This window comes from Pseudonocardia sp. ICBG1142, assembly GCF_020496255.1.
Classification (GTDB): Bacteria; Actinomycetota; Actinomycetes; order Mycobacteriales; family Pseudonocardiaceae; genus Pseudonocardia.
Map to the genome: position 1 here is coordinate 113,062 of NZ_JAHLJC010000006.1, position 105,216 is coordinate 218,277.

The 105,216-nt window shown below is 73.7% G+C and carries 87 protein-coding genes and 5 pseudogenes (1 of these 92 only partly in view); 30 read left to right on the plus strand and 62 right to left on the minus strand.

The annotated features are described in order from the left end of the window. The 4 genes and pseudogenes from KPL59_RS09770 to KPL59_RS09785 form a co-directional block, all read left to right on the plus strand. A protein-coding gene (locus KPL59_RS09770; RefSeq protein WP_226360620.1) for a serine/threonine-protein kinase crosses the window boundary here: on the plus strand, positions 1-1,018 show its 3' portion. Its footprint begins 659 nt before the window's first position; the window shows 1,018 of its 1,677 coding nt (coding positions 660-1,677); its start codon lies off the left edge, out of view; the stop codon is at positions 1,016-1,018. Positions 1,019-1,055: 37 nt separating this feature from the next. Then, entirely contained in the window at positions 1,056-1,859 is an 804-nt protein-coding gene (locus KPL59_RS09775) for a purine-nucleoside phosphorylase (RefSeq protein WP_226360621.1), read from the plus strand. Next, positions 1,859-3,479, plus strand: a pseudogene (locus tag KPL59_RS09780) (phospho-sugar mutase). Before KPL59_RS09775 ends, KPL59_RS09780 begins: the two are co-directional and overlap by 1 nt. Beyond that, entirely contained in the window at positions 3,476-3,937 is a 462-nt protein-coding gene (locus tag KPL59_RS09785) for a flavodoxin family protein (protein WP_226360622.1), read from the plus strand. Before KPL59_RS09780 ends, KPL59_RS09785 begins: the two are co-directional and overlap by 4 nt. A 6-nt stretch (positions 3,938-3,943) precedes the next feature. Here the strand turns inward: KPL59_RS09785 and KPL59_RS09790 are convergent, their stop codons facing one another. After that, a complete protein-coding gene (locus tag KPL59_RS09790) occupies positions 3,944-4,693 on the minus strand; it encodes a GDSL-type esterase/lipase family protein (RefSeq protein WP_226360623.1) in 750 nt (249 codons plus the stop codon). A 7-nt stretch (positions 4,694-4,700) separates the two neighbouring features. Beyond that, on the minus strand, positions 4,701-5,324 hold the full coding sequence (gene upp, locus KPL59_RS09795; RefSeq protein WP_020625437.1) for a uracil phosphoribosyltransferase: 624 nt from the start codon (positions 5,322-5,324) through the stop codon (positions 4,701-4,703). Between the two features lie 523 nt (positions 5,325-5,847). Between upp and KPL59_RS09800 the strand changes: the two genes are divergently transcribed. Together KPL59_RS09800 and KPL59_RS09805 are read left to right on the plus strand one after the other, a co-directional pair. Continuing rightward, positions 5,848-6,084: a hypothetical protein gene (locus KPL59_RS09800; protein WP_010230125.1), complete on the plus strand. Its 237-nt coding sequence runs from the start codon at positions 5,848-5,850 to the stop codon at positions 6,082-6,084. A gap of 85 nt (positions 6,085-6,169) precedes the next feature. Then, entirely contained in the window at positions 6,170-7,432 is a 1,263-nt protein-coding gene (locus KPL59_RS09805; protein WP_226360624.1) for a primosomal protein, read from the plus strand. On the opposite strand, the gene KPL59_RS09810 is transcribed toward KPL59_RS09805, so the two are convergent. Further along, on the minus strand, positions 7,429-8,532 hold the full coding sequence (locus KPL59_RS09810; protein ID WP_020625439.1) for an adenosine deaminase: 1,104 nt from the start codon (positions 8,530-8,532) through the stop codon (positions 7,429-7,431). The genes KPL59_RS09805 and KPL59_RS09810 overlap by 4 nt on opposite strands. Positions 8,533-8,718: 186 nt before the next feature. On the opposite strand from KPL59_RS09810, the gene KPL59_RS09815 reads away from it, so the two are divergent. Next, entirely contained in the window at positions 8,719-10,044 is a 1,326-nt protein-coding gene (locus KPL59_RS09815) for a hypothetical protein (RefSeq protein ID WP_075310268.1), read from the plus strand. 275 nt (positions 10,045-10,319) lie between these two features. Here the strand turns inward: KPL59_RS09815 and murJ are convergent, their stop codons facing one another. Then, on the minus strand, positions 10,320-12,305 hold the full coding sequence (murJ, locus tag KPL59_RS09820; RefSeq protein WP_226360625.1) for a murein biosynthesis integral membrane protein MurJ: 1,986 nt from the start codon (positions 12,303-12,305) through the stop codon (positions 10,320-10,322). 248 nt (positions 12,306-12,553) lie between these two features. On the opposite strand from murJ, the gene KPL59_RS09825 reads away from it, so the two are divergent. Continuing rightward, positions 12,554-13,381, plus strand: coding sequence for an enoyl-CoA hydratase/isomerase family protein (locus KPL59_RS09825; RefSeq protein ID WP_226353063.1), 828 nt, complete (start codon positions 12,554-12,556; stop codon positions 13,379-13,381). Between the two features lie 59 nt (positions 13,382-13,440). Here the strand turns inward: KPL59_RS09825 and KPL59_RS09830 are convergent, their stop codons facing one another. From KPL59_RS09830 to KPL59_RS09855, 6 genes and pseudogenes are all read right to left on the minus strand, one after another. Continuing rightward, positions 13,441-14,727, minus strand: a complete 1,287-nt coding sequence (locus KPL59_RS09830) for a thymidine phosphorylase (protein ID WP_226353064.1) — start codon at positions 14,725-14,727, stop codon at positions 13,441-13,443. Further along, positions 14,724-15,125: a cytidine deaminase gene (locus KPL59_RS09835; protein ID WP_060714343.1), complete on the minus strand. Its 402-nt coding sequence runs from the start codon at positions 15,123-15,125 to the stop codon at positions 14,724-14,726. Before KPL59_RS09835 ends, KPL59_RS09830 begins: the two co-directional genes overlap by 4 nt. Positions 15,126-15,164: 39 nt before the next feature. After that, positions 15,165-16,400: an ABC transporter permease gene (locus KPL59_RS09840; RefSeq protein ID WP_226360626.1), complete on the minus strand. Its 1,236-nt coding sequence runs from the start codon at positions 16,398-16,400 to the stop codon at positions 15,165-15,167. Then, positions 16,397-17,476, minus strand: a complete 1,080-nt coding sequence (locus tag KPL59_RS09845; protein WP_226360627.1) for an ABC transporter permease — start codon at positions 17,474-17,476, stop codon at positions 16,397-16,399. Before KPL59_RS09845 ends, KPL59_RS09840 begins: the two co-directional genes overlap by 4 nt. Further along, positions 17,473-19,069, minus strand: a pseudogene (locus KPL59_RS09850) (ABC transporter ATP-binding protein). Before KPL59_RS09850 ends, KPL59_RS09845 begins: the two are co-directional and overlap by 4 nt. Then, positions 18,981-20,129 carry a BMP family protein gene (locus KPL59_RS09855; protein WP_226360628.1) on the minus strand — a complete coding sequence of 383 codons (1,149 nt, stop codon included), beginning with the start codon at positions 20,127-20,129 and terminating at the stop codon, positions 18,981-18,983. Before KPL59_RS09855 ends, KPL59_RS09850 begins: the two are co-directional and overlap by 89 nt. A gap of 193 nt (positions 20,130-20,322) precedes the next feature. Here KPL59_RS09855 and KPL59_RS09860 point away from each other — a divergent pair, with 193 nt between their 5' ends. Beyond that, positions 20,323-20,772, plus strand: coding sequence for an SRPBCC family protein (locus KPL59_RS09860; protein ID WP_075333876.1), 450 nt, complete (start codon positions 20,323-20,325; stop codon positions 20,770-20,772). Between the two features lie 245 nt (positions 20,773-21,017). After that, entirely contained in the window at positions 21,018-22,337 is a 1,320-nt protein-coding gene (locus KPL59_RS09865; RefSeq protein WP_226360629.1) for a D-alanyl-D-alanine carboxypeptidase family protein, read from the plus strand. A 431-nt stretch (positions 22,338-22,768) separates the two neighbouring features. On the opposite strand, the gene yhjD is transcribed toward KPL59_RS09865, so the two are convergent. The 9 genes from yhjD to KPL59_RS09910 all read right to left on the minus strand — a co-directional run bounded on the left by yhjD (position 22,769) and on the right by KPL59_RS09910 (position 31,655). Beyond that, positions 22,769-23,833 (minus strand): inner membrane protein YhjD, encoded by a 1,065-nt coding sequence (yhjD, locus tag KPL59_RS09870; protein ID WP_082375722.1) that lies wholly within the window; start codon positions 23,831-23,833, stop codon positions 22,769-22,771. 43 nt (positions 23,834-23,876) lie between these two features. Then, positions 23,877-24,890 (minus strand): tryptophan--tRNA ligase, encoded by a 1,014-nt coding sequence (gene trpS / locus KPL59_RS09875; RefSeq protein ID WP_226360630.1) that lies wholly within the window; start codon positions 24,888-24,890, stop codon positions 23,877-23,879. 25 nt (positions 24,891-24,915) lie between these two features. Continuing rightward, on the minus strand, positions 24,916-25,827 hold the full coding sequence (locus KPL59_RS09880) for a helix-turn-helix domain-containing protein (protein WP_226353069.1): 912 nt from the start codon (positions 25,825-25,827) through the stop codon (positions 24,916-24,918). 198 nt (positions 25,828-26,025) lie between these two features. Further along, positions 26,026-26,241, minus strand: a complete 216-nt coding sequence (locus tag KPL59_RS09885) for a hypothetical protein (RefSeq protein ID WP_226360631.1) — start codon at positions 26,239-26,241, stop codon at positions 26,026-26,028. A gap of 93 nt (positions 26,242-26,334) precedes the next feature. After that, positions 26,335-28,974, minus strand: coding sequence for a bifunctional FO biosynthesis protein CofGH (locus KPL59_RS09890; RefSeq protein WP_226360632.1), 2,640 nt, complete (start codon positions 28,972-28,974; stop codon positions 26,335-26,337). 82 nt (positions 28,975-29,056) lie between these two features. Next, positions 29,057-29,569 carry a YbaK/EbsC family protein gene (locus KPL59_RS09895; RefSeq protein ID WP_226360633.1) on the minus strand — a complete coding sequence of 171 codons (513 nt, stop codon included), beginning with the start codon at positions 29,567-29,569 and terminating at the stop codon, positions 29,057-29,059. Between the two features lie 61 nt (positions 29,570-29,630). Then, complete coding sequence (locus tag KPL59_RS09900; RefSeq protein ID WP_226360634.1) at positions 29,631-30,443, minus strand: protein kinase; 813 nt, start codon at positions 30,441-30,443, stop codon at positions 29,631-29,633. Next, a complete protein-coding gene (locus KPL59_RS09905; RefSeq protein WP_226360635.1) occupies positions 30,440-31,282 on the minus strand; it encodes an exodeoxyribonuclease III in 843 nt (280 codons plus the stop codon). The genes KPL59_RS09900 and KPL59_RS09905 overlap by 4 nt, the downstream gene beginning before the upstream one ends. Before the next feature lie 43 nt (positions 31,283-31,325). Continuing rightward, positions 31,326-31,655 (minus strand): hypothetical protein, encoded by a 330-nt coding sequence (locus KPL59_RS09910; protein ID WP_139318925.1) that lies wholly within the window; start codon positions 31,653-31,655, stop codon positions 31,326-31,328. 258 nt (positions 31,656-31,913) lie between these two features. Here KPL59_RS09910 and KPL59_RS09915 point away from each other — a divergent pair, with 258 nt between their 5' ends. Beyond that, positions 31,914-34,142: an NADP-dependent isocitrate dehydrogenase gene (locus KPL59_RS09915; protein ID WP_226350883.1), complete on the plus strand. Its 2,229-nt coding sequence runs from the start codon at positions 31,914-31,916 to the stop codon at positions 34,140-34,142. Between the two features lie 450 nt (positions 34,143-34,592). On the opposite strand, the gene KPL59_RS09920 is transcribed toward KPL59_RS09915, so the two are convergent. Together KPL59_RS09920 and KPL59_RS09925 are read right to left on the minus strand one after the other, a co-directional pair. After that, on the minus strand, positions 34,593-34,901 hold the full coding sequence (locus KPL59_RS09920; protein WP_043276732.1) for a DUF3017 domain-containing protein: 309 nt from the start codon (positions 34,899-34,901) through the stop codon (positions 34,593-34,595). A gap of 115 nt (positions 34,902-35,016) precedes the next feature. Further along, positions 35,017-35,871 carry a bifunctional methylenetetrahydrofolate dehydrogenase/methenyltetrahydrofolate cyclohydrolase gene (locus KPL59_RS09925; RefSeq protein WP_226350882.1) on the minus strand — a complete coding sequence of 285 codons (855 nt, stop codon included), beginning with the start codon at positions 35,869-35,871 and terminating at the stop codon, positions 35,017-35,019. Between the two features lie 229 nt (positions 35,872-36,100). On the opposite strand from KPL59_RS09925, the gene KPL59_RS09930 reads away from it, so the two are divergent. After that, positions 36,101-36,766, plus strand: coding sequence for a GPR1/FUN34/YaaH family transporter (locus KPL59_RS09930; protein WP_226360636.1), 666 nt, complete (start codon positions 36,101-36,103; stop codon positions 36,764-36,766). Between the two features lie 89 nt (positions 36,767-36,855). Here KPL59_RS09930 and KPL59_RS09935 read toward each other — a convergent pair whose 3' ends face one another. Then, the gene (locus KPL59_RS09935) at positions 36,856-40,197 is read right to left on the minus strand and encodes an error-prone DNA polymerase (protein ID WP_226360666.1); all 3,342 of its coding nucleotides are present in this window, start codon (positions 40,195-40,197) and stop codon (positions 36,856-36,858) included. A gap of 486 nt (positions 40,198-40,683) precedes the next feature. Here KPL59_RS09935 and KPL59_RS09940 point away from each other — a divergent pair, with 486 nt between their 5' ends. Beyond that, a complete protein-coding gene (locus KPL59_RS09940; RefSeq protein ID WP_226360637.1) occupies positions 40,684-42,195 on the plus strand; it encodes a M28 family metallopeptidase in 1,512 nt (503 codons plus the stop codon). Between the two features lie 88 nt (positions 42,196-42,283). Here KPL59_RS09940 and KPL59_RS37505 read toward each other — a convergent pair whose 3' ends face one another. From KPL59_RS37505 to sucC, 9 genes and pseudogenes are all read right to left on the minus strand, one after another. Next, entirely contained in the window at positions 42,284-43,432 is a 1,149-nt protein-coding gene (locus tag KPL59_RS37505) for a hypothetical protein (RefSeq protein WP_374111616.1), read from the minus strand. Between the two features lie 358 nt (positions 43,433-43,790). Further along, positions 43,791-44,318, minus strand: a pseudogene (locus KPL59_RS37510) (hypothetical protein); the annotation flags it as partial. Next, complete coding sequence (locus KPL59_RS09950) at positions 44,315-45,406, minus strand: hypothetical protein (RefSeq protein ID WP_226360638.1); 1,092 nt, start codon at positions 45,404-45,406, stop codon at positions 44,315-44,317. The pseudogene KPL59_RS37510 and the gene KPL59_RS09950, both read right to left, overlap by 4 nt. Before the next feature lie 284 nt (positions 45,407-45,690). Continuing rightward, on the minus strand, positions 45,691-47,250 hold the full coding sequence (gene purH, locus KPL59_RS09955; protein ID WP_226360639.1) for a bifunctional phosphoribosylaminoimidazolecarboxamide formyltransferase/IMP cyclohydrolase: 1,560 nt from the start codon (positions 47,248-47,250) through the stop codon (positions 45,691-45,693). Next, positions 47,243-47,860 carry a phosphoribosylglycinamide formyltransferase gene (gene purN, locus KPL59_RS09960; protein WP_226360640.1) on the minus strand — a complete coding sequence of 206 codons (618 nt, stop codon included), beginning with the start codon at positions 47,858-47,860 and terminating at the stop codon, positions 47,243-47,245. Before purN ends, purH begins: the two co-directional genes overlap by 8 nt. Before the next feature lie 126 nt (positions 47,861-47,986). Next, positions 47,987-49,606 carry a DUF6350 family protein gene (locus tag KPL59_RS09965; protein WP_226360641.1) on the minus strand — a complete coding sequence of 540 codons (1,620 nt, stop codon included), beginning with the start codon at positions 49,604-49,606 and terminating at the stop codon, positions 47,987-47,989. 77 nt (positions 49,607-49,683) lie between these two features. Next, a complete protein-coding gene (locus tag KPL59_RS36520; RefSeq protein ID WP_305080541.1) occupies positions 49,684-50,928 on the minus strand; it encodes a DUF5336 domain-containing protein in 1,245 nt (414 codons plus the stop codon). Positions 50,929-51,090: 162 nt separating this feature from the next. Beyond that, positions 51,091-51,975 (minus strand): succinate--CoA ligase subunit alpha, encoded by an 885-nt coding sequence (gene sucD, locus KPL59_RS09975; protein WP_226360642.1) that lies wholly within the window; start codon positions 51,973-51,975, stop codon positions 51,091-51,093. A 3-nt stretch (positions 51,976-51,978) separates the two neighbouring features. Then, positions 51,979-53,169 (minus strand): ADP-forming succinate--CoA ligase subunit beta, encoded by a 1,191-nt coding sequence (gene sucC, locus KPL59_RS09980; RefSeq protein WP_308187859.1) that lies wholly within the window; start codon positions 53,167-53,169, stop codon positions 51,979-51,981. Between the two features lie 261 nt (positions 53,170-53,430). Between sucC and KPL59_RS09985 the strand changes: the two genes are divergently transcribed. From KPL59_RS09985 to KPL59_RS36525, 3 genes are all read left to right on the plus strand, one after another. Further along, the gene (locus tag KPL59_RS09985) at positions 53,431-54,405 is read left to right on the plus strand and encodes a triacylglycerol lipase (protein ID WP_020623376.1); all 975 of its coding nucleotides are present in this window, start codon (positions 53,431-53,433) and stop codon (positions 54,403-54,405) included. Between the two features lie 339 nt (positions 54,406-54,744). After that, on the plus strand, positions 54,745-55,599 hold the full coding sequence (locus tag KPL59_RS09990; RefSeq protein WP_020624864.1) for a M23 family metallopeptidase: 855 nt from the start codon (positions 54,745-54,747) through the stop codon (positions 55,597-55,599). A gap of 49 nt (positions 55,600-55,648) precedes the next feature. Further along, complete coding sequence (locus KPL59_RS36525; protein WP_308187860.1) at positions 55,649-56,272, plus strand: DUF1707 domain-containing protein; 624 nt, start codon at positions 55,649-55,651, stop codon at positions 56,270-56,272. Positions 56,273-56,289: 17 nt separating this feature from the next. Here the strand turns inward: KPL59_RS36525 and KPL59_RS10000 are convergent, their stop codons facing one another. Continuing rightward, complete coding sequence (locus KPL59_RS10000) at positions 56,290-58,740, minus strand: UvrD-helicase domain-containing protein (protein ID WP_226360643.1); 2,451 nt, start codon at positions 58,738-58,740, stop codon at positions 56,290-56,292. 309 nt (positions 58,741-59,049) lie between these two features. On the opposite strand from KPL59_RS10000, the gene KPL59_RS10005 reads away from it, so the two are divergent. Beyond that, positions 59,050-59,310: a chorismate mutase gene (locus KPL59_RS10005; protein WP_149663792.1), complete on the plus strand. Its 261-nt coding sequence runs from the start codon at positions 59,050-59,052 to the stop codon at positions 59,308-59,310. Between the two features lie 302 nt (positions 59,311-59,612). Beyond that, complete coding sequence (locus KPL59_RS10010; RefSeq protein WP_226360644.1) at positions 59,613-60,998, plus strand: hypothetical protein; 1,386 nt, start codon at positions 59,613-59,615, stop codon at positions 60,996-60,998. Positions 60,999-61,204: 206 nt separating this feature from the next. Here the strand turns inward: KPL59_RS10010 and KPL59_RS10015 are convergent, their stop codons facing one another. After that, on the minus strand, positions 61,205-61,912 hold the full coding sequence (locus KPL59_RS10015) for a response regulator transcription factor (protein ID WP_226360645.1): 708 nt from the start codon (positions 61,910-61,912) through the stop codon (positions 61,205-61,207). After that, on the minus strand, positions 61,909-63,219 hold the full coding sequence (locus tag KPL59_RS10020; protein WP_374111612.1) for a PspC domain-containing protein: 1,311 nt from the start codon (positions 63,217-63,219) through the stop codon (positions 61,909-61,911). The genes KPL59_RS10015 and KPL59_RS10020 overlap by 4 nt, the downstream gene beginning before the upstream one ends. Positions 63,220-63,445: 226 nt before the next feature. Here KPL59_RS10020 and KPL59_RS10025 point away from each other — a divergent pair, with 226 nt between their 5' ends. After that, positions 63,446-64,687 (plus strand): PspC domain-containing protein, encoded by a 1,242-nt coding sequence (locus KPL59_RS10025; RefSeq protein ID WP_226360646.1) that lies wholly within the window; start codon positions 63,446-63,448, stop codon positions 64,685-64,687. Further along, the gene (locus tag KPL59_RS10030; RefSeq protein WP_226350689.1) at positions 64,680-64,886 is read left to right on the plus strand and encodes a hypothetical protein; all 207 of its coding nucleotides are present in this window, start codon (positions 64,680-64,682) and stop codon (positions 64,884-64,886) included. Before KPL59_RS10025 ends, KPL59_RS10030 begins: the two co-directional genes overlap by 8 nt. 157 nt (positions 64,887-65,043) lie before the next feature. On the opposite strand, the gene guaA is transcribed toward KPL59_RS10030, so the two are convergent. Beyond that, positions 65,044-66,594: a glutamine-hydrolyzing GMP synthase gene (gene guaA, locus KPL59_RS10035; protein ID WP_226360647.1), complete on the minus strand. Its 1,551-nt coding sequence runs from the start codon at positions 66,592-66,594 to the stop codon at positions 65,044-65,046. A gap of 178 nt (positions 66,595-66,772) precedes the next feature. On the opposite strand from guaA, the gene KPL59_RS10040 reads away from it, so the two are divergent. Then, positions 66,773-67,651: a hypothetical protein gene (locus tag KPL59_RS10040; RefSeq protein WP_226360648.1), complete on the plus strand. Its 879-nt coding sequence runs from the start codon at positions 66,773-66,775 to the stop codon at positions 67,649-67,651. Positions 67,652-67,654: 3 nt separating this feature from the next. Here the strand turns inward: KPL59_RS10040 and KPL59_RS10045 are convergent, their stop codons facing one another. Further along, positions 67,655-68,089 (minus strand): hypothetical protein, encoded by a 435-nt coding sequence (locus tag KPL59_RS10045; protein WP_226350692.1) that lies wholly within the window; start codon positions 68,087-68,089, stop codon positions 67,655-67,657. A 99-nt stretch (positions 68,090-68,188) separates the two neighbouring features. On the opposite strand from KPL59_RS10045, the gene KPL59_RS10050 reads away from it, so the two are divergent. The 3 genes from KPL59_RS10050 to KPL59_RS10060 all read left to right on the plus strand — a co-directional run bounded on the left by KPL59_RS10050 (position 68,189) and on the right by KPL59_RS10060 (position 70,453). Beyond that, positions 68,189-68,677 (plus strand): FBP domain-containing protein, encoded by a 489-nt coding sequence (locus tag KPL59_RS10050; protein WP_226360649.1) that lies wholly within the window; start codon positions 68,189-68,191, stop codon positions 68,675-68,677. A 133-nt stretch (positions 68,678-68,810) separates the two neighbouring features. After that, positions 68,811-69,188 (plus strand): NUDIX hydrolase, encoded by a 378-nt coding sequence (locus KPL59_RS10055; RefSeq protein ID WP_226350693.1) that lies wholly within the window; start codon positions 68,811-68,813, stop codon positions 69,186-69,188. A 182-nt stretch (positions 69,189-69,370) separates the two neighbouring features. Then, the gene (locus tag KPL59_RS10060) at positions 69,371-70,453 is read left to right on the plus strand and encodes a Fic family protein (RefSeq protein WP_226350694.1); all 1,083 of its coding nucleotides are present in this window, start codon (positions 69,371-69,373) and stop codon (positions 70,451-70,453) included. Positions 70,454-70,544: 91 nt separating this feature from the next. Here KPL59_RS10060 and KPL59_RS10065 read toward each other — a convergent pair whose 3' ends face one another. Both KPL59_RS10065 and guaB read right to left on the minus strand, forming a co-directional pair. Next, a complete protein-coding gene (locus KPL59_RS10065) occupies positions 70,545-71,669 on the minus strand; it encodes a GuaB3 family IMP dehydrogenase-related protein (protein WP_226350695.1) in 1,125 nt (374 codons plus the stop codon). A gap of 50 nt (positions 71,670-71,719) precedes the next feature. Then, the gene (gene guaB / locus KPL59_RS10070) at positions 71,720-73,231 is read right to left on the minus strand and encodes an IMP dehydrogenase (protein WP_020622332.1); all 1,512 of its coding nucleotides are present in this window, start codon (positions 73,229-73,231) and stop codon (positions 71,720-71,722) included. A 149-nt stretch (positions 73,232-73,380) separates the two neighbouring features. Between guaB and KPL59_RS10075 the strand changes: the two genes are divergently transcribed. Then, on the plus strand, positions 73,381-73,788 hold the full coding sequence (locus KPL59_RS10075) for a DUF5319 domain-containing protein (protein ID WP_043276535.1): 408 nt from the start codon (positions 73,381-73,383) through the stop codon (positions 73,786-73,788). 93 nt (positions 73,789-73,881) lie between these two features. Here KPL59_RS10075 and KPL59_RS10080 read toward each other — a convergent pair whose 3' ends face one another. The 4 genes from KPL59_RS10080 to KPL59_RS10095 form a co-directional block, all read right to left on the minus strand. After that, positions 73,882-75,069, minus strand: coding sequence for an anti-sigma-D factor RsdA (locus KPL59_RS10080; protein ID WP_226360650.1), 1,188 nt, complete (start codon positions 75,067-75,069; stop codon positions 73,882-73,884). Beyond that, positions 75,062-75,637, minus strand: coding sequence for a sigma-70 family RNA polymerase sigma factor (locus KPL59_RS10085; protein WP_060714331.1), 576 nt, complete (start codon positions 75,635-75,637; stop codon positions 75,062-75,064). Before KPL59_RS10085 ends, KPL59_RS10080 begins: the two co-directional genes overlap by 8 nt. An 866-nt stretch (positions 75,638-76,503) precedes the next feature. After that, the gene (locus KPL59_RS10090; RefSeq protein WP_010225624.1) at positions 76,504-77,100 is read right to left on the minus strand and encodes a response regulator transcription factor; all 597 of its coding nucleotides are present in this window, start codon (positions 77,098-77,100) and stop codon (positions 76,504-76,506) included. A gap of 202 nt (positions 77,101-77,302) precedes the next feature. Continuing rightward, positions 77,303-78,265, minus strand: a complete 963-nt coding sequence (locus KPL59_RS10095) for a hypothetical protein (protein ID WP_226360651.1) — start codon at positions 78,263-78,265, stop codon at positions 77,303-77,305. Positions 78,266-78,436: 171 nt separating this feature from the next. On the opposite strand from KPL59_RS10095, the gene KPL59_RS10100 reads away from it, so the two are divergent. Further along, on the plus strand, positions 78,437-78,778 hold the full coding sequence (locus tag KPL59_RS10100; protein ID WP_226351355.1) for a WhiB family transcriptional regulator: 342 nt from the start codon (positions 78,437-78,439) through the stop codon (positions 78,776-78,778). Positions 78,779-78,908: 130 nt separating this feature from the next. Here the strand turns inward: KPL59_RS10100 and groL are convergent, their stop codons facing one another. Beyond that, positions 78,909-80,531: a chaperonin GroEL gene (groL, locus tag KPL59_RS10105; protein ID WP_020623961.1), complete on the minus strand. Its 1,623-nt coding sequence runs from the start codon at positions 80,529-80,531 to the stop codon at positions 78,909-78,911. 120 nt (positions 80,532-80,651) lie between these two features. Continuing rightward, positions 80,652-80,942, minus strand: coding sequence for a co-chaperone GroES (groES, locus tag KPL59_RS10110; RefSeq protein WP_020623960.1), 291 nt, complete (start codon positions 80,940-80,942; stop codon positions 80,652-80,654). Between the two features lie 279 nt (positions 80,943-81,221). On the opposite strand from groES, the gene KPL59_RS10115 reads away from it, so the two are divergent. Together KPL59_RS10115 and KPL59_RS10120 are read left to right on the plus strand one after the other, a co-directional pair. Next, a complete protein-coding gene (locus KPL59_RS10115) occupies positions 81,222-82,814 on the plus strand; it encodes an alkaline phosphatase (protein WP_226360652.1) in 1,593 nt (530 codons plus the stop codon). Positions 82,815-82,831: 17 nt separating this feature from the next. Next, entirely contained in the window at positions 82,832-83,743 is a 912-nt protein-coding gene (locus KPL59_RS10120; RefSeq protein ID WP_226360653.1) for an aldo/keto reductase, read from the plus strand. Here KPL59_RS10120 and rimI read toward each other — a convergent pair. From rimI to glmS, 8 genes are all read right to left on the minus strand, one after another. Then, positions 83,722-84,213 (minus strand): ribosomal protein S18-alanine N-acetyltransferase, encoded by a 492-nt coding sequence (gene rimI / locus KPL59_RS10125; protein WP_149663776.1) that lies wholly within the window; start codon positions 84,211-84,213, stop codon positions 83,722-83,724. The genes KPL59_RS10120 and rimI overlap by 22 nt on opposite strands. After that, positions 84,210-84,899: a tRNA (adenosine(37)-N6)-threonylcarbamoyltransferase complex dimerization subunit type 1 TsaB gene (tsaB, locus tag KPL59_RS10130; RefSeq protein WP_226351351.1), complete on the minus strand. Its 690-nt coding sequence runs from the start codon at positions 84,897-84,899 to the stop codon at positions 84,210-84,212. Before tsaB ends, rimI begins: the two co-directional genes overlap by 4 nt. A gap of 10 nt (positions 84,900-84,909) precedes the next feature. Next, positions 84,910-85,386, minus strand: coding sequence for a tRNA (adenosine(37)-N6)-threonylcarbamoyltransferase complex ATPase subunit type 1 TsaE (gene tsaE, locus KPL59_RS10135; RefSeq protein ID WP_075310190.1), 477 nt, complete (start codon positions 85,384-85,386; stop codon positions 84,910-84,912). After that, the gene (locus KPL59_RS10140; protein WP_226360654.1) at positions 85,383-86,636 is read right to left on the minus strand and encodes an alpha/beta fold hydrolase; all 1,254 of its coding nucleotides are present in this window, start codon (positions 86,634-86,636) and stop codon (positions 85,383-85,385) included. The genes tsaE and KPL59_RS10140 overlap by 4 nt, the downstream gene beginning before the upstream one ends. Beyond that, the gene (gene alr / locus KPL59_RS10145; RefSeq protein ID WP_226360668.1) at positions 86,633-87,757 is read right to left on the minus strand and encodes an alanine racemase; all 1,125 of its coding nucleotides are present in this window, start codon (positions 87,755-87,757) and stop codon (positions 86,633-86,635) included. The genes KPL59_RS10140 and alr overlap by 4 nt, the downstream gene beginning before the upstream one ends. A 146-nt stretch (positions 87,758-87,903) precedes the next feature. Next, on the minus strand, positions 87,904-89,328 hold the full coding sequence (gene argG / locus KPL59_RS10150) for an argininosuccinate synthase (protein WP_075310186.1): 1,425 nt from the start codon (positions 89,326-89,328) through the stop codon (positions 87,904-87,906). A gap of 51 nt (positions 89,329-89,379) precedes the next feature. Further along, positions 89,380-90,891 (minus strand): NAD(P)H-hydrate dehydratase, encoded by a 1,512-nt coding sequence (locus KPL59_RS10155; RefSeq protein ID WP_226360655.1) that lies wholly within the window; start codon positions 90,889-90,891, stop codon positions 89,380-89,382. Positions 90,892-90,948: 57 nt separating this feature from the next. Beyond that, on the minus strand, positions 90,949-92,808 hold the full coding sequence (gene glmS / locus KPL59_RS10160) for a glutamine--fructose-6-phosphate transaminase (isomerizing) (protein ID WP_226351350.1): 1,860 nt from the start codon (positions 92,806-92,808) through the stop codon (positions 90,949-90,951). Positions 92,809-92,925: 117 nt separating this feature from the next. On the opposite strand from glmS, the gene KPL59_RS10165 reads away from it, so the two are divergent. Further along, positions 92,926-93,816: a dienelactone hydrolase family protein gene (locus tag KPL59_RS10165; protein WP_226351349.1), complete on the plus strand. Its 891-nt coding sequence runs from the start codon at positions 92,926-92,928 to the stop codon at positions 93,814-93,816. A gap of 224 nt (positions 93,817-94,040) precedes the next feature. Here KPL59_RS10165 and KPL59_RS10170 read toward each other — a convergent pair whose 3' ends face one another. Next, complete coding sequence (locus KPL59_RS10170) at positions 94,041-95,123, minus strand: zinc-binding dehydrogenase (RefSeq protein WP_226360656.1); 1,083 nt, start codon at positions 95,121-95,123, stop codon at positions 94,041-94,043. A 28-nt stretch (positions 95,124-95,151) separates the two neighbouring features. Beyond that, entirely contained in the window at positions 95,152-96,387 is a 1,236-nt protein-coding gene (gene shiA / locus KPL59_RS10175; protein WP_226351391.1) for a shikimate transporter, read from the minus strand. Between shiA and KPL59_RS10180 the strand changes: the two genes are divergently transcribed. Continuing rightward, positions 96,305-97,852, plus strand: a complete 1,548-nt coding sequence (locus tag KPL59_RS10180) for a recombinase family protein (protein ID WP_226360657.1) — start codon at positions 96,305-96,307, stop codon at positions 97,850-97,852. The genes shiA and KPL59_RS10180 overlap by 83 nt on opposite strands. Positions 97,853-97,854: 2 nt before the next feature. On the opposite strand, the gene KPL59_RS10185 is transcribed toward KPL59_RS10180, so the two are convergent. The 8 genes and pseudogenes from KPL59_RS10185 to KPL59_RS37525 form a co-directional block, all read right to left on the minus strand. Beyond that, a complete protein-coding gene (locus tag KPL59_RS10185; protein WP_226351346.1) occupies positions 97,855-98,271 on the minus strand; it encodes a hypothetical protein in 417 nt (138 codons plus the stop codon). 27 nt (positions 98,272-98,298) lie between these two features. Then, positions 98,299-99,111: pseudogene (locus KPL59_RS10190) on the minus strand (N-acetylmuramoyl-L-alanine amidase); the annotation flags it as partial. A 113-nt stretch (positions 99,112-99,224) separates the two neighbouring features. Next, positions 99,225-99,428 carry a hypothetical protein gene (locus KPL59_RS10195; RefSeq protein ID WP_226360658.1) on the minus strand — a complete coding sequence of 68 codons (204 nt, stop codon included), beginning with the start codon at positions 99,426-99,428 and terminating at the stop codon, positions 99,225-99,227. A gap of 356 nt (positions 99,429-99,784) precedes the next feature. Further along, positions 99,785-99,979, minus strand: a complete 195-nt coding sequence (locus KPL59_RS37515; protein WP_226351344.1) for an HNH endonuclease — start codon at positions 99,977-99,979, stop codon at positions 99,785-99,787. 1,001 nt (positions 99,980-100,980) lie between these two features. Further along, a complete protein-coding gene (locus KPL59_RS10205) occupies positions 100,981-102,711 on the minus strand; it encodes a DNA polymerase (RefSeq protein ID WP_226360659.1) in 1,731 nt (576 codons plus the stop codon). Between the two features lie 191 nt (positions 102,712-102,902). Further along, entirely contained in the window at positions 102,903-103,121 is a 219-nt protein-coding gene (locus KPL59_RS10210) for a hypothetical protein (RefSeq protein WP_226360660.1), read from the minus strand. 441 nt (positions 103,122-103,562) lie between these two features. Next, positions 103,563-104,588, minus strand: coding sequence for a phage/plasmid primase, P4 family (locus tag KPL59_RS37520; protein WP_226360661.1), 1,026 nt, complete (start codon positions 104,586-104,588; stop codon positions 103,563-103,565). A 44-nt stretch (positions 104,589-104,632) separates the two neighbouring features. After that, positions 104,633-104,785 (minus strand): annotated as a pseudogene (locus tag KPL59_RS37525) (hypothetical protein); the annotation flags it as partial. Positions 104,786-105,216 lie beyond the last annotated feature (431 nt).

Sequence of the window (105,216 nt, forward strand, 5' to 3'; positions counted from 1 at the left end):
CTACGACGTCGACGGCGACCCGGTCCGCACCATCACCGAGGTCGTCGACGGCCCCGTCCCCGTGCCGACGGTCACCGGCCCGGTCGCCGAGGTCATCGCCGGGCTGATGGTCAAGGAGCCCGCCGCCCGGATGCCGCTCGACGAGGTGCGGGCCCGGCTGCGCCCGCTGCTCGCCGACCCCGACGACCCGATCTTCCCCGGCTCGCCGGACGTGCCGACCGTCATGGCGCGGGTGCCGGCACCGCCCGGTGGGACCGCGGCCCCGCCGCGGGTGCCCGCACCGGCACCTCCCGGCCCGCTCGGGCCCACCGGCACCGGCACCTACGGCCGCTCCCCGGTCGCCGACCCCGTGCCCGCACCGGCACCGCCGCCGGCGGAGCGCCCGCGTCCGGCCCGGCCGTCGTCGCGGGGGGCCGCGCCCGCCCGCGTCGCGGCGACCGGCCCGACCACCGTGCTCGGTGCCGTCCCGCTGGTGCTCGGCGGCGCGCTGCTGGTGCTGCTCGGCGCACTCGCCGGGTTCACCGGGGTCCGCGCGCTGGCCGGCCAGGAACCGCTGTCGACGGTCACCGTCGCCACCGACCGGTCGCCGCGCACCACCTACCCGGACCCGCTCGGCTTCACCGTGCCGGTCCCCGACGGCTGGACGCAGTTCCGCTCACCCGCCCCGGACGGGTCGGTCGTCGTCCGCTTCGTCAGCCCGGACGGCCGTCAGGAGCTGTCGGTCCGCGCGGCCACCTCCGTGCAGGCCGTCACCGACGCGCTCACCCCCGAGGCGCTGGGCGTCGACCCGGTCGAGGCCGGGCCGGTCGAGCAGCTGCCCGACGGCTCCAGCCAGGTCGCGCTCACCACCGGCAGCGGCAGCGCGCAGCGCAGCACGCTCATGCGCATCGTCCCCGGCCGCGACCGGCAGGGCGGGGTCTGGGTCCTGCAGCTGACCTCCCCCGCCGGGCGCGCCGAGGACGCCGTCGCGGGCCTGTTCGACGCCGTCGCCTCGGGCTTCCGCGCCACCCCGGGCTGAGCCGGCCACGGCGCCGGCGCCCCCTAGGCTGGCGCCCATGGCCGACACCGCCGACCCCACCGCTCGCGCCCACGACGCCGCCGCCGAGCTCGCCCGCCGCACCGGCACCGACACCCACGACGTGGCGGTGGTCCTGGGCTCCGGCTGGCGCCCGGCCGCCGACGTGCTCGGCACCCCCGACGCCGAGGTCCCGATGGCCGAGCTGCCCGGCTTCGTCGCGCCGTCCGCGGTCGGCCACGGCGGCACCGCCCGCTCGCTGCGCATCGGTGACACCCGGGTGCTGGTCCTGCTCGGGCGCACCCACCTCTACGAGGGCCACGGGATGGACCCGGTCGTGCACGGCGTCCGCACCGCCGCGGCGGCCGGTGTCCGCACGGTCGTGCTGACCAACGCGGCGGGCGGCATCACCGAGGGCCTGTCGGTCGGGCAGCCGGTGCTGATCGCCGACCACCTCAACCTCCTCGCCCGCTCGCCGCTGCAGGGCGCGCACTTCGTCGACCTCACCGACGCCTACTCCCCCCGGCTGCGCGCCGCCGCCCGCGAGCTGGACCCGTCGCTGGTCGAGGGCGTCTACGCCGGGCTGCCCGGCCCGCACTTCGAGACCCCGGCCGAGATCCGGATGCTGCGCACGCTGGGCGCGGACCTGGTCGGCATGTCCACCGTCGCCGAGACGATCGCCGCCCGCGCCGCTGGGCTGGAGGTCGCCGGGATCTCGCTGGTCACCAACCTGGCCGCGGGCCTGTCCGGGCAGCCGCTGAACCACCAGGAGGTCCTCGACGCCGGCGCCGCCGCGGCGACCCGGATGGGCTCGCTGCTGCGCGCCCTCGTCGGCCGCGTCTGATGGTGCTCCCGGGACCGCTGCGCGACGCGGCGCTGCGCTGGATCGCCGACGACCCCGACCCGGCCACCCGCACGGAGCTGCAGCGGATCCTGGCCACCGCGATGGCCGGGGGCGACGGCGCCGGGGAGGCAGCCGAGGACCTGGCCGACCGGCTGTCCGGGCCGCTGCGCTTCGGCACCGCCGGGCTGCGCGGGCCGGTGCGGGCCGGGCCGTCGGGGATGAACGTCGCCGTCGTGACCCGGGCGACCGCAGGGCTGGCCGCCCACCTGGCCCGGACCGCGGGCACCGGCCGGGTCGTCGTCGGCCGGGACGCCCGGCACGGGTCCGCCGCGTTCGCCGAGGCCACCGCCCGCGTGCTGACCGGCACCGGGTTCACCGTGACCCTGCTGGACGGCCCCGTCCCCACCCCGCTGGTGGCGTTCGCGGTGCGGCACCTCGGCGCGGTCGCCGGGATCGCCGTGACCGCCTCGCACAACCCGCCCGCGGACAACGGCTACAAGGTCTACCTCGCCGACGGCGCGCAGCTCGTGGGCCCCGACGACACCGCCATCGAGGAGGCGATCACCGCCGCACCGCCAGCGGTGTCGGTCCCGCTCGGTCCGCTGCCGGACCCGGCGGAGGTCACCGGCGCCTACCTCGACCGGATCGCGACGCTGCCGGCGAACACCGGGGCTCCCGCGCCGCGCATCGCGCTCACCCCGATGCACGGGGTCGGCGGCGCGACCGCGGTCGCCGCGCTCGCCAGGGCCGGGGTGCACGACGTCGCCGTCGTCGCGAGCCAGGCCGTGCCCGACCCCGACTTCCCGACGGTCGCCTTCCCGAACCCGGAGGAGCCCGGCGCCACCGACGCGCTGCTCGCGCTGGCCGCCGAGAACGGCGCGGACCTCGCCGTCGCGCTGGACCCGGATGCGGACCGGTGCGCGCTCGGCGTCGCGTTCCCCGACGGCTGGCGGATGCTGTCCGGCGACGAGACCGGTGTGCTGCTCGGCGACCACCTTGCTGCGGACCGGGACCGCGCCGGACCCGCTGGTCGCGACGACCGTGGTGTCGTCGTCGATGCTCGCCCGCATCGCCCGGGCCCGCGGGGCCCGGTTCGCCGAGACCCTCACCGGCTTCAAGTGGATCGTGCGGGCCGGTGACGGGCTGGTCTTCGGCTACGAGGAGGCGATCGGGCTCTGCGTCGACCCCGACGGCGTCCGGGACAAGGACGGCGTCTCCGCCGCCGTCGTCGCCGCGGACCTGGTGCGCGGGCTCGCCGCGGCCGGGTCGTCGGTGCCACGGCGGCTCGACGAGCTGGCCGCGGAGTTCGGCGTGCACGCCACCCGGGGCGTCTCGATCCGGATGGCCCCCGCCGAGCGCGACGCCGCCGTCGCCCGGCTGCGCGCCGCGCCCCCGGCCGGCTGGGAGGCCGACCGCCCGGCCCCCGACGTGCTGCGGCTGCGCCGTCCCGGGACCCGGGTGGTGATCCGCCCGTCGGGGACCGAGCCGAAGCTCAAGGCCTACCTGGAGGTCGCCCTGGACCCCACCGGCGACGTGGCCGCCGTGCCGGCGTCGCGGGCCGTCGCCGCAGAGCGCCTGGACACGGTGCGCGCCGAGGTCGACGGGATGCTCGCCGGATGAGCGCCCGCCTGCTCCTGGTCCACCACACCCCGTCCCCCGCGACCGCGGAGCTGCTCGCCGAGGTCCGCGCGGGGGCGGCCGACCCGGACATCACCGGGGTCGAGGTCGTCGCGCGCGCCGCCCTGGCCGCGACGGCGAGCGACCTGCTCGCCGCCGACGCCGTCGTCCTCGGGACGCCGGCGAACATCGGCTACATGTCCGGCGCGCTCAAGCACTTCCTCGACCAGGTCTTCTACGTCTGCGCCGACGACACCCGCGGCCTGCCCTACGGGCTGTGGGTGCACGGCGGCTCGGACACCTCCGGTGCGACCCGCTCGGTGACGACGATCGCCGAGGCGATGGGCTGGACCGCCGCGGCCGCGCCGGTCGAGGTCGCCGGCCCCGCGGACGCCGCCGCCCGGGCCGCGTGCCGCGAGCTGGGCGCCGTCGTGGCCGCGACCGTCATGCCGGAGGACTGACCCCGGTCACCGGCGCCCGGTGGCGGGCCGGACCCCGAGGTGCGCCTCGATCCGGTCGGCCCACATCGACGCGATCGTGCGGTAGGCGTCCGGTCCGGCGTGCAGGCCGTCCGCGGTCCGCCCGGCGGGGAACAGGGCGGCGGTGTCCACGAACTCCACCGAGTGGCCCGCCGCCCGGTGCGACGCGGCGACGCGGGGCAGGTACTCGGCCAGCCGCGCCCGCTCGGCCCGCTGCTTCGGCAGCGGTGCCCACACCCCGGCCATGATCACGTGGGTGTGCGGTGCAGCCGCGAACACGCGGTCCAGCAGCCGGTCCAGGCTCGCCGCCGTCGCCCGTGCGCCGGCCCCCTGCAGCAGGTCGTTGGTGCCGGCGTGCAGCAGCACGACGTCCGGCTGCGCGGCCAGCACCCAGCCACCCCTCATCGGCACCATCCGGGCCGCCGTCCAGCCGGAGCGGCCCTCGTGGTCGGTGTCGGGCAGCGCGTCCGGGCCGGAGCTGCGGGAGCCGACGTAGTCGACGCGGACGCCGTCGGCAGCGAGGCGCTGCCACAGCGGGAGGCGGTAGCCGGCCGTCGCCGGGCTCCCCACCCCGACCGTCGACGACGCGCCCAGCGGCATCACCCGCACCACCCCGGGATCGTCGACGGCGGCGGGCACCCCGACGTCCTCCGGCCGGTCGGCCGCGGGCAGCGCGGACAGCACGACCGCCACCACCGCCGCCACGACCCCGGTGAGGACGCGCCGGGAGGGCCTCACGGCCGGCTCAGACCGCGCCGAACTGGCGGTCCCCGGCGTCGCCGAGGCCGGGGACGATGAACGCGGAGTCGTTGAGCCGTTCGTCGATGCTGGCGGTCACCATCCGGACCGGCAGCCCGGACGCGCGCAGCCGTTCCACCCCCTCCGGCGCGGACAGCGCGCAGAGGATCGTCACGTCGTCGGCGCCGCGGCGGGTCAGGAGCTCGACGGTGTGCACCATCGAACCGCCGGTGGCCAGCATCGGGTCGAGCACGAACACCGGCCGGCCGACGAGGCTGTCGGGGAGCGACTCCATGTAGGGCACCGGCTGGTGGGTCGTCTCGTCGCGGGCCATGCCGACGAAGCCCATCTGCGAGTCCGGGATCAGGTTCAGCGCGGCCTCGGCCATCCCCAGCCCGGCCCGCAGCACCGGGACCAGCACCGGCGGGACGGCGAGCCGGTGGCCGACCGTCCGCGAGACCGGGGTGTGGATCCGGTCCTCGGTGAGCGGCGCCGCGCGGGTGGCCTCGTAGACCAGCATCAGGGTGAGCTCGCGCAACGCCGCCCGGAAGGTGGCGTTGTCGGTGCGGGCGTCCCGCATGGTGCTGAGCCGGGCCCGCACGAGCGGGTGGTCGACGACGATCGTGTCCACGGGCGCACAGCCTACGGCGGTCCGGCCCCCGGGAGATCCCCCGTGCGGAGGCGCCCGGCCCACCGATCCGGTGCCGTCACCCGCGGCGGGCGGACCCCGCCGGCCGGGACGCGCCGCGCATCCTGCGACGATGCCGGCCCGTGACCGGAAGGACACCGGGACGTCATCCACGAACGTTGACACTGGTTCGTGTCACGGTTCACGAAGCGTGAGAAGCAGCCGCTCGCCGACGAGTGACGCCGGAACCGGCCGGATGCACCCCCTCGTCCTGCTGGGTGAGGCCGGGGACACCCTCGCAGACCTTGCGTGACAGCCGATCTCCGCACCGACCCGTGATCACCAACGGTGTCCGGTCGAGCACGTCTCGTTCCCCGGATCGCGTGACCGACCGCGAGGAGTGCCACGATCAGCACACGCGGTCGCCGATCTCGCGATTCACCTGACCCGAACGGGTGGTATGGCCGAAACGGTGTCACATCGAGGGCACCGCCGACGCTGTACTAGACAACAAGGAGGTGATCCGATGCCGGAGAACACGACTTCCGAGGAGCAGACGTTGATCGCTGCTGCCGAGAAGCTCACGCAGTGCGACGGATACGTCGTTCTGGCGGTGGACCCGCAGACCGGGGAGGTGGACGCACACGGCCCGTTCGACGGGATGACGGCGACCATCAAGGCCGATCAGCTGCGCCGCGACTTCGACCGGGGTGGACTCGAGGACGTGTCCATCGGAGTGGTCCGACTGCACTCCCAGGCCTGACCCCGCAGGACCGTGATCCGCCGGGCCGGCGACACCCGAGGTGGTGGGACCGGCCGGCGGAAGGACGCGACGATAGGCTCGCCCCGTGGCAAGCGACATCGTCCCGATCCGGCTCGCTCTCACCCGGGGCGACGTGGTCACCCTGTGGGCTCCCCCCTGGCGCGAGGACGGCGAGGAGTGGGAAGCCTTCCTCGGCGACGACGAGCACGTGTTCGTCTTCGACGAGGTGGCCGGTCTCGCCGCGTTCGTCCGGACCGCGCCCGAGCACGACCTGGTCGACCACCCCGCGTGGTCCGCGGTCCCCGGTCTCGCGGTCGCCGAGCTGACCCCCGACGCCGTGCACCGGTACGGCCTGGTGGGTCTGCCGGAGCTGGCCGCCGCCGACCCCGACGCGGCGACCGTGCAGGAGCTGCACGAGACCGTCTCGATCGTCCGATCGCTGGCCGACGTCTGCGACCTCACCGACGTGATCGCCGCGCTCGACGGCGAGCCCACGTTCGCGCTCCTGCGCGAGGGCGAGCCGGCCTTCGCCGGCCGTGACGGGGCCCGGCGCTGGACCGCGCTGTCCGAGGCGATCGCGACGCACTGGGACGGGATCGTGGACGCCGTCGACGACCTCGTCGCCACTCCGGAGATCGACGCCGGCGCGCTGGACAAGGCGCGGGCCGAGGAGCAGGAGCTCCGCGACCGCCTCGCCGAGCAGCCCCTCGACGACGACGAGGCCCTCGAGGCCGCCGCGCTCGCCGCGGGCACCGACGACGCCGACGCCGCCGAGGACGAGCCGACCGGCTTCTGGGCCGAGGTCGGCATCGACCCGATCCGCATCGAGATCGGCGACCGCTCCGTGGTCAGCCTGCGCTGCTACCTCGACGACAAGCCGGTCTTCCTCGGCTCCGACGGCCGGATCGACGTGTTCGACTCCGAGCGCGCGCTGTTCCGGGCGCTGGCCGACCGGGAGCACCCCGCCGTCGCCGGGACCGACCTGACCGCGGCCGTCACCTTCGCCGAGGTGCTCGACGCGGCCGCCGTCGGCGAGCTCGACGGCGGCGTCGAGGACATGAACACCTACGTGCTGACCGGGATCGGCCAGGACCTCGCCGACGGCGTGCTCGACCTCGACCCGGTCCAGCTCGACCTGGCCTCGGAGCTGCTGACCGACGTCGGCGAGTGGGCCGGGGACCCCGAGCCCGCCGAGGCCCTCGCCGAGTCCAGCAGCCTCGGCTGGCTCGTGTCGTTCGTCGTGCGGCCGGACCCGACCCGGATGGCACCCAGCCCGCCGTTCACCCAGGAGGCGCAGGCCTGGGGCGAGCTCGTCGCCGGGCTCGAGGCCCGGCTGCGGGAGCACTAACGGGACAGGGCGTCGTACCCGGGCTTGATGACGTCCTCGATCAGCGCCAGCCGCTCGTCGAAGCCGATGAACGCCGACTTCATCGCGTTGACGGTGAACCAGCGCAGGGTGTCCCAGCCGTAGCCGAAGGTCTCGGCCAGGTCGTACATCTCGCTGGTCATCGTGCAGCCCGACATCAGCCGGTTGTCGGTGTTGACCGTGACCCGGAACCGCAGCGCGGTGAGCAGCCCGATCGGGTGCTCGGCCAGCGACGTCGCGGCCCCGGTGTGGACGTTCGACGTCGGGCACATCTCCAGCGGGATCCGGCTGTCGCGGACCCAGGCGGCCAGCCGGCCCAGGCGCGGCGGCTCGCCCTCGCGGACCTCGATGTCGTCGACGATCCGCACGCCGTGGCCGAGGCGGTCGGCGCCGCACCACTGGATCGCCTCCCAGATCGACGGCAGCCCGAACGCCTCCCCGGCGTGGATGGTCACGTGCGCGTTCTGCTGGCGGACGTACTCGAAGGCGTCGAGGTGGCGGGTGGGCGGGAAGCCCTTCTCGGCTCCGGCGATGTCGAAGCCGACGACGCCGGCGTCGCGGTGCCGCACCGCCAGCTCGGCGATCTCCCGCGACCGCGCGGCGTGCCGCATCGCGGTGAGCAGGGTGCCGATCCGGATGGTGTTGCCGGCCGCCGCGGCGCGGGCGGTGCCGATCCGGAACCCGTCGAGGACGGCGGCGATGACGGTGTCGAGGTCCAGGCCGCCCTCGACGTGCAGCTCGGGGGCGAAGCGGACCTCGGCGTAGACGACGCCGTCGGCGGCCAGGTCCTCGGCGGCCTCGGCCGCCACCCGGGTCAGTGCCTCGCGGGTCTGGAGCACCGCGACGGTGTGCCCGAAGGTCTCGAGGTAGCGGACCAGCGAGCCGGAGTGGGCGGCGCCGAGGAACCAGGCCGCGAGCTCACCGGGGTCGGTGGTGGGGAGCTTGTCGTAGCCGTACTCGCGGGCCAGGTCGATGACGGTCCCGACGCGCAGGCCGCCGTCGAGATGGTCGTGCAGGAGCACCTTGGGAGCGCGGCGGACGGTGTCGGGGGTGACCGGGGCGGGACCGGTGGGATCTGCCACTCGCGCACCGTACCGAGCGGCGTGGCGCGCGACGACCGGCGCCCGGACCTGCCATGATCGGCACTCGATCCGGGCGCGGAGACATGCCCCGGACGGCTCAACACAACACCGTCCGTCGACCCTCGTCCGGCGGTCGCTACCCTCTGGGCACTCCCCACTTGGCTCAGAGGAAGCGCAGCAGGTGCCATGAGCGACACTTCGAACCTCTCGTTCGACCGGATGCGCGGCATGCTCATGCGGGCGGCCGAGATCCGTGACAGCGAACAGCAGCAGATCTTCGACTCCCTCGACGAGATCCACGCCCGGCTGGCGGCCCTGGACGCCATCGGCACCGTGCGCAAGAAACTCACCGAGCTCCCCGACCGGACCGAGCTGAACGTCCTGGCCGAGCGCCTCGACGAGACGGTCTCCAAGCTCGACAACACCGAGATCGTGCTCGGCGCGATCACCCGGGCCATCGAGTCCCTGCCGGACAAGCTGGCCAAGCCGATCGCCCAGCTCGACGGGCGGCTGGACGGCATGGGTGGGCGCCTCGAGGGCGTCTCGGGCCGGATGGACGGCCTGGACGACCGCCTGGGCGGCCTGCACAAGCGCCTCGACGACCTCGACAACCGGCTCGACCGGCACGAGATGCGGCTCGACGCGATGCCCAACGCCGTCGCCTCCCCGATCAAGGAGCGCATCGACGGCGTCGAGCGTCAGGTGCGCGAGCAGCTCGACGCGGCCGTGCACTCCTTCGAGGAGACCGGCGAGGGCCTGCGCAACCTGCTGGGCGACACCTCGGTGGGCCTGCACCGCCGCCTGGAGGACCTGGCCCAGCGCCCGGCCGTCGACCCGACCCCCGCGTTCGACGCCCTCACCGAGCGGCTGGAGGCCCTCTCCGCCCGTCTGGAGGAGGTCGGCACGCGGCTCGACTCGGTCGAGTCCGGGCTGGACGGCAAGCTGACCGACCTGGACGGGTCGGTCAAGGAGCGGGTCGGCAAGCTCGGCGGGTCCCTCAAGGACCGCCTGGGTGAGCTCGACGGCTCGGTCACCGAGCGGCTGACGTCGCTGTCGGAGGCCGTGGACGGCCGGTTCGACGCGCTCGGCGAGAGCGTCGACGGGAAGCTCGACAAGCTCACCGGCGACGTCGACACCCGCCTCGACAAGCTGACCGGGGAGGTCGACACCCGCCTGGAGAAGCTGACGGGCGACGTCTCCACGCTCTCCGCCGGCGTCGACGACCGGCTGGCCGGCATCGACACGGTGCTGCGCGACCGGCCGGACACCGGCGCGGTCACCGACCTGGTCACCAAGGCCAACGCCGAGTCCGAGCGCCGCAACGCCAGCCAGCTCGACGAGGCCATGGCGACCTTCGCGGAGCTGATCATGGGCCGGGGTGGGCAGTACGCCCAGCAGGCCCCGCCGCCCCCGCCCCGCCCGGCCCAGCGCCGTGGGCGGGCGAAGGTCGCGGTGAAGAGCCAGAACGGTGCCTCCGCCGCCGACCTGGTCGGCGACGACCCGGACGACTGAGCCCGCGCGCCGTCCGCGCGCACGACGACCACGGCGACGCCGCGTCCCGCTCCGGGGCGCGGCGTCGCTGCGTCCGGCCCCGGCATCCCCGCCGGGCTCTTCTCTGTCCCCCGGCCTCGATCTCGGCCCCGCCCGGCACCCGGCCCCGCGCCACGGCCGTCGGCGCACCGGAGGGATGCGGCGGGGGACGTACTGGAAAGGACGCGCCGGGGACATGCCCGGGACACGCGCGCCGGGGACGACGGCGCGCCGGGGAACGGGGTGCCGCCCCCGGGTCAGCGGCGGGCGAAGCGCCGGAAGACCGCGTCCAGTTCCCGGACCCTCAGCACCCGCATCGCGACCACGGCCAGCGGCAGGGCGATCAGCGTGCCCCCGACCAGCAGCGTCCAGGCCCGGGCGACGTCCGGCCAGTCCGCGAGCGCCGGGTCCACGAGCCGGGTGATCCCCCAGGCGACGACGGCCGCGGCGGCCGAGGCGAGGGCCACCCTCGCCAGGCAGGCGAGCACCTCGCCGGAGCGGGCCCGGCCGAGGCGACGACGCAGCAGCCACTGCCCGAGCACGGCGCCGCCGACGAACGAGAGCCCGTTCGCCGCAGCGAGGCCGAGCACGACCTGCTCCGGCGGGAGCAGCAGCGGGCACGCCAGCAGCAGCGGGATCTTGACCCCGACCATGCCGACCTGGATCAGGGTCGGGGTGCGGGAGTCGGTCATCGCGTAGAACACGCGCATCTGCAGCATGGTGACGGCGTAGGGCAGGAGCCCGAACGCCGACCATGCGACGGCCTGGCCGAGGCGCTCGGCCCCGGCCCCGCGGCCCGCGCCGACGGAGAACAGCGCGGTACCCAGGGCCGGGCCGAACGCCGTCATGACGGCCGCGATCGGCACGAGCCCGACGGTGGACAGGCGGGCGCCGAGCGAGAGATCGGTGACGACCTGGCCGACGTCGCCCTTCGCCGCAGCCCGGCTCATCCGCGGCATGAGCGCGGTCAGCAGCGACACGCCGAGCACGCCGTAGGGGACCTGGAGCAGCAGCCAGGCCGTGGTGTACGTGGTGACCGAGCCCGCGTCGGCTGACGTCGCGACCCGGGTGGTCACGATGTAGCCGGCCTGCCCGACCAGCACGTAGGCGACGATCCACAGGGCCATCCCGCCGGCCAGCGACAACCGTGGGTCCCAGCCCCACACCGGGCGGTAGCGGAACCCGATGCTGCGCATGAAGGGGATCAGCACCAGCGCCTGCACGACGATGCCGAGCGTCGTCCCGATGCCCAGCACCAGCAGCTTCGGGTCGCCCATCCGGACCGGGTCGACCGAGATCTCCCCCGGCACGAGGACGTAGACCACGAGCACGCCCAGCATGACGACGTTGTTGAGCACCGGCGCCCAGGCGAACGGCCCGAACACCTGTTTCGAGTTGAGGACCGCGCCGAGCAGCGCACCGATGCCGTAGAAGAAGATCTGCGGCAGCAACAGCCAGGCGAACGCGGTCGCCAGTGCGGGGTTGGCCTTACCGCTGGTGTCGGATCCGACGTACAACGCGGTGAGCAGGGGCGCGGCGAGCATCGCGAGCAGCGTCGCGACCAGCAGCGCCGCCCCGACCACGGTGAGCAGCCGCCGGGTGAACCGTTCGCCGCCGTCGGCGTCCTCGGACTGGGCGCGGACCAGCACCGGGATCATCACGCTGGTCAGGACCCCACCGAGCAGCAGCTCGTAGACGATGTTCGGCAGCGTGTTCGAGACCGTGTAGGAGTCGGTGACGACCGCGAAGCCCAGCACCGCGACCAGCGCGAGGTTCCGGACGAAGCCGGTGATCCTGCTGACCAGGCTCGCGATCGCGATCATGCCGGAGGAGCGGACGAGCGACCCGGTGCGCTCCGCGCCGCCGGACGGCGTCGAGGCGGCGGAGCCGTTCGCGGGTGTCGACGGGACCGGTGTCCCGCCCCCGGGAGCGTCCCCGGCCGACGCGGTGCCGTTCGACGACGTTCCCGGGCCCACGGCGGCGCCGTTCGGGGGCACCGGGGGCCGGCCACCCGTCGGCCCGGCGGGGGAGCTCGGGTCGGCCACCGGTCCCAGTGGGGTCGTCGGCTCCCCCGGGTCGGGGACCCGGCCGGATCCGAGCGGACGGGTCACCTCGGCGGCGCCCTCCGGAGGCGTCCGCGGGGTCCGTCGGGGGTCCGCGCCCATCACCGGTCGGGGCAGCGGCTCGTGCCGTACCACCGCGGGGTGGGGCGCCCGCTCCGCCGCTCGTCGATCCTCACGCATCGTGGTCCATCGTGCCGGATCGGAATCGTCGTGCCGACGCCCGCCCGGTCCCGTGCCGTCCTGTGCCGTCCCGTGCCGTCCTGTGCCGTCCCGTCCTGGGCCGTCGTGTGCCGTGCTGGGCCGTCACCCACCGGTGGGCGCACCCGCCCGGCGGCACGGCGCAGCCGCGGGCGTGTCGCGGCCCACGCGAGGCCGGCCGGAGGCGGGCCGGGGCAGCACCGTGCGTCGCCGCGACGCAGGATGGCCCGGTGACCACTCCCGCACCCGCCGCCCCCGTCCGTGTCGAGCGCGACGGCGACGTCGCCGTCGTCGTCCTCGACCGTCCGCCGCTCAACCTGTTCGACGAGTCCGTCTTCGCCGGGTTCGAGCGGGCCGTGGCCGAGCTGGTCACGCTCACCGCGCCCGGCCGCGCCGACCGCGCCCGCGCCGTGCTCCTGGAGGCCCGCGGCCGCGTGGTGTCGGCCGGGGTGCAGGTGGAGGCGTTCCGCGACATCGCCGAGGGCCCCGACCCGGTCGGGGAGGGCACCGCGCTGTGGGCCCGGCTGATCCGGCTCGCCCAGACCCTGGAGGACCTGCCCGTACCGACGGTGTTCGCCGCGCACGGCCTGACCCTGACCGCCGCCTTCGAGCTGGCCCTGGCCTGCGACCTGATCGTCGCCGCCGAGCAGGCGTCGTTCGGGCTGGTCGAGATCGTCGTCGGGCTCACGCCCTCGATGGGCGGCCCGCAGCGGCTCGCCGAGCGCGCCGGCCCGACCCGGGCGAAGGAGCTGGTGTTCGGCGGTGAGCGGTATCCGGCCGCCCGACTGAAGCAGTGGGGCGTGGTCAACCGGGTGCTGCCCGACGAGGGGTTCGCCGAGGCCGCCCGGGAGTACGCGCGTCGTCTCGCCGCGGGCCCGACGGTCGCGCACGCCGCCACCAAGCAGCTCGTGTCGACCGCGGTGCGCGACGGCGTCCGCGCCGCCGACGCGGTGCTGCCCCAGGTCTCCGGGCCGCTGTTCGCGAGCGAGGACCTGCGCGGTGCGGTGGCCTCGTTCCTCGCCGACGGTCCCGGACGGGCGACCTACCGGGGTCGGTGACGTCCGCCCGGGGAGACCCGGCCGCCGTCCGGGGACCGCACGACGCCCGGTCGGGCGGGTCAGCCGCCCCGGCGGACGTCCAGCACCAGGTCCCGCTCCGGCGGCGGGTCCGCGGTGATCAGCAGCGCCGCGCCGGCGAGCAGCCGCCGGGCCGCCGGGAGCCGGTCGGCGTCGTCGGTGTGCAGCTCGGCCAGCGGTGTCCCGGCGCGGACCTCGTCGCCCGGGCCGACCAGCATCCGGACCCCGGCCCCGGCCTGCACCGGGTCCTCCTTGCGGGCGCGCCCGGCCCCGAGCTTCCAGGCCGCGGTGCCCACGGCGAGCGCGTCGGCACCGGCGAAGGTGCCGGACCGCTCGGCGACGACCGTCTCGACGTGCGCGGCCACCGGCAGCGGCGCGGACGGGTCCCCGCCCTGCGCGGCGATCATCCGCTCCCACACGTCGTGCGCGGCGCCCGAGGCGAGCACCGCGGCCGGGTCCGCGTCGGGCAGACCGGCGAGGGCGAGCATCTCGGTGGCCAGCGCGACGGTGAGCGACACGAGGTCGGCAGGCCCCCCGCCACGCAGCACCTCGACCGACTCGGCGACCTCCAGGGCGTTGCCCACGCAGCGGCCCAGCGGACGGGACATGTCGGTGAGCAGCGCGGTGGTCGGCAGGCCGTGGGCGGCGCCGATCGCGGTCATCGTGTCGGCGAGCTCCCCGGCGCGCGGCAGGGTCTTCATGAACGCCCCGGACCCGACCTTCACGTCGAGGACCAGCCCGCCGGTGCCCTCGGCGAGCTTCTTGCTCATGATCGAGCTGGCGATCAGCGGGACGGACTCGACGGTGCCGGTGACGTCGCGCAGCGCGTAGAGCCGCCGGTCGGCGGGGGCGAGCGTCGGCGTCGTCGCGCAGACGACCGCGCCGACCTCGCGCAGCTGCGCGGTGATCTCGTCGGTGGTCAGCGAGGCACGCCAGCCGGGGATGGCCTCCAGCTTGTCCAGGGTGCCGCCGGTGTGGCCGAGCCCGCGCCCGGACAGCTGCGGGACCGCGGCCCCGCAGGCCGCGACGAGCGACGCCAGCGGCAGCGTGATCTTGTCGCCGACGCCACCGGTGGAGTGCTTGTCGACCAGCGGGCGTCCGACGTCGCCGAAGTCGAGGACCTCACCGGAGTCGATCATCGCCTGGGTCCAGTGCGCGATCTCGCCGGGCTCCATGCCGTTGAGCAGGATCGCCATGGCCAGCGCGGCCATCTGCTCGTCGGCGACCTCACCGCGGGTGTAGGCGTCGACCACCCAGTCGATCTGGGCCTTCGACAGCGTGCGGCAGTCGCGCTTGGCGGCGATGACCTCGACCGCGGAGAAGCTCACGGCAGGTCCTCCGGGCCGAACGCGTCGGGCAGCACCTCGGTGAACGGCAGCACCCCGCGCGGGGTGTCGCAGAGCAGGGTGGCGCCGCCGAACTCGTGGAGCACCTGTCGGCAGCGGCCGCACGGCATGAGCAGGTCGCCGTCGCCGGAGCGGCAGGCGACCGCGAGCAGCCGTCCGCCGCCGGACAGGCGCAGCTGCCCGGCGAGGGTCACCTCGGCGCAGACGCCGAGGCCGTAGGAGGCGTTCTCGACGTTGCAGCCGGTGACCACCCGCCCGTCGTCGACGAGCGCGGCCGCGCCGACGTGCAGCCGGGAGTAGGGCGCGTAGGCCCAGGCCGCGGCCTGCACCGCGGCGGCCCGCAGGGCGTCCCAGTCCGGGACGGGCGCGTCGGGCCGCATCATGTCCGCGCCCGCTCCGGACGGTCCCCCACCTGCCATCTAGCGTCCTTCCCCGCGCCGGTACGGCTCGCCGAGCCGGGCCGGTGGCCGTAGTCGTTGCGAGGCCGCCGCGAGCACGATCAGCGTCACCAGCTGCGGGGCGTAGGAGGCGAACTCGCTCGGCACGGTGTCGACCGACCAGTAGATCGCGTACACCAGCAGCCCCGCGACGAGCGCGACGGCGGCGGCGGTCCACATCCGGCGGATCGCCCACAGCACCGCGACGACGACCGCGACCAGCGTCGCGCCGTAGAGCAGCGCGTGCACCGCCCCGCCCCCGGCACGCAGCTGCAGGCCGTCGACGTAGCCGAACAGCGCCGAGCCGACGAGCAGCCCGGCCGGCCGCCAGTTGCCGAAGATCATCGCGGCGAGACCGATGTACCCGCGGCCGCCGACCTGGTTCTCCAGGTAGCCGAGCTGGCCGGGGTTGAGCACCAGCGCCGCGCCACCGAGACCGGCGAGCGCGCCGGAGATCGTGACGGCGACGTATTTGTGCAGCACGACGTTCACACCGAGCGACTCCGCGGCCACCGGCGACTCGCCCGCACTGCGCAGCCGCAGCCCGAACGCCGTCCGCCACAGCACGAGGTAGCTCACCGGGACCAGCGCGACGCCGATGATCAGGATCGGCGTCAGGCCGGTGACCAGCCCGGACAGCAGCCCGGCGAGGTCGGAGACGAACACCCGTTGCTGGGCCTGCAGCGCCGCGAGGCCGTCGGAGACCCCGGGGATCGAGAACTCGGTGAACCCCTGCAGCCGCGGGGACTGGCGCGGGTTCTGCGAGACCGGCGTGAACACCAGCGTGGCCAGGTACTTCGTCAGGCCCGTCCCGAGCAGGGTGATCGCGACGCCGGAGACGATGTGGTTGACGTTGAACGTCACCGTCGCGACGGCGTGCAGCAGCCCGCCGAGCGCGCCGAACACCAGCCCGCCGAGCATCGCCGCCCACGGGCCCCACTGGTAGCCGGCCCAGGCCGCGCCCCAGGTGCCGAGCACCATCATGCCCTCGAGGCCGATGTTGATGATCCCGGCGCGTTCGGCCCAGAGGCCGCCCAGGCCGGCGAGCAGGATCGGCAGCCCGAGCCGGACCGCGGCGGACGCGGTGCCGCCGGAGGTCAGCTGGGTCTGGCCGGTCAGCGTCACCGTGATCGCGAGGACCGCGACGAGCGCGGCCGCGATCAGCGCCGACCGGGCCCAGCCGGGCAGGGTCCGCGCACGTTCTCCGACCGCGGTCACGACGACACCTCCGCGGGTTGCGGTGCGGGAGCCGCGGCGGCGACCCGCCGTTGCTCGGCCCGCCGCTCGACCCGGCGGACGATCTCGTAGGCGACGACCACCGACAGCACGATCAGGCCCTGCATGATCAGCACGATCTCCCGCGGGATGCCGACGACGTCGAGCGCCACCGCGGACTTGTCCAGGAACGCCCACAGCAGTGCGCCCAGCGCGATGCCGACGGGGTGGTTGCGTCCCAGCAGCGCGATCGCGATGCCGGTGAAGCCGTAGCCCTGCGGCGAGGACAGCGTGTAGGCGTGGTCGCGCCCGAGCAGCTCGGGCAGCCCGACCAGCCCGGCGACGGCGCCGGAGAGCAGCAGCGCGACGACGATCGTGCGGCGCGCGTTCACCCCGCCGGTCGCGGCGGCCGTCGCCGACTCGCCCGAGGCGCGCAGCTCGAAGCCGAACCGGGTGCGCCCGAGCAGGAACCAGTAGCCCACGCCCAGCGCGGCGGCGACGAACACCATCCCGAAGATCTCGCCGTTGCCGACCCCGATGCCGGGGAACCAGCCCGACTCCGGGATCGGCGGGGTGGTGATGTTGTTGCCCCGCAGCTCGCCGAAGGTCTCGGCGCGGATCAGGTAGGCGATCAGCCCGGTGGCGATCGCGTTCAGCATGATCGTCGAGATGACCTCGGAGACCCCGCGGTAGGCCTTCAGCAGCGCCGGGATCGCGACCCAGGCCGCACCGGTCAGCAGCGCCACCACCATGATCAGCACGGTGTGCAGGACCGGCGGGAGCGCCACCGTCCCGCCGACGATCGCGGCGACGCAGGCGGCGACCCGGAACTGGCCCTCCACACCGATGTTGAACAGCCGCATCTGGAAGCCGATCGCGACGGCCAGCGCGGCGAGGTAGTAGACGGCGGCGGCGTTCACGGTGTCCACGACGACCGTGCCCGACCCGACCTGCCCGAGGATGGTGGTGACCGCCGTCCACGGCGACGCCCCGCTGATCACCAGCGCGACCCCGCACAGCAGGGCGGCGACCGCGATCGCCAGTACGGGCGCGACGACGGCGCCCCGCAGCCGGCTCACGTGGCTGCTCCGGTCATCTTGGTACCCAGCTCCTCGGGGGTCACGGTCGCGGGATCGGCGGTGCCGACCAGCCGCCCGCCGGAGATGACGGCGAGGGTGTCGGACAGGCCGATCAGCTCGTCCAGGTCGGCCGAGACCAGTAGCACCGCGAGCCCGGCGGCCCTGGCCCGACGCAGCTCGGCCCAGATCCCGGCCTGTGCACCCACGTCGACGCCCCGGGTCGGGTGGGCCGCGATGAGCAGCACCGGGTCACCGGACAGCTCCCGTCCGACGACGAGCTTCTGCTGGTTGCCGCCGGACAGCGCGGCGGCCATGACGTCGATGCCGGGGGTGCGGACGTCGAAGTCGCGCACGATCCGCTCGGTGTCGGTGCGCGCGGCGGCGGTGTCCAGCAGCCCGCGCCGAGCGATCGGCGGCCGGGACTGGAACCCGAGGATCCGGTTCGCCCACAGCGGCTGCTCGCCGAGCAGGGCGTGGCGCGACCGGTCCTCGGGGACGTAGCCGATGCCGGCCTCGCGGCGGGACATCGTCGACGCCGTCGAGATGTCGGTGCCGTTGAGCAGCACCCGGCCACGGGCGTGCCTGCGCATGCCCATGACCGTCTCGACGAGCTCGGTCTGGCCGTTGCCCTCGACGCCGGCGATGCCCAGCACCTCACCGGCGTGCACGACGAGGTCGACGCCGTCGAGCAGGTCGCGGCCGCCGTCCGGGCTCGGCAGCCCCAGCCCCTCGACGCGCAGCACCTCCCGGTCGGTCACGGTCGAGTCGCGGGTCTCCGGCGAGGGCAGCTCCGAGCCGACCATCATTTCCGCCAGCTCGCGGTTGGTGACGGTCCGCGGGTCCGCGGTGCCCACCGTGCGGCCGCGCCGGATCACGGTGATCCGGTCGGCGACCGCGCGGACCTCGTCGAGCTTGTGCGAGATGAACAGGAACGTGTAGCCGTCGCCCTGCATCGCGCGCACGGTCGCGAACAGCTCGTCGACCTCCTGCGGGACCAGCACCGCGGTCGGCTCGTCGAGGATCACCGTGCGGGCACCGCGGTAGAGCACCTTGAGGATCTCGATGCGCTGGCGGTCTGCGACGCCCAGGTGCTCGACGAGCGCGTCCTGCCGGGCGGCGAGCCCGACGGTCGCGGACAGCTCGGCGATCCGCGCGCGGGCCGCCTTCCCGATGCCGTGCAGGCGCTCGGCACCGAGCAGCACGTTCTCGGCGACCGTCAGGTTGTCGGCCAGCATGAAGTGCTGGTGGACCATCCCGATCCCCGCGGCGATGGCGTCGGCGGGGCTGCGGAAGTGCGTGTCCGTCCCGTCGACGACGATCGTGCCCTCGTCGGGCGTCTGCATCCCGTAGAGGATCTTCATCAGGGTCGACTTGCCGGCCCCGTTCTCGCCGCAGAGGGCGTGGACCTCACCGTGGATGACGGTGAGGTCCACGCCGTCGTTCGCGACGACGCCGGGGAACCGCTTGGTGATCCCGCGCAGTTCGACCGCGTGGCGCTCCTCGGTCACTTCGTGGACTTGACGTCGATCTGTCCGGCGATGATCGCGGCCTTGTACGCCTCGAGCTGCGGGACGATGTCGTCGACCTGACCACCGGAGGTGGAGTAGCCGACACCGTTGTTGGCGAGGTCGAACCGCGCCGGGAGCTGGGCGACGGTGTTGCCCGCGACCGCGTTGACGTAGTCGTAGACCGCCACGTCGACCCGCTTGATCATCGACGTCATGATCGTGTCGCGGACCTGGGTCAGCTGCGGCGAGTTGTACTGGTCGGAGTCGACGCCGATCGCCTTCTTCTGCGCGGTCTGCGCGGCGGCGAAGACACCCTGGTTCGACTGGCCCGCCGCGGCGAAGGAGATGTCGGCACCGCCGTCGTACTGGCCGGAGGCGATCTCGGTGGCGCGGGTGGCGTCGTTGAAGCCGGTGAAGTCACCCGCCGGGGAGATGTAGGCCGACTCGACGTCGATGCTCGGCGCGACGGCCTTGGCGCCCTGCGCGTAGCCCACGTCGAACTTCTGGATCAGCGGGTTGTCGACGCCCCCGATGAACCCGACCTTGCAGGTCGAGGTCTTCAGCGCGGCCGCGGCGCCGACCAGGAACGAACCCTGCTCCTCGGCGAAGACCAGCGGCTTGACGTTCGGCAGCTCCACCGTGTCGTCGTCGACGATGGCGAACTGGACGTCCGGGAACTCGGTCGCGACGGTCTTCACACCGGTGGCGTAGTTGAAGCCGACCGCGATGATCGGGTTGAACCCGCTCTGGGCGAGCTGGCGCAGCCGGTTGGTGCCGGCGTCCTCGCTCTCGCCCGCCTGGGCGGTCGCCTCGCGCGTGTTGGCCTTCTGCAGCCCCAGCTCGGCGACGGCGCGGTCGAGCCCGGCGGCAGCAGCGTCGTTGAACGAGGCGTCGCCGCGGCCGCCGATGTCGTAGGCGAGCCCGACCTTCAGCCGGCTCGCGTCCGCCTTCGGGGCCTCCGGCGCCGGCTGGGCCGCCGCGGCCGGGACCGACGGCGGCGCGACGCGCTCGCACTCCCCGGCCTGGGCCCCGCCGCCCCCGCCGGTGTCGCGCGCGCAGCCCGCGAGCGTGAGTGCCGCCGCGGCCACGAGCGCGATCGCGGTCGCGTACCGGCCCCTGCCTCCGATGCGCTGGTTGATCCGCACGAGGTGTCCTCCCCCTCCGGCGCCACCGGTCGGCGGCGCGTGTCCGGACGGGACCGTAACTGCTGGACAACGGTTTCGGCAGAACTCGAAACACGGCCGTGACGCGGAATCGTCGAGCGGTTGACGGACGGTACCGTCCGCGCACCCGGACGATCTTGTACCGGGAGGTGACCGCTGTCGTCGAGGAGGACCGATGGATCGCGCGGAACGTACGGTGCAGGCGCCGCCGGAGCGGGTGTGGGAGCTGGTCTCCGACATCACCCGGGCGGGTGAGTGGAGCCCGGAGGCCACCGGGGGGCGGTGGCGGGGCGACGCGACCGGGCCCGCGGTGGGCGCGCGGTTCACCGGCGGCAACCGGCACGGCCGGATCCGCTGGTCGACGCACTGCCGGGTCACCGAGTGCGAGCCGCCGCACCGGTTCACCTTCGTCGTGACCGAGTCGCGGACGGCCTGGGGCTGGATCCTGGAGCCTGCGGGCGACGGGGCGACGACCGTCGTCGCCTGGCGGGAGAAGGTCGGCGAGGCGGCGCTGCCGGTGCGGCTGCTGCAGCGCAGCGGGATCCTGGGCCGGGACCGCGAGACCCTGATGCGCGACGGGCTGGAGCGCAGCCTGGACCGGGTCAAGGAGATCGTCGAGCAGTGACCGCTGGCCACTGAGCACTGGGCTGGGCACTGAGCTGGGGACGGGGCTGGGCACGGGGCTGGGCACGGGGCTGGGCGCTGGGCACGACCGGCGGCCGGGCATGATCGCCAGGAGTGGAGCGCGGGACGCAGCGCACTCGCCGGGGCGCTCCACTCCTGACGATCATCGTCCGGGGGCCGCGGCGCGCAGTGCCGGTCCCCGGCGGTCCGGTGCGACGACGCACGGCGGTGGGCCATGCTGCACCGGTGACCGCCTCCCCAGGACGTGCATGCCGTGCCACGCCGCTCGCGCTCCTCGTGGTGGTGCCGCTGCTCGTGGTGCTGACGCTGCTCGGACACCCCGGGACCGCGGCCGCCGCCTCCGGGACCGCGGCGACCCCGAGCGGGGTGCCCGGCGCCGCGCCGGTCACCGCGACCGCAGGATGTCCGGGCCAGGACGCCCCGCCCGGCCCGCCCGCACGGGAGGAGACGGTGCCGGTCGCCCCGCTGCCCGTGCCGTCGCCGGCGGTCGGCGGGCTCGACGGCTGCGGTGACGCCCACGCCGGGTCGGTGCCGCCCCCGCCCGTGGGGGTGGCGTCCTACGTGGTCGCCGATCTCGACTCCGGTGCCGTGCTCGCCGCCCGGGCCCCGCACGCGCGGGAACGTCCGGCGTCGACGATCAAGCTGTTGCTCGCGTTGGTCGTCGACGAGCGGCTGCCGATGGACCGGGTGGTCGTGGGCACCACCGAGGATGCGAACGTCGACGGCAGCCGGGCCGGGATCGGCCCCGGCGGGCGCTACACCGTCGACCAGCTGCTGCACGGGCTGCTGCTGTCCTCGGGCAACGACGCCGCGAACGTCCTGGCCCGCGAGCTGGGCGGCGTCCCGGCGACGCTGGCCGCGATGCGCGAGGAGGCCGCCGGCCTGGGTGCGCTCGACACCCGCCCCGCGACGCCGGCCGGTCTCGACGGCCCGGGGATGTCCTCCTCGGCCTACGACCTGAGCCTGCTGCTGCGCGCCGCGCTGGAGCGGCCGCGGATCGCGGCCGCGCTGACCACCCGGAACATCCCCTTCCCCGGGTTCGCCGACAAGCCCGGCTTCCTGCTCGGCAACGACGACCGGCTGCTCGGCACCCCCGGCTTCCTCGGCGGGAAGAACGGCTTCACCGACGCCGCCCGGCACACCTTCGTCGGCGCGATGGAGCGCGACGGGCGACGCCTGGTCGTCGCCGTGGTGCGCGGCGAGCAACGGTCGGTGCGGATGGTCGACCAGGCCCGGGCCCTGCTGGACTGGGGCTTCGGCGCCCCGGCCGCCGGGATCGGGACGCTGGTCGAGCCCGGCGCCACCGGTTCCGCCGACGGCTCGGGCACGACCCCCGGCGCCGCGGCCCCCGCCGGCGCCGCCGACGGCACGACATCGGCGTCCGGAGGCGCGGACGGGGCGACGGGGCGCACCGACGAGGCGACGACCGACGCCCCGGATCCCGCGGGCGCCCCGCCGGTTCCGGCCGCGGTGCTGGTCGGCGGGATCGCCGCGCTCGCCGGCGTCGGGGCGCTGGTGGCCGCGCGGCTGCGCCGGCGTCGTTGACCCGGTCCCGGACGCCTATCGTGCGGACGCACGGACCACACCGGCGGCCTGGGGACTCTCCTCCACGCACCGTTCACCGGCTGGACGTTCATCGGGACCCGCCCGGGATTCCACTACCGATCGCCCCGGCACCCCGGGGCCGGGCGCGGGACGCGGGGGCGCCTGGTGCGTAGTCGCTTACCGGGTAAGCGAGTTCGTGGGGCCCCGTCCCCACAGCCCCGCGGACGACCCGCACGACGGCCGCCGTGCCGCAGGCGGCGCCGTGCCTGGGCCGGCGCCGCACCCGGTCAGCGCCGCACCCGGTCAGCGCCGCGCCTGGGCCAGCGCCGCACCCAGTGAGCGCCGCGCCCGGTCGGCGCAGCACCTGGTCGGCGCACCCGGTCAGCGCCCTACCTGGTCAGCGCGCCCTACCTGATCAGCGCCCTACCCGGTCAGCGCCGTCGGCGCCCCAGGGCCCGCAGGCCGAGCGCTCCACCGATCAGACCCGCGGTCAGCAGGCCCGCCGAGGCCAGCGCGCCCGGACCGTCGCGGACGACGTACTGCGGCCGGATGATCGCCGGGGCGGGCAGGTCGCGGGGACCCTGGTCGTTCTCCTCGGCGCTGGCGGCCCAGGCGGTGACGAACAGCAGGAACCGGGAGGTGAAGAAGATGAAGATGAGCAGACCGAGGATCGACCCGAACGCGGCCCCGGCCGGCGAGGCGCCGATGGTCGCGAGGTAGACGACCATGACGCGCTGCAGGATGGCGAACCCGATCGCGCCGAGCAGCGCCGCCTTCACCGCGCTGCGCAGGGTGACGGGCTCGCGCGGGAGCCGCGCGATCACCCACAGGAAGACCAGCCAGTTCCCGCCGATGCCGACCAGGAACGACAGGACGCTGAGCAGGAACCGGGCCCAGCCCACGTCACCGAGACCGACCAGGCCGAGCAGCGACGAGCCGAGTGCCCCGGTCACCGAGGCGATCGCGAAGGACGCCACCAGGGCGAGCCCCAGACCGACCAGGGCGAGCAGGTCGAACGCGAGCCGCTTGATCATCGGTGGAGCTTCGTCGCGCTGACCCCACTGCTCGGTCAGCGCCTCGCGCAGGTTGCTCATCCAGCCGATGCCGGAGTACAGCGCACCGATCAGACCGACCGCGCCGATCGCGCCAGCGCGGTTGATCGCGGTGTCGACGACCTGCCCGAGCGTCTGGCCGAGGTCGCCGGGAGCGGCGCTGGTGATGCCGTCCCGCAGCTGCGCCACCAGATCCGGGTTCCCCCGCAGCACGAAACCGGCGATCGCGAAGCCCACCATCAGCAGCGGCACCAGCGCCAGGATCGAGAAGTAGGTGATCGCCGCGGCGTAGTGGTCGCCGTGGTTCTCGGTGTAGCGCTCCCCCGCCCGCACCAGGTGGTCCAGCCACGGATGTTTCTCCCGCTGGCGGTCGAGGAAGGTGTCGGTCTCCTCCTCGTCGGTCTCCAGCCGGTGCGCGATCGTGGCGGCGCGGTTCTCGGCCATCATTCCCCCGGTTCGGTGGTACTCCCCGCCCCGGGCGCGCGGCTCAGACGGGCGGGAGGAACCCGATCCTCTCGTGAACCGCGGCCAGTGTCGCGCCGGACACCTCACGCGCACGGGTGGCACCGCGGGCGAGCACCCGGTCGAGTTCGGCCGGGTCGGCCAGGTAGCCGTTCACCTTCTCCGCGAACGGCTCCGCGAACGCGGCGACGATCTCGCCCAGGTCCTTCTTCAGGTCGCCGTAGCCGCGGCCGACGTACTCGGCCTCGACCTCGGCGACCTTCCGGTCGGTCATCGCCGCGTTGATGGTGAGCAGGTTCGCGATGCCCGGCTTGTTCTCCGGGTCGAAGCGGATCTCGCGCTCGTTGTCGGTGACCGCGGAGCGGATCTTCTTCGCCGAGGTCCGCGGCGGGTCGAGGAGCTCGACGATCCCGCTGGGCGACGACGCCGACTTGCTCATCTTCGCCGTCGGGTCCTGCAGGTCGTAGATCTTCGCCGTGGCCTGCGGGATGTGGGGCTCGGGCACCCGGAACGTCTCGCCGAACCGGTGGTTGAACCGCTGCGCGAGGTTGCGGGTCAGCTCCAGGTGCTGGCGCTGGTCCTCGCCGACCGGGACGCGTTCGGCCTGGTAGAGCAGGATGTCCGCGGCCTGCAGGATCGGGTAGGTGAACAGCCCGACCGTCGCCCGGTCGGTGCCCTGCTTGGCGGACTTGTCCTTGAACTGGGTCATCCGGCCGGCCTCGCCGAAGCCGGTGATGCACTCCAGGATCCAGGACAGCCGCGCGTGCTCCGGGACGTGCGACTGCACGAACAGCGTGCAGCGGTCCGGGTCGAGCCCCAGCCCGAGGAGCTGCGCGGCCGCGACCCGGGTCCGCCGGGCCAGCTCGGCCGGGTCGTGCTCCACCGTGATCGCGTGCAGGTCCACGACGCAGTAGAACGCCTCGTGGTCGTCCTGCAGGGCCACCCACTGCCGCAGCGCACCCAGGTAGTTGCCGAGGTGGAACGAGTCGGCCGTGGGCTGGATCCCGGACAGCACCCGGGGACGGTGGGCGTCGTTCATGCCCGCCATCGTTCCCTACCGTCGGTCATCTCGGGCGCACCGGGGACACCGGGGACACGGAGTCCCTGGCGAACGCCCGCCCGCACTGCTCGCAGTCCAGCCGCACACGGAGCGGCTGCCCGCAGGCCCGGTGGCGGATCGTGAAGTCGATCGGGGCGCCGTCCGCGCCGCACCAGCGGTGCGACCACTCGACCAGGCAGGCGTGGATCGGGAAGCAGGCGCGTCCCTTGTCGGTGAGGCGGTACTCGCCGTCGCCGCTGCGGCTGAGCACCCCGAGCCCGACGAAGCGGCGCAACCGGTCCGACAGCACCTCCGGGGAGATCGCCAGCTCGTGGGCGAAGCAGCTGAACGCCCGGACACCGGTGAGTGCGGCGCCGATGACCGCGGCGCCCCACCGATCGCCGATGATCTCCATGGCGCCGGGGAGGAACGAGAGCGGGTCGGCGGGCAGCGTGCCGCGGGTGCGCCGCGGGTGCCGGCGGGCCAGCACCTCCAGCCCCGGCGCCCACGGCTCGCGCTCGACCTCGGTGTCCCGCGGGCCGACCTCGCCGCCGCAGGTAGCGCAGCACACCCGCACCCGGGTGGGGCGCCCGCAGTCGCGGTGCACGATCTCGGGCAGCGGGACCTCGCGCGGGACCCAGGTCTTCTCCCAGTCCCAGGTGCAGATCAGCAGCTTCCAGATGTCCCCGCCGCGCTCGGTGAGGACGTAGCCACGGCGCTCACGGCCGCCGTCGGCGTAGCTGCAGGTCTCGAGCAGGCCCGCCTCGACGAGCCCGCGCAGCCGCGCCGACAACGTCGCGTCGGAGATGTTGAGGGTCTCCCGCCACCCCGCGTACCGGCTGACCCCGAGGAACGCACGCTGGAGGATCAGCAGCGTCCAGGTGTCGGCGAGCAGGCCGAGACCGCGCCCGACGGCGCCCAGCTGCTGCGGCCGCACCCGCTCGCCTCCCTTGACCCCGGACTGCGCAAGATCGTACCGTTGTCTCACTCTGCCGATCGAAGTCGCACCCGGGTGTGTGACCGTCGGCGGGGTGGGCCGGATCCGGGGGGGTCGGCCCACCGGCCGGGGCGGACGTCCTGCGGCAGCGCGGTGAGGGGGCTGCGTCAGCTGCGGGGCGTCGTCCCGGTCAGCACGTCACCCGTTCTCCCGGCTCTCCCGGCCGTTCTCCCGCTCCGGCTCCTCGGGCTGCGGGGCGGCCTCGTCCCCCACCGCCTCGACCGTCACCGCCTCGACGCTCACGACGCCCTTGTCGAGGTCGATCGGGCCCAGCCGCCACTGCTGCCCGCCCTGCGCGGCGTCCGAGTCCTCGTGCATCCGCTTCCGCGGGAACATCTCTCCGAGCACACCCATGCCGCCACCGTACGGCGATCGGCGGCCGGGCCGGTCCCGCGCGGCCGGGGGCGGCGCGGGACCGGCCGGGCTCGAACCAGGCCCGGGCCGGGGTCAGGCCGGGGTCAGCGGCAGCATCCGCGGCCCGGCGCCCGACGCCGGGGTGAGCACGCGGGGCTCGCCGCGGTAGGTCGTCGTCCGCTGCCGGACCGGGCGACCGGCCGCCGCGGCGATCGCGGTGAGCTCGGCGACCGAGCGCTCGGAGCCGTTCTCCGAGCCGGCCATCCGGGAGATCGTCTCCTCCATCAGCGTGCCGCCCATGTCGTCGGCGCCCCCGGCCAGGATGTCCGCGGCGAGGTCGTCGCCGAGCTTCACCCAGGAGCACTGGACGTGGTCGATCCGTCCGTGCAGCGCGAGCCGGGCGAACGCGTGCACCGCCCGGTTGTCGCGCTCCGTCGGACCCGGTCGGGCGATCCCGGCCAGGTAGATCGGGGCGTTGTGGTGCACGAACGGCAGCGGCACGAACTCCGTGAACCCTCCGGTGCGGTCCTGGATCGACGCCAGGGTGCGCAGGTGCCCGAGCCAGTGCCGGGGCTCGTCGACGTGGCCGTACATCATCGTCGAGCTGCTCGGGATCCCCAGCTCGTGTGCGGTCGAGACGACCTCGATCCACTGCGACGCCGGCAGCTTGCCCTTGGTCAGGACCCAGCGGACCTCGTCGTCGAGGATCTCGGCGGCGGTGCCCGGGATCGAGCCGAGCCCGGCGGCCTTCAGCTCGGTCAGCCACTCCCGGATCGACACGCCGGCCTTCGCGGCGGCGGAGACGATCTCCATCGGGGAGAACGCGTGCACGTGCATCCCGGGCACGGCCGCGGTGACCGCGCGGACCAGGTCGGCGTAGAACGACACCGGCAGCTGTGGGTCGATGCCGCCCTGCACACAGACCTCGGTGGCGCCGTCGCGGGCGGCCTCGGCGGCGCGCTGGGCGACCTCGTCGAGCGAGAGCCGGAAGGCGTCGGCGTCGCGCTCGCGCTGGGCGAAGGCGCAGAACCGGCAGCCGACGTAGCAGACGTTCGAGAAGTTGATGTTCCGGTTGACCACGTAGGTGACGTCGTCCCCGTTGACCTGCCGGCGCACGTCGTCGGCGAGGTCGAGCAGGGTGCGCAGCGCGGGCCCGTCGGCGGTCAGCACGGCCATCGCCGCGTCGGCGTGCGCCGGGTCGAGCAGCGCAGCCGGGTCGGACGCGGCCAGGTCCAGACCGGCCCGGACGTCGGAGTCGAGCCGCTCCGGCGCCGCCCCGTGCCCGGCGCGCTGGTGCTCCAGCTCGGCGGCCACCTCGTTCCAGTCGCCGTAGACGTCACCGAAGTCGCTGCGTCGGTCCTCGGTGCGCCCGGTGGTGTCGATCGTGGAGTTCAGGTCGGTGCGCCCGGTCGAGGCGAACCCGCCGTCGGGCTCCTGCCACGCCCGCCCCTCCACGACGGCGTCGGGCCGGGCGAGCCCGTCCGGTCCGGACAGCGCGGCGACGTGGCCGTGCAGCCGCGCGTCGATCCACGGCGACCCGGCCCGCACGTACTTCGGGTAGGCGGTGAGCCGCTCCCGCAGCGTGAAGCCCTCGGCCGCGGTGATCGCGGCCAGCTCGTCGACGGCCGGCCACGGCATCTCCGGGGACACGTGGTCCACCGTCACCGGGGAGACACCGCCCCAGTCGTCGATCCCGGCGCGCAGCATCAGCGCCTGCTCGTCGCCGACGAGGTTCGGCGGGGCCTGCAGCCGCACCTTCGGGCCGAGCACCAGCCGGGCGACGGCGATCGTCGCGGCGAGGTCGTGCAGGTCGGCGTCGGGGTCGTTCGCCATCGCGGTGTCCGGCTTCGCCCGGAAGTTCTGGACGATCACCTCCTGCACGTGCCCGTGCGCGCGGGCCGCCGAGCGGATCGCGAACAGCGACTCGGCCCGCTCGGTGCGGTTCTCCCCGATGCCGATCAGGATGCCGGTGGTGAACGGGACACCGACGCGGCCGGCGTCGGTGAGGGCCCGCAGCCGGACCGCGGGCTCCTTGTCGGGGCTGCCGAAGTGCGGGCCGCCCTTCTCGAACAGCCGCTGCGAGGTCGTCTCCAGCATCATCCCCATGCTGGCCGCAACCGGCTTGAGCCGGGTCAGCTCCTCCCAGCTCATGACGCCCGGGTTGAGGTGCGGCAGCAGCCCGGTCTCCTCCAGGACGGCGATCGCGCACGCCCGGACGTAGTCCAGCGTCGAGTCGTAGCCCCGCGCCTCGAGCCACTCACGAGCCTGCGGCCAGCGGTCCTCGGGGCGGTCGCCGAGGGTGAACAGGGCCTCCTTGCAGCCCTGCGCGGCGCCCTGACGGGCGATCTCGACGACCTCGTCGCGCTCCAGGTACATGTCCTCGAGCCTGTGCGGGACGGTCGCGAACGTGCAGTAGTGGCAGCGGTCGCGACAGAGCCGGGTCAGCGGGATGAAGACGTTGCGGGAGTAGGTGACGACACCGGGGCGGCCCTCCTCGACGAGTCCGGCGTCGCGGACCCGGCCGGCGTGGCCGAGCAGCTCCTCCAGGTGCTCACCGCGGGCGGCGAGCAGCACCGCGGCCTCGGTGACGTCGAGGGTCGACCCGTCGCGGACCCGGCGCAGGGCCCGGCGGAACGCGGAGTCCGAGGGGACCGGCTCGGCGGGCGCGGGGGTCGGGAGGGGTACCGGCGGGACGGCCTCGGCCGGGACAGGGGCGGCAGGAGTATCGGCCATGCCACCCACACTAGGTTTCACGGAACACCGCAGCGACCGTCCGTTTCCCGGCGATGGATCACGCCCGGTACGGGAATACGGCTCAGGCGACCTCGGCGGGCGTGCCGCCGGTGACGGCGACGAGCTCGTCGAACGTCGTCGGGAACACCGAGCGGGCCACCCCGCCCGCCGCCCAGACCCGGTCGAACCCGCCCAGCGCGACGTCGACCAGGGTGCGGACCGGCGCCGGGTGCCCGACGGGGGCGACCCCGCCGATGACCTGCCCGGTGGCCTCGCGCACGAACTCCGTCGACGCCCGTCCGACCCGCTGCGCGCCGACCAGGGCCGCGACCCGGTCGGTGTCCACCCGGTGCGCGCCGGAGGTGAGGACGAGCAGCGGGGCGCCGTCGGCGTCGAAGACCAGCGAGTTCGCGATCTGGCCGACCTCGACCTCCAGTGCGGCGGCCGCCGCGGCGGCGGTGGTCACCGCGTCGGGCAGCAGCACCAGGCCCGCGATCGACGCGGGATCGGCACCGGCCCGGCGCAGCGCCTCCTTCACGGCGGCGACGCGGGGGTGGTCGGCGGGGTGTTCGACGCTCGGGCTCACCCGGGACATCCTGCCCGCACCGCGCCGCGGCCGCTGCCGGGTTCCCCGGAGGTTCCTCGTCAGCGGTTCCTCAGAGGACGGCGAGGACCAGCAACACGACGACGACCACGGCCAGCACCCCGGCCACGCCCAGCAGGATCCAGCGGTTGCGGCCGAGGTCCCCGCCCTGGGACCGGGGCCGGGCACCGCGTTCGAACAGCTCGGCGGCCCGGTCGTGGGTCGGGCGGTCGGCCGGGTCGTCGGCGGTGAGGCCGTCCAGGACCGTCGCGAGCGCGCTGCCCGCCGGCGGCCGCGGGCCCACCGCCTCGCGCAGGACGACGCCGAGACACCACAGGTCCGCGGCCGGGGTGTCGGTGCCCTCGGGAGCGGCGGGCGCACCGGTCCCGCCGGGGCGCGGGCCGACCGCGCGGGCGAGACCGACGTCGGTGAGCAGGGCGCGGCCCTCCGCGGTGATCAGCACCGCGTCGGCGTCGAGCCCGCCGTGGGTGCCGCCGTCGGCGTGCACCGCCCGCAGCGCGGCCAGCACGTCCCGCCCGACCAGCGCGACCTGCCGGGGCGACGGCGGCTCCGCCTCGACGACCGCGCCCAGCGGCCGTGCGTCCGGGTGCTCGGTAACCAGGTACTCGCGCATGTCCCCGGCCGAGGACCGGTCGGTGACCAGGTCCAGCACCCCGACGACCGACGGGTGCCGCAGCCGTCCGGCCGCCCGGACCTCGGTCAGCAGCCGCTCCCGGACCCCCGCGACCGGGGGCAGCGCGATCTCGGTGACGGCGACGGTGCGGCCGGTGATGCGGTCCTCGGCGCGGTGGGTCGACCCGAAGCCGCGGCGGCCCAGCTCGTCGAGCAGCAGGTAGCGGCCGCCGACCATCCGTCCGGCGATCACGCGGCCCCCAGCCGGACGACGACCGGGGCGTGGTCGGAGAAGCGCCGGTCGTGTGCGGGTGCCCGGTCCACGACGGCCTCGTACGCCGCGTCGGCGAGCCCGGGCGTGGTGAGCAGGTGGTCGATCCGCCACCCGGTGTCGTTGTCGAAGGCCCGCCCGCGGTAGCTCCACCACGAGTACGGCCCGTCGACGCCCGGGTGCCGTTCGCGCACCACGTCGCGCCAGCCGTGTTCGAGCAGCTTCGCGAACCACTCCCGCTCGTGCGGCAGGAAACCGGAGTTGCGCCGGTTCCCGCGCCAGTTGCGCAGGTCCAGCTCGGTGGGCGCGATGTTCCAGTCCCCACCGACGACCATCTCCCGGCCGGTGGCGGCGCACCGGTCGAACGCGGTGCGCAGGTGGTCGCCGAACGCGGCGCAGAACGCGTCCTTGGCGTCCTGCTTCGGTGTGCCCGCCTCACCCTTGGGCAGGTACAGCGAGGCCACGGTGAGCCCGCCCGGCAGGTCCACCTCGAGATAGCGGCCGTCGAGGTCGGTCGCAGGGTCGGTGCTGTTGCTCGCTCCGCGGGCTCCGCTCGGGAGACCGATCCGTACGGCCTCCGGCTCGTCACGGCTCAGCACGGCGACGCCGTTGCGCCCCTTCGCCGTCAGCGAGGGCGCCAGCCGCAGGTGCCAGCCGCCCGCGTCGAGCGCGGCCAGGAAGGCGGCCGGCAGCTCGTCGGGCAGGGCCCGGACCTCCTGCAGGCAGACCGCCCGCGCGTCGGTCGCGGCCAGCCACTCCAGCAGCCCCTTTGTCGTGGCGGCACGGACCCCGTTGACGTTGACCGTGGCGAGGGCGTTCACGCCGTCTACTGTGCCGCACCCATGATCACGCTGCGCGACGGGTTCAGCACCGGCTGCCCGGGGTCGCGGCGACGGAGTCCACCGGGACCCACTGGTTCTGCTCGGTGAGCTTGCGGAAGCCGCCGTCGACGATCGTCTCGGCCGCGACCTCGGTGCCGACCGGCAGCGTGCGGACCGGTGCCGCCGAGTTGCCGGGGGCCGCGCGCACCGTGACCTGCTCGCCCTGCACGACGACACGGCAGCCGGTCGTCTCCAGATCGCCCGTGACACCGCCGTAGGCGAGTGCGACGGCCGTCAGGCCGACACCGATGAGCCCCACCAGCGGCCAGCCCCTCAGGAGGGACTTCCGGGTGAGCCCGAAGACCTTCGCCACCGTGGTTCCCCTCCCGTCGGACGCTGCCGCCGACCACGGTAGCCGGTCCGCGGCCACGGGCTCGACCATCACGGGGGTGTCGGGCCGGTTACTCCTACGGGCGTGCGGAGCCGGTGAACAGATAGCGTGTGGCCCAGTCAGCGGGTCGCCGCGCCGGGGACCCGCCCGGTCGTCCCGGGCCCGTCCGCCGGCGCCGTCGCGGCCCGCTCGCTGGACACGGCAGCACACACGACGAGCCGAGGCAGGCCTGAGGACGCGATGAAGCTCACCTACACGTACACCGACGAGGCGCCGGCGCTGGCGACCCACTCCTTCCTGCCGGTCATCGAGGCCTTCGCCGGACAGGCCGGGGTCGACGTGGAGACCCGCGACATCTCCCTCGCCGCCCGGATCCTGGCGAAGTTCCCGGACCGGCTGACCGAGGCCCAGCGCGTCCCGGACTCGCTGGCCGAGCTGGGCGAGCTGGCGAAGACCCCGGACGCCAACATCATCAAGCTGCCGAACATCTCGGCGTCGATCCCGCAGCTCAAGGCGGCCATCACCGAGCTGCAGGGTGCCGGCTACGACGTACCGGACTACCCGGAGAACCCGCAGACCGAGCAGGAGAAGGCCGCCCGCGCCGCCTACGACTCGGTCAAGGGCTCCGCGGTCAACCCGGTGCTGCGCGAGGGCAACTCCGACCGCCGCGCCCCGCTGTCGGTGAAGAACTTCGCCCGCAAGCACCCGCACTCGATGGGCGCGTGGAGCCCCGACTCCACCAGCCACGTCGCCACCATGGACGAGGGCGACTTCCGCCACTCCGAGACCTCGTTCACCGCCGCCGGTGACGGCGCGGTCCGCATCGAGCACGTCGCCGCCGACGGCACCGTCACGGTGCTGAAGGAGAAGATCGCGCTGCTGGACGGCGAGGTGTTCGACGGCGCCGTCATGCGTCGCGAGGCACTGCGGGCCTTCCTCGCCGAGCAGGTCGCCGACGCCAAGGCCAAGGGCGTGCTGTTCTCGGTGCACCTCAAGGCCACGATGATGAAGGTCTCCGACCCGATCATCTTCGGGCACGCCGTCCGCGCCTACTTCGCCGACGTCTTCGACTCCTACGGCGACGACCTCGCCTCCGTCGGCGCCGACCCCGACGACGGTCTCGCCTCGATCCTGACCGCGTTGGAGAAGCTGCCCGCCGACAAGCGCGAGGCGATCGAGAAGGCCATCACCGCCGCCTACGAGACCGGCCCGGCCCTGGCCCAGGTCGACTCCTCGCGTGGCATCACCAACCTGCACGTCCCCAGCGACGTCATCATCGACGCCTCGATGCCGGCCGCCATCCGCTCCTCCGGGAAGATGTGGAACGCCGACGACGCCCTGCAGGACACCAAGTTCGTCATCCCGGACTCGTCCTACGCCCCGCTCTACGACGAGACCGTCAAGCACTGCCAGGCCAACGGCGCCTTCGACCCGACGACGATGGGCACCGTCCCGAACGTCGGCCTGATGGCGCAGAAGGCCGAGGAGTACGGCAGCCATGACAAGACCTTCGAGATCGCCTCCGCCGGCACCGTGCGCGTCGTCGACGCGGCCACGGGCGAGGAGAAGCTCTCGCACGAGGTCGGCGAGGGTGACATCTGGCGCGGCTGCCAGACCAAGGACGCCCCGATCCGCAACTGGGTCGGGCTGGCCGTCGAGCGGGCCCGGGCCACCGGCTCCCCCGCCGTCTTCTGGCTGGACTCCGCGCGCGCCCACGACGCGCAGCTGATCGCGAAGGTCGAGAAGTACCTGGGCGAGCACGACACCGACGGCCTGACCATCGAGATCCTCCCGATCGCCGAGGCCACCCGCTACACCCTGGAGCGGACCCGCAAGGGCGAGGACACCATCTCGGTCACCGGCAACGTGCTGCGCGACTACCTCACCGACCTGTTCCCGATCATGGAGCTGGGCACGTCGGCGAAGATGCTGTCGATCGTCCCGCTGATGAACGGCGGCGGCCTGTTCGAGACCGGCGCCGGCGGGTCCGCGCCGAAGCACGTGCAGCAGCTGCAGAAGGAGAACCACCTGCGGTGGGACTCCCTCGGCGAGTTCCTCGCGCTGGCCGTCTCGCTGGAGATGCTGGCGTCGAAGACCGAGGAGCCGCTGCGGGCGAAGCTGCTCGGCCAGACCCTCGACGAGGCCACCGGCAGGCTGCTGGAGAACGGGAAGTCGCCGTCGCGCAAGGTCGGGGAGCTCGACAACCGCGGCAGCCACTTCTACATCGCGCTGTACTGGGCGCAGGCCCTCGCCGCGCAGACCGAGGACACCGAGCTGGCCGCGATCTTCGCCCCGCTCGCCGAGAAGCTCGCCGCCGCCGAGGACACGATCGTCGGTGAGCTGAACGCGGTCCAGGGCGACCCGGTCGACCTGGGCGGCTACTACTACGTCGACCGCGCGAAGACCGACGTGATCATGCGGCCGAGCGCCACGTTCAACGCGGCGATCGACGCCTTCGCCGGCAAGTAGCCCCACCGACGACGGCCCGTCCCCCCGCCGCCGGGAGGGCGGGCCGTCGCCGTGTCCGGACGACCACCATCCGTGGACCCGTTCGCGACACCACACCGCCGTCCGGGTGGCCGGAGGGTGATCGTTGCGATCATCGAGTGATCATGAGCGGCGCCGTGGGCGACGTCACTGACCCGTCCGGCGCAACCCCGGTCACGGTCCGACCGTACTCGCCGGTACAATTACGTTAGCTATGATCATCATCGCCCTGCCCCGCACCACCCCGACCGGGCCGCGCTCCCCCGCCCCGTCGGGCGCTCCGGTGCGAGTACCGCGGGCGACGAGCACCGGCCCCGGCCGTCCGGGCAGCAAGCGCCCCGCCGGCCCGCGCCGGCCACCCACCAGGCGTCCCGCCGGGCCCGAGACGACCGGCGGCAGCCGGAGCTGACCCCGGCCCGGACCGGGGCGGGGTCAGCTGATCGTCAGCGAGCCCTGCGTGATCGTCAGCGCGAGCAGCAGGACGACGACGCCGAACCCGCCGTACACCAGCGCGTCGGCGTAGCGGCCGCGGATCGCGAGCAGCCCGACCCGGTCCGGCGGCAGCGCCACCCGCAGCCCCGCGGCGACCAGCATCGCCACCGCCAACGCCGCGGACCCCTCGCGCCAGTGCTCGGTCACCACCCGTTGCAGACCGACCAGGGACACCCCGAGGACGACGAGCAGCGGCCAGTGCGCCCGCAGCCGGGCCCGCAGACCGTGCCCGGAGCGGGTCTCCACCATCACTGCTCCCTGCCGTCCGTCACTCCGACGAGCTGCGTCCGGTACCGACGCTCACTCCGACAAGCTGCGTCCAGTACCGACGCTCACTCCGACAAGCTGCGTCCAGTACCGACGCTCACTCCGACAAGCTGCGTTCGGCTGCCTCGACGACGTTCGTCAGCAGCATCCCGCGGGTCATCGGCCCCACACCACCCGGCATCGGCGCCAGCAGTCCGGCGACCTCGGCGACCTCGGGGGCCACGTCGCCGACCAGACCCAGGTCGGTCCGGGTCACCCCGACGTCGAGCACCGCGGCGCCCGGCTTGATCTGGTCGGCGGTGATGAGCCCGGCCCTCCCCGCGGCGGCGACGACGACGTCGGCCTCCCGCAGGTGCGCCGTCAGGTCCCGGGTGCCGGTGTGGCACAGGGTGACGGTCGCGTTCTCCGAGCGGCGGGTCAGCAGCAGCCCCAGCGGGCGGCCGACGGTCACGCCGCGACCCACCACGACGACCCGCGCCCCGTCCAGCTCGACACCGAACCGGCGGCACAGCTCGACGATGCCGCGCGGGGTGCACGGCAGCGGTCCCGGCTCGCCGAGGACCAGCCGGCCCAGGTTCGTCGGGTGCAGGCCGTCGGCGTCCTTGCCCGGGTCGACCCGCTCCAGCGCGGCGCCGGCGTCGAGGCCGTCCGGGAGCGGGAGCTGCACGATGAAGCCCGTGCAGGTCGGGTCGGCGTTCAGCTCGTCGATCGTGTCCTCGACCTGCGCCTGGCTCGCGTCGGCGGGGAGCTCACGCTGCAGCGAGGTGATCCCGACCTTGGCGCAGTCGCGGTGCTTGCCGCGCACGTAGGCATGTGACCCGGGGTCGTCACCGACCAGCACCGTGCCCAGGCCGGGGGTCACCCCGGCGGCGGTCAGCTTCTCGACACGGCCCCGCAGGTCGTCGAGCAGCTCCGCCAACGTCGCCTTGCCGTCCATCACGCGTGCGCTCACCCGGGCATCCTCTCAGGCAGTGCCCGGGCCGGTCGAACCTGACCGGAGGACGCCCGCGTGCCGGGCGGGTAGGGGACGCCGCCCCCGCGACCTGCGACGACGGTCCGATCGCGTGCAACCGGAGCACAGGCCGGGGTCTGGCCGTACGGAGGGGCGATGAACGATCCCTATGAGAGGAGAATCACACCACCGGTGCACGGCCGGTCATGAACTCGACGAGGAGTTTCCCATGAGCGTGGAGAGCGACACCGCGGGGGCGCAGGCTGCTGCCCCGCCCGCCCCGGCAGCAGCCGCCCCGGCAGGCAACCCGGCCCTGATGGGCCTCATCTGCTTCCTGCCGTCCGGCATCACGCTGGGCCTGTGGTTCGTGGGCTACCTGGACACCACCGCGCTGCCCGGCGGCATGATCCCGATCCTGACCTTCTCGGCGGGTCTGTTCCTGTTGCTGTCGGCCATGGCCGCGCTGCGCGTCGGGGACAGCGTCACCGCCGCGATCTTCGCCGTCTTCTCCGCGTTCTGGACCAGCTTCGGCGTGCTGCTCATGGCGCTGAACAACGGCTGGATCGTCGACGCCGGGACCGGGCAGGCGCTGTCCACCGAGCAGGTCGGATCGATCCAGTCGACCTACCTGCTCTCCTTCACCCTGGTGTTCGTCCTGCTGACACTGGCGACGCTGCGGCTGCCGCTGATGTTCACGATCGGCTTCGTGCTCGTCGACATCACCTTCGTACTGGCCTACATCGGCGTGACCGCGGGCAACGCGAGCCTGTTCCCGATCGCCGGGATCGCGACGTTCGCGTTCTGCCTCGTGTTCGCCTACATCCTGTTCGACGCGTTCGGCCAGACCCTGGGCGGACGCGCGATGTCGATGGGCGGACCGCTCGTCAGGTCCTGACCCCGTCGCGGCCTGCCCGCGGGCCCCGCCGGTTCCTCCGGCGGGGCCCGCGGTGTGCCCGGACCCGGTGTCGGCCGCGGGCAGGACGGTCAGCGGAAGTCCCGGGACGCCACCTTCACCGCCAGCGGCATCCGCTGCAGTCGGTCGGCCAGCAGGTTCAGCACGCCCTCCGGGCTGCGTTCGAGCCGGCCCCGGACCAGCAGCGCGGCACTCCCCAGCGCCACCGACCGGTAGCGCGCCCACAGTCCCTCCGAGCAGGTCACGTTCAGCATCCCGGACTCGTCCTCGAGGTTCACGAACGTCACCCCGCCCGCCGTCGCCGGGCGCTGGCGGTGGGTGACCAGTCCCCCGACCAGCACCCGGGCCGGGGTGTCCGGGCCGGCGCGGCGGCCCACCTCGTCGAGCCGGTCGATCCGGACCGCACCGAGCGCGTCGAGGTCCGCGCGCAGGTGCTGCACCGGGTGGCTGTCCGGGGAGACGCCGGTGGCCCAGACGTCGGAGACGGTCAGTTCCGCCTCGGTCATCCCCGGCAGCGCCGGCGCGTCGAACCCGACGGCGGTGCCCGGCAGGTGCTCGGGCCGCACCCCCGCGACGACGCCCGCCGCCCACAGCGCCTCCCGCCGCTCCACGCCGAAGCAGCCGAACGCGCCGGCCGTCGCCAGCGCCTCGGCCTGCGGGCCGGTCAGCCGGACCCGGCGGGCCAGGTCGGGCAGGTCCGCGAACGGCCCGCCCGCGTCGCGCTCGGCGTCGATGACCCCGGCGAGGTCCGCACCGACGGTGCGGACGCCCGCCAGACCCAGCCGGACCGCCTGGCCACCGGTGCTGTCGTCGTCGGGCTCGAGGACGGCGTCGGCCCGCCCGGCATTCACGTCCGGCCGGTGCACCCGCACGCCGTGCCTGCGGGCGTCGGCCACCAGCGACTGCGGCGAGTAGAAGCCCATCGGCTGGGCGTTGAGCAGGCCCGCACAGAACGCCGCCGGGTGGTAGAGCTTGAACCACGCCGAGTAGTAGACGAGCGCGGCGAAGCTGATCGAGTGGCTCTCCGGGAACCCGAAGTTCGCGAAGGCCAGCATCTTGGCGAAGATCCGTTCGGCGAGCTCGCCGGTGATCCCGTTCGCGGCCATCCCGTCGTAGAACCGCTCCCGCAGCCGCTCCATCCGCTCGGTGGACCGCTTGGACCCCATCGCCCGGCGCAGCTCGTCGGCCTCGGCCGCGGTGAACCCCGCGACGTCGACGGCGATCTGCATCATCTGCTCCTGGAACAGCGGGATGCCCAGCGTCTTGTCCAACGCGGGCTCGAGCAGCGGATGATCGTGCTCCCAGGTCTCGAGCTCGTTGCGCCGCCGGATGTAGGGGTGCACCGAGCCACCCTGGATCGGGCCGGGCCGGATCAGCGCGACCTCGACGACCAGGTCGTAGAACTTGCGTGGGCGCAGCCGCGGCAGGGTGGCCATCTGGGCGCGGGACTCCACCTGGAACACCCCGACCGAGTCGGCGCGCGACAGCATCGCGTAGACCTCCGGGTCGGACTCGCCGATCTCGTGCAGCTCGATCCGCTCGCCGGTGACGGTCTCGACCAGGTCCACCATCAGGTGCAGCGCGGTGAGCATGCCCAGCCCGAGCAGGTCGAACTTCACCAGCCCGGCCGCGGCGCAGTCCTCCTTGTCCCACTGCACGACGGTCCGGTCGGCCATCCGCGCCCACTCCACCGGCACGACCTCGGACACCGGCCGGTCGCAGATGACCATGCCGCCGGAGTGGATGCCCAGGTGCCGGGGCGCGCCCAGCAGCTGCCCGGCGAGGTCCAGCAGCAGCGGCGGCATCTCCTGCGGGAGCTCGCTCGCCTCCAGGGCGTGCCAGCGTTCGACGCGTCTGCTCCAGGCGTCCTGCTGGCCGGGTGAGAACCCGAGCGCGCGGGCGGTGTCCCGGATCGCCGACCGCGGCCGGTAGGTGATGACGTTCGCGACCTGTGCGGCGAACAGCCGGCCGTAGCGGCGGTAGACGTACTGGATCGCCTCCTCGCGGCGACCGGACTCGATGTCGAGGTCGATGTCGGGGTAGCCATCGCGCTCCGGGGACAGGAACCGCTCGAACAGCAGCCCGTGCCGGACGGCGTCGACGTTGGTGATGCCCAGCGCGTAGCAGACCGCCGAGTTCGTGGCCGAGCCCCGGCCCTGGCAGAAGATGTCCGACCGGCGGCAGAAGTCGACGATGCCGTGGACGATCAGGAAGTAGCCGGGGAAGTTCTTCGCCTCGATGATCTCCAGCTCGCGCTGCACGGTGTACGCCGCGAACGGGTTCTCGTCATAGCTGCCATAACGCTCCACCCGGCCGCGTTCGGTCAGCACCCGCAGCCACGTCGTCTCGGTGTGCCCGGCCGGGACGTCGAACGGCGGCAGGTCCGGCGCCACCAGGTGCAGCTCGAACGCCAGCTCCCGGCCCAGCTCCGCCGCGCGTTCCACCGCGCCGGGGTGGCGCTCGTCGAACCGCAGGGCCATCTCCTGCCCGGACCGCAGGTGCGCGGTGCCCGCCGCGGGCAGCCAGGGGTCGATCTCGTCGAGGCTGCGCCGGGCCCGGACCGCGGCGACGGTCGCGGCCAGCGGGGCCCGGTCGGGGGTGGCGTAGTGCGCACCGGTCGTCGCCACCGTCGCGACCCCGGCCCGCTCGGCCAGCGCGGCCAGCGCGTCGTTGCGCTCGGTGCCGCCGGGCTCGCCGTACACGGTCAGCTCGACCCGCACGTTCTCCGCACCGAAGCACGCGACCAGCCGGTCCAGCTCCGCCGCGGCGGCCGCCGGGCCCGAGCGGTCCAGGGCCCGGCGCACCGCGCCCTTGCGGCAGCCGGTGAGTACGACGACCTTCCCCGCGGTGTCGGCGACGACCTCGTCCGGGTCGTAGACCGGCCGGCCCTTCTCCCCGCCCCGCATCTGCGCGGTGGAGATGGTGCGGCACAGCGCGCGGTACCCGTCGGGGCCGCGGGCCAGCAGCAGCAGGTGCTCGCCCTCGGGGTCGGCGACGCCGTTCTGCGGCGCGGTCAGCCCGGTGCTCAGCTCGGCTCCGAACACCGTGCGCACCCCGAGCGCGCGGGCCGCCTCGGCGAACCGCACGACCCCGTACATGCCGTCGTGGTCGGTGAGTGCGACCGCCTCCAGCCCCAGCTCGGCGGCGCGTTCGACCAGCTCCTCCGGAGCGCTCGCACCGTCGAGGAAGCTGAAGTGCGAATGACAGTGCAGCTCCGCGTACGGCACGACGCCGGGCCCTGCCGGGCGCAGGCCCTCGGGCGGCTCGTAGGGGTCGCGGTGGACGGACCAGGCGGGGGCGTCCCCGCCGTCGGCCTCCGGACCGCCGCGCAGGCTCGCGCCGTCGCGCACGGGCCGACCCGACAGCGCGCTCTCCAGCTCCGCCCAGGGGACGTCCGGGTTCTGCCAGCCCATCCGTGCACGGTACTCGAACATGAGTTCGAACGTCGAGTGCCGGGTTCCGCGGACGGGCGTCGCCGTGCGGGCCGGCCGGCTGCTCCCCAGCGCCGGTCGGCCCCGCACGGCGGATCCGGGCTCCGGCGCGGCACACCGGCCGCTCCCCAGCGCCGGCCCGCGGGCCACCCGGACGTACCCATCCGGTGCCGGCAGGTGGTTCGTGGACCGCCACGCCGACATCTCCGAGTCCACCAGCCGAACCTGTGGAACGACTGAGACCCCGGTGTGGATCGACCGAGGATCACCGCGGCCCGGGTCGCGCCGGGCCGTACCGTCGTGTTCGTGACGCCATGTCGTGATCGTCGGTTCACCGCACGACCACGCCCGATGACGGATGCTGGTCCGACGCCGCGGCACCCGACCGGTGCCGCGCACGCACCGAGCAGCGCCGGACACCCGGCGCGGACGAGGCCCGGCACCGGGCCGGACGACAGGGGTGGCTCCATGGGACGGGCGAGCACGACGGGGGGCCGGTACCGGCCGCGGCTGGGGAACCGGCTGGTCAGGGTCGCGGCGGCCGGGGTGGCCGTCGTCGCGCTCGCGGCCTGCGCGGACGTCCCCGCGGCACCGGACTCCGCGACGATCGGCGCTGCCGGCGGCGGGGGTCAGGCCGCCGCACAGGGCGATCCCGGCCTCCCGCAGCGGCTCGCGGCCGCGGTCGGCGGCGACGGCGCCTACGCCCACCTGCAGCAGTTCGAGAAGCTCGCCGACGCGAACGCCGGCAACCGCGCCGTGGGCACCCCCGGGTACGACGCGGCCGTCGACCACGTCGTCGGGACGCTGCGCGCGAGCGGGTTCACGGTGTCGACGCCGTCGTTCGAGGTGCGGACCTTCTCCGCGGGCGACGCGCGGCTGACCGTGGCCGGCGCCCCCGTGACGACCGAGGTGCTCGGTTTCTCCCCCGCCACCCCGCCCGGCGGGCTGACCGCGCCGCTGTCGCTGCGCCCGCGCACCCCGCAGGACCCGACACCGGGCTGCGAGGCGGCCGACTACACCGGCATGCCGGCCGGGGCCATCGCCGTCGTCGAGCGCGGGACCTGCGAGTTCGGGCAGAAGTCCCGGCTCGCGGGGGCAGCGGGTGCGGCGGCGGTGATCGTCATCAACACCGAGGACGCGGCCCTGCCCGCCACTCTCGGCGACACCCCGGGGGTCGTCCCGACGGCGTCCGTGACGAAGTCCGCCGGGGCCGCCCTGCGCGACGGCCAGCAGGCCTCGCTCGTGCTCGACACCACGATCCGGCAGCAGACCTCGCGGAACGTGATCGCCGAGACCACCACCGGTGACCCGGCCAGGGTCGTGGTCGCCGGGGCCCACCTCGACAGCGTCCCCGAGGGCGCCGGGATCAACGACAACGGCAGCGGCAGCGCCGCCCTGCTCGAGGTCGCGCAGAAGCTCGGCGGTTCCCCGCCGGTCGGTCAGAAGGTGCGCTTCGCGTGGTGGGGCGCCGAGGAGATCGGCCTGGTCGGCGCCACGAAGTACGTCGAGGGCCTGTCCGAGGCCGACCGCGCGCGGATCGCGCTGTACCTCAACTTCGACATGGTCGGCTCGCCGAACCCCGGCTACCTCGTCTACGACGGCGACAACTCCGACGGCCTCGGCGGCGAGGCCGGCCCGCCCGGTTCCGACACCGCGGAGCGCGTCCTGACCGAGGCGCTGGTCGGGGCGGGCGTGAACGGCCCCGAGGGCACAGCGTTCGACGGGCGCTCGGACTACGGCCCGTTCATCGAGGCCGGCATCCCGGCCGGTGGCCTGTTCACCGGCGCCGAGGAGCGGAAGACCCCGGAGCAGGCGCAGAAGTGGGGCGGCACGGCGGGGCAGTCCTACGACCCCTGCTACCACACACCCTGCGACCGGCTGACCAACATCGACCGGACCGCGTTGGACCGGAACGTGACGGCGATGGCCTCGGCGATCGGCCGGTTCGCGGTCGACCTCACCGGGGTCCCGCAGCGCTGACCCTGCCGTGACGGGCCCCGCTCCGGCCGCGTGGGCAGCGCTGTCGGCACGACGGTGCTGCCTGCGGTGCCCGCCGTCGGCCGGTGGCTCAGTCGTAGACACCGGTCACCTCCCAGCGGCCGCTGCGGTGCACGAGCAGCAGGGCCGCGCCGTCGGCGAGCACGACCTGCAGCCGGACCGCGGGCCCGGGGCCGTCGGGGGCCCACCAGCGGGTGTGCACCGGCCAGGGTCCGGCCCAGCCGGTGACCTCCCGGTCCGGGTCACCGCCCGCGACCCGGTGCGGGACGCCGTCGAGCAGGTCCGGCGCGGCCGGGTGCACCTCGGTGCCGTCCGCGGCGAGCAACCGGACCGGGACCGGGTCCGGGGGCACCGTCGCCGGCGACGGTGCCGGGAGCCGGCCGGGCCAGGTCGCCGGGGGGTCGGCAGGGGGACGACGGCCGGGGGCGCGGCGGTGGTGCTCGGTCCCTGCCCGCCCACCGCCCGGACCGGCGACTGGGCCTGCCGACCCGGCCGGGGCGGTGGTGCGCTCCCCGGCTCCGCGACCAGCGGGCGCCGTCACCGCCGGGCCCGCCGCTGACCGTGGCCGGGCGCTGCTCGACCCGGCCGCCGTCCCGGGCAGCACCGTCCCGGGTGCCGCGGCGCCCGGGCGGGCCACCGTCACCCGCCCCGGGACGAGGGCCGCCCCCGCGGGGTCCTCCTGCCCGGCGCCCCCGACGGGTCCCCCGACACCGTCCGCCGCGGGGACCGCGGGCCCCGGGCGGACGGGCTCCGCGGTGTCCTCGACGACCCGTTCGTCGCCCCACCGCACCAGCCGCACCCGCTCGCCCGGGTCGCGGCCACCCGTCGGGACCGCGGTGAACACCGCCTCCGGCCCGAGCAGCGCCTGCACCCGGACCAGGGCCCGCCCGGCCCGCTCGTCGCCCTCGCCGACGTCGCCCCACAACCCGCGCTGCAGCGCCCCGGCGACCACGGTGTCCTCCGGGGTGAGCCGCAGCGCGACCAGCGTCCCGGAGCCGCCGCGCCCGAGCCACGAGTCGAGCTGCCAGCGCACCCGGTCGACCGTCCCGGACGGGGTCAGCGGCTCGGCGCACCGCCAGACCCGCAGCAGCTCCTCCCCGCTCTCGGTGCGTGCGTGCACCCCCAGCCGGGTGCAGGCCAGGCCGTGACCGGCGAGCGCGGTGTGCAGCCGGGTCGCGAGCGCCCGCGCGGCGAAGGCGGCCGCGTCGACCCGGTCCACCGGTGGATCCAGCTCGACCGCCGCGGCCAGCTCCTCCGGCGGGACCCGGCGGGCGGGCGGGCGGGCGGGGGTCGCGCCCGCGGGCGAGCCGGTGCGCGGCCACCGCGTCGGCGCCGAAGCGCGAGGCCACGTCGGCCTCCGACAGCGACGCGAACGCCCCCAGCGAGCGCAGCCCCAGCCTGCGCAGCAGGTCCACCAGCGCAGCCCGGTCGACGTCGGGGTCCCGGTCCAGCTCGGCGACCTCCAGCGGTGCGAGGAACTCCGCCGACCGCCCCGGTGGCACCCCACGCCCCCGGCGGGCGGCGAGCTCGGCGGCGAACATCCCGTCCGCGACGCCGATCTGGCACTCGGTCCCGGCGTGCAGCGCGACCTGGTCGATCAGCCGCTCCACCGCGGCGCGCTCCCCGCCGAACCAGCCGACCGGACCGCGCGCGGGCAGCACCAGCAGCCCCGGCCGCACCACCTCGACGCCGGGGGCGAGCGCCTCCACCGCGGCGACGACCGGCTCGAACAGCCGGGCGTCGCGCCCCGGGTCGGGGGCGAGCACCACGAGCTCCGGGCACCGGGCCTGCGCCTCCCGACGCCGCAGGCCCCGGCGGACGCCGTGCCGGCGGGCCGTCGCCGAGCAGGCCAGGACCCGGTTGGCGTGCAGGACCGCGGCCGGCCGGTCCGCCGGGACGTGCGCGGCGCGGGCGGCCGCGGTGACCGGCCAGTCCGGGGACCAGACCGCCAGCACCCGCGGGTCGGGCTCCGCCCGCCCACCGCCGCCCGTGCCCGCTCCGCCGCGCACGCTCGCGCTGCCGCCCGCTCTCCCACCGGGGCCCGCGTCCGCCCTGCCGACCGCACCCGTCACGCCGCCCGCCTCCGTCGTACCGGACGTGCTCATCCCGCCGCCCGGGCCACGGGGCGCGCAACCGGGGCCTCGCCCACCGCGGACGCGTGGCCCACGGGGACCGACGGCACCGAGGCGATCGCGGGCACCGACGGCGCCACCGGGACCGAGGGCGTCACCGGGGCCGGGGCGACCGTCCCGCCGGGCCCGGGGAGGAGCACCTCCACCCCCCGGCCGGCCGGGCCGATCCCGCGCCCCTCCGCCCGGACCTCGACCCGCCGGGACCGCAGCCGCCCCGTCCCGCGGCCGACGCCCTCCCAGCGCGGACGGGTGCAGTGCAGCCGCAGGTCGGCCCCCGGCCACCCGCCGAGCGCCAGCAGCACCGCGCCCCGCTGCCGGGTCCGCGCGGCGAGCCGCTGCCGGTCCCCGGCCCGCAGCCCGGCCCGCTCCGGCCCGGCCACGACCACGAGGTCCAGCCCGTCCAGCAGCGCCGCGGTCACCCCGACCAGGTCCGCACCGGGGTCGGGGACCAGCGCCAGCCGGTCCAGCCGCACGCCCGCCTCCGCCGCGGCCGTCGCGCCGAGGCCGGGGCGGCCGACCACACCCGCCCACGCGCCCTCCGCGGACGCGGCGGCGAGCAGCGCGAACAGCAGCGACCCCGCACCGGATCCCACGCCCACCGCCACGGTGGATCCCCGCCGCAGACCCCCACCGGGCAGCAGACCGGCCAGCGGCCCCGGCACCGGCAGCAGGTCCGCCTCGCCCACCGGACGCGGCTCGACCGTCCCGACCCTGCGGGCCGGGGCCTCCGGCTCCGGGCAGGGCCCCCCGGGCCCCGACCGGGACCGCTCCAGGCCCGCCCGGGTCTCCGTCCGGTGCAGGACGTGCCGGGCCCGGGCGAGCCGCTCGGCGGCGGAGCCTGCCGAGGACCCCGGCCCCCCGGCCGGGCCCCGCGCCCCGGGCAGCGGCTCCCGCCCGCCCCCGGGGACACGGGACCCGGCTCCGACCACCGGCCCGGACCCCTCCGGACCGGTGTCGGCCCCGACGTCGGCGCCGGCTCCCCCACCGGCACCGCCGATCACCCGGCCGACCGCCGCCGCTCCCCCGACGACGACCGGCCCCTCGCCCGCACCGACGCGCACCGCAGTACCTCCCCGCCACACACCGCGCCACGGCCGAACGGCCGCGACCTCGCCCGGCGCGCCGCGGGGAAGGCGACGCGTGATCGAACTGATGTTCGAATCATAGGGCCCGTGCCGCCGCTCCGCATCCCCCGGGTGGGGGGTGGCGACGACGACGGGAGGACCGTCGCACGCACCCCTGACATTCTCGGCCGGAAGACCCTCCGAGCTGCTCCGAACGCCGACGGCCCGGGCCGCACGAGGCGGTCCCGGGCCGTCGGGTGGATCGGTGGGTCAGCAGCGGGTCAGTGGGCGAAGTGCCGTGTCCCGGCCAGGTACATCGGCACGCCCGCCTTGGCGCAGGCCGCGACGACCTCCTCGTCCCGGACCGAGCCGCCGGGCTGCACGACGGCGGCGACACCGGCGTCGAGCAGCACCTCCAGCCCGTCGGGGAAGGGGAAGAACGCGTCGGAGGCGGCGACCGCGCCGCGGGCCCGGTCCCCGGCCCGGGTCACGGCGAGCTTCGCCGCGTCGACCCGGTTGACCTGGCCCATGCCGACGCCGACCGCGGCGCCGTCGTGGGCGAGCAGGATCGCGTTGGACTTCACCGCGCGGCAGGCGCGCCAGGCGAACGCGAGGTCGTCGAGCACCTCGGGGGCCACGGCGTCGCCGGTGACGAGCTTCCAGGCGGCCGGGTCGTCGCCGTCGGCGTCGACGAGGTCGCGCTGCTGCACCAGCAGCCCGCCGGAGATCGGGCGCAGCTCGGTGCCGGTGCGGGCGGCGCCGTCGGGGATGCGGAGCACGCGGACGTTCTTCTTGCGCGCCAGCACCTCCAGCGCGCCGTCGGCGTAGCCGGGGGCCACGACGACCTCGGTGAAGATCTCGGCGACCTGTTCGGCCATCGCGACCGAGACCTCGCCGTTGACGGCGATGACCCCGCCGAACGCCGACACCGGGTCGGTGGCGTGCGCCTTGCGGTGGGCCTCGGCGACGTCGGCGCCGACCGCGATCCCGCACGGGTTGGCGTGCTTGATCACCGCGACCGTCGGGCGGTCCCCGTGGTCGTGCGCGGCGCGCCAGGCGGCGGCGGCGTCGACGTAGTTGTTGTAGGACATCTCCTTGCCGTGCAGCTGCTCGGCGCCGGCGAGGCCGGAGCCGGTGCCGTCGGTGTAGAGCGCGGCGGACTGGTGCGGGTTCTCGCCGTAGCGCAGCGGGCGCTCGCGGGTCCAGGTGGCGCCGACCCACTCGGCGGAGGCCTCGTCGTCGCCGGTGGGGAACTGCTCGCCCATCCAGGTCGCGACCGAGACGTCGTAGGCGGCGGTGTGCCGGAAGGCGTCGGCGGCGAGCCTGCGACGGTCCTCCACGACGAACCCGCCCGCGCCGACCTGCTCGAGCACCCAGGCGTAGCGCGACGGGTCGACGACGACCGCGACGCTCTCGTGGTTCTTCGCCGAGGCCCGCACCATCGCCGGGCCGCCGATGTCGATCTGCTCGACGGCCTCGTCGCGGCTCGCGCCGGACGCGACGGTCTCGCGGAACGGGTAGAGGTTCGACACCAGCAGGTCGAACGGCGCGATGTTCAGCTGCTCGAGCTGGGCGAGGTGCTCGGGCTTGCGGGTGTCGGCGAGCAGCCCGGCGTGCACCCGCGGGTGCAGGGTCTTGACCCGGCCGTCGAGGCACTCGGGGAACCCGGTGACCTCCTCGACGGGGGTGACCGGGACGCCGGCGTCGGCGATCCGCTGGGCGGTGGAGCCGGTCGAGACGATCTCCACCCCGGCGGCGTGCAGCCCGGTGGCCAGGTCGAGGAGACCGGCCTTGTCGTAGACGCTGATCAGGGCCCGGCGTACCGGCCTGCGCTCACTCACTGTTCACCTCGTGGGGTTGGGCGGCGGTGGCGAACCGTCGCACGGTCGCGACCAGCAGCCGTCGTTCCTCGGTCTTGATGCGCTCGTGCAGGGAGGTCTCGTCGTCGCCCGGGAGCACGGGGACCTCCGCCTGTGCGAGCACCGGTCCGGTGTCGAGCCCGGCGTCGACCTCGTGCACGGTCGCGCCGGTGACGGGCACCCCGGCGGCCAGCGCGTCCCGGACGGCGTGCGCGCCGGGGAACGCCGGCAGCAGGGCCGGGTGCGTGTTCAGCATCGGGCATCCGAGCGCGTCCAGGAAGGCCGGGGAGACGAGCTTCATGAACCCCGCCCCGACGACGAGGCCCGGCCGGTGCGCGAGGACGGCCGCGGCGAGCGCGGTGTTCCAGGCGTCGCGGTCGGCGTGGTCGGCGACCCGTTCGACGAAGGTGGGGACGCCGGCGGCACGGGCCCGGTCGAGCCCGGCGGCACCCGGGCGGTCGGCCCCGACGGCGACGACGGCGAACCCGGCGTCCGCAGTGTCCGCGGCGTCGAGCAGTGCCTGCAGCAGGGTCCCGCTCCCGGAGACGAGGACGACGACCCGCAGCGCCTCGTGCCGCTCCTGCGCGCCCACCGTGTCCCTTCCTCGCCGGTCCGGGCCGCTCCACGGCCCCTGGCCAGGGTAGACGCGCCCTCCGACGGCGACGGCGCCCGGTGCGGTGGCCCGGGTCACCCGGCCCTGGTCGTGGGCCGCGACGGGTCAGTCGGCCCTGTCGTCCCGGTCGGCCCGGTCGGCCACGTGGTCGCCGCAGTCGCGGCCCCGGTCGCTGGCGCCCTCGTCCGCGGCGCCGCGGCGGGAGGCCGTGCGCCCGGCTCCGTCGGGCTCCTCGTCGGAGACGGCGTGGCGGTGGGGATGGACGTCGCCGAGCTCTCCGTCGTCGTCCCACGTGGCGTCGGCCCGGCGGACGGGTGCCCCGGCGGTGCGACGGCGTTCGACCAGCTCCGCCACCGTCGGGGTGCGACGGCGGTCCCGGGCGGCCCGGGCCCGGTCGACCGCGGTCCGCGGCCGGTCGGTGCCGCCCATCGGGACGTGCCGGGCGAGCTCGGTACCGGCGCAGGTCAGCACGGCCGGGATCCCGACCAGCAGCAACGCGCAGCCGAGGACCGCCCACGGGTGGAACGACACCGGGTCGTAGGGCCCGCCCGCGAGCGCACCGCCCGCGAGCGCCGCCGGGACCGCCGCTCCGACCGCGACGACCACCGCCGCCGTCGCCGGGGCCGCGACCCGCTCCACGACCGGCGCGTCCTCACCCAGGGCCCGGCGGCAGGCGATCCCGCCGAGCACCCCCGCGACGACGGGCAGCAGCACGACCAGCACCGCGGCCGTCGGGACGGTGGTGACGGGCAGGACCGCCACGGGCGGGAACGGCGGCAGCGGCCCCGGCTCGGCGCCGAACGGACCCGACCGGGCGATGCCGACCGACACCCCCGCGCCCAGCGCCCAGGACAGCGCCCCGACCAGGGCGTTCGGCAGGTACCCCACGCTCAGCACCAGCACCCCGAAGCCCGCCCAGGCCCCGGGGGCGATGCGCTCGGCGGTGTCGGCGACGTCCGAGGCGCTCGCGAGCAGCGCCACGGTCAGGACGAGGGCGGCGACCAGCAGCAGCCCGGCGGCCGCGACCCGGGCCCCGGCGAGTGCCGCGCCGGGCCATCCGGCCAGCACCCGCTGCCACGCGGCCGGGGCCCCGCACGCGTGGACGACGCCGATCCCGGCGGCCGTCCCAGCCACCAGCCCGGCCCCGATCATCGAGGCCCAGGGCGCGGTCACGGCCATGTCCCGCGGCAGCAGCGCCCCGGCGAGCACGGCGACCGCGGCGGCGGCCCCGGCCTGGGAGGCGACGACGGCGCCGGCGTCGTGCCGGACCCGCCCGCCCAGCCGGAGCACCGCCCAGCGCGAGCAGAAGGCGACCAGCGCGACGACCACCAGCGTCGGCAGCAGCGGCAGCACCCCGAACGGACGCCCGTCCACGGCGACCGGGATGAGGTGCGCGGCCAGCCACAGCGGGACGGCGGTGGCGAGTGCCCCGTCCGCGGTGACCTCGACGCCGCCGGTGCCGGTCAGCAGCGCCGCCACCGGGACGAGCATCGTGTACCCGGCGAGGACGGCGCCCATCGTGGCGACGAGGAGGATCCGCAGCCGGTCCAGCCCGGTGCCGGTCCCGGTGCCGCGCGTCGGGGTCCGGACGGGGCGGCGGTGCCCCCGCTCCCGCTCCGCGACGGCGGTCGCGCGCCCACCGCGGGACCGCTCGGGTGCGGGCCCGGTGGACCGGGCCCGGGAGGCCGGGCGACCGCGGGCGGGACGGGGCGGGGTGGTGCTCACCCGGTCAGCGTCGCAGCGAACCCGGCGCGGGAGGGGCAGGCACGCCGTGACGTGCCGGGGCCCACGGTCCCGACAGGTCAGGCGGAGCCGTCACCGCCGGGCCGGAAGGTGCGGGGGGCCTCGGCGTCGCCGGTGGCCGGGGCCCCGGGATCCTCGGTCTGCTCGCCGGCGGCCGGGGTGGAGCCGGGGATCGCGGAGGGGCGGGTGACGCCCGTGTCCTCGCCCGCCTGGTCCGCGCCCGCCGTGTGGGGGGTGGTCGCGGGCGGGGCCTGCTCGGATCCCGGCGTGCCGGTCACCGCGGCGGCGCGATCGCCGTAGGACACCCCGGAGAAGGCGCCGCCCCCGCCGGACGGCGTGTGCGGTGCCGCGTCGGCCTGCGGGCCGCGTCCGCCGCCGACCGCGTGCCGGCCCGCGTCGTCGCCGGTCCGGTCCTGCACCCCGGGCGCCTCCGGCGCGCCGTGGGCCCCGGGCTGGCCCGGGTACTGCCCGACGGCGGGCTGCGACGCCGCGGGCACCGCGCCGGAGGCGCCGTAGGGGGCGGCGCCGTACTGACCCGGTCCGTGCTGACCGGCGCCGTACTGGCCGGCACCCTGCTGCGCGGCGCCGTGCTGTCCCACGCCGTGCTGGCCCCCACCGTGCTGCCCTGCGCCGGGCTGTCCTGCGCCGTACTGCACCCCACCGGGCTGCCCCGGGGCGTACGGAGCGGCGCCGGACGGGGCCCCGTAGGGACTCGCGCCGTACTGGCCCGCGGCGTAGGGGTCCGCCGCGTAGGGCGCAGCACCGGAGGCCGCGCCGTACGGCGCCGCGGCTCCCGGCTGGCCCACGCCGTAGGGCTGCTGCGGCATCCAGGGCGCCTGCTGGCCCGGCGGGACCTGGCCGGGGCCCCAGCCGGGCTGCCCGACGTGCGACGGGCGCTGTGCCCGCGGGGCGGGAGCGGCGACCACGCCGGACAGGAGGAGCTGGGCGTAGAGCAGTGCGGCGGCGGCGAGCAGGGCGACCACGAACACGACCCAGCCCAGCGTGCCGCCGATCGCCGCGGTGCCGGTACCGGCCAGGACCAGCAGCATCGTCAGCGCACCCGTCGTCGACAGGACCACGCCCGCGACCAGGGTGCGGCCGGTGCCGGGCAGCAGGGTGAGCGCACCCGCGACACCACCGGCGACGACCATCGCGACCGGGAACAGCCCGGTGGTGACGTCGAAGAAGGTCAGGACCAGCGCCAGCAGGGCCAGCACGGCCCCCGCCAGCACGGCGATCCGCACCGTCGGAGCAGGCGGGGCCTGCTCGGGAGCCGGGGCGGCCCCTGGCTCGTTGCTCGACATGACGACCACTCCCGTGTGACGGACGGACTCGCTGCACCGCACGCTAGCCGATGCCCCCGACACGACCGGGTGAGGCGCACGGGGGTGCACACAGCACGACGCGCGGGCACCGGGAGGAGTTCCCGGGGCCCGCGCGTCGGACGTGCACGGAGAGCGCTCCGATCAGGCGGAGAGGATCTCCTTCATCAGGGCGGCGGTCTCGGACGGCGTCTTGCCGACCTTCACGCCGGCGGCCTCGAGAGCCTCCTTCTTCGCCTGCGCGGTGCCGGCCGAGCCGGACACGATCGCGCCGGCGTGGCCCATCGTCTTGCCCTCGGGGGCGGTGAAGCCCGCGACGTAGCCGACGACCGGCTTGGTGACGTTGGCCTTGATGAAGTCCGCGGCGCGCTCCTCGGCGTCGCCACCGATCTCACCGATCATCACGATGGCCTCGGTCTCGGGGTCCGCCTCGAACGCCTCGAGGGCGTCGATGTGGGTGGTGCCGATGACCGGGTCGCCGCCGATGCCGATGGCGGTGGAGAAGCCGAACTCACGCAGCTCGTACATCATCTGGTAGGTCAGCGTGCCGGACTTCGACACCAGGCCGATCTTGCCGGAACCGGCGATGTTCGCCGGGATGATGCCCGCGTTGGACTTGCCGGGCGAGATGATGCCGGGGCAGTTCGGGCCGATGATCCGGGTCTTGTTGCCCGTGGCGACCGCGTGCGCCCAGAAGTACGCCGAGTCGTGCACCGGGATGCCCTCGGTGATGACGACCGCGAGCGGGATCTCGGCGTCGATGGCCTCGATGACCGCGTCCTTGGCGAACTTCGGCGGGACGAAGATGACCGACACGTCGGCGCCGGTCTCCTTGATCGCCTCCTCGACCGTGCCGTACACGGTGACGTCCTTGCCGCCGACCGTGTGCGTGGTGCCGGCCTTGCGGGCGTTCACACCGCCGACGATGTTCGTCCCGGCCGCCAGCATCTTGGTGGCGTGCTTGGTGCCCTCGCCACCGGTGATGCCCTGGACGATGACCTTGCTGTTCTCGTTGAGGAAGATCGACATGTCTCAGGCTCCAGCGTTCGCGAGCTCGGCGGCCTTGGCGGCCGCGTCGTCCATCGTGCCCACCACGGTGACGAGCGGGTGGTTCGCGTCGGCGAGGATCTGACGACCCTCCTCGACGTTGTTGCCGTCCAGGCGGACGACCAGCGGCTTGGTGGCCTCGTCGCCCAGGATCTTGAGGGCCTCGACGATGCCGTTGGCCACCGCGTCGCACGCGGTGATGCCGCCGAAGACGTTGACGAAGACGCTCTTGACCTCGTCGTCGCCCAGGATGACGTCCAGGCCGTCGGCCATGACCTGCGCCGAGGCGCCGCCGCCGATGTCGAGGAAGTTGGCGGGCTTGACCCCGCCGTGCGCCTCGCCGGCGTAGGCGACGACGTCGAGGGTGCTCATGACGAGCCCCGCGCCGTTGCCGATGATGCCGACCTGGCCGCCGTCGAGCTTGACGTAGTTGAGGCCCTTGGCCTTGGCCTTCGCCTCGAGCGGGTTCTCGGTGCGCTCGTCGACCAACTCGGCGTGCGCCGGGTGCCGGAAGTCGGCGTTGGCGTCGAGGGTGACCTTGCCGTCGAGGGCGATCACCTTGTCCTGCGGGTCGCGGACCAGCGGGTTGACCTCGACCAGCGTCGCGTCCTCGGAGACGAAGGTCTCCCAGAGCTTCACGATGACGTTCGCGGCCTCGTCGGCGACGGCGGCCGGGATCTTGCCCGCGGCGACGATCTCGTCGGCCTTGGCCTTGTCGACGCCGGCGATCGGGTCGATCGCGATCCGGGCCAGCGCGTCCGGCCGCTCGACGGCCAGCTGCTCGATCTCCATGCCGCCCTCGGCCGAGCACATGGCCAGGAAGGTGCGGTTGGACCGGTCCAGCAGGAAGGAGAAGTAGTACTCCTCGGCGATGTCGCTGGCCTCGGTGACCAGGACCTGGTGCACGGTGTGGCCCTTGATGTCGAGGCCCAGGATGGCCTCGGCCTTCTCCTTGGCCTCGTCGGCGTTCTGCGCCAGCTTCACGCCGCCGGCCTTGCCCCGACCACCGGTCTTGACCTGCGCCTTGACCACGACGGCGGTGCCCAGCTCGGCCGCCGCGGCCGCCGCGTCGGCGGCGTTGTCCACGGTCCGGCCCGGCAGCACCGGGACTCCGTGCGCGGCGAAGAGGTCCTTCGCCTGGTACTCGTAGAGGTCCACTCGGCTCTCCCGCTCCACTTCGCTCTCGCCGCGACCGGCGCGTCCCCGGCTCGTTCTCCGGGCGCGCCCCGCACAGGTGGCGGGCGGCAGCGGTCGCGGACGTCGGTGATGCTGCGTCGGGGAGCCTAGCCACGCCGCGCGCACCGGTCCTGACCTGGGCCGGTGACCGCAGTCACCCTGTCGGCGCAGTGCTCGATTCAGATGGACCGTCCGAGTGATCGGGACCACGGATCGCTCCGCGGGACAGCGGAATCCTGTGACCTGCCTTACCTTTCGAGTATGGCGACGTCGCTACCCGGAGGCGCTCGCCTGCACGCGATCGCCGACGGGGCGCTGTCGACAGTGACGGCCGCGACGTCCGATCTCGCGCAGGCGGCGGGCTACGCCGCGCGGACCTTCACCTCGCGTGCGGGCCTGCGCGGGCTGGCGCTGGAGGGCGCCTGGCTGGCCGCGCACCTCGCGCTGTACCCGATCGGACTGGCCGAGGAGACCGTCCGCCCGCAGGGCCACTGGCGCACCGACAGCCTGCCGCCGGTCAAGCGGAGCCTGGTCGTCGCCGACCCCGCCGCGGCCGGGACGCCGATCCTGCTGGTGCACGGGATCATGGACAACCGCTCGGTGTTCACCGTGTTCGCCCACGAGCTGCGCCGGCGCGGCTTCGGCGTCGTGCACGCCATCAACTACAGCCTGCTCACCGACGACGTCCGCACCGCGGCGCACGAGCTGCGCGGCCACGTCGAACGACTGCGCGAGGCCACCGGGTCGGACCGGGTGCACATCGTCGGGCACTCCCTCGGCGGCGTGATCGCCCGCTACTACGTGCAGCGGATGGGGGGCGACGCCGTCGTCGACACCCTGGCGACGCTCGGCAGCCCGCACGCGGGCAGCAACCTGGCCCGGCTCGCGCCGCTCCCGCTGTGCCGCCAGCTCCGCCCCGGCTCGCCGATCCTGCGTGAGCTGGACGAACCGGCCCCCGGCTGCCGGACCCGGTTCCTGGTGGTCTGGTCACGGATGGACGAGATCATCGTCCCGCAGCGGAACTCCCGGCTGCGCCACCCCGACCTCGACGTCACCGAGCTGGAGCTCGACGACGTCGGCCACCTCGCCCTGCCGGTGGACCGGCGCACCGTGCACTTCGTGGCGAGCACGCTGGCCCGCGGCGAGGCGGAGCGCCGCGAGCACGACCGGGTGCGCGACCGGAGGCTGCGCGGGTCGCTGCGACTGGTCGGACGGCACGCGGCGCAAGGCGCCTGAGGGACCGGTCCGCGCGGGGGAACGGGGCTCCTCCGTTCGCCGTCGCGTCGATGACCGCCCGACCGGTCGCCGATGATCCACGACCGTCCGCAACGGCGCGATGGCCCGCCGTTGCCGCTCGGCGAGGCCCGGGTTACCGTCGCGTTGTCCACGTCACGGACCGGTCACGGTGATCGGGGGTCGCCCCGAACGACACCATCCCCCGACGGAGCCCCCACTCCGACGATCACCGCCGAACGGCCCGCGGCGCCCTTGACCACCAGAAGGGCAGTCTTGTCGCGCCACCGCTCCCCCAGCGGCGCCACGCGACCGGAGGCCCGGCCCGGCACGCTCCCCCCTGTGCCGCCGGCCGGTCACCGGCTCCCGGCGCTCCCGGCTCCCCCGCCGGTGGTCTCGCGCACCCGGGTGACCGTCGCCGCGGCGGCCGGTGGTGCGCTGGTCGCGGCCGGTCAGACGGTCGCCGGGGCCCTCGGGGTGCCCGGCTGGGGCGGTGAGGCCTCGGTCGAGGAGTCCTACGCCCGGCTCGCCGCGTCGGCGATGCTGCCGGTGTCCGGCGACACCCGCCCGGCCGACACGACCGCCCCGCTGGACACCTCCGCGATCGGCGGGGAGCAGCTCAGCGCGCAGGCCGCGTCGCTGCCCGACCTCGACGCCACCTCGAAGGTCGACGTCGCCAACCTGACGAAGGCCGCCCGGATGGGCCGCGAGGCCGCCAAGCTGGAGCGGGCCGTGACGACCGCGATGTCGCACGGCGCTCCGAAAGCCGTCTTGTACGACGGCGAGGCGTTCGTCCTGCCGACGGCGGGCCGGTTCACCTCCGGCTTCGGCGCCCGCTGGGGCGTGCAGCACAAGGGCATCGACCTCGCCGCCCCGATCGGCACCCCGATCTTCGCCCTCACCGACGGCGTCGTGGAGAAGTCCGGTCCCGCCAGCGGCTTCGGGATGTGGGTGGTGCTCAAGCACCCCGACGGCACAAGCACCGTCTACGGCCACATCAACCGGTCGTTCGTGCAGGAGGGCCAGCAGGTCAAGGCCGGCGACGAGATCGCCGAGGTCGGCAACCGCGGCCAGTCCACCGGCCCGCACCTGCACCTCGAGGTGTGGGAGCCGGACGGCACCAAGATCGACCCGCTGCCGTGGCTGGCCGCGCGCGGTCTCGACGTCACCGCCGCGACGGGCTCGCGCGACGCCTGATCGCCGGGCACCGCTCCCCCGACCCGCCCGGGCGGGTCAGAATGGCCGGGTGGGGGACGAGGCGGGGTACCGGGTGGGGGACGACGAGCGGCGGGCAGTGGACGCCCGGCTGCAGCGCGCGCACAGCGAGGGACGGCTGTCCCTGCCCGAGTACGAGGAGCGCTCGGCCACGGCCTGGGCGGCCCGCACCCGCGCCGACCTGGAGCCGTTGACCCGCGACCTCCCGGCCGACACCGCCGGGACGCCCACCGCCGCCGTCGAACGGGCGCCGACCGGGGCCCTCCGGGCACCGGCCGGGGAGTTCGCCGCGGCCGCCGGGCGACGCGCCGGCGGGATCCTCGCCGCGGCCGCGGTGGCCGTCGCCGCGGTCTGGGGACTGGCGCAGGTCGTGCCGATCACCGAGGGACTGACCGTGTTCGGGTCCCGCACCGTCGGGGCCGAGGCCGGCGACCGGGTGGGCGGGGTGACGGTGTTCGGCTCGACGACGGTCCTCGTGCCCGAGGGAACCCGGGCGGACGTCTCCGGGTTCACCGTGTTCGGCTCGACCGAGTGCCCGACGGCGTGCGCCGCGCCCGGCGACCGGACGGTGGACGTGCACGTCGTCGGGGCGTTCGGGTCGGTGAAGGTCCTGACCCCGGCCGAGGCCGCGGTGCAGGACCGCGACGACGACTGAGGACTGACGACTGAGGTCTACAGCTTCTGCATCGGGACGCCACCGATCAGCATCAGCCGGACCGTCCCGCCCGAGCCGAAGTCGATCGTCACCGTCGCGCGCGGGCCGATGCCGTCGGCCGCGACGACCGTGCCCAGGCCGTACTTGTCGTGGTTGACCCGGTCCCCGACGTCGAGGTTCAGCGTCTGGTTGTTCAGCGACCGCTCCGGGACCTTCCAGCTCCCGCGGTCGGTCGCCTGCGGACGCTTCCCGAACCCGAACCGCCCGACCGGCGCCGACGGGCGCTGCGCGGCGAGCTGTTCCTCGCTGCGCCGCCAGTCGAGCAGCGAGGGGGGCACCTCGTCGAGGAAGCGCGACGCCGGGTTGGTGCTGGGCTGCCCGAACGCGGACCGCACGATCGCCCGGGACAGGTAGAGCCGCTTCTCCGCGCGGGTGATCCCGACGTAGGCCAGCCGGCGCTCCTCGGCGAGCTCCTTGGGATCACCGAGGGTGCGCAGGTGCGGGAAGATCCCGTCCTCCCAGCCGGTCAGGAAGACCACCGGGAACTCCAGACCCTTCGCCGTGTGCAGGGTCATCATCGTGACCACGCCGGAGTCGTCGTCGGGGATGGAGTCCGCATCCGCGACGAGTGCGACCCGCTCCAGGAACGCGGCCAGCGAGCCGGGCTCCGGGACACCGTCGGGGGTGTCGTCGTAGGTGTCGGTCTCGCCCTCGGGTGCCGCGCCGTCGGGTGCCACGCCCTCTGGTGCCGCGCCGGACCCGATCGCGCCCCCTCCGTCCGACGCGAGGTCGGCGACCGCGGCGTCCCCCGCGAACTCCCGCGCCACCGTGACGAGCTCGGCGAGGTTGTCCATCCGGGTGCCGTCCTGGGGGTCCTCCGACGCCTGCAGCTCCTCCAGGTAACCGGTCCGCGCGTAGACGGCCTCGAGCACCTCGGCGGTGTCGTCGCCGCGGTCGACGAGCTCGCGCAGCTCGTCGAGCATGCGCACGAACCCGGCGATGTTCTTCTGCGAGCGGGTCGCCAGCGCGGGGAGCCGCTGCGGCTCCTCGGCGGCGGTGCGCAGCGCGCGGGCGAACGAGGTGCGCTCGCGCTCGGCGTACTCGGCGACGACGGCCTCGGCCCGGTCCCCGATGCCGCGCTTGGGCACGTTGAGGATGCGGCGCAGGCTGACCGTGTCCTCCGGGTTGGACAGCACCCGCAGGTAGGCCAGCGCGTCGCGGATCTCGCGGCGCTCGTAGAACCGCACCCCGCCGACGACCTTGTAGGGCAGCCCGACCCGCAGGAACACGTCCTCGAAGACACGGGACTGGTTGTTGGTCCGGTAGAAGACCGCGATGTCGGAGTTGCGGTACTCGCCGGTGTCGACGAGCCGGTCGATCTCCCGGGCGACGAACGACGCCTCGTCGTGCTCGTTGTCCGCGACGTAGCCGACGACGCGCTCACCGTCGCCCGAGTCCGACCACAGCCGCTTGTCCCGGCGCTCCGGGTTGCGGGCGATCACCGCGTTCGCCGCGGACAGGATGGTCTGGGTGGAGCGGTAGTTCTGCTCCAGCAGGATGGTCCGCGCGTCGGGGAAGTCCTGCTCGAACTCGATGATGTTGCGGATGTTCGCGCCGCGGAAGGCGTAGATCGACTGGTCCGAGTCCCCGACGACGCACAGCTCGCCGGGCCGCCCGTTCGCCGTGGCCGGGGCGACGAGCTGGCGGACCAGCTCGTACTGCGCGTGGTTGGTGTCCTGGTACTCGTCGACCATCACGTGCCGGAAGCGGCGCCGGTAGTACTCGGCGACGGCGGGCAGCCGGTCCAGCAGCGAGACCGTCTCCATGATCAGGTCGTCGAAGTCGAAGGCGTTCGCCTGGCGCAGCCGCGACTGGTAGACGCCGTAGACCTCGGCGATGCGCCGCTCGTGGTCGGTGGCGGCGCGCTCGGCGGCCTCGTCCGGCGAGACCAGCTCGTTCTTCAGGTTGGAGATCTGGGCGGCCAGTGCCCGCGGGGCGAACTTCTTCGGGTCCAGCTCCAGGTCGCGCCCGACGATGCCGACGAGGCGACGGGTGTCGTCGGCGTCGTAGACGGAGAAGGCGCTGCGCACGCCGAGGTGCTTGGCCTCGCGGCGCAGGATCCGCACGCACATGGAGTGGAAGGTGGACACCCACATCGGCCCGGACCGCCGCCCGACGAGGGCGTCGACGCGCTCCTTCATCTCGGCCGCGGCCTTGTTGGTGAAGGTGATCGCCATGATCTCGCCGGGATGCACCCCGCGCTCGGCGAGCAGCCAGCCGATCCGGTGGGTGAGCACCCGGGTCTTGCCCGACCCCGCGCCGGCGACGATCAGCAGCGGCGAACCCGCATGGGTCACGACCTCCCGCTGACGGTCGTTGAGGCCTTCCAGCAGGCGGCGGCCCTGGGCCGTCGTCGGCTCGGCAGCGGCGGAAGGGCCCGTCCCGGGGAGTTCGAACAGCGCACTCATCGTGTCGAACACGGTACGCCGGGGGTCCGACACACCCCGCTCCGGCGTCGCCGGTCCCCAGGAATCACGGCGCCCCGGTGCGCCGGGTGGTCTACACTCACCGCGTGGCACACGACGGGCGATTTCGCTACGGGTACCGGACCCCGGTTCCCGCTGCGCCGCCCGTCTGAGCCCAGACGCCACCCGCACGCCCCGGAGTCCGACGGACCCGGGGCGTTCGTACGTCCTCGGTCCCGACGGACCGTGACCGAGACGAGGAGACCATGACCGTGACCGATCCCGCAGCCCCGCTCCGGCACGAGCACCGAGGTGCGCACCGGAGCCGACCCCGAGATCGAGCAGCTGCGCCGGGAGATCGACCGGCTCGACGCCGAGATCCTCGACGCGATCCTGCGCCGCACCGAGGTGTCGAAGCGCATCGGCGCCGCCCGCATGGCCGCGGGCGGACCGCGGATCGTCTACAGCCGCGAGATGGCGGTGCTCGACCGGTTCGCCGACCTCGGACCCGAGGGGCGCGAGCTGGCGATGATGCTCCTGCGGCTGGGCCGTGGACGCCTCGGCGGCCGCTGACCCCTGGCGCGACACCCGGTCGCGTCCGGCGACCGGGTAGAGGTGACGACCGTTCGGCGATTCACGCACAGTGCACAGCGCGACACGCCGGCGAGCGCCCCACCTGGGGTTCAGGTCAGGTCACCCTTGCGCAGGGGTTGCCTTCCGAGGCAACGAGCAGGCCGAGCGGTCGGATACGGCCGATGAACGGGAACCACCCGAAAGGGTTACCTGCGACGAGCGGAGGGTGATCACTTGGGAATCAAGCGCTCCTTCCGGTACATCTTCCCAGGTCGAAATGACCCGAAGGAGGACGTGCGGCCGTGACCGACACACCTGCCGGAGCCCCGCTCCCCGGCGCCCCCGGCGCCACCGGGCCCCGCGACGTGGTGAGCGTCGCCGAGCTACTGGCGCGCCACTCGCGCGCTTCCCGCGCCTCTTCCGACGGAGCGGGCCCGCTCACCGGGCCCGTCCTGTCCGTCGGCGACCTGCTGCGCCGGGAAGGGCGTCCCCCGGTGGCCGAGGGTGCCTCCGCCGACGCCGCCTCGGCCGGTGACATCGCCGCCGCGGGCGCCCCGGGCGGCTGGCCGGACATCGACCTCCCGCAGCCCCGCTCCGCGGCCGTCGCCGACGGCTGGACCGGCCGTCAGGTGTCCGGGCGTCGGCGCGCCGGTGTGGTCGCCGGAGCGCTGCTCGCCGCGGGCTCCGTGCTCGGCGCCGCCCTCTACAACGGCGTCGGCACCGAGAACTCCGACGCGCGCGCCGCCGCCGACGGCCTGTTCCCCGGCTTCGGCCTGCCCACCGCGGGCACCCCGGACACGCTGACCGCCCAGTACCTCCCGGCGAACGTGGCGCTGAGCTCGCCGCTGCCGGACGCACCCGCCCCCGGTGCCACCGACTGGATGGCCGTCGCCTTCGGCCCGCAGCAGCCGGTGCAGGCGGTCGCGGCCGGCCGTACCCCGGGCACCGCCGCCGGGCCCGCCGCCGCGGTCCCCGCGCCCCGCACGCCCTCGACCGGCAACCCGGGCACCGGGTCCCCGTCGTCGCCGACGGTCCCGGGGCCGCGCGGTGCCGGCGGCACGGGCTCGCCGCTCGCGCCGATCGTCGCGCCGATCAACAACCCCGACCGGGCCCCCGCCGGCAACCTGCTCGAGCCCGTGACGGGCACCCCGCCGTCGCGCGGCGGGACCAGCACCGGCCCGCTCCAGGACGTCACCGAGAACGTCCGCCCGGTCGGCAACGCCGTCGGCGGCGTCGTCGCCCCGGTCGCGCAGACCGCGGCACCGGTCGGCAGGGCCGTCGGCGGCGCCGTGTCCCCGGTCACCGAGGCCGTCCGCCCGGTGACGGACGCGGTCAAGCCGGTCACCCGGCCCCTCACCGACACCCTCGAACCGGTGACGACGCCGGTGCTCGGCGCGCTGTCGCCGGTCACCGAGCCCGTGCTCGACAGCACCAAGCCGCTCACCGGGCCGATCCTGAAGGCCGCCGAGCCGGTCACCGGGCTCCTCGACACCTCGGCCAAGAAGCCCGACACCGGTTCCTCGTCCGACGAGGCCACCCAGCCGCTGCAGGCCGTCACGAAGCCCGTGGGGCAGGCGGTCAGCACGGTGACCGAGCCGGTCGGGAGCGCCCTGTCCGGCGTGACCGAGCCGGTCGGCGGGGTGCTCGGCGGTGTCACGAAGGGCGCCGGCGGGCTGCTGGGCGGCTGACGCCCTCCCACCCACCACGACGACGGCCCCGGCCCCCGCACACGCGGAGGCCGGGGCCGTGTCGGTGCCGGCGCACACGTGCCGTGTCAGGCCAGCCGACGGTCGGAGCCGATGCTCCTTCCGGCTCGCTCCGGTCGCTGCGCGACCTACACGAGCCTCCTGTCGGTGCCGATGCTCCTTCCGGCACGCTCCGGTCGCTGCGCGACCTACACGAGCCTCCTGTCGGAAGCCCAGCGGGACAGCTCGTGCCGGTTCGACGTCTGGGTCTTGCGCAGCACGCTCGACACGTGGGTCTCCACCGTCTTCACCGAGATGAACAGCTCCTTCGCGATCTCCTTGTAGGCGTAGCCGCGGGCCAGCAGCCGCAGCACGTCCCGCTCCCGCTTGGTCAGCTGGTCGACCTCCGGGTCCACCGGCGGTGCCGCGCCCGGGCGGTCGGAGAACGCGTCCAGCACGAACCCGGCCAGACGTGGCGAGAACACCGCGTCGCCGGCCCGCACGCGCCGCACGGCGTCGGCGAGGTCCCGGCCCGAGATCGTCTTGGTGACGTAGCCGCGGGCGCCGGACCGGATCACCGAGATGACGTCCTCGGCGGCGTCGGACACCGACAGTGCCAGGAACACCGACTCGGTGCCCGCCGCCCGCGCCCGACGCAGGATCTCCGCGCCCCCGCCGCCGGGCATGTGCACGTCGAGCAGCACCACGTCCGGCGCGAGGTGCCCGACGCCGGCCACCGCCTCGTCGACGGAGCCCGCCTCGCCGACCACCTCGAGCACCGGGCTGCGCCCGTCGCCGCGCTCCAGCTCGGCGCGCACGCCGGAGCGGAACAACGCGTGGTCGTCGACCAGGTAGACCCGGATACCGGTGTCGTCCGGACCAACCGGGGTGTCCTGCACGTCGTCGGCGGTGGTCATGCCGTCTCCTTCTCCCTCAGCGGCATCGACAGCCGCACCTCCGTGCCCTCGCCGGCCCCGGTGCGGATCCGGACCGTACCGCCGTGGCGGCGCATCCGGGCGTGCACCGAGTCCGCGAGGCCGTGCCGGTCGTCGGAGACCTCGTCCGGGTCGAAACCGGTGCCGCGGTCGCGCACGAACACCTCCGCGGCGCCCGGCCCCTCGGCCGAGGCGGGCTCGACCTCCACGTAGACGTCGACCTCGGACGTGCCCGAGTGCTTCGCCGCGTTCACCATTGCCTCACGCGCCGCCAGCACCAGGGCACGCAGGTCGTCGTCGAGCTCGGCGTCGCCGACCAGCACCGGGCCGACGGTCACCGCGTAGGTGTCCTCGACCTCCCCCGCGACGCGCGTGATCGCCACCGACAGCAGCGTCTCCGCCGCGTCCGGGCTGCCGCTGCCGCCGCGGGCACGCCCACCGGGCCCGTAGAGCCAGGCGCGCAGCTCCCGTTCCTGGCCGCGGGCCAGCCGCTGCACCTCGCGCGGGTCGCCGGACTGCCGCTGGATCAGGGCCAGGGTCTGCAGCACCGAGTCGTGCAGGTGCGCGGCGATCTCGGCGCGCTCGGCGGCGACCGCGCGGGCCCGCCGCTCCTCACCGAGGTCGCGCACCAGCCGCACCCACCAGGGGACGGTGAGGACCGCGACACCCAGCAGCGTCGCCAGCGCCGCGAGGATCCCGAACCGCACCTGGCCCAGGTCCAGGTTCCCGAGCAGGAACACCGCCAGCCCGGTCAGGACCAGCGCGGCGCCGAGCAGGGTGCGAGCCAGCGCCGCACGGCCGGCCCCGACACGGCTGCGGGCGTCGCGCGCCCACTGCCGTCGCTGCGCCTCGTCGGCCTCCCGCCACACGACGGCCGCGCCGACCGTCGCCAGTCCCAACGGGCCGGCGATCCAGCCGAGCACCGCCGAGCCCGAGGTCACCGCGACCAGCGACAACCCCAGACCCAGCGTCAGCAACCCGGCGGCCTGCAGCCGTTCGGACCGGGTCAGGGTCCGCTCGACGATGTCGGCCTCCTGCCGCAGGAACACCCACAGCAGGCCGTAGGCCAGTACGCCCGCCCAGCCCAGCAGGCTCAGGGCGACGAAAGCCGCCCGGATCCACCGGACGTCGACGCCGAGGTGGTCGGCCACCCCACCCGCGACGCCGCCGACCATCCGCCCGGAGCGGCGCCGGGCCAGCGGGACGCGCGCTCCGGGGCTCGGCGGCACCGGGCCGCCCGGCCGCGGGGACGCGGGCTGCGCGGGCGCAGCGCCATCGGAGACCGGCACCGTCGGCGCATCCGCCGACGACCGTGCATCCCCAGAGGGCTCCGCAGAGGGCTCCGCAGAGGGCCGTGCGTCCGCCGACGACGCTGCGGCGCCGGTCGAGGGATCCGAGCTGTTCACGACACCATCGTCACACGACCCCCGCCGGATCCCCTCCGGATCGGGACCGGGGTCGTCTCGGGGTTGTCCCCGAGACGCCGGGGCCCGCCCGGACGGCAGGCTCGACGCCATGAACGAGACGCAGCTGCCCGGGAGCGGCCGACCACCGTCGGCGGCAACGACGGCCCGGAACACCCTGCGCGACATGTGGGACTCCCGGCCCCTGCGTCCGCGCGACGACCGCAAGCTCGCCGGGGTCTCCGCCGCGATCGCGCGCCGCTACGAGATCGACCCGACGCTGGTCCGGGTGGGGTTCGTCGTCGCGGCGATCGTCGGCCCCGGAATCCCGCTCTACCTGGCGGGCTGCGCGGTCCTGCCGGACGCCGGGCCGCCCGGCAGCCCCGTCCCGCCGCGCAACGGACCGTCCTCCGCGCTGTCGGTGGCGCTGCTGGTCATGGCCGCGCTGCTGGCCGTCCCGCTGGTGCTGTCCAGCGACCGGGTGATCCCCGCCGCCGTCACCATCGCGCTGCTCGTCACGCTGCACGTGACCCGGGGGAACCGGCCCGGGGCCCGGGAGGCCGCCGCGGCGCCCACACCCGTGGTGCCGTGGGTCGCGGACCCGCACGCCCCCACCGTGGCGGTGGCTGCACCACCGGCCTGGGATCCGCTCGGCGTTGCCCCGTTCGCCTGGGACCTGCCCGAACCGGGCCCGGAGCCGGGTCCGCCGCCGGCCCCCCGGTCGTCGCTGACGCCGATCACGCTGGCCGTGTCGCTGGTCGTCGCCGGGATGGTCGGCGGGCTCGCCCTGGCCGCACCGGGGGCGGTGCCGGCCTCGGCCGTCCCGGGGGCCGCGCTCGCCGGCGTCGGGATCGGGCTGGTCGTCGGTGCGCTGCGACGCGCCGGACGCTGGCTGGTGCCCTTCGCGGTGCTGCTCGCGCTCGTCACCGCGGCCACCATCCCGCTCAACGACGCCGTCGGCCCCGACGGATGGGCCGTGCGCGGTGGCATCGGGGAGGCCGTCGAGGCCCCGACGACCGCGGCCGCACTCGCCCCGGAGTACCGGCGGGGCACCGGCGCCGTCGAGCTCGACCTGACCCGCCTCGACCTCACCGCGACGCCCGGCGCGACCGGACCCGTCCGCACCCGGGCCGAGGTCGGCGCGGGGCTGGTACAGGTCCGGGTCCCGCGTGACGCCGACCTGCGCGTCCGCAGCTCGGTCGGCACCGGCGACCTGACCGTCGACGGACAGACACGCACCGGGCAGAACGTGGACCTGACCGTGAACGACCCCGGCCCGGACGGACCCGGTGGCCGGGTGCTGGAGCTCGACCTGCGGGCCGAGCTGGGAACCGTGGAGGTCACCCGTGGATAGCTCGCTCGTCCGTCGCACCGACCCGTTCGCCTTCGTCGCCGGGATCCTGTCGCTGCTGGTGGCCGTGTGCGGGGTCCTCGGGATCGCCCCCTGGGAGGTCGTCGACCTGCGCTGGATGCTCGCCGGGACCGCGGTTGTGGCGGGGATCGCATTCCTGATGGCGAGCGTGCGTAACTCCCGGGCCACATCGGACGACTAAAGGGTCATCACGGGAGCCGGCGGGCTGGGGAGCGCCGCCGGACCCGCTGCCGCCCGCGTGGCAGCGGCGTCCGACGGGGGTCGGACACCGCACAGGCCCGGGCTGGCCGGGGCGGGGCCGAGACATCGGCCCCGCCCCTGTTACGTCGGGCCCCGGCTCACTCCCACTCGATGGTGCCCGGGGGCTTGCTCGTCACGTCGACGACCACCCGGTTGACCTCGGACACCTCGTTGGTGATCCGGGTCGAGATCCGCTCGACGACGTCGTAGGGCAGCCGGGTCCAGTCCGCGGTCATCGCGTCCTCGCTGGACACCGGACGCAGGACGATCGGGTGGCCGTACGTGCGACCGTCGCCCTGCACGCCGACGCTGCGGACGTCGGCCAGCAGCACCACCGGGCACTGCCAGATCTCGCGGTCCAGCCCGGCGGCGGTCAGCTCCTCGCGGGCGATCGCGTCCGCGGCGCGCAGGGTCTCCAGCCGGTCGCGGGTGACCTCGCCGATGATGCGGATGCCCAGGCCGGGGCCGGGGAACGGCTGACGTCCGACGATGACCTCGGGCAGCCCCAGCTCGGCGCCGACCATCCGGACCTCGTCCTTGAACAGCGCGCGCAGCGGCTCGACGAGCTCGAACTCGATGTCGTCGGGCAGTCCACCGACGTTGTGGTGGCTCTTGATGACCGCGGTGCCGTCACCGCCGCCGGACTCCACGACGTCCGGGTACAGCGTCCCCTGCACGAGGAACCCGACGTGGTGGTCGGCGGCGACCTCCGCCGTGGCCGCCTCGAAGACCCGGATGAACTCCCGGCCGATGATCTTGCGCTTCTGCTCGGGCTCGGTGACCCCGGCGAGCGCGTCGAGGAACCGGTCGGCGGCGTCGGCCACGTGCAGCGTCGCGCCGGTGGCGGCGACGAAGTCCTTCTCGACCTGCTCGCGCTCGCCCGACCGCATCAGCCCGTGGTCGACGAACACGCAGGTCAGCCGGTCACCGATGGCGCGCTGGACGAGCGCGGCGGCGACCGCGGAGTCGACCCCGCCGGACAGCCCGCAGATCGCGCGACCGTCGCCGACCTGGGCGCGGATCGCCTCCACGGTGTCGTCGATGATCGACGCCGTCGTCCAGGACGGGCGGATGCCCGCGACGTCGTGCAGGAACCGACGGAGCACCTCCTGGCCGTGCGGGGAGTGGCCGACCTCCGGGTGGTACTGCACGCCGGCGAGGCGCCGCTCGGTGTCCTCGAACGCGGCGACCGCGACCCGGTCGGTGGAGGCGGTGACGGTGAAGCTCGCCGGCGCCGCGGTCACCGAGTCCCCGTGGCTCATCCACACCGGGTGCGTGCGCGGCAGGCCGTCGTGCAGCGTGCCGGGGGTGCCGGTGAGCGCGACCTCGGTGCGGCCGTACTCGCGGGTGCCGTCGTGGGCGACCTCGCCGCCCAGAGCGCGGGCCATCGCCTGGAAGCCGTAGCACATGCCGAACACCGGGATGCCCGCCTCGAACAGCGCCGGGTCGACCGCGGGGGCGCCCTCGGCGTACACACTCGCGGGTCCCCCGGAGAGGATCACCGCGGCGGGCTCGCGGGCCACGATCTCGGCGACGGGCAGGGAGGCGGGCACGATCTCGGAGTAGACGTCCGCCTCGCGCACGCGACGGGCGATGAGCTGCGCGTACTGGGCGCCGTAGTCCACGACGAGGACGGTCGGGGTCTGCACACGACCAGGGTAAACGGGCGACGCAGGTCACCCGCCGTCCGCACCGTCTCGCACCGCCCCGGCACCGTCTCGTCGATCCTGATGATCCCCGCCCGGCCGCAGGCGTGCGGCGTAACGGCGAGGCCCGGTTGCTCCGATGGGGGGATGACGGCACCGTACGACCTGGAGGCACGCCCCGATGGCCACCACCCCGACCGGCCACACCACCGGCACCGGCACCGGCACCGGCACCGGCACCGGCACCGGCACCGGCGATACCCCCGCCGACCCGGCCGTCGACGGCACCACCACGACCGTCGCGCCGCTCGTCCCCGCCCAGCGCTCCGCGCCGGAGCAGGAGACCCGTCCGGCCGCCGCGCCCACCGCGGCCCCCGCCGCGGTCCCCACCCTGGCCCCCGTCGACGAGCCCGGTGCCGCGGAGCCGGCCCGGGAGACCGCGGCACCGGTCGTCCCCCGGGCCCGCGCGTTCCGGGCCCGGGTCCTGCCGGTGTTCCTCTGCGCCGCCGCCACCGGCACCGCGGCGATCGCCGCCGCAGGGCTGATCATGACCCCGTCGGCGACCTCGCCGCTGCCCACCCCGCAAACCGTGACCGCGTCCGGCGCGACGGTGCCGCAGGGCCCGCCGCTGCCGCAGACCGTCGCCGCGTCGCTGGTCGGGTCCGCCGCCGGGACCGGCCTGTGGGCTGGGGACCCGGTCGTCGCGATGACGGCGTGGCGCGACAACGGCGGCCTCACCCACCTCACCGCGATCGGCGACGGCTTCACCCGGGTCGCCGACGCCGCGGGCCGTCAGGACGCGGTGGCGCTCGCCGTCGCCTGCGGACGGCTGCGGACCGCCGTCGACGCCGCGCGGGCCTACGACGCCGTGCCCGACGCCGCCGCGCAGAGGTCCTGGGCCGCGCTGCTCGACCACGGCGCCGCCGCCGCCACCGCGGGGACCTCCGGGGCGCTCGCGCTGGACCCGTCCCAGCTGTCGGTGTTCACCACGCAGGCGAACCTGGTGCGCGACGACCTGACCGCCGTCACCGACCGGGTCCGCGCCGTCCTGGCGGGCTGACCCTCACTCCTCGTGCCGTCCGCGCGACCGCAGCGGCGGCGGCTGCACCGACCCGAGCAGCGCCCGCAGGTCCGCCGCGCTCGCCGCGCGTCGCCCGAGGTCGACCGCGACGGTCGGCGCGATGTCGCGCAGCCGCCCGAGCAGGGCCGGGTCGGCCAGGTCGTACCGGCCCCCGGCCGTCCCGGTGACGATCGCGTCCGGGCCCAGCGCCCGCACCGCCTCCGGCTCCGGGCTGCGGTCCTCGCCGACCGGGTCGACGCCGTCGAGCCTCCCCGCGCAGCCGACCAGCTGCGCGCCCAGCTCCAGCAGCAGCTCCCCCACCCGGGGATCGGTCGCGACCACCCGCACGACCGGCCCGCGCAGCGGCACCGGGGTCCCGGTCGCGTCGACGAAGGCACGTCCGCCGCCCATGGCGGCTCCGGCGGTGGGGCGGCTCATCGGCGGGCTCCTCCTGGGGTGACGACGGCGTCACCGCCGAACCTACCGCGGCGAAACCCGTTCGACCGCCGTCACCGGAGGCGCCTAGCGTGGTCCGCCGTGACCAGCCCGACCGAGACCCGGATCCGCCGCGCCCTCACCAACTGTTCCAAGGGGGAGGCGACGCGGCTGGTCCTGCCCGCGTGGGTCCGCGACCTGGACCCGGACCGGCTCGACGACGTCCGCGGCTGGCGTGACCCGAAGGCCCCCGACCGCGGGGTACTGCTCGTCCCGACCGACGACGGCCCGGCCGGTGTCGTCCTGCGCGCAGCCTCCGGCGGCGCCCGGTCCGCCGCGATGTGCGCGCTGTGTCGGACCACCCACACCGTCGGCGGGGTCGCGCTGTTCGCCGCTCCCCGGCGCGGGGCGAAGGGACGCCAGGGCGACACCGTCGGCACCTACATCTGCGCCGACCTCGCCTGCGCCGAGCACGTCCGCGTGGAGACGGCCACGGCCGCGCTCAAGCCCACCCCCGACACGACCGTCGACGAGCGACGGGCCGGGCTGCGGGAGCGGGCCGTGGAGTTCGTCGCCGCCGTCACCGGGTGACCCAGCACTCCCCTGCTCGCATCGCTTGTCGTCATCGGCTCCCTCGTCGCTGCCTGCGACAACGACGACGAGGACACGACCGCTGACCGGCGGCTACTGCGCCCGCACGTGGTGGTGCTGATCTACTCGACCGGTGGATCAGGAGCTGATTGCGGTCGCGGTGGTTCGTGGCCCGCACGGCGTCCTGGTCGGCCGCCGGACTGATGGCATCCCGCTGTGGGTGTTCGCAGGCGGAAAGGTCGAGCAGGGCGAGACCCCTGCCGCGGCCGCCGTGCGGGAGACGGCCGAAGAGACGGGCCTCGTGGTCGACGTCGTCGCTGAGATCGGGCGCCGTCGCCACCCGCGGACCGGACGGCTGATGGTCTACGTTGCGTGTCGCCCCGTCGGCGAGGTCGAGCCGGTCGCGGCGCCGGAAGAGCTGGCTGAGGTTCGGTGGGTGTCGCCGGTCGAGCTGGGCGAGCTGATGCCGGATCTGTTCGGCCCGGTCCGCGAGTACCTCGGGGAGGAGTGAGCGGCCGGTCGCCCCCGACGACACGAAGAACGGCTCGAAGGCCGAGAGCCGTGGGACGCGACCAGGATCAGTCGGGCAAGGCGTGGCGTGGATGTGTCACGAGACCTGACACGTCCGGCCAACGTGTTAGGTTCATCCGAATTTTTTAACGTGTGGAACGGATGAGGTGAAGGAGTTGACGCGTGTCCTGGAGCCCCGACGTTCCCTTCAACGATCTGCCCCCGCTGCCGCCGGCCGGACTGGACCTCGAGCCGAAGCCCGTGCTCAAAGCAACCATCGAAGCCCGAACAGCGCTGGCGACACTCGCCCAGGCCGGCCAGTTCCTGCCGAACCCCAACATCCTGATCCATGCTGTCCCGCTACTCGAGGCGCAGGCCAGCTCCGAGATCGAGAACATCGTGACCACGGCCGATGAGCTGTTCAAGCACGTCGACTCCGGTGGGGGAGATCACGCCACCAAGGAGGCACTGCGCTACCGCAGCGCGCTGTTCGCGGGGGTCGAGTCGATCAGGGACCGGCCGCTCACGTCTGTGACTGCAGCTCGAATCTGCTCCGAGCTGCAGGGCCGGGAGATGGCCGTTCGTGCGGTGCCCGGCACGCGCATCGCCAACCCGGCCACACGGCAAGTCGTGTACGCACCGCCCGAGGGGGCGGACCTCATTCGCGACAAGCTCTCGGATTGGGAACGCTTCGTCCACGCTGACGACGATCTCGATCCACTGGTGCGCATGGCGGTGGGCCACTATCAGTTCGAGGCCATCCACCCCTTCCACGACGGCAACGGTCGTACCGGCCGCGTCATCAACATCCTGATGCTCATCGAGGCTGGTCTGTTGAACGACCCGATCCTCTACCTCTCACGCGCCATCATCGCCCGCAAGAACGACTACTACCGACTCCTGCGAGCCGTGACAGAGGACGGCGCCTGGATCGAGTGGGTCCTCTACATGCTCGACGTCGTCCGCGAGTCCGCTGTGTCGACGACGCGAAAGATCGGAGCCATCCGCACGTGTCAGGAGGACATCGCCGAGCGAGCTCGCGCTGCTACCTCGGGTGGACGGGACGCGCAGTTCCTGGCCGTGCTGTTCGAACAGCCCTACTGCCGCATCAGCACTGTCGCACGCCGGTGTGACGTATCGCGCCAGACCGCTTCCACCTGGCTGCACGCCCTGGTCGAGGCAGGCCTTCTCCACGACGTCAAGGCCGGTCGAGAGACCCTCTTCGTCAACCACGAGTTCCTGAGTGTGTTGACTCGCCCTGAGTGACAGAGCACGAAGAGTGCGAGCGCTGACCGGCGACGACGACCACCAGCTCGTGGTCCCGCCGGACGGCGGAACTACGGCTCGGAGCGCCGGCTCAGGTCCGCAGGTTCAACCCGACCCGCTGGAACTCCTTGAGGTCGGAGTAGCCGGTCTTCGCCATCGCCCGGCGCAGCGCGCCGAACAGGTTCGTGGTGCCGTATGGGCTGTCGGTCGGCCCGAACAGCACCTGTTCCAGGGACCGGCCGGACCGGGCGAGCCCGGTCACCTCCGACCGGGGCAGCGACGGGTGCGCCGCCGAGGAGGTCCAGTAGAGCCCGCCGGCCGGGGATTCCGTGGCCTCGGCGAGCTGCTCGCCGAGCATGACCGCGTCGGCGCCGCAGGCCACGGCACGCGCGATGTCACCGGAGGTGCCGATGCCACCGTCGGCGATCACGTGCACGTACCGGCCGCCGGTCTCGTCGAGGTAGTCACGACGGGCCGCCGCGGCGTCGACGATCGCGGTCGCCATCGGGACGCCGACCCCCAGCACCTCGTCGGTGGTGGTCGAGGTGGCCTGCCCGTACCCGACGATCACGCCGGCGGCGCCGGTGCGCATCAGGTGCAGCGCGGTGCGGTAGTCCCCGACCCCGCCGGCGACGACCGGGACGTCCAGGTCGGCGATGAAGTCCTTCAGGTTCAGCGGCTCGCCGTCCGAGACGTGCTCGGCGGAGACGATCGTGCCCTGCACGACGAGGATCTCGACGCCCGCGGCGAGCAGCGCCGGGGTGAGCTCGCGGGCGCGCTGCGGGCTGACCCGCGCCGCGACGGTGTGCGAGCTGTCGCGCAGCGGGCGCAGCGCCTCGGTGATGAGGTCCTGCTGGATGGGGGCCTGGTGCAGCTCCTGCAGCAGGGCGACCGCGGAGTCCGGCTCGTCGCCGGTGGCCGCCGCGACGATGCGCTCCAGGGCGCCCTTCGGGTCGGCGTGCCGGGCCCACAGGCCCTCCGCGTTCAGCACCCCCAGACCGCCGAGCTCGCTGATCCGCACCGCCGAGTCCGGCGACACCACCGCGTCGGTGGGGTGGGTCAGCAGCGGGATGTCGAAGCGGTAGGCGTCGAGCTGCCAGGCCGTCGAGACGGCCTTCGAGCTGCGGGTCCGCCGCGACGGGACGATCTCGATCTGGTCGAGGTCGTAGGCACGACGGGCCTCCCGGCCCATCCCGATCTCCACGAGGTCACGCACGGGCACCACCCTAAGCGGCGCTGCTCAGAGCGGTGCTGGGGCCCCCGTGACTACCGCGCGGCGTAGTTGGGGGCCTCGACGGTCATCGTGATGTCGTGCGGGTGGCTCTCCTTGAGACCGGCCGCGGTGATCCGCACCAGGCGCGCCTGCTGCAGGTCCGGGATGGTCTGCGCGCCGACGTAGCCCATGCCCGAGCGCAGCCCGCCGCCGAGCTGGTGCACGACCGAGGACAGCGGCCCGCGGAACGGGATCCGGCCCTCGATGCCCTCGGGGACGAGCTTGTCCTCGCTGAGCACGTCGTCCTGGGCGTAGCGGTCCTTCGAGTACGACCGGCCCGCCGCGCCGGCGCGGCCCTGCATGGCGCCCAGCGAGCCCATGCCGCGGTAGGTCTTGAACTGCTTGCCGCCGACGAGCACAACCTCGCCCGGCGACTCCGCGGTGCCGGCCAGCAGCGAGCCCAGCATGACCGTCGACGCGCCGGCCGCGATCGCCTTGGCGACGTCGCCGGAGTACTGGATGCCGCCGTCGCCGATCACCGGGACGCCGGCCGGGGCGCACGCCCGGGTGGCCTCGTAGATCGCGGTGATCTGCGGGGCCCCGACCCCGGCGACGACCCGGGTGGTGCAGATCGAGCCCGGCCCGACGCCGACCTTCACCGCGTCCGCGCCCGCCTCGACGAGCGCCTTGGCGCCGTCGAAGGTGGCGACGTTGCCGCCGACGACGTCGACGTGGTCGCCGACCTCGGCGCGCAGCTTCGCGACGGTCTCCAGCACCCGACGGGAGTGACCGTGCGCGGTGTCGACCATCAGGACGTCCACACCGGCCTCGACGAGCTGCATCGAGCGGGCGTAGGCGTCGTCGCCGACCCCGACCGCGGCGGCGACGACGAGCCGCCCGTCCGGGTCCTTGGTCGCCAGCGGGTACTGCTCGGTCTTGTTGAAGTCCTTGATCGTGATGAGGCCGCGCAGCATGTCGTCGCCGTCGACGATCGGCAGCTTCTCCAGCTTGTGCCGGCGCAGCAGGCCCAGCGCCGCCTCCGCGGTGACGCCGACCTTGGCCGTCACCAGGGGCGCGCGGGTCATGACCTCCGACACGGGCCGGTCGGTGTCGACCTCGTAGCGCATGTCGCGGTTGGTGATGATGCCGACCAGGCGGCCGGTCTCGTCGGTCACCGGCACGCCGGAGATCCGGAACTTGGCGCACAACGCGTCGACGTCGGCCAGGGTCGCGTCCGGGCTGCAGGTCACCGGGTCGGTCACCATGCCGGCCTCGGACCGCTTCACGACCTCGACCTGTGCGGCCTGCGCGTCCGGCGAGAGGTTGCGGTGCAGCACCCCGAGACCACCGGCGCGGGCCATCGCGATCGCCATGCGGGACTCGGTGACCGTGTCCATCGGGGACGACACCAGCGGCACCTGGACCCGCACCCGGCGGGTCACCTGGCTCGATGTGTCGGCCGAGCTGGGGATCACGTCCGACTCGGCGGGCAGCAGCAGCACGTCGTCGAAGGTCAGCCCGAGCATCGCGAACTTGTCCGGCAGGCCGCCCATCTCGCTCGTCATCTCTCCGGGGCTCCTCTTGCGGTCGAAGCAGTGTTGTCGAGGCGGTGCGGTCGACGCTGACGGCGGGCTCCCGCCGCAGGCCGCCATCGTACGTCCACCACCCCGGGGTGGGCCGGGCCCCGACCCCCCGCACCGGTACCGTGTACACCGTGTCACCAGAGGCGCTGCCACCGGACCCGTTCGCCGGAGACCCGGATGATCCTGCGCTGTCGATGCAGGCCTACGACGACCGTGGTGACGGCGCGTGGCCGGGTTCCGGTGACCCGGAGGTACCCCCGTTGAACGAGACCGACCGCGGCGAGATCCTCGCCGACCTGGCGGACCTGGCCGTCTACCAGGCACTGCTGGCGGGCCGCGGCGTCCGCGGGATCGTCGTCGACTGCGCCGACTGCGGCGAGCAGCACTTCCACGAGTGGAACCTGCTGCGAGCGAGCCTGCAGCAGCTCCTCGACGAGGGCCGGATGCGGCCGCACGAGCCGGCCTACGACCCGGACCCGGCGCACTACGTCACGTGGGAGTACTGCCGCGGGTACGCCGACGCGACACTCGCCGACTGAGCCCGGCGCGACCACCACCAGACACGAAGGGCCCCGGAGGAGATCCTCCGGGGCCCTTCGCCGTACTCGGTGCCGTACCGCGTCGGTTCGGCGTCAGTTCGGCCTGCTGCTCACCGCGCCGGTCGTCGTCGACGACGGCGGGGTGGTGTCGTCCGCCGGGTCGCTCTGCCCCTCCCCTGCCGCGGTGGGCCGGGTCGTGGGCGAGGTCGTCGGGGTCGTCGGGTCCGCCTGGCCCTCCGTCGTCGGCGAGGTCTCCGACGGCGACGGCGCCGGGGTGGGCGCGGTCTCCCCCGGCCCGCTCAGCACCGACGGGTCGGTGGTGCCCTCCGGCGAGGTCGGACCACCCGGGGTGGTCGTCCCCTCCGAAGGCGGCGGGGACGGCGTCGGGGTGTCCTCGTCGCCCTCGGTGACCGGAGGCGGCGGGGCGGGGGTCCCGTCGCGCAGCGGCGACCGCGGGTCGGTCGGTGTGCCCGGCGGGGTCTCGGCGACCTTCTGGCTCAGGAAGCGGTTCTGCTGCTCGAAGTCGTCGCGCACGTCCGGTGCGGTGCGGTCGACCAGCGGGCCGAGCGCGGCGAGCTCCTGCTGCGCACCGACGGTGTCCCCGGCGGCGAGCTTGGCGTTGACCCGCTCGATGCCCTCGCGCAGCGTGGCCGCCGCCTGCACCTGCTCGGCGCGCTCGCTGTAGAGCACCCGGGAGACCCCCCACAGGGCGTCGCCCGGCTGGGCCTCGTGCGCGCTGATCGACACGACGGCCAGCGCACACGCCGCGACCGCCGCGGCGGCGACGAGCGGGCGCAGGAAGGAGACCTTCCGCGACGGCTTCGCCGGCTGCAGGATCTGGACGGCCTCGTCGGTGTCGACGAGCTGCGGGATCGGGTCCCGGTCCACCCCGTCCTTCCACGACGAGAGCATCGCGGCCAGGTGGTCGTCGACGTCGTAGCCGCGCCGGCCGGGCCCGGACACGCCGAGCCCGGAGGACAGGGCGTTGATCAGCTCGTCGTCGGACTGGAGCTCGACGAGGTCGACCGGGCCCTCGTCCTCGATGTCGTCGAAGGCGTCCCAGTCGTCGCCGCGGGCGGCGTGCCGCCGCACGACCGGCTGCGGGACGGTGTGCGCGTCGAACGGCAGCGGGTGGCCCCGGTGACCGAGCGGGTGGGAGTGGCCGTTGGTGCGGGGCGGGCGCGGCTCGCCGAAGCGGCCACGCGTCACCGGCGCGGGCGGTCGCTCCCAGCCCTCACCGGGTGGGGGGAAGCCCGGACCGTGCGGACCCTGGTCACGCATCCCGGACCACCTGCTCACTCATCATCTTCCTCAGCCGGGCCAGCGCCCGGTGCTGGGCGACGCGGACGGCGCCCGGAGTGGAGCCGACAGCCGCCGCGGTCTCCTCCGCGGACAGTCCCACGACCACGCGCAACACGATGATCTCCCGATGCTTCTCCGGAAGGATCTCCAGGAGCTTGGACATCTCCTGCGACAGTTCCACCTGCAGGGCCCGGGACTCGGGGCCGTCGGAGGACTCCATGCGGTCCGGCACGTCGGCCATCGGTTCGGAGCGGTTCCGGGACGCAGCCCGGTGCGCGTCGATGACCTTGTGGGACGCGATGCCGTAGACGAAGGCGAGGAACGGGCGCCCTTGCACCCGGTACCCCGGCAACGCCGTGAGCACGGCCACGCAGACCTCCTGGGCGACGTCGTCCGCCGAGACGGACCCTCGGTCGGTCCCGAGTCGGGCGCGGCAGTAGCGCACGACGAGGGGCCGAATCATGGCGAGAACGCGCTCGACCGCGGACCGGTCGCCGGCCATGGCGGCTTCGATCCACTCGTCGGGAACGTCTCTTGATTCACTCATCGTGGGGAACCGCCCAGGCGTTACGAGCATCCAGCAGTGTCATCCGATCGTGGAAGCAACCCGCGTTCGCGCAGGTGAGTCCCGCTCGGATCCACCGTATCCGAGCGGGACTCGCCGACGGGAGTCGCTCCATGCCAGATCAGACGATCGTGCACAGTTCCGGGTTGCGCGGGGCCCGTCCGGAACACGTCCACGGGGCGACCACGGTCGGCAAGCGGTTCGTCACCCACCGCAGAATGCGGTCACCGGACGCAGTGAAGATCGTCCGCGTCCGATCACCGGCGGTGGACCGCCCGGCGCGGGTCGCGTCCGGTTCGGCGCGGGATCCGGACGGTCGTCGTCGAGGTCGCGGGACTGTGGTGACGCGTGTGATCCCAGGGACGTGGGGGACACCGGGTGACAGTTCCCGGCGTCCCGTCGACCGCTCGCCGAGCGAGGGCCGATCGGAGGCCGCCGTTACGACGTCCGGCGGATCCGTCGTCGACCTCGGCCCGGGGCCGCCCGCGTGCCCGGCGGGGACCGCCACACGCCGGCGGGGGTCGGTCACCTGCCGGGCGGGCGTCCCGGTCGTGCGCTTCGGCGGGGTCCGGTCGCGGGGAGCACGACCGGCGTCCCGTCGGCGGGGCGGCGGACCGGCCGGAGCCGGTCGGTGCGGACGACCCGGGCGCGATGTCCCGGGTGCGGGCCGCGAGGTCGGCAGCGGCCCGTGTGCGTGGGGTCCGGACACGGGGGTCCGGGGCGTGGAGCCGGACCGCGGGGGTCGGTCCGGCTCACGATGCCCACCCGCGCGCGGGTGGGGTGGAGCGGCCGGTTCGGGGTCGGTCGCTCGGCGGTGCGGGGTCGTGCCGTTCCGGGTGGGGACCCGGTCAGGACACCAGGCCGCGTCGGAAGCCGTGAGCCACGGCCTGCGCGCGGTCACGGACGCCGAGCTTGCGGAACAGCCGGCGTGCGTGGGTCTTCACGGTGTCCTCGGACAGGTAGAGCTCGCGGCCGATCTGGCCGTTGCTCTTGCCCTGGCTCATCCCGCGCAGCACCTGGAGCTCGCGCTCGGTGAGCTGGACCCCCGGGTCGGTGGGGACGCGCGGGGTCGGCACCGAGGTGCTGGCCAGGGTGTGTGCCAGCGCGGCGACCAGCTCGGGGCGCGAGGCGTCCCAGCGCAGGTAACCGCGCGCCCCACCGGCGATGGCGGCGGCGATGCTGCCGGCGTCGTCCGGGGCTCCGAAGACGATGACGTTGGCCTGCGGGTGGGCGGCCACCAGTCGGCGGGTGGCCTCCACCCCGGTGGGCACAGCACGCTGCGTCCCGACCAGGACGACGTCGACGGACTGGCGGGCGTAGCGGGCGAGGAGTTCGTCCCCGTGGGCGACGCAGTCGATGCGTTGGACCCCCGGGACCGCGGACATGACGCGAGTCAGTCCCTCGCGGACGCTGCGACGATCGTCGCAGATGAGTACCGTCGTCACGACGATTCCTTCCTGCAGCTTCCTGCAGCCGGGTGATTCTTCACCCTCCGAATCGGCGGGTGACACTCTCACCTTGACACGGTCGGGGCGATTTTGTGCCCTCCGTTCGGCGCGCTGATCCACGTGCCTCAGCGTCATGTGGGTGAAGCGTCGCCGAATGGAGTAGTCCATACGGTACATCGTCCGGGCCGGAGTTCGGGCACTACTCCCGCAGCAGGTCCCGCCCGCTACGGTCACTTCGCGTATAGAGGACGCTCACCGTGTGCAACACCGCATGTCGGCGACCCTCCGCATCCGCTCGGCGACTGCGCGTATCGACTGGTGACGCTCCGGCGTGTCGCGCTGCGGCGACCGGTCCGGAACCGGCGTCCGGCGTCGCCCGATCGGCCCCCGCCCGCCCGCGGTGCGGCCCGACGGGTACGGCATCCGGGCCACCCCCGGCCGGCTCCGATGCCCCGTCCGGCCCTGGCCCCGCGAGGCCGGCCCGGGCGAGCAGCGCGGGGCGGTGCAGCGGGAGCAGCCCGTGTGCGAGCGCGTCCGCGGCCACCGCGTCCAGCGCCGCGACGACGCCCGCCCGGTCCCGCCCCGCCACCCCGGCGGCGACCGCCCGGACCAGACGGCTCTTGAGCACGTGCCGTGCGGACCCGAGCGCCAGCGCCCCGGCCAGTGCCTCGTCGGCGGCGGCGAGCGCCGCGGCCGGGTCCCCCGCGACCAGCGCGGTCTCCGCCCGCACCCATCCGTACCGGACCCGGGTGCGGTGACCCTGCGGGCCGCACCACGGTCCGGCCCGGCGCAGCAGCGCGGCGGCGGTCGCGACGTCGAGGCGACCGAGCGCGTCGGCGGCGAGACCGGTCAGCGCGTCGGCGACGGCCGCGGCGCGGTCGAGGCCCCACGGCCCGGGGTCACGCGGGGTCCCCGCGTCCGGCAGCACGAGTCGCAGCGCGGCGCCGTCGAGCGCGGCCGCGGCGCGGTGCCCGCCGAGCTGCCGCAGGTGGGAGGCCCGGGTGACGGTCGCGTGTGCCCGCGGCACCACCCCGGCCGCCGGGTCACGGCGCACCCCGTCGAGCAGCGCGGCCGCGGCCGCGTAGTGCCCGGAGCCGCCCCGGGCGACCGCGGCCGCCCACCGCAGCTCCGGTGCCCCGTCCGGGCGCGCCGCCCCGGCCACCTCCCGGTCCGTCGCCGCCCCGGTGAGCAGGGCCCGGATCCCGGCCGACGACGCTCGGTCTGCACCACCCTGTCAGACGTGCACCATCGTTCACCTCGAATCAGGTTTGCGGCCGCCGTGGCCAGGGAATCTGAGCGTCGTCAGGTTCGATAGCGAAGGCAGGTGACGAACATGGCGGACATCCGGAGGCTTCCCGGCCCGGTCGCCGACATCTACGACTGGCAGATGGAGGGAGCCTGCCGGGGGATGGACAGCGCGTTCTTCTTCCACCCCGAGGGTGAGCGCGGTCCCGCCAGGGCCCGTCGCGAGACCCGAGCGAAGCAGGTCTGCTCCGAGTGCCCCGTGGTGCAGCAGTGCCGCGAGCACGCACTCAAGGTGCACGAGCCCTACGGCATCTGGGGCGGCCTGTCGGAGTCCGAGCGGGACGCGATCATCCGCGGTCCGCGCCGCACGCTCAAGGTCGCCGCCGAGGCGGCCGTCCAGCCGGTGGACGTTCCCGTCCACACCGCCTGAGAGCCCCGACCGACGGGGGCTCCCATCTCCCGACGGACGGCACATCCACTTCCTGCCCCGCAACGCACAACGGCGGGCGACCCTCGGGTCGCCCGCCGTCGTCGTGCTCGGGGTGGAGCTGAGCCAGGGCTCAGTGCCCGTGACCGTGCCCGTGGCCACCGGCCGGGGCCGGATCGGCCTCCTCCGGCTTGTCCACCACGGCGCTCTCGGTGGTCAGCACCATGCGCGCGATGGACGCGGCGTTCTCCACGGCCGACCGGGTCACCTTGACCGGGTCGATGACGCCGTCGGCGAGCAGGTCCCCGAAGGTGCGGGACGCCGAGTTGTACCCGGTCCCCCAGCCGCCCTCGGCCACCTTCGACACCACGATCGCGCCCTCGTCGCCACCGTTCTCGGCGATCCAGAACAGCGGGGCCGACAGGGCCTTGCGGACGATCGCGACACCGGTCGCGGCGTCCCCGGTCAGGCCCAGGCCGCCGTCGAGCTCGGCCGCGGCGTGCACCAGCGCCGAACCGCCGCCGGGCACGATGCCCTCCTCGACCGCCGCACGGGTCGCCGCGACGGCGTCCTCGATGCGGTGCTTGCGCTCCTTGAGCGCGGTCTCGGTGGCGGCACCGGCCTTGATGACCGCGACACCGCCGGAGAGCTTGGCCAGGCGCTCCTGGAGCTTCTCCTTGTCCCAGTCGGAGTCGGACTCCTCGATCTCGCGCTTGAGCTGCGCGACACGGCCCTCGACGTCGGCCTTGGCGCCGGCGCCCTCGACGATCGTGGTGGCGTCCTTGGTGACGACGACGCGGCGGGCGCGGCCCAGCAGCTCGAGCCCGGCCTCGTTCAGCTTCAGGCCGACCTCGGGGTTGATGACCTGACCGCCGGTGGCGACCGCGAGGTCGTCCATGAACGCCTTGCGGCGGTCACCGAAGAACGGCGACTTGACCGCGGCGACCTTGACGGTCTTGCGGATCGAGTTGACGACCAGCGTGGACAGGGCCTCGCCCTCGACGTCCTCGGCGATGATCAGCAGCGGCTTGCCCTCGCCGAGCACCTTCTCCAGCAGCGGGAGCAGGTCCTGGATGGAGCTGATCTTGTCGCGGTGCAGCAGGATGTACGGGTCGTCGAGCGCCGCCTCCATGGACTCGGAGTCGGTGACGAAGTACGGCGACAGGTAGCCCTTGTCGAACTGCAGGCCCTCGGTGATCTCCAGCTCGGTGGAGAGCGTGGAGCCCTCCTCGACGGTGATCACGCCGTCCTTGCCGACGGTGTTGATCGCCTGGGCGATCAGGTCGCCGATCTCCTGCTCGCGCGAGGCGATGGCGCCGACCTGCGCGATGTGGCTCTTGGCGTCGACCGGGGTGGCCTTGGACAGCAGCACCTCGGAGACCTTCGCCGACGCGGCGGCGATGCCCTGGCCGAGGGCGAACGGCGCGGCACCGGCGGCCACGTTGCGCAGGCCCTCCTTCACCAGGGCCTGGGCCAGCACGGTGGCGGTGGTGGTGCCGTCACCGGCGACGTCGTTGGTCTTGGTCGCGACGGTCTTCGCCAGCTGGGCGCCGAGGTTCTCGAACGGGTCCTCGAGGTCGACCTCACGGGCGATGGTCACGCCGTCGTTGGTGACGGTCGGACCGCCGAACTTCTTGTCGATGACGACGTGGCGGCCACGCGGGCCGAGCGTCACCTTGACGGCATCGGCGAGCTGGTTCACGCCACGCTCGAGCGCGCGACGGGTGTCCTCGTCGAAGCTGATCTGCTTCGCCATGTCTTGTTCTCGCTACCTCTCGGAGTTTCGCTCTGGTTCTCGGGGGAGAAACGCGACCGCCCCGGTGCGGACCACCGTGGGGTGGACCACCCGGGGCGGTACGTCAGGCGATGGCTCGCGTCAGTTGACGACGGCCAGCACGTCGCGCGCGGAGAGGATCAGGTACTCCTCGCCGTTGTACTTGACCTCGGTGCCGCCGTACTTCGAGTAGATGACGACGTCGCCGACGGCCACGTCGAGCGGGACGCGGTTGCCGTTGTCGTCCACCCGGCCCGGGCCGACGGCCAGGACCTTGCCCTCCTGGGGCTTCTCCTTGGCGGTGTCCGGGATGACGATGCCGGAGGCGGTGGTGGTCTCCGCCTCGCTGGCCTGGACGACGAGCTTGTCCTCGAGCGGCTTGATGTTCGCCACGACGATGACCTCCCCTTCCTGGGGTGAATCCGGTGTCACGGGTTCTCTAGCGGTGTCAGCAGCGCGCACGTGACGACTCCCGCCCCGCCGTCGCGGGTGTCGGGGCGGAGGTCGTCCGCCGCGCGCATTGGCACTCTATCCATGAGAGTGCCAGAAGCCGAGCGGGGGCTCAACCGCACCGTCCGGGAGTGTCCGGAGTTCCCGGTCGTCGCCCGTTGTTCACGTCCTCGTCGCCGGGCCGCCGGGTGTCACTCGATCGGGAACGTTGCACTGCACATCGTGGTCACCTCCCGCCGTTCGCTGCTGCGCGCCGGACTCACCGCCGCCGCCGTCACCGCCGCCGCACCCCTGCTGCCGGGCGCCGCCGCCGCGGCGCCCGGGCCCGCACCGGCCCGGCCGCCCGGCGACCCGTTCGGTCTCGGCGTCGCCTCCGGGGAACCCGACGCGACCTCGGTCGTGCTGTGGACCCGGCTCGCCACCGACCCCCTCGCCGACGACGGCCTGGGCGGTGTCGGGAACCGCGCCACCGACGTCGAGTGGGAGGTCGCCGACGACGAGCGCTTCACCCGCGTCGTGCGTCGCGGCCGGGTCCGCACCGGGCCGGAGGCGGGCCACAGCGTGCACGTCGAGGTGCCGGGGCTGCGACCGGGCCGCGACTACCACTACCGCTTCCGCGTGGGCCGCACCGTCTCCGACGCGGGCCGCACCCGCACCGCGCCACCGCCGGCGTCGATGACGCCGGTGCACATGGCCTTCACCTCCTGCTCCCAGTTCGAGCACGGCTGGTTCACCGCGTACCGGCGGATGGCCGAGGAGCGCCCGGACGTCCTGCTGCACCTGGGCGACTACATCTACGAGTACCCGGCGAAGGACTACGTCGCGCCCGGCGGGAACGTGCGCGACCACGCCGGCCCGGAGACGACGACGCTGGCCGGCTACCGGCAGCGCCTGGCCCAGTACCACGCCGACGCCGACCTGCAGGCCGCGCACGCGGCCGCGCCCTGGCTGGTCGTGTTCGACGACCACGAGGTCGAGAACAACTGGGCCGGCGACGTCCGGGAGCTGCCGATCGACCCGCCCGGCGACTTCACCGCCCGCAAGGCCGCCGCGTTCCGCGCGTACTGGGAGAACATGCCGCTGCGCGCCGCCCAGCGCCCCCGCGGCGCGGCCATGCGGCTGTACCGGCGCGTCGGCTACGGCGGGCTGGTCACCTTCCACATGCTCGACACCCGTCAGTACCGCGGCGACCAGCCCTGCGGCGACGAGTTCCGCAGCGACTGCGCGGAGCGGACCGATCCGGCCCGCTCGCTGCCCGGCTCGGCGCAGGAACGCTGGATCGCCGACGGCTTCGCCCGCTCCCGCGCCCGCTGGGACGTGCTCGGCCAGCAGGTGTTCTTCTCCCAGGTCGACTACACCCCGGGCGCCGGGCGCGGCTTCAACCCCGACGCGTGGGACGGCTACCCCGGCTCGCGCGACCGCGTCGTCGACTCCTGGGTCGCGGCCACGCAGCGCGGGCGGGCCCGCAACCTCGTGGTGCTCACCGGTGACGTGCACGCGCACTGGGGCGCCGACGTCAAGCGCCGCTTCGACGACCCCGCCTCGCCGGTGGTCGGCACCGAGCTGGTGTCCAGCTCGATCACCTCGGGCGGTGACGGCTCGGAGAAGCAGAACGGTTCCGACACCGTCCTCGCCGAGAACCCGCACATCCGGTTCCACAACAACCGCCGCGGCTACGTCAGCACCCGGTTCACCGCGGACCGGATGGAGGCCGAGTTCAAGGTGGTGCCGTTCGTGAAGCAGCCGGGCGCCCCGGTGCAGACGCGCGGACGGTTCGTGACCGAGGACCGGCGGCCCGGCCTGCGGCCCGTCTGAGGAGTAGGTTCGGCGACGTGGCTGACCTGGTTCTCGGCGCGAACGTGTTCGGCTGGACGGCGGACAGGGAGACCTCCTTCGCCGTCCTCGACGCCTTCGTCGCCGCCGGCGGACGGATGATCGACACCGCGGACTCCTACATGTGGCGCGCACCGGGGAACTCCGGCGGCGAGTCCGAGACGATCCTCGGCGAGTGGATGGCGGCCCGCGGCAACCGCGACGCGCTGCACCTCGCGACGAAGGTCGGCGCGTTGCCCGGCCGGGAGGGTCTGTCGCCGGAGAACATCGCGGCGGCGGCGCGGGACTCGCTGCGCCGCCTGGGCACCGACCGGATCGACCTGTACTACGCCCACCGCGACGACGAGGCGACCGCGCAGGAGGAGACCCTCGACGCGTTCGACGCACTGGTCCGCGAGGGGCTGGTCCGCGAGATCGGCGCGTCGAACTTCAGCCCGGAGCGGCTGCGGTCGGCGCTGGAGATCTCCGCGCGCGACGGGCTGACCGCGTTCAGCGCCATCCAGCCGCACTACAACCTCATGGAGCGCGACGACTTCGAGGCGGGCCTGGCCCCGCTCGCCGAGTCGGAGAAGCTGGCCGTGCACCCCTACTTCGGGCTGGCCAAGGGCTTTCTCACCGGCAAGTACCGGCCGGACTCCCCCGCGCCGGAGGGCCCGCGGGCCGAGGGCGCGGCGGCGTACCTGGACTCCCGCGGCCGCGCCGTGCTGGCCGGGCTCGACGAGATCTCCGCCGGCTACGGCGTGCCGGTCCCGGCGATCGCGCTGACCTGGCTGGCCGCACAGCCCGCGGTGACCGCGCCGATCGCGAGCGCGCGGAACCCCGAGCAGCTGGAGCAGCTGCTGCCGATGCTCACCCTGGAGCTGACCGAGGACGAGCTGCGCCTGCTGTCCTACCTGTCCGCGACGTCCTGAGCGGGCGTGCGCACGCGGTCGCGGCGCATCGTGTAGGCGTCGGCCATCGACGGCCGGTAGTAGCGCTTGCGCACCCCGACGACGGTGAACCCGGCGCTCTCGTAGAGGGCCCGGGCTGGCTCGTTGTCGGTGCGGACCTCCAGGAACACCGTGGCCGCCAGCTCGTCGGCGACGGCGAGCAGCCCGTTCAGCAGGGCACGGCCGATCCCGTGGCCCTGCCAGGCCGGGTCGACGCCGATGGTGTGCACCTCCGCCTCGGCCATCGGCGGCCCGGCGACGACGGCGAGCCCGGCGTAGCCGACCAGCTCGTCCCCGGCCCGGGCGGCGAGGTAGAGCTGCCCGGAGGTCACGGCGTCGCGGAAGGCCTGCGCGCTCCACGGGTCGTCCCCGGGGAACAGGATCTGCTCCAGCTCCGCGCAGCGCCGGGCGTCGGACCGGTACAGCGGGCCCAGCGCGACGGTGGCGTTCATGCGGTGACGCGCTTGCGCCCGGTCGGTTCGACGGCGTCCGGGCGGCGCAGGTAGAGGGGCTCGACCGGGGCGGGGGCCCGGCCGGCGAGCAGGTCCGCCGCGGCGACGCCGACCAGCCCGTCGACGGTCGGGGCGCCGGGGCCGCCGATGTCGCGGCCGAGCCGGTCGGCGAACGCCGGATCGCCGATCACGGTGCCGATCGCCAGCTCGTCCAGGCGCGCGGCCAGCGCCTCCGGGGCCTCGACCGCGGGACCGGACAGCCTGCGGACCGAGTGGGAGTCGGCGGGGTCGGAGCCGTCGTAGGCGGCCCAGTACACCTCCCGGCGCCGGGCGTCGGTGACGACCAGGAGGTTCCCGCCGGTGTGCAGTCCCCAGGCGAGCGCGTCGTGGGTGACGACGCCGTGCACGGGCACGTCGAGGGCGTGGCCGAGCGCGGCGGCCGAGGCGATCCCGACCCGCAGCCCGGTGAACGGGCCCGGGCCGACGCCGACGACCACGGCCCCGACCTCGGCGAGCGCACGGCCCGCCTCGGCGCACAGCGCCCGGACCGCGGGCATCAGCAGCTCGCCGTGCCGGCGGCCGTCGTGCGCGCGGGCGGCGACGGTCACCGGCGCGCCGTCGGGGCGGAGGTCGACGAGACCGGCGGTGACGACGGTCGTCGCGGTGTCGAGGGCCAGTACCAGCACGTCCGCGAGCCTACGGACGCGCGGTACGGCGCAGCGTCGCGACCCGGGTGTCGTCGTCGCGGCGCTCCAGGGCGATCGTCACCGCGGACCCGGCGAGCCGCTCCGCGACCCCGACGCCCCACTCGACGGCGACGACCGCGCGGTCCAGCTCGGTGTCGAGGTCGAGGTCGTCCAGCTCGGCCGCCACGTCCACGTCCCCGTCGGGACCGCCCAGCCGGTAGGCGTCGACGTGCACCAGGGCCGGGCCGTCGCCCGCGGAGGGGTGCTCGCGAGCGATCACGAACGTCGGCGAGGCCACCGTGCCGGTCACCCCGAGCCCGCGGGCCAGGCCGCGGACCAGGGCGGTCTTGCCCGCACCGAGTGGACCGGCCAGGAGCACCACGTCGCCGGCGACCAGCTCGCGGCCGACCGTCTCGCCGAAGGACTCGGTGTCGGCGACGGTCGGCAGCTCCGCGACGACGGCGTCCGCCCCGGGAGCGGGGATCACGGCCGGTCCTTCTTCCGGGACCGCCCGGCCCTGGCCGGGACGCGGCTGCCCCGGCGGACCCGGCCCGCGCTGCGCAGCAGCCCCTGCAGGGCGCCGCCGCCCGCCGCGGCCTGGTCGTCCTCGCTCGCGTCGGTGACCTGCGGCGGCCGCTTGGCCCGCAGTTCGCCGCCCGCGGTGCGCTCGGTGGTGCGGGCGATCAGCCCGTCCAGCTCGGCGTCGACGACCTCGGGCTGCTCCAGCATCGGCATGTGCCCGACCCCGGGCAGCCGCACCAGCCGTGCGGTCGGGATCGCCTCGGCGATGACCTCGCTGTGCCGCCACGGGATGATCCGGTCGCCGTCGCCCGCCAGGACGAGCACCTCGCAGCCGGACAGGCCGGGCAGCGCCGCGAGCCGGTCGTGGGTGCCGAGGGTGTCGACGAAGTCGGTGAGCGCGCCGACGGCGTTCGAGTCGATCATCGTGTCGACGAGGTCGACCATCCGCGGGTCGACCTGGCGGTCGCCGTAGGCGAAGCGCTTGGTGAACATCCAGATGATGTCGCCCAGCGCGCGCCGGCCCGTCTCGACCAGGCCGGGCTGCCACGCGGCGAGCCCACCGAGGGTCCGGATGATCGGGTTGCGCCGGGACAGGAACGTCCCCGGCAGCCCCGAGGACGCCATCTCCCCCGCCGAGGTCGACACCAGCGCCACCCCGGCGACGCGCTCGTGGAACAGCTCCGGGTGCTGCTCGGCCAGCGCCATCACGGTCATGCCGCCCATCGAGTGCGACACCAGCACCAGTGGCCCCTCGGGGGCCAGCGAGCGGATCACGGCGTCGAGGTCGCGGCCGAGCTGGTCGATCGTGCAGGAGTCCGCGGGCGCCCGCTCGGAGCGGCCGTGGCTGCGCTGGTCGTAGAGCACCATCCGCACCGACGGGGCGGTCAGCCCGGCCAGGTGCGGCCGCTGCTCCTGCCAGGTGCGCCGGTCGAGGGCGAACCCGTGCACGAGCACGACGGTCAGCGCGGGCTCCGAGCCGTCGGCCGGCGCGACCACCTCGCAGGCGATGCGGATGCCGTCGTCGGCCATCACCGACATCTCCTCGCCGACGGTGCCCGGCGGCGTCTCGGCGTGCGCGGACATCTCGGTGGCCAGGCTGCGGCGGGTGGCGGCGATCTTGCGTCGCTGCGCGGCGACACCGACCCCGGCCGCGGCGCCCGCCGCGCCGACCACACCGCCCGCGATCCCGGCGACGGTCCATCCCCTGCGGCTCATGCGACTCCCCCGCGCCCGTCGGTCACCGTGCGGCGGACCCGCCCCCGGACGCCCGTGACGATCTCGTAGTGGATGGTGCCCAGCTCGTCGGCCCACTCGCGGGCGGTCGGGCCGCCCGCGGTGCCGGTGCCGAACAGCTCGACCGGGTCGCCGATCGCGACCGGCAGCGTCCCCGGCCGGCCGCAGTCGACGACGAACTGGTCCATGCAGACCCGCCCGGCGACCGGCCGGACGGTGCCGCCGATGCGCACGCGCATCCGACCGCCGTCGTTGAGGCGGCGCGGGACGCCGTCGGCGTAGCCCAGCGGCACCAGCGCCAGCGTGCGGGGCTCGCGGGCGACCCACTCGTGGCCGTAGGACACGCCCTCGCCCGGCTCGACGGTCTTGGTGAGCGCGACCCGGCCGCGCAGCGTCATCGCCGGGCGCAGCGGGCTATCGGCGGGGTCGGCGATCGGGTCGAGGCCGTAGACGGCGATCCCCGGCCGGACGACGTCGAGGTGCAGGTCGGGGCGGGTCATCAGGCCCGCGGAGTTGCACAGGTGCAGCTGCGGTGCGAACCCGCGGTCCCGGGCGAGCGCGGCGGCGGCGTGCAGCCGCGCGGCCTGGCTGTCGACGGCGGGCTGGCCCGGCTCGTCGGCGGCGGCGAGGTGCGACCAGACGGCCGCGACCTCGCAGGTGCCGTCGGCGACCCCGGCAGCGACGGCGTCGAGCAGGGCGGGCCACTCGCCGGGCGGGCAGCCGTTGCGCGACAGCCCGGTGTCGGCCTTGAGGTGCAGCCGGACCCTGCGGCCCGCGGCGCGGGCACCGGCCAGCACCGCGGCGAGGTGCTCACGGCCGGACACCGACAGCTCCACCCCGGCGGCGACGGCGGCGGCGAAGTTCTCGTCGGGCAGGTGCAGCCAGGACAGCAGCGGCGCCTCGACGCCATCGGCACGCAGCGCGAGCGCCTCGTCCAGGGTGGCGACGCCGAGCCGGGTCGCCCCTGCCGAGAGCGCCGCCCGGGCGACGGCGGCGGCGCCGTGGCCGTAGCCGTCGGCCTTGACCACGACCATCGTCTCGGCGCCCGAGGCGAGACCGGACAGGTACCGGGTGTTGTGCCGGACGGCGTCGAGGTCGACCACCGCCTCGGCCGCCGGTGCGCCGGGGACGCGACCGTGGCCGGGCCCGTACGTGCGTCCGGGTCCCGGGCCGGGAGCGTGGTCGGTCGTGGGTGACACGGCCCCGATCATCGCATCCCGGCCCGACGGGGCCCGGTCCTGCGCCCGGCTCAGTCGTTCCCGGCCTCCATCGCCGCCCGGTCGAGGGACTCCTCCGCCTGCTCGGCGTCGGGGTCCGACGGCGTCGCGGTGATCTCCGCCGCACGCCCGGCCTCGACCTCGCCGACGAAGGTGCCGAACTCGCCGCCGAGCATCCCGGTGGCCGAGTACTGCTCCAGCTTGGCGCGCGAGTCGGCCAGGTCCAGGTTGCGCAGGGTGAGCTGGCCGATACGGTCGCCCGGGGTGAACGGGGCGTCCTCGACACGCTCCATCGACAGCCGGTCCTCGGCGTAGGCCAGGGCGGGGCCGCGGGTGTCGAGCACCGACCAGTCGTTGCCGCGGCGCAGCCGCAGGGTGACCGAGCCGGTCACAGCGTTGCCGACCCAGCGGGTCAGGGACTCGCGCAGCATCAGCGACTGCGGCTCCAGCCAGCGGCCCTCGTAGAGCAGCCGGCCCAGGCGACGGCCCTGCTCCTCGTAGGCCGACAGCGAGTCGTGGTTGTGGATCGCGGAGACCAGGCGCTCGTAGGTGACGAACAGCAGCGCCATCGCCGGAGCCTCGTAGATGCCCCGGCTCTTGGCCTCGATGATCCGGTTCTCGATCTGGTCGGTCATGCCCAGGCCGTGCCGGCCACCGATCCGGTTGGCCTCGGCGACCAGCGCGACCGGGTCGTCGTAGCGGACACCGTTGATCGCGACGGGGCGCCCGGACTCCCACTCGACGGTGACGTCCTCGGTCTCGACCGTGACGGCCGGGTCCCAGAACCGGACGCCCATGATCGGCTCGACGATCTCGATCGAGGTGTCGAGGTGCTCGAGCTTCTTGGCCTCGTGGGTGGCGCCCCAGATGTTGGCGTCGGTCGAGTACGCCTTCTCCGCGGAGTCCCGGTAGGGCAGCTCGCGCTCGCCGAGCCAGGCGCTCATCTCCGCGCGGCCACCGAGCTGGTCGACGAACGCCTCGTCCAGCCACGGCTTGTAGATCCGCAGGGCCGGGTTGGCGAGCAGGCCGTAGCGGTAGAACCGCTCGATGTCGTTGCCCTTGAAGGTCGAGCCGTCGCCCCAGATGGAGACGCCGTCGTCGGCCATGGCGCGGACCAGCAGCGTGCCGGTGACGGCGCGGCCGATCGGGGTGGTGTTGAAGTAGGGCATCCCGCCGGCGCGGATGTGGAAGGCACCGCAGGCGATCGCGGCGATGCCCTCGTCGACCAGCGCACGGCGGCAGTCGACGACGCGGGCGGCCTCGGCGCCGTACTCCAGCGCGCGCTCGCGGACGGCGACGAGGTCGGGCTCGTCGGGCTGTCCGAGGTCGGCGGTGTAGGCGTAGGGGACCGCGCCGTTCTCGCGCATCCAGGCGACCGCGACGGAGGTGTCGAGGCCACCGGAGAAGGCGATGCCGACGCGCTCGCCGACGGGGAGGCTGGTCAGGATCTTCGGCACGCGCGGAACGCTAACAACCCGCTCCCGGCGCAGGTCCGCCGGTGTGCCGCTTCAGTACGGGCCTGCGGCCGCCCGCACCGCCCGCAGCGCGACCGGGATCGCCGCCTGCATCGCCGACGCCGGAGCCGGGACCGGCGGCAGGCTGTGCTCGCGGGCGGCCGCCGTCGCGGCGCGGGCGTGCACCAGCGTCGCGCAGCCCGCCGCCCACCACGGGTCGAGCCCGGCGGCGAGCAACGCGCCGATCATGCCGGTGAGCACGTCGCCGGAGCCCGCGGTCGCGGCCCAAGAGTCCGCGGCGGGGTCGACCAGCACCCGTCCGTCCGGTGCGGCGACGACGGTCGCGTTCCCCTTCAGCAGCACCGTCACCCCGAGGTCGGCGGCGGCGCGGCGGGCGGCGCCGATCCGGTCGGGCCCGACCTCACCCGCGATCCGGGCGAACTCCCCCGCGTGCGGGGTGAGCACGACGGGCTCGCCGTGGATCCGCTCCCGCAGGTGCGCGTGCTGTGCGAGCAGGGTGATCGCGTCGGCGTCGAGGCAGAGCGGCACCTCGCGGCCGAGTGCCTCCTCCAGCACGGCCAGGCCCTGCCCGCCGGTGCCGAGCCCCGGCCCGACCGCCCAGGCCTGGGTGCGTCCGGCGTCGGTGATGTCCCCGGTGGCGACGATCTCCGGCCAGTGCCTGCGGACCTCGTCGGCGGCGGACCCGGCGAAGCGCACCATCCCGGAGGTGGCCAGGGCCGCGGCGCCCGCGGCGAGGACGGCGGCGCCGGGGTAGGTGGCCGAGCCGGCGGCGATCCCGACGACGCCCTGGCTGTACTTGTCGTCGTCGGGGCCGGGCACCGGCCAGCGGGCGCCGACGTCGCCGTCGGACAGCACCCACGCGTGCGGCTCGGTCCCCTCCAGGAACGGCCCGAGCCCGAAGTCCACCAGCCGCACCGGCCCGCACAGCGGGGCGGCGAGGGCGTGCACCGGCTTGCGGCAGCCGAAGGTGACCGTCAGCGCGGCACGGACGTGCGGCCCGTCGGTCGCCCCGGTGTCGCAGTCGACCCCCGAGGGCAGGTCGCAGGCCACGATCGGTACGCCGGCCCCGTCGGCGGCGGCGACCAGGTCCGGGGCCGGGTCGCGCAGCGCACCGCGCCCGGAGATCCCGACGATCCCGTCGACGACGACGTCCGCCCCCGCGACCAGCGCCCGGGCCGTGTCGAGGGCACCGGCCGCGGCGGGGCCGGGATCGGAGACCGGCGGGGTGTGCAGGGCCAGCACCCGCCCGCGCGCGGCACGCAGCGCGGCGAGCCCGGCCGGGTGCGCGCGGTCCGGCGCCAGCAGCACCGCGGTGACGTGCGCGCCCCGGCGGCGCAGCTCGGCGCCGGCCCACAGCGCGTCGCCGCCGTTGTCACCCGCCCCGACCAGCAGCACCACCCGGCGGCCGTAGGTCGCGCCGAGGAACGCGCGCACGTGGTGCGCGAGCCCCGCCGCGGCCCGGCGCATCAGCACCCCGTCGCCGACGGTGCGCATCATGGCCGCCTCGGCCGCCCGTACCTGGTCCGCGGTGTGGAGCCCGTGCATGGCCGCGAGGCTAGCCCCGGGCGGCCGGGTTCGGCGGTCGTGGAGCGGGGCGCCCGCTCACTCGACGGTGACCGACTTCGCCAGGTTGCGGGGCTTGTCGACGTCGTAGCCGCGGGCGCGGGCGATCTCGGCCGCGATCACCTGCAGCGGGATCGTCGCGACCAGCGGCTGCAGCAGCGTCGGCACCGCGGGGAGCTCGAAGAGGTGGTCGGCGAACGGGCGCACCGTCTCGTCGCCGGTCTCGGCGAGGACGACGGTGCGCGCCCCGCGCGCCTTGATCTCCTGGATGTTGGACAGCAGCTTGGAGTGCAGCACCGCGCGCCCCTTCGGCGACGGCATCACCACGACCACCGGCAGCCCGTCCTCGATCAGCGCGATCGGACCGTGCTTGAGCTCGCCGGCGGCGAACGCCTCGGCGTGCATGTAGGCGAGCTCCTTGAGCTTGAGCGCGCCCTCCAGCGCCACCGGGTAGCCGACGTGCCGACCCAGGAACAGCACCGCCTTCGACGGCGCCAGCTCCTGCCCGAGCGCACGGGCCTCGCCGAGGGACTCCAGCACCTGGGCGACGGCCGCCGGGATGGCCTCCAGCTCCTCGAACTCGCGGACCACCTCGTCCGGGTACTTGGTGCCGCGCGCCTGCGCCAGGGCCAGGCCGACCAGGTAGTTCGCCGCGACCTGGGCGGTGAACGTCTTCGTCGCGGCGACGCCGATCTCCGGGCCCGCGTGGGTGTAGATCACCGCGTCGGACTCGCGCGGGATCTGTGCCCCGTTGGTGTTGCAGATGGCCAGCACCCTGGCCTTCTGCTCCTTGGCGTGGCGCAGCGCCTCCAGGGTGTCCGCGGTCTCACCGGACTGGGAGATCGCGACGACCAGCGTCGAGCGGTCCAGCACCGGGTCGCGGTAGCGGAACTCGCTGGCCAGCTCGATCTCGACCGGGATCCGGGTCCAGTGCTCGATCGCGTACTTCGCGAGCAGACCGGAGTGGTAGGCGGTGCCGCAGGCGACGACGAAGACCTTGTCGACGTCGCGCAGCTCCTGGTCGGTGAGCCGCTGCTCGTCGAGCACGATGCGCCCGTCGACCAGGTGGCCGCGCAGGGTGTCGGCGATCGCGGTCGGCTGCTCCTCGATCTCCTTGAGCATGAAGTAGTCGTGGCCGCCCTTCTCGGCGGCGGCGAGGTCCCAGGTCACCTCGAACGGGTTGACCGCCACGGGCTCCCCGATGAAGTCGGTGACCTCGTAGCCGTCCCGGGTGATCGTGACGACCTGGTCCTGGCCGAGCTCGACCGCGGAGCGGGTGAACTCGATGAACGCCGCGACGTCGGAGGCCAGGAACGTCTCGCCGTCGCCGATGCCGAGCACCAGCGGGGAGTTGCGGCGGGCGGCGACGATCCGGTCCGGCTCGTCGGCGTGGGTCACGACGAGGGTGAACGCACCCTCCAGCCGCCGGGCGACGGCGCGCACCGAGGCCGGGAGGTCCCCGGCGGTGTCACCGTGGGCGTAGGCGAGCGCGACCAGGTGCGCGGCGGTCTCGGTGTCGGTGTCGGACTCCGCCCAGATGTCCTGCGCCTCCAGCTCGGCCCGCAGCTCCAGGAAGTTCTCGATGATGCCGTTGTGGACGACCGCGAGCCGGCCGTCGCTGCTGCGGTGCGGGTGGGCGTTGCGGTCGGTGGGCGGGCCGTGCGTCGCCCACCGCGTGTGCCCGATGCCCGAGGTCCCGGTGAACCGGTCCCGCCCGATCTCGTCGAGGCGTGCCTCCAGGTTGGCCAGGGCGCCCGCCTTGCGCTCGACCAGCAGCTCACCGCCGTCCGGCAGCGCGACGCCGGCGGAGTCGTAACCGCGGTACTCCAGTCGTCGCAGGCCGCCGAGGACGACGCCGAGTGCGGACCGATGACCGACGTAACCGACGATGCCACACATAAGGCTGAGCGTATCGACGCCCGGTTGCCGATCTTCGGGCGACGGGTGCGACCGGCGCCACGCCGGGCGCCCGTGCGAGGCGGGCACGCGGTGACCTGCACCGGTACGGTGCCGTCCGTGGCCCGGACCAGCGTGACCCGCCCCCCGTCGACGAAGGGGGCCAAGGACGCCCTCGGTGTGCTGTCACGTCCGGGGCCGAACCCGGTGAAGTACGGCGACCTGGGGCTCATCGGCCTGCCGGGCATCGTCTACACCCCCGCGGAGGGCTACCAGCTGCCCGCCGTGGTCGTCGGGCACGCGTGGCTGCAGCCCGCGCACCGCTACCACGAGCTGCTGCGACACCTCGCGACCTGGGGTTTCGTCGCCGCCGCGCCGAACACCCAGCGCGGCCCGGTCCCGAGCATCGCCCAGTTCGCCTCGGACCTGAACACCGTCCTGGACGTGTGCGTCGGCGTCCGGCTCGGCGACGGCCACGTCAGCGTCGACGCCCGCAAGACCGCCCTGGTCGGGCACGGCACCGGGGGCGGCGCGGCCGTCCTCGCCGCGGCCCGGCGCGAGCGCCTCGGCGCGCTGGTGACCCTCGCCGCGTCGGAGGTGAAGCCGTCCGCGATCGAGGCGGCCGCCGCGGTGACCGTCCCGACGCTGCACCTCGCCGCCGCGGTCGACTCGCTGGCCCCGATGGAGGGACACGCGCAGCGGATCGCCACCGCCCAGCACGAGGCCGGCACCGACGTGACGCTGCGCGAGATCGAGAAGGCCGGGCACCTCGGGTTCTGCGAGGGCAGGCACTGGACGAGCTTCCTGCTGCAGAACCGCCCGCAGCACCGGACCCGGAAGATCACCCGGGCGCTGATGACCGCGTTCCTCATGCAGGAGCTGCAGAACGAGAAGCGGGTGTCCTCCCTGACCTCGGGGAACGTGCCCGGGGCCCCGCTGGTGGACCTCACCTCGCAGCCCGACGACGAGCAGGACCAGCAGCCGACCGGGCTCCTCGGCATCGGCCGCTGACCCCTCCGCCCCGCGCCCGCACAGGTCCGCCGACACAGGGATCCGCCGCCCGCGCGCTGATCCGCCGCCCGCGCGGTGATCCGCCGCCCGCGCGGTGATCCGCACCTCGCGCGGTGATCCGCCGCCCGCGCGGAGATCCGCACCTCGCGCGGTGATCCGTCGCCCGCGCGCGTCCGGACGCGCGCGGGGCGCGGATCAGCGCGCGGACACGTCCCGGCGGTGGCTCAGGGCGCCAGCCAGACCTTCCGGTCGGCGGTGGCGACGGCGTCGAACGCGGCGGCGGCCCGGTCCGGCGCGAACGGCTCGGGCTCCATGAGCCCCACCAGGGCGTCGGCGACGGCGGGCAGGTCCGCGAGCGCACCGGCGAAGTCGCCGGGGTGGTCGTAGATCAGCGACCCGGTGACGGTCACCTGCCGCTGCACCAGGTCGTGGGTGTTCACCGGTGACTCGCCGTCGTGCTGCCCGATGAGCAGCAACGTCCCGGCCCGGTCGACCGCGGCGACGGCCGTCGGCCAGGCGGCGGGGGCGCCGGAGGTCTCGAACACCGTCCCGAACACCTCGCCGGGGACGAGCTCCTCGGCGCCGAGATCCACCGCGCGCCGTCGGCGCCCGTCGTGCGGCTCGGCGACGACCGGGACGTGCCCGGCCGCGAGCAGGGTCAGGCACAGCAGGGTGCCCTGGCTGCCCGCCCCGACGACCAGGCAGCGCGATCCCGGTTCCGGGGCGGCCCGGCGGAGCGCGGCCCGGGTCACCACCCACGGCTCCACGCAGGCGACGACCCGTTCGGCCGTCGCCGGGTCGAGCCCGGCCGGCAGGGCGTGGGCGTACCCGGCCGGGACGGCGACGAGTCCGGCGAGCAGGCCCGGCGCGTTCACCCCGAGGCTGCGCCGGTCCGGGCAGGCCGACGTGCGGCCCGCGACGCAGAACCGGCAGCGGCCGCAGGCGAGGTTCGGCTCGACCACGACGACCTCGCCGACCCGGCCCGGGTCGACGCCCGCGCCGACGGCGACCACCCGTCCGCCGCCCTCGTGCCCGACCGTCCACGGCAGCTCCGGGACCGGCCGGGCGCCGCTGCGGACGGCCAGGTCGGTGCCGCACAGCCCGACCGCCGTGACCCGCACGAGGACCTCGCCCGGCCCGGGCTCCGGCGCCGCGACCGGAACGACGTCGAGACGGCCGGGAGCGGTGTCGAGGCCACCGGAGCCGGTATCGGTACGGCCGGTGTCGACGCGGCCGGTGTCGGTGCGGGCGAGGCCGGTGAGCCGCACGGCCACGGTGGTGGCGGGGGCGGCGGAGGTGGTCGACATGAGAGGTCTCCCGGGTCGTCGGGTGCGGTCAGGAACGCGAGGCCACCGGGGTGGCCGGTGCCTCCTCGCTCTCGGCGTGCGGTGCGTAGCTCATGAAGGACGCGACGAGCAGCGAGATCAGGCAGCCGCCGCAGAGGTAGGCCGCGACCAGGTACCAGCTGCCGCCGCCGACCGCGACCAGCGCCGTCGCGATGAACGGGGTGAACCCACCGCCGACCACGCTGGCGAGCTGGTAGCCCAGGCCCGCGCCGCTGTTGCGGTGCCGGGCGCCGAACATCTCGGTGAACAGCGGCTGCTGCACGCTGACAATCGCGTCGTGGCCGATGTTGACCAGCAGCACGGCGCACAGCACCAGCAGCACCGCCGAGCCCTGCTCCATCGCGACGAAGAACGGCACCGACGCGAGCACCGCGACGACCGCGCCGACCAGGTAGACGGGGCGGCGGCCGTAGCGGTCGGACAGCCAGCCGAACAGCGGGATGGTGATGATCCCGAGCCCGCCGACGAGCAGCCCGACGCCGAGCATGAAGCCGCGGGTGAAGCCGTACTGCTCGGTGGCGTAGGCCAGCGCGAACGTCACGACGATGTACATGGTCAGCAGCTCGGCCAGACGCAGCGCGACGATCTTGACGAAGGCGCCGGGGTGGCGGCGCAGTGCCTCCAGCACCGGCAGCTTCTGCTTCTCGACGGGCTCGGCGGCCTGCGCGGCGGCAGCCTTCTTGAACGTCTCGGACTCGTCGACGCCGGACCGGATCCACAGCCCGACCAGCGTCAGCAGCAGGCCGAAGAAGAACGGGATGCGCCATCCCCAGGTCTCGAACGCGGTCTCGCTCATGACCGCGACCAGGATCGCGACGAAGCCGTTCACCATCAGCAGCGCGACCGAGTAGCCGACCTGCACTCCGCTGGAGTACAGCGCCTTCCACCGCTTCGGGGCGTGCTCGACGGCGAGCAGCGCGGCGCTGGCCCACTCCCCGCCGACGGCGAGGCCCTGCACGCAGCGCAGCGCGACGAGCAGGACCGGGGCCAGGTAGCCCACCTGGTCGAAGGTCGGCAGCAGGCCGATCGCCGCCGTCGTCATGCCCATGATCGCGATCGTCCAGACCAGGGTGCGCTTGCGGCCGATCCGGTCGCCGAGGTGGCCGAACACGATCCCGCCGAGCGGGCGGAACAGGAACCCGATGCCGAAGGTCGCGAACGCGGCCAGCGCGCCGGCGGTGGGGCTCTCGCTCGGGAAGAACAGCGGGCCGAAGACGAGGGTGATCGCCGGTTATGATGGTTCTATGGTCACAGCGATCTACTGCCGGGCGTCCAGCGCAAAACAGCAGGTCAGAGAAGATGGCGTCAAAGGTTCTATAGACCAACAGCTGGCCCTGTGCTTTGAGAGAGCCGAGGCGCTCGGCATCTCTGACGAGGTGCTGGTGCTCGCCGAAGTCAAGAGCGCCACCAAGAAGGACAAGAAGACCGGGCGCGTCCACCGAGCCAAGTTCGACGAACTGTGCGCAGGCATCACCTCCGGCGCCATCACCCACGTCATCGCGTACGACTCTGACCGGATCATGCGCGACCCACACGACGGTGAAACCTTCATCGACGCCTGCGACGGTCGCAACGTCCACATCGATACGTTGCAGTCCGGCAAATACAAGATCGCGACACCCGACGACCGGCTCATGACCCGCATGGTCGTAGCCATGAACGCCCGCGAGATTGAAAAACTTAGAGAACGCACCAAACGGGGCCTCGCAGCCCGCGCAGACGCAGGGCTACCCCACGGCGGCCCACGCAGCTTCGGATTCCAAGCTGGGAACATCCACCACGACGCCGTCGAAGCCGACGCAATCCGGAGCGCGACTCGACAGGTCCTCGCGGGTAGCTCACTGAGATCGATAGCGATCGAGTGGAACAAGGCCGGTCTCAGAACCGCTGGAGCCGCGCCCAGGAGCTGGACGCCGGGCACCCTTAGGGGGGTGCTGCTGAACCCCCGCAATGCAGGGCTCATGACCCGCGACGGCTCAATTAGCGCAGTCAAGCCTCAATGGGAGCCAATCATCACTTACGAGGACTGGAGCTCCATGCACGCGATCCTTAACGAGCCCAGCCGAAAAACCAACGTGGGCGCACCGCCCCGATGGCTTCTAAGTAATATTGCGCACTGCGCGTGTGGGGGTCGACTCAGAGTCAAAGGTTCCGGCTGCAACAGGTCCAAAACAACTTGCCCTCGGTATGAGTGCAGCCGATACACCCACGAATACCCGGCAGACGGTCACAGGGCCCCGGGCCCCCATTCAAGCACGCGAGCAGAAGCTCTCGACGAGTTCGTCTCCGGCAAGCTTGTTCGGGCGTACCACGAAGCAGGCGTGGGTTTTCCGCAACCTCGGGCTGTGTTCAACGCGGAGTCGCTCACCGAGCGCCGCGCAGAAATCCAGAACAAGCGTGAAGAGCTTAAGAGTCTTTGGAGGACTAGCGTCATCACGGCCGATGAACTCACAGTAGAACTGGCGATGCTCGACCGCCGCCTGGAACAGGAACCCGCGACCATGATCCATGAGACTCCCGAACGGAACGCGACACTCGATGAACTCTTCACGGAGTGGTCCGAACTCCCGCTCGATCAGCGGCGACAAATCGTCAAGGACTCCGCGTCTGTGAAGGTACTCGCAACAGGTCGCGGCCGACGAGTAGCCCTGAAGGACCGAGTCATCCTTGAGATTCAGATCCCACAGTGATCTCAGCCGCCGGAGACCTGCGCATGCTGATGTGACAACTCAGCAATAGCTGCGTCCACTTCGCTCGTGTCGTCAGCGTCGTCGCGTTGGAGTTCCAGCTTCACGCGACGGCGCGCGCCTTCGGACATCGCGAGATCGTTCATCGCGGACATGACCGAGTGGAACAACTGACCGGAGAACCGGTTATCTCGCAGAGACCGCGTCAACGCGTCGCACACGTAGCAGAGGATCGCGATGTCGGACTGCTCGTAGAATCGGGCCTGACCGGATTCACGTGCGGCTCGATACAGTTCGCGCGCACGCGGGTGCCACGCGGGGTCCGGCTTGTGCCACACGGGCTCAGCACCGGCGGGAGCCTTCTGCACGAGCTTGTCTTCGGCGGTGTGATGGCCGTGCTTCTGTTCGGTGCGCTTGGGCACGGGAGCCATGATGGTAAAGACCTCTCGTCAGCGTGGTTCGAACTCGATCGCGACTGAGCCGTTGCGGCCCTTGAGATCGATGTCGATGTCAAGAAACTCGGTGCCGTCGGGGATTTCACGCCACACGCGGCTTGCATTACGGAACACGGTGGGACCCCAGATAGGGCCTGTGCCCGGCGGCGGTCCGTCGTTGGGTGCGTTCTTTTGGAACGCGACCTGCATGGTTCCACCGAGTTCACCGGTGATCGAGACGAATGCTCGCTTGAACAGCGCTGATGTGGAGCCGACCATCGCAGGCACCCGCAGATAATTCTTGCCGTGTGTCAGTTCTCGTTCGATCATCACGGGTTTGACCTTCTTTGACGTCGGTGTCGATGCTGCCGAGGCATCAGCGCCCCGCATCAGTGCGAGTACATCGGCGCGCATGCGGGCCATGTCGTAGCTTCTACCGGGTCCGCAACCGGGGTCCCATTTGCCGGTGATACTGGATTCCAGGTGGCCCCGGCACCACTCGGCGTTCGGCCGGTGAAGCAGTTGCGAGATGACGGTGCCGAGTTCAATCGCGGACCTATATTGCGCGTCGGACATCGGCGTGTTGCCGGGGTACACGATTTCGTGGCCCCACACGAACTTGTTGAACGCGCGCGTCACCGGCAGCGGGCCCATGGCTCTACCGCCGGAGGCACCTGCGTGGTTCGCCGGATGCGCCGCGATCACGGTGACGGAGCCGTCAGCGTTGCCGGACGTGTTGCACAAGGGCCCCGGGAGTCCCGGTCGGCCGTTCCAGAGCACCTGAGGCGGTGTCACGGATGCTGGCGTCGCCGTGTGGTGCCAGATGAGTCCCTGGTAGTCGCTCGTCTGGCCGTTGCCACGGCGCTCGTAGCCCGGCTACACGTGCACCGTGACGGCTCGCGCACGGAGGGCCGCTATGACGCGGTTGGCGAAGTCGACGCTCATGCGTCGTACCCACGCGGCGAAGCGTCGACGGCGCCGATGACCATGACGCCGTCGTCGTGCTCGTCGTGATGAATGTGGACGTGCGCGTCATCGTCGCCGACGCAGTCGCGCAAGTGTTCGCGGACGTGGGCCTCGGTCGCCTCAAGCGCAGTGTCGAGACCGTCGACGCCATCGGGCACGAAGCGCTCGTAGCGGATCACGAGCAATCAGCTCCTCATCGAGGCTTATTCAGGGTGATCATGAAGTGCGGTGTTTCTCCAGGTCGGGACCGCAGCGAGGTAGCCCGCCAGGCGGCCCTGAATAAGCCTCATCGTGGGCTGGAGTGCCAGGATTCGAACCTGGACTATCCGTTTTAGAGACGGAGGAGCTGCCGGTTACTCAACACTCCACCAGTATGCTACGCACAGTAACAATCGGTAACAGTAAGCGACTTTTCACATGGGTGCGAAATGAGAGCCTATGCACACCGTTTTATGTTTATACTTAAAGGGGTTAACCCCCCCCAGTCACTAGTAAATAGGAATACAACTAAACACGCGCGCGGGCGCGTAATTCACTATGGAGCGCGCGACGGATGCGCAACAGAATCGCGATACTTGCGGCGTTGACGGCCCGCGAAAGCCTCACGTTGCGTCTTCTCCGTATGACACGTATCACAGATCGCGCCGAGGTTCGACGGCGCATCGGTGCCGCCGGAACGCCGGTTGACGATGTGGTCCACGGAGCGCACGCGGCGTGTCGTCGCGCACACATAGCACGTGTACGCGTCGCGACGAAGTATCTACGCGCGCACACGCTACGGAAGCGGAGCGCCGTATCTGCGACGTGCGTCGAGCCAGGTCATAAGCTGAAAGGGGCCGAAGTGTGAGACATAGAACGTGGTGCGCGCCCGTCATTGAGACCATCAATCAGCAGGGAGCAAGAGGGCTCGACCGGAAACTGATTGCCCTGAACATGGTCCCGGAGCCGCGAGCGCGCACCACGTAAGTTCATTTTAAGGGGCCCGAATCGACATGGTCGAATCACCCCCTCACTTAAGTATTCCTTGAATAAGAGAAGTCACCGGGCTCCACGGAAAGCAGCTCACGCAAGTACTTCCGAGCCGTGCGCCACAAAGTATGAATACGATTCCGATTAACACCGTACAAGTCTGCGATTGCTTGTTCCGACAATTGTGCACGGAATAGAAGGTCCACGACAGCCGCACACGGTTCGCCACAATCGGCCGCCACCGACGCGACGAGCTGACGCCAACGATCGGAACGCGTGACGACAGACTCCGGACACACGAGGTCCACCCGAGACCACATCGGCAGCCAGTCATCGTGGCCCGAGAGCTCTGTCGGCTCACCGCGATCGGCGACGAGTGCACGCACATCGGCCAACGCGAGCTTCGCAGCCCGCCGCGAGGCCTAGCCAACAGACACATTGTGAACGTCTGGATCGTACCAACGCGACATGCGTTCCAACGTCCGCGACAACACGTCCGGCTCGTCCATCGGCGCAAAGCGGCACACGTGGCGCACCGTCTTACGTATCGCACCGAACTCGTCGTGGCCAATATCCCGCCAGTACATGACGATGGGTTCCGCGTTCAGGTAGCAGTTCAGGTAACGACGAGCTCTAAGTGAAGACTACCACAGCGCGGCGCAAGGATCGAGCCCCCGGACGGCCTCGATGACCCCAGGACTACATCACGGCTCATGAGCTCAAGCTACTAAGTAGATCTGACAGATCCACTTAGCCGGTTCGTCAGTACAGCTCCGACCACCGGTGAGCTGGCCGGGAACATGCGGCTTCAAACCGAATCGGCTGGCCACGGTCGCCCGGTGGTGCCCACTCGAAACAGAACGCCCGCTCGATCTCCGCACACACGTCGGCAACGTCGGCTTCCGGTATTTCCCAGACGGCTTCATCGTGCACGAGCGCTCGTGTCATCCGTTGAATGTCCAACGGCATCCGGATCGCGGCGGCCTCGAACAGTACGTCCCGCGCGGTGCCTTGGCCATACAGCGCAGGTGCCTGTGTATGCGACCGGTCGACAACCGGTCGCATCCGACGACCGAAACCGTTGTCGAGTAGATTACCGGACTCGGCCTCTTCACGCACCTCGCGCTTCCATTGGGCAAGTCTCGGGAACTGAGTCGCGATCGTGTCCACGACACGTTGGGCTTCGTTTCTGCGAACACCCGCGCTGTCGGCGAGCTTCAGAACACCCATCGAGTAGTTGACGCCGTGAGAGATGATCTTCGCGGTCTTGCGATACCGCGCGGGGTCACTGTCATATGTGGCGTCGCCGTAGGCCATGCGGGCCACGACCTCGTGCGCGTCGACGCCGGGTTCAAACAGCTTCGCATACTCACGATCGCCACTGTGAGCTGCGACACATCGAGCATCTACTTGCGACAGGTCCGCAGACACCAACACGTGACCCGGTGACGCAACAAACACGTCCCGCTCGTGTTTGCCGAGCACCGTGAGTCCTGGACGCGTCACCGACGTACGACCGGACGCCTGGAACAACGTGATCCGTGGATGCACGCGACCGTCATCGTGCACGTACGTGTCCACCGTGTCATAGACACTGCGCACGCCGACAAGCGCACCGATCGCCTCACACAGGCCCGAAGACTGCGGATACTGCGACGCGATGTCGGCCAACGCGTCAGCTGAGAACGACGGTTCGCCGGTCGGCGTCAGCGGTAAATACTGCTCATGGACGCCCAGATTCTCGAACGCCGCGACCAGTGCACGTTTACCGGCCGCCGTCGCGTGTGGCGCCGCCGCAGGCTCGCCGGTGCTCGTCACCGTGGGCACATCGTGCTCACGGATGAGCCAGTTCACCAGTTGCGTGCGACGATGAGCAGCCTCTGCGACACGGTGACGCAAACGGTCCTGGTCCACGAGCAGACCCACGGACTGCACCTGCGAACACACGGCATGCACTCGGTGCTCCCGCCACAGATACTCGTCGTCGGGCACCAGCGGGACGAGTTTCCGATACAACGACTCCACGGCCAACACGTCGCCGCGCAGGTACTCCAGATACTCCGGATCATCGACCGGTATGCCGCCGAAACCACCGTGTAAAAGCGACAGCTCCAGCAAGTCACCGGTTTTACCTGCGAGCCCGTGCGCGCGTGTCGCCGCAGCCAGCGAATAGCGACTACGTGACGCGTGAGCGGCATCGGACGGGTCCACCAGGGACGCCGCGATCATCGTGTCAAAAACACGCCGGTCACGGGTCCATGACAGCACGTCGAAGCCGAGCGCTGGCACATCGAACGACACCACATTATGGCCAACGAGCAGCGACGACGTCGACACGAGACGCCGGAACGACTCATACGAGTTCGACACCGTGTACTGATGATCACGTGAGAGGCCGCCGAGTCGAAAGAACACGTCCGGCGGCATCGTGAACCGGCTGCGAGCGTCGTGACTCTCGATGTCCACGAACACGGGCGAACAGGTTCCGCTCACGTGTGAACCTTAGCACACGTGGCGGCCGACACGAAGTCTGAAGCAATGTCAGGACCAACTCGGCACAGGATGGTGGCGGCCATGAGCCGGGACCTCGCGGAGGTCATGACGGGTGTCGACGCAGATCGAACTGCCGCTGAACCGTACGTGTGGCGGACCCACGTGACATCACGTGGGTCCGCCACATGTGTTCACAGTTCGATGGTCTCCGTGTGCGTGAACGAGTGGTCACGCCAGGCACCTGCGAGCCTCATGCGTCGCTCGTACTCGTTGTACGTGACGCGTTCGGTACCGCGCTCGTCGTGCTGTGGCGTCACGCGGTAGTCCGGGTTCACGCGACCGTCGGCGAGCAAACCGATCGACACGGTCCTGTCGTCGGTGTCGACGTGGTGCGCATGGGCCGCGAGCACCTGAGCGCGCCACGGCGCCCGTACACGTACCGGGTGCCGGTCCGCTTGTGCTCACGTGCGCCGATCGCGCGTGCGAACGACTGTAGGCGCCCGTGCGCTGCTGTCGACCGTCCGCGTGGCACCACGTCAGCCACGCGGACCACACGTCGCGTGCGTGCACGTACACGTCGTCGTCGTCGACGCGCGTCAGCGTGTCGGCGGCGAACTCGGCGATCGCGTGCGCGATGGTGCCAGGTTTCGGCTTCACGTCGCTGTGTGTGACGACCGACCGTATCGGTTCCACGGCTGGCTGCGTGACCGGTTGCTGTGGTTGCTGCAGTTCGCTGCCATTATCAGCGCTGTAGCTGTTCTGTATAGCGTCGGCACTATACAACTCCTCTCTCTCTACGTTCTTGCTGATGCCGGTTTCAACTGCATCAACTGCAGCAACCTCCTCAATAGCTAGGTGACCAGCGGTTTCGTCTGCTGCAGTTGACTCCGTGGGAGTGTCGTCAACTGCAGCGCCAACTGCAGCACTCGGCTTGAGTCGACAGCCTCGGAGCAGCGAGACGCACGTCTGGCCGCCGTGACGGCCCGAGCAAGCTCAAGTGCTGCAGTTGAACCTCCGCGTGCTGCAGTTGCCGCTCGGAGCTCCCGGCTGAATCTGGCGTACTTCGGGGACCGGATAATGTCACTCTGTGTAGCCAACCAGAGTTGCCACCGGTCCCAGACGAGCTTCGTCGGAAGCTCGTCGTTCGGGTCGCCGGTGATCTCCAGCGACTCGTCGGCGAACCGCAGCAGCGGCTCCGAGTCCTCGCGGGACTCACGTGTCGCCTCGCGCACGGCGTCCGGCGTACCAAGGCCCGTTCGCAGGTACTCGTGGAGCCCGCGCACGAGCCAGGCGAGCACTCCGGATGACTCCGTGTCGATGATCCGCTGAGCCAGCAGCGGGTCCTCGCGACCTTCAAACGACTGTTCGAACGGCACCTGATCGCATCGAGACCAGAACGCGTGCTCCCCGGAGCCCACGTTGGGCGCGTGGTTACTCGTCATCACCAATGTGTGCGACGGCTCGAAGTTCCACTCGTCTTCTCGCATGCGTCGCGCGGTGAGCCGGTCGCCGCCGGTGAGCTCCTTGACGCGCGACACGTCCCATCGAGCGTCTCGGTCGAGTTCCTGGGCCACCGCGAGCCGACGACCGTACAGCGATGCGACCGCCGTGAGATGGCCCTCGTGGCGGCTCAAGGTCAGCAGTTCCTTGTTGACGCCGGTGGCGTACTCGCCGAACACCGCACTGATGATCTTCACGAGCACCGATTTGCCGTTGCGTCCGGTGCCGGTGAGCACCGCGAACTTGTGCTCGCGCACGTCGCCGAGCAGCGCGCAACCGAACAGCCGCGCCAAGTACGACCTGATGTCGGCATCGGGTTGCACCTCACGCAGGAAACGGTCGAACTGCGGACACGTGGCATCCGGTCGATACTCCACGGGCTCTGTTGCGTGATCAGGTCCGCCGGATCGTGTGCGCGTAGCTGTCCCGTGGTCAGCTCGATCGTGCCGTTGGCGACGTTGAACAAGTTGCTGTCGCTGTTGAACTCGCCGCGTGGACCTGCGTTGCGTCGGTGCGCCGCACGTGATCCAGCGCGCTGGACACACGCGAGGCGCGTGGAGCCATGACGTGGCATCGGTCTTCGTGCCGTCGGCACGCTGTTGATACGCGTTCACGTCACGGATCGTCTGTTGCGTGAGCTTCTGGGCAATATCGTGTCCGCCCACGGAGTCCCATCGGCCGTCGGCGTAGCTGAACCAGCGCTGCTGATCAATCGCGTACCGGAGCCGGTCGCCGTGTCTACGGATGACTTCGTCGCAGAGCTCCAGATCAGTTGCGCGCAACTGAACGTGGTCGCCGTCGCGTTCGGTGCTGATTTTCGCCCGTGCGCCCGCGAGTGCTCTGTCGAACTCGTCGCAACCAGTGTCGCGGTCGATCACCGTCGCGTACGTGCGCTTGAGCTTCCGCAACGAGTCCGTCGACGCGTTGAGCGCGCACAGTCGCATCACCGACGAGACCATGCGTCGTAGTGCGAACGTCCGTTCGTGTTGTGCTGTTCGCTGATCG

What these genes read in the sequence shown, in the direction of transcription:
- KPL59_RS09930 (WP_226360636.1), top strand. Translation starts at nt 36,101, where the DNA reads ATGAGCGTGGAGAGCGACACCGCGGGGGCGCAGGCTGCTGCCCCGCCC.
- KPL59_RS10025 (WP_226360646.1), top strand. Translation starts at nt 63,446, where the DNA reads ATGAACGAGACGCAGCTGCCCGGGAGCGGCCGACCACCGTCGGCGGCA.
- trpS (WP_226360630.1), bottom strand. Translation starts at nt 24,890, where the DNA reads ATGAACGACGCCCACCGTCCCCGGGTGCTGTCCGGGATCCAGCCCACG.
- KPL59_RS10100 (WP_226351355.1), top strand. Translation starts at nt 78,437, where the DNA reads ATGGCGGACATCCGGAGGCTTCCCGGCCCGGTCGCCGACATCTACGAC.
- KPL59_RS09985 (WP_020623376.1), top strand. Translation starts at nt 53,431, where the DNA reads ATGGCGACGTCGCTACCCGGAGGCGCTCGCCTGCACGCGATCGCCGAC.
- KPL59_RS10040 (WP_226360648.1), top strand. Translation starts at nt 66,773, where the DNA reads ATGGCCACCACCCCGACCGGCCACACCACCGGCACCGGCACCGGCACC.
- KPL59_RS10015 (WP_226360645.1), bottom strand. Translation starts at nt 61,912, where the DNA reads ATGACCACCGCCGACGACGTGCAGGACACCCCGGTTGGTCCGGACGAC.
- KPL59_RS09815 (WP_075310268.1), top strand. Translation starts at nt 8,719, where the DNA reads ATGAGCGACACTTCGAACCTCTCGTTCGACCGGATGCGCGGCATGCTC.
- KPL59_RS09785 (WP_226360622.1), top strand. Translation starts at nt 3,476, where the DNA reads ATGAGCGCCCGCCTGCTCCTGGTCCACCACACCCCGTCCCCCGCGACC.
- KPL59_RS09915 (WP_226350883.1), top strand. Translation starts at nt 31,914, where the DNA reads ATGAAGCTCACCTACACGTACACCGACGAGGCGCCGGCGCTGGCGACC.
- KPL59_RS09860 (WP_075333876.1), top strand. Translation starts at nt 20,323, where the DNA reads ATGGATCGCGCGGAACGTACGGTGCAGGCGCCGCCGGAGCGGGTGTGG.
- KPL59_RS10045 (WP_226350692.1), bottom strand. Translation starts at nt 68,089, where the DNA reads ATGAGCCGCCCCACCGCCGGAGCCGCCATGGGCGGCGGACGTGCCTTC.
- KPL59_RS10080 (WP_226360650.1), bottom strand. Translation starts at nt 75,069, where the DNA reads ATGCGTGACCAGGGTCCGCACGGTCCGGGCTTCCCCCCACCCGGTGAG.
- guaB (WP_020622332.1), bottom strand. Translation starts at nt 73,231, where the DNA reads ATGACGAGCGAGATGGGCGGCCTGCCGGACAAGTTCGCGATGCTCGGG.
- KPL59_RS09800 (WP_010230125.1), top strand. Translation starts at nt 5,848, where the DNA reads ATGCCGGAGAACACGACTTCCGAGGAGCAGACGTTGATCGCTGCTGCC.
- glmS (WP_226351350.1), bottom strand. Translation starts at nt 92,808, where the DNA reads ATGTGTGGCATCGTCGGTTACGTCGGTCATCGGTCCGCACTCGGCGTC.
- rimI (WP_149663776.1), bottom strand. Translation starts at nt 84,213, where the DNA reads ATGAACGCCACCGTCGCGCTGGGCCCGCTGTACCGGTCCGACGCCCGG.
- KPL59_RS10170 (WP_226360656.1), bottom strand. Translation starts at nt 95,123, where the DNA reads ATGTCGACCACCTCCGCCGCCCCCGCCACCACCGTGGCCGTGCGGCTC.
- KPL59_RS10180 (WP_226360657.1), top strand. Translation starts at nt 96,305, where the DNA reads ATGCCGAAGGTCGCGAACGCGGCCAGCGCGCCGGCGGTGGGGCTCTCG.
- KPL59_RS09885 (WP_226360631.1), bottom strand. Translation starts at nt 26,241, where the DNA reads ATGGGTGTGCTCGGAGAGATGTTCCCGCGGAAGCGGATGCACGAGGAC.
- KPL59_RS10140 (WP_226360654.1), bottom strand. Translation starts at nt 86,636, where the DNA reads ATGAGCCGCAGGGGATGGACCGTCGCCGGGATCGCGGGCGGTGTGGTC.
- KPL59_RS10085 (WP_060714331.1), bottom strand. Translation starts at nt 75,637, where the DNA reads ATGAGTGAATCAAGAGACGTTCCCGACGAGTGGATCGAAGCCGCCATG.
- KPL59_RS09835 (WP_060714343.1), bottom strand. Translation starts at nt 15,125, where the DNA reads ATGCGGCCCGACGCGCCCGTCCCGGACTGGGACGCCCTGCGGGCCGCC.
- groL (WP_020623961.1), bottom strand. Translation starts at nt 80,531, where the DNA reads ATGGCGAAGCAGATCAGCTTCGACGAGGACACCCGTCGCGCGCTCGAG.
- KPL59_RS09940 (WP_226360637.1), top strand. Translation starts at nt 40,684, where the DNA reads ATGGGACGGGCGAGCACGACGGGGGGCCGGTACCGGCCGCGGCTGGGG.
- yhjD (WP_082375722.1), bottom strand. Translation starts at nt 23,833, where the DNA reads ATGGCCGAGAACCGCGCCGCCACGATCGCGCACCGGCTGGAGACCGAC.
- KPL59_RS09935 (WP_226360666.1), bottom strand. Translation starts at nt 40,197, where the DNA reads ATGGGCTGGCAGAACCCGGACGTCCCCTGGGCGGAGCTGGAGAGCGCG.
- KPL59_RS09920 (WP_043276732.1), bottom strand. Translation starts at nt 34,901, where the DNA reads ATGGTGGAGACCCGCTCCGGGCACGGTCTGCGGGCCCGGCTGCGGGCG.
- KPL59_RS09895 (WP_226360633.1), bottom strand. Translation starts at nt 29,569, where the DNA reads ATGTCCCGGGTGAGCCCGAGCGTCGAACACCCCGCCGACCACCCCCGC.
- murJ (WP_226360625.1), bottom strand. Translation starts at nt 12,305, where the DNA reads ATGCGTGAGGATCGACGAGCGGCGGAGCGGGCGCCCCACCCCGCGGTG.
- sucD (WP_226360642.1), bottom strand. Translation starts at nt 51,975, where the DNA reads ATGTCGATCTTCCTCAACGAGAACAGCAAGGTCATCGTCCAGGGCATC.
- KPL59_RS09775 (WP_226360621.1), top strand. Translation starts at nt 1,056, where the DNA reads ATGGCCGACACCGCCGACCCCACCGCTCGCGCCCACGACGCCGCCGCC.
- KPL59_RS36520 (WP_305080541.1), bottom strand. Translation starts at nt 50,928, where the DNA reads ATGTCGAGCAACGAGCCAGGGGCCGCCCCGGCTCCCGAGCAGGCCCCG.
- KPL59_RS09890 (WP_226360632.1), bottom strand. Translation starts at nt 28,974, where the DNA reads ATGGCCGATACTCCTGCCGCCCCTGTCCCGGCCGAGGCCGTCCCGCCG.
- KPL59_RS10000 (WP_226360643.1), bottom strand. Translation starts at nt 58,740, where the DNA reads ATGAGTGCGCTGTTCGAACTCCCCGGGACGGGCCCTTCCGCCGCTGCC.
- KPL59_RS10155 (WP_226360655.1), bottom strand. Translation starts at nt 90,891, where the DNA reads ATGCACGGGCTCCACACCGCGGACCAGGTACGGGCGGCCGAGGCGGCC.